Here is a 110,843-nt window from a genome sequence, read left to right as displayed (position 1 = left end):
GCTCCGACCCCTGCTGGTCGCGCTCGCCTGCGTGGCGGCCCTGCTGCAGTCGTCGGCGTCCGCCACGGACGCGACGGCACCCTCGCTGCGTACGCAGGCACGCGTCGGCACCGGAGTGCTCGACCTGCGGCCGGCCATCGCCCAGCCCGGCCAGCGTCCGGCGCGGTCGAGCTCGAGGACCCAGGCGCTGGCGACGTTCGCGGACACGCGCACCGGTCAACAGGTGGTCCTCCAGCGTGACAGCGGCTCGGGGTGGCAGACAGTGGCGCGCGGCCGGCAGCACCGCACCGGATCGACGATCTTCACGCTCCCCGACACCACGAGCCTCTACCGCGCGGTCGCGCTGACGCGGTCGGGAGCGGCCCGCGCCGTCACCGCCCCGGTGCGCGGGCGCACCTTCGGCACGCTCTTCCGCGACGAGTTCTCCGGCAGGCGGGTCGACCACACCAAGTGGACCGACCAGCCGACGCTGGCGCCGGCGTACATGCGGATGTGCTCGCGCCTGTCGTGGCGCGCCCGCTCGGTCGCCGACGGAGTCCTCCGCATGGGGGTCGCCCACGACCCTGCCCGCGCCGATCGAACCTGCACCTGGACGCTCAACGGCCGCTCGGGCTCGGGCCCCTACATGCTGAACACCCAGCTCTACACGGGCGAGACGTTCGACTTCACCTACGGCTACGCCGCCGTCCGGATGAAGATGCACCTCGACAAGGGCATGCACGCCTCCTTCTGGATGCAGCCCGCGAACTGGTACACGCCGGGCGACCCGTCCAAGGGCACCGAGATCGACATCGTGGAGTTCTTCGGGCGCACGAAGAAGGACTCCCACATCGCCGCGTTCCTGCACTGGTACGACTCGGCCAACGCGCACCACAAGATCGGCGGCAAGTTCCCCGGCGCCAACCGGCTCAAGAGGCGCACCGAGACGTGGTCGAACGCCTTCCACGTGTTCAGCGCCGAGTGGACGTCCGACGCGATCGTCTTCCGCGTCGACGGACGCGAGTTCCACCGCGAGACCGAGATCGTGTCCCGTGCCCCGGAGTACCTGCTGCTGTCGATGCTGACGTCCGACTACGAGCTCGAGAAGCTCACCCCCGCTGTGATGCGCCAGAGCGCGAAGGTGGACTGGGTGCGGGTCTGGTCGCACTGAGGAGTCTCAGGGGGAGGCTCACGCCTCCAGTGCGGGGCCTTCCTCGCGCAGCCGCGGCGGGGTGAAGTCCTCGGGGTTGAAGCCGGTCTTGTCGGCGTAGAACTCGCGCAGCACGTCCATGTCGGCGGTGACGTCGCCGGTCGGGTGGAAGGTCGGACCCCAGCCGACGGTGCGCGACGGCACGTCGAGGAAGGCGAGGGTGATCGGCAGCCCGGTCTGCTGGGCGATCCGGTAGAAGCCCGACTTCCAGTAGTCCCCGCGCGAGCGCGTCCCCTCGGCGGCGATGCCGATCAGCCACGGGTCGCCGCCCTCGGACTCCGCGAGCATCTTCTTGATCGTCGCGGACGGGTTCTTGCGGTCGAGCTCGACGGCACCGGTGCGACGCAGCAACCAGCCGAGCGGGCCGACGAAGAGCTCCTGCTTGACCAGCAGCTTGATGTCGATGCCGTAGGTCCAGCCGAGCAGCAGCGTGAGGACCCAGTCCCAGTTGGAGGTGTGCGGCGCACCCACCAGCACGCCACGCTCCGGCACCTCGCCGACGGTCTTCCAGCGCACGGCACGCAGCGCGAGGCGCGCGATCCTACGACGAAGCACGGGCTCGTCCCTTCTTGCGCTCACGCTCGAGGTCCCAGAGGTAGTGGTCGAAGTCGACCTCGAGAGTGTGGCGTGGTGATGGATAGAACTGCCGGGTGTCACGCTCGTGCTCGGCCCGCATCTGACGGCGTACGACGGAGTCGGCCGGCGGCACGTAACCGCCGGTCAGGGTCTCGGCGATCCACGCCGACTGCGCCTCGGCGAGCGGCATGACCGCCCCGAGCGGCTGCAGGAGGCCGAGGAAGTAGAGGCCGGGCAGGTCGGGGTGGACGGTGCGCTTCCACAGCGGCAGCTCGTTGCCCTCGACGGAGACGAGCTCGGGGTCGAGGAACGGGAAGGACACGCGGTAGCCGGTGGCCCACACGACGAGGTCGGCCGCCGCGCTGGTGCCGTCGACGAAGACCACGCGGTCGCCGTCGAGGCGCTCGATCGCGGGCTTCGCCGTGACGGCCTTCGCGGCCAGGCGCTCGCGGATCCTCTCCGACTGCACCGGGTGGGACTGGCCGGGCTTGTGCGTGGGGGCGGGCAGGCCGTACTTCGTCATGCTGCCCGCGCTCAGCGCGCCGATCCTCAGGCGCAGCGCGGTCACCGGCCACGGCACCCAGCCGGGCGGGAGGAGGCCCTGGTCGGAGGGCTTGCCGAGGAAGAACTTGCGCAGCACCCACTCGGTGCGGCGCACCGACCACGTCGTCGTCCGCGCGACGTAGGACGACTCGACCGAGATGTCCATCGCCGAGTTGCCGGCACCGACCACCACGACGTCGCGACCGGCGAGCTGGTCGCGCGAGCGGTAGTCGTGGGCGTGCATCTGCTCGCCGTCGAAGGTGCCGGGATAGGCCGGCTCGGGCCAGCGGGCGTCCCAGTGGTGGCCGTTGGCGACCAGCACGGCGTCGTAGGTCCGCGTCTCGGTGCCGTTGGGACCTGCGATTCGCACGTCCCACCGGCCGTCGGCGGTGCGGGAGACGTGCTCGACCGTCGTGCCGAACGTGATCGTGTCGCGGAACCCGAAGTGGTCGACGTACTGCTCGAAGTAGGCGGCGACCTGGTCGTGGCGCGCGTAGGGCGGGTAGTCGGCGGGCATCGGGAAGTCGGAGTAGGCCATCCGCGGGCACGAGGTGTTGATCTCGAGGCTGTCGTAGCACGCCGACTGGCCGTTGGAGTTGTCGAAGACCCAGTTGCCGCCGACCTCGTGGCCCTTCTCGAAGCAGTCGAAGGGGATGCCGGCGAGGTAGAGGTGCTTGGCCGCGGCGATGCCCGACGATCCGGCACCGATCACGCACGCGCGGGGCAGCGACTCGTCGACGGGGACCCGCGTGGTGACAGCGGGCGCGCGGTCCTTCTCCCTGACGAGGTAGCCCATCAGGCCATCCTCACAGGTGCGAGCCCCATCGGCGCAGGCCTCACAGGTAGAGCCCGGTGGAGCCGCCCTCGAGGCGCTCGGCCGCGACCGCGTGGATGTCGCGCTCGCGCATCACGACGTAGACCTCGCCGTGCACCTCGACCTCGGCCTTGTCCTCGGGGTCGAACAGCACGCGGTCGCCCGCCTCGACGGCGCGGGCGTGCGGGCCGACGGCGATGACGCGCGACCACGCGAGGCGCCGGGCACCCATCGCAGCGGTCGCCGGGATGACGATGCCCCCGCTCGAGCGACGCTCGCCGGCCTCCTCGTCGACCTCGACGAGGACCCGGTCGTGGAGCATCTTGATCGGGGCGCTCATGATGCTCGCGACTCCACTCAGCCAGCGACCTTGCGGACGAGCGCGAGCAGGACGACGACTCCGACCACCGCGCCGGCGACCTTCAGGATGTTGTCGGTGCGCGGGGCGCCGGTGTCGAGGTCGACGAAGCGCGACTTCACCGTCGTCACCTGGCGCCCGACGATCGTCTTGGGGTGGGCGCGGTGCGCGAGCTGGTCGATGGTCGAGGCCAGCCGCTCGCGCGTCTCCTCGATCTCGCGCTCGAGCGCGCTCATGTCCTGGGTCACCGGGGCAGGCTATCAATGCGCCGCGGGTCGAAGCCCCACGGCAGCTCGAGCCTGTGGGCGGCCATGAGGGCCTCGTCGGTGAGCACGTCGAAGGTCGACCGGTCGGCCACCACCACCCCCTCGCTCAGCACGATGCTGCGCGGGCACAGCTGGAGCGCGTAGGGCAGGTCGTGGGTCACCATCAGCACCGTCACGTCGAGGCCGAGCAGGATGTCGGCCAGCTCGCGGCGCGAGGCCGGGTCCAGGTTCGAGGACGGCTCGTCGAGCACCAGGACCTCCGGCTCCATCGCCAGCACGGTGGCGATCGCGACGCGGCGCCTCTGGCCGTACGACAGGTGGTGCGGTGGCCGGTCGACGAAGTCGGCCATGCCGACCCGGTCCAGCGCGTCCATGACCCGTCGGTCGAGCTCGGCCCCCCGCAGGCCGAGGTTGGCGGGCCCGAAGGCGACGTCCTGGCGGACGGTGCCGAGGAACAGCTGGTCGTCGGGGTCCTGGAAGACGATCCCGACCCGACCGCGGATCTCCTTGAGGTGCTCCTTGGTGACCGGCAGGCCGCTCACCGCCACCTCGCCCCTGCCCGCGGTGAGGATGCCGTTGAGGTGCATCACCAGCGTCGTCTTGCCGGCGCCGTTGGGTCCGAGAAGCGCGACCCGCTCACCGGCGTGCACGTGGAGGTCGACGCCGAAGAGAGCCTGGTGCCCGTCGGGGTAGGCGAAGGCGAGACCCCGCACGTCGAGGACGGGGGTGCTCACGGCAGCTTCCCGTCGTACCCGCGCGACAGCATCGCCAGGTGCACGCGCTCACCCCGCTCGTAGGACCGGATGAAGAGCGCACCCAGCGAGCGGGCGAGCACCGGCCAGTGGCGCGGCGAGCGCGGGTCGCAGCCGCGTGAGCGCAGGGCCGTCATCATCCGACCCAGCTCGGCCGTGACGACGTCGAGGTAACGGATCATGAAGCCCATGATCTGCACGAGCAGCTCGGGCATCCGCAGTCGCTGCAGGCCGCGCAGCAGGTCCTGCGGCTCGGTGGTCGCGGCGAGCGTCAGTGCACCCAGCACGCCGATGCTGCCCTTGATGAGCAGCGCGACGCCCGCGACGAGACCCGGCTCCGACACCGTGATCCCGAGGACCTCGGTGCGGGGTCCGTGGGAGATGAAGGGCATCAGCACCGCGAACACCACGAACGGCAGCTCGACGACCATCCGCGGCAGCAGGTAGGTCAGGGGCACACGGGACAGCAGGACCACGCCGAGGAGCACGGCGGCCTCGGCGGCGAGGACGGCGTACGCCTCACGCGGGGTCGCGACGACGACGAGCATGAAGCCCAGCAGCGTCAGCACCTTGACGTGCGCGGGTGCACGGTGGACCGGGCTGTGGCCGTGGAAGTGCAGGCGGTGCCCGTGCCCGGCGCCCATCAGGCGTCCGAGTCGGCAGGCTCGCGTCGGCGGACCACCCAGAACAGGCCGGTGCTGAGCACGAGCATCACCACGACGCCGACCACACCTGCCACGCCCCCGCTGATGCGGGCGTCGTCGACACCCGAGGTCTGGTAGTCGGCGAGGGGGCTCTCGGAGGTGGGCGAGTCCTCGGCCGAGTCGATGAAACCGGTCTGCTCGGCGACGTACTCGAGGCCGTCGGGGTGCGCACTGGCGTAGTAGCTGGCGACGCCTGCCACGAGCAGGCTCACCAGGAGTGCGATGGCGAAGAAGCGGCGATTGGTCACGTGACCTGCACCTTCCGGGTGAGGAGCTCGCGCTCGGCGAGCAGGGGGCGAGCGCCGTGGACGAGGTCGGGGCGCGCGGAGACCACGCTGGCGATGACCATGCCGGTGACCACCGCCTCGCCGATCCCGATGACGGTGTGCCAGCCGAGCATCGCGGTGACGACCGCGCCCAGGTCGACCGGGACGTTGCCGCCGACCGCGAAGAGGCCGGTGAAGACGAGTGCGGCCGCCGGCACGCTCACGAACGCGGCGATCGCGGCGGCCGGGGCCACCATGGCGACCGTCTTCGGCAGCACGCGGCGCAGGAGCACGAACACGCCCCAGCCCACGGCGACGGTCACGATGCCGATGAGCGTGATGTTGGTGCCGATGGCCGTGATGCCACCGTCGGCCATGAGCAGCGCCTGCACGGTGAGCACCACCGAGAGGCACAGCACCGCGGTCCACGGCCCGACCAGGACGGCAGCGAGCGCTCCGCCCATCAGGTGTCCGCTCGTGCCGGCGCCCACCGGGAAGTTGATCATCTGGGCCGCGAAGACGAAGGTCGCGACGAGTCCCGCCATCGGAGCCGTCCGGTCGTCGAGCTCGCGACGTGCGCCGCGGAGCGACACCGCCACGGCGGTCGCCGCCACGACGCCGGTCGCCACCGAGGTGGGGGCGTCGAGGAAGCCGTCAGGCACGTGCACGTGGTTGCTCCTCAGCTCTGCTGGTTGGATGTCTGGTGGCCGGCTGGTTCCCAAGTCCTGCCGGCCCACCGACACTATTGCAAGTCGTTCGCAACAGCCAGTCGTTCGGATTGGCCACCCCGCGCAGGAAGATGGATCACGATGACCGACCGCCTCGCCCCCGGCGACACCGCACCCGACTTCACGCTCACCAGCGACACCGAGGAGCAGGTGAGCCTCGCCGACCTCCGCGGCAAGAAGGTGATCGTCTACTTCTACCCGGCCGCGATGACCCCCGGCTGCACCAAGCAGGCGTGCGACTTCTCCGAGTCGCTGGACTCGCTGCGCGGCGCCGGCTACGAGGTGCTCGGCGTCTCCAAGGACAAGCCGGCCAAGCTCGCGAAGTTCCGCGAGCGCGACGCCCTCACCCTCACGCTGCTCTCCGACGAGGACCTCGCGGTGCACAAGGCCTACGGCGCCCACGGCACCAAGAAGCTCTACGGCAAGGAGGTCGAGGGCGTGCTCCGCTCGACCTTCGTGATCGACGAGGACGGGAAGGTCGAGCTCGCGCAGTACAACGTCAAGGCCACCGGCCACGTCGCGAAGCTGCGCCGGGACCTAGGGTTGGACTGAGTCCCAGCGCTCGTAGCCCAACGGCAGAGGCACCGCGTTTAGGTCGCGGCCAGTGAGAGTTCGAATCTCTCCGAGCGCACCACTCCACGACCAAAGAACCGTCGCGCGTGACGACCGTCACCACTAGGGTCCGCGCATGGACTCCGCGCTGACGACTGTCGGACTGCCCCTCGCGCTCGCGATCATCATGTTCGGCCTCGGCCTGGACCTGACGATCGGCGACTTCAAGCGGGTCGGCCGCGCGCCCAAGGCCGTCGGAGTCGCGCTCGCGTGCCAGATCCTGCTGCTGCCGGCGATCTGCTTCGGCCTCGTCGTCCTCTTCGACCTGCCTGCGCTGCTCGGCATCGGCATGCTGCTGCTCGCGGCGTCGCCCGGTGGCACCACGGCCAACCTCTTCAGCCACCTGTTCAAGGGCGACGTGGCGCTCAACATCACGCTGACCGCGATCAACACCGTGATCGCCGTGGTGACGCTGCCGCTGATCACCGGGTTCGCGATCGCCTACTTCGACCGGCAGGACGACGTGACGATGCCGCTGGTCGAGATCGTCAAGGTGTTCGCACTGATCCTCGTGCCGGTGGGCATCGGCATGCTGGTGAACGACCGGGCGCCCGACTTCGCACGCCGGATGGACAAGCCGGTGCGCATCGGGTCGGCGGTCATCCTCGCGATCCTGGTCCTCGGCATCCTGCTCGACCAGCTCGAGAACGTCGGCGACTACCTCGCCGACGTCGGCCTGATCGCTGCGCTGTTCTGCGCGATCAGCCTGCTCGTGGGCTACTTCGTCCCGAAGGCGTTCGGCGTCACCGGCCCCCAGGCGATCGCGTCCTCGATGGAGGTCGGCGTGCACAATGCGACGCTCGCGATCTTCGTCGCCGTCGAGGTCCTCGACGAGGTGGAGATCTCGGTGCCTGCGGCCGTCTACTCGCTGATCATGTTCCTGTTCGCGGCGCTCTGGGGCATGTGGGTCTCGCGCCGGGTCAGCGACCGCGAGGCTGCGTCAGCGGCCTGACAGGTCCGCCGCGACCGTCGGCGCCAGCTCGCGCAGCGCGCGGCCGCGGTGGGAGATGCGGTCCTTCTCCGCCGGCTCGAGCTCGGCCGAGGTGAGGCCCTCGTCGGAGTGCTCGTCGGCCACGAACACGACGTCGTAGCCGAACCCGCCACTCCCCCGCTGCTCGCGGATGATCCGGCCGGACATCCGACCCTCGACCACGTGCTCGCGCCCGTCGGGGAGCACCCACGCGATCGCGCACGTGAAGTGCGCGCCACGCCGCTCGTCGGGTACGTCGTCGAGCTGGGCGAGCAGGAGCTCGTTGTTCCGAACATCACTCTTGGGTGGGCCGGACCACCGGGCCGACAGCACGCCCGGCATCCCGTTGAGCGCGTCGACGCAGAGCCCGCTGTCGTCGGCGATGGACGGCAGCCCCGTCGCCGCGACGCCGGCGCGCGCCTTGAGCAGCGCGTTGCCCTCGAACGTGGGCTGGTCCTCGACCGGCTCGACGTAGCCGTCGATGTCGCCGATGCCGAGGACCTCGATGTCCGCGACGTGCTCGGCGAGGATCCGTTGCATCTCGCCGATCTTCTTCGCGTTGCCCGAGGCCAGGAACACCCTCATCGCGCGAGGGCCTCCTGCTGCATCCGGGTCAGGTCGGCGCAACCCTTCTCGGCGAGGGCCAGCAACGCGTCGAGCTCGGCGCGGTCGAAGGCGGCGCCCTCGGCGGTGCCCTGCACCTCGACGAACTTCCCCTCGCCGGTCATCACGACGTTCATGTCGGTCTCGGCGCGGACGTCCTCGACGTAGGGCAGGTCGAGGCGCGGCACGCCGTCGATGATGCCGACGCTCACTGCGGCGACCGATCCGGTGAGTACTGGACGGGCCTGGGGCTCGCCGGTCAGCGCGCCGCTGGCTCGCAGGTGGGCGACCGCGTCGGCCAGGGCGACGTACGCACCCGTGATCGCCGCCGTGCGGGTGCCGCCGTCGGCCTGGAGCACGTCGCAGTCGAGCACGATGGTGTTCTCGCCGAGCGCCTGGTAGTCGATGACGGCGCGCAGTGAACGGCCGATCAGGCGGGAGATCTCGTGGGTGCGCCCGCCGATCCGGCCCTTCACCGACTCGCGGTCGGAGCGGGTGTTGGTGGCGGCCGGGAGCATGGCGTACTCCGCCGTCACCCAGCCCAGGCCCGAGCCCTTGCGCCAGCGCGGGACGCCCTCGGAGGCCGAGGCGGCGCAGAGCACCTTGGTGCCGCCGAACTCGACCAGCACCGAGCCCGCCGCGTGGTCCAGCCAGTGGCGGGTGATGGTGATCGGGCGGAGCTCGTCGTCGGCGCGGCCGTCAGCGCGCGGTGCAGCAGTCATGGGGACGACCCTAGACGCGCCTGGAGACAGCCCGAAGAGGCGGGGAGAGAGTGGCTGAGCCGGGCCCGGTCACCCCCGTGAGTTACCGGACCCGGCTCGAAGGCCCCTACCCCAGTGGGACCTACAAGCGCAGCCCCACGCCGCGCAGCTCCCTCCACGCGGTGGTGCACCAAGGGTCGCCTTACCAGAGGGCCTCGCGCATCGGTCCAACGGCGCTCCCGTATGCGACCAAAGTAGGGGGTCCGGTCGCTAGGCTCACCGCCGTGGAGACCCGCCCGTCCGCCTCCGAGACCCAGCCCGCGCTGCGCTGGGTGGATCACGCGTGGCGCGACGCCCTGTGCGTGGCGTTCTCGGCGGTCGTCTGGCTCACCGTCGCCGACATCGAGTGGCGTGAGCACCGGACCCTCTTCGTCGTCGAGGTCGTGCTGGGGGTCGCGGCCTTCGTGCTGGTGCACTTCCGCCGGCGCGCGCCGGTCCCGATCGCCCTCGTGATCGCAGCGATGAGCGCCCTGTCGGGGATCGCGGCCGGTCCGGCGACCCTGGCCGCGGTGTCGGTCGCCACCCGGCGCGACCTCCGCCAGATCCTGCTGGTGGGCATCACCAACTTCGCCGCCGCGCAGACCTGGACCACGATCGCGCCCTTCCCCGACAACGACGAGGTGGTCACGACCGTGGTGAACCTCGTCGTCAACGCAGGGATGATGGGCTGGGGCCTCTACATCGGCTCGCGGCGCGAGCTGCTGTGGACGCTGCGGACACGTGCCGAACGGGCCGAGACCGAGCAGGACCTGAGGCTGGGGCAGGCCCGCTCGACGGAGCGCGCGCGGATCGCCCGGGAGATGCACGACGTGCTGGCCCACCGGATCACGCAGGTGTCGATGCAGGCAGGGGCGCTCGCGTTCCGCGACGACCTCGACAGCGAGCGGTTGCGGGAGGGACTCGGCCAGATCCAGGGCCAGGCCAATGACGCCCTCCACGAGCTCCGCGACGTCCTCGGCGTGCTGCGCGAGGACGACCCGGGACCGGTCACCGCCCGACCGCAGCCGACGTACGACGACATCGCGGCGCTGGTCGCCGAGGCGCAGGACCTCGGCCTCGACGTCGCCTGGACCGACCGCGTCGACGTCACGACGCCGGTGCCGCCGGCGACCGGTCGCACGGTCTACCGGATCGTGCAGGAGGGCATCACCAACGTGCGCAAGCACGCGCCCGGCTCGGAGGTCGCGATCAGCTCCACCGGCGACCCGCGCTCGGGGATCACGGTGACCCTGGCCAACCCCTTGGCCGACCCCCCGACTGACGGAGGGACCGGCGCACCCGGCGCCGGACTGGGCCTGGTCGGTCTCCGCGAGCGCACCGAGCTGCGCGGTGGCCGACTCGACCAGCGCACCGAGGGTGCGACGTTCGTCCTCGAGGCATGGTTACCGTGGACGGCATGATCCGGGTGCTGCTCGTCGACGACGACCCACTCGTCAGGTCTGCGCTCGCGCTGATGCTCGGCGGGCAGAGCGACATCGACGTGGTCGGCGAGGCACCCAACGGACAGGTCGGCGTCGCACTGGTCGGCGAGCTCGACCCCGACGTGGTCCTCATGGACATCCGGATGCCGGTGATGGACGGCCTCGAGGCCACCCAGGTGCTGCACCAGCAGCCGTCGCCGCCGGCTGTCGTGGTGCTGACGACGTTCGACGCCGACGACCACGTCGTCCGGGCGGTCGCCGCCGGCGCCGACGGCTTCCTGCTCAAGGACACGCCGCCCAGCGACATCGTCCATGCGATCCGCACCGTGGCCGCCGGCGACGCGATGCTCTCCCCGTCGGCGACCCGCAGCATCGTGTCGCGGCTGCGCAGCTCCACCTCGAGCGACCGCTCGACCGCCGCCGCCGACCGGCTGACGGTGCTCACCGAGCGCGAGCTCGAGGTCGCGGTCTGCGTCGGGCGCGGGCTGAGCAACTCCGAGATCGCCTCGGAGCTCTACCTCTCCGTGCCGACGGTGAAGTCCCACGTCTCGCGGCTGCTCACCAAGCTCGACGGCACCAACCGCGTGCAGGTGGCGATGATCGTGCACGACGCAGGTCTGGTCTGAGCGCCCGCTCAGATCTCGTAGGTCGCGCCGGCGCGTGCCAGCTCGACCGGGCCCGACCACTCGCCGCGCGCCTCGGCCTCGGCGACCGCCGGGTCGTGCCACGGCGGCACGTGGGTGAGGACGAGCCGGCCGACGCCGGCACGCGACGCCGTACGGCCGCAGTCGGCGCCGGTCAGGTGCAGGTCGGGCGGGTTGTCGGCACCGCTCTCGAAGGACGCCTCGGCCAGCAGGAGGTCGGCGCCGGTCGCCGCCTCGTCGAGCGCGTCGCACGGTCCGGTGTCGCCGGAGTAGACGAGGGTGCGGCCACCGGCGGAGACCCGCAGGGAGTACGCCGTGACCGGGTGCACGACCTGCCGGGGCTCGACCGTGAACGGGCCGATGACGACGGGCGCGTCCGAGCTCCTGCTGCTCCAGTCGTGGAAGGCGAACTCCTCGTTCATCCCCGGGTCGAGGGGCAGGTCGTAGGCGCGTGCCATCCGGTCGGCCGTGCCGGCCGGTCCCCAGACCGGGATCCGCGGCTGCGGACCCGTCGGGTGGTACTTGCGCATCACGTAGTAGCCGCAGAGGTCGAGGCAGTGGTCGGCGTGCAGGTGGCTGACCAGGACGGCGTCGATCTCGAGCGGGTCGGCGTAGCGGTGCAGCTGGCCGAGCGCCCCGTTGCCGAGGTCGAGGAGGATTCGCCACGTACGACCCTCGTGCTCCGCCTCGAGGAGGTAGCAGCTGGCGGTCGAGTCCGGCCCCGGGTAGGAGCCGGAGCAGCCGACGATCGTCAGTCGCATCAGCGCACCCCGCCGGCGAACTGGCTCGCACCGAGGAGCTCGGAGCCCAGGAACCGGCGACCGATGGTGGCGAAGTCCTCGGGGCTGCCGGTCGTCGAGAAGGTGTAGTCGGCCTCGCCGCCCTCGCGCATCGGCCCGGTGCGGGCGAGCATCTTGTAGACGTCCTTCGCGCACTCCTCGGCCGAGCTGACGAGGGTCACCTCGTCGCCCATCACGTAGGAGATGACGCCGGTCAGCAGCGGGTAGTGCGTGCAGCCGAGGATGAGGGTGTCGACGCCGGCGGCGGCCAGCGGGTCGAGGTACTCGTGGGCGGCGGCGAGGAGCTCGTCCCCGCCGGTGACCCCCTGCTCCACGTAGTCGACGAAGCTCGGGCACGCCTGGATGTGGAGGTCGAGGTGGGGCGCGGCGGCGAACGCGTCGTCGTACGCCATCGAGCTGGCCGTGGCGCGCGTGCAGATGACGCCGACCTGGCGGTTGCGGGTGGCGGCCGCGGCGCGGCGGGCGGCCGGGAGGATCACCTCGACGACGGGTACGTCGTAGCGCTCCCGGGCGTCGCGCAGCATCGCGGCGCTGGCGGAGTTGCACGCGATGACGAGCGCCTTGACGCCCTGCTCGTAGAGGTGGTCGAGGCACTCGAGGGCGTACTCGCGCACCTCGCCGATCGGCTTCTGGCCGTAGGGCTGGCGGGCGGTGTCGCCGAGGTAGACCACCGACTCGTGCGGAAGCTGGTCGATCACCGAGCGCGCGACCGTGAGACCGCCGAAGCCGGAGTCGAAGATGCCGATCGGGGCATCGGCGCTCGTCGGCGTGGGGGTCGGCACAGGCAGCAGGCTAGGCGCTGGACCGGTCACGGGTCACGCCATCCGACGCGTCGACCCCGTCACACCGGCCCGCGCGGGTTAGGGTCGCTCGGTGGCCCTGCGTTCCGTCCTTGCGTCCGTCGTCGTCTGCAGCAGCATCGTCCTCGTCGGAGCCCAGGCGCCCGCGCAGGTGCCGAGCGGCGACTCCGCCCTTGTCGAACGCGGCGTCGAGCGGAGGTCGCTCGACGACCCCGTCAGCTCGGTCCTCGCGATCTCGATCGACGGGCTCAACCCCGACGCGCTGGAGCAGCTCGGTGCTGCTGGCACGCCGAACCTCCACGACCTCATGGCAACCGGCGCCTCCACGCTCAACGCGCGCACCGAGCACGAGAAGACGATCACGCTGCCCAACCACACCGGCATGGTCACCGGACGACGCATCGAGGCCGCGACCGGCGGACACGGCGTGACCTGGAACGACGACCGCCGGCGCCCGGCGACGGTGCAGGCCGCCGCCGGCCGGCGCATCGAGTCGGTCTTCACCTCGATCCACGACGCCGGCGGCAACACCGCCCTGTTCGCCAGCAAGACGAAGTTCACGCTGTGGAAGCGCAGCTGGCCGCTCAGCATCGACACGACGCGCATCCGCCTGGACAACGCCGTGCTGACCCGGTCCGTGCGCCGCGACCTCGTCGACCACACCCGCGCCTTCCGCTTCGTGCACCTCTCCCTGCCCGACGCCGTGGGACACGACAAGGGCTTCATGTCGAAGGCCTACCTGCGCGCCGTCCAGCGCGTCGACGCCCTCGTCGGTGAGATCGTCGGCGCCGTGCGCTCCGACCCCGTGCGCGCCGGCAGCACCGCGATCATCCTCACCAGCGACCACGGCGGCCGGGGCGCGGACCACTCCGACGCCACCAAGCTGGCCAACTACCGCGTCGCCTTCATGGTGGCCGGCCCGGGCGTGGCGGCGGGCGCGGACCTCTACGACCTCAACGCCGACGACTACCGCGACCCCGGCACCCGGCGTACGACGTACCGCGCGTCGGTCCAGCCGATCCGCAACGGCGACCTGGCCAACCTCGCGCTCGACCTGCTCGACCTCGACGCGGTCCCCGGAAGTGAGCACAACTCCGCGCTCGATCTGGACGTCTCACTCCCGGACTGACGTACAGTGCCCCCGGTTCCGGACAGTCGGACCGGGTAGTCGAGGGGAACATGACCATGACCAGGCACATCTCGAGGCGGATCGCACCCCTGTGCGCCGCAGTGGCGGTCTCCGTCACGGCAGCGCTCCTCGCCCCACTGTCCGGCAGCGCCGCCGAGCCCGACCCGGTCGCTGCGGCCGCGGTCGGCTGGCCGCCGGCGCCGCCGACCCAGCTCGTCATCGACACCCTCGGCGCACCGATCGGCCGCGAGGACTACGTCCCCGGCACGGTCACCCTCGACGGCGTCGCCCACACCACCGAGGTGCGAGGGCGCGGCAACTCCAGCTGGGGCTGGGCCAAGAAGCCCTACAAGCTCAAGCTCGAGGAGGACGCCGCCCTCGTCGGCGACATCGCGCACGACGAGTGGGTGCTGCTGGCCAACTACGGCGACCGCAGCGGCCTCCGCACGGCCGCCGCGTTCGCGATCGCGGCGCAGACGCGGCTGGCGTGGACGCCCAAGTTCCGCTTCGTCGATGTCGTGCTCAACGGGCAGTCGCAGGGTCTCTACATGCTCACCGAGCAGGTCGAGGAGGGTGGCGGCCGCGTCGACCTCCCGGACGACGGCTACCTGCTGGAGTTCAACAAGCGCTACCTGCGCGACGGCGAGCCGGGCTTCCGCACCAAGCGCGGCTCCGCGATCGCGTTCAAGGACCCCGACGAGGTCACCAAGAAGCAGCGCCGTCAGGTGCGCGGGGCCGTCTCGCGCTTCGAGCGGGTCCTCTACGGCCCGGACTTCGCCGATCCCAAGCTGGGCTACCGGAAGTACGTCGACGTGGCGCGGCTCATCGACTGGTACCTCGTCGAGGAGCTCTTCGCCAACCAAGACTCCAACTTCCAGTCGAGCGTGAACTTCAGCTGGATCCCCGGCAAGCGGTTCGTGTTCGGGCCGGTGTGGGACTTCGACCTCAGCGCCGGCACGAAGTGGAAGGGTTCGACTGCCGCCGAGGGGTGGTACACCCGGACCGGGAAGAGCTGGATCTCCCGGATGCTGCAGGACCCGGCCTTCTCCAAGCGCGTCAAGAAGCGCTGGCAGGCCCTGCGACCGACGGTCGACGCGGTCCTCGCCCAGCTGCCGCAGGCCGCGGCCACGCTCGCGCCGTCGGGAGAGAAGGACTGGGACCAGTGGCACGCCGGTGACGCCGACCTCGAGTGGACCCGTCACGCGCGCAGCCGCAACGGTGAGGTGGCGTTCGTCGCCAACTGGCTGGGCAAGCGGGCCGAGTGGCTGAGCCGCAACGAGGTGCGCCTGGGAGACATCCGGATGAAGTCGCCCGAGCGTGTGCGGACGGTGTGGTTCCCCGTCGACCTGCAGGACCCGAAGACCACCCCCGTCGACGTGGGCTGGTCCGTCGTGGGTCTGAGCGCCGAGGCGGGCGTCGACTTCGTCGCCGAGGAGGGCGGGTTCACCTTCGCACCGGGCGAGGTGCGCCACTACATCCCGGTGCGCATCCTCGACGACGACGTGACCGAGGGTCGCGAGCTGATCGCGGTCGTCCTGCGCAACGTCTCGTCCGACGTGGTGATCGGCTCCCCCACCCTCGGGGTCGTCGCGATCGACGCCAACAAGCGCTGACGCCTCACCTCGCCCTGGCCGCCTCCCGCGGGAGCGGCCAGGGGTTGAACCGGCAGCCGCCCGTTCCCTTGGACTGCTGCATCATCACTGGCGCCTTGCTGCCCCGCTGCGGGCACGTCGCGTGCCCGAGCCCGAGCCAGTGGCCGGTCTCGTGGTTGACGACCAGGTGGCGGTAGTCGCGCGTCGTCCTGCCCGAGCGGTTCCAGGCGACGGAGGCGTTGCGCCAGCGGTACTGGTTGATGATGACGTAGCGCCCCACCCGGCACGACCACTGCGCCGAGCAGCTCGACGAGAAGCTCGGCACCGCGCCCGCCGACGCGAGCACCAGCGTGAAGTCGCCACCGCGCCGCACCCGACGGAACTCGATGCCCGCTGCCCGCCATCCGCGCGGGTCGTCGTACGTCTCCTGCGCCTGTCGGCGGAAGACCTCCATCGAGGCAGTGACCTTGCCGCGGGTGATGACGGAGTACGTCACCACGCGACGCTCGGCGCGCTCGGCAACGCCTGCCTCGGCCGGCGTCGTGAGGGCCGGCGCCAACGCAGCCAGCAGGACGAGGACTGTCGCCACGCGGAACATGTGGCCGAGCCTAGGGCCGGGATCTCAGTTGAGGCGGGCGTACTGCACCGACAGCGCCGTCGCGATGCTCAACCACGCGGCGTACGGCACCAGCAGGACACCCGCCCAGGGCAGCGACCGCGCGACCAGCGCCACCAGGACCCAGGTGAGCGCTGCCGCCAGCGCGAGGGCGACGGTGGCGGCGCCGATGCGGTGCGGGACGTAGAACAGCCACGCCCAGGCGAGGGCGGCGACGACCGATGCGCCCAGCACCGTCGTGACCGGCCAGACGGCCTCCGCCGCGGACGAGCGGGTGAACCAGGCGCCGACCGCGAAGAGTGCGAGGAAGTTGAGGGGCCACATGATCCCGAAGACCACGTCCGGCGGCTGGAACGACGGCTTCGCCAGGCCGGAGTACCAGTCCGGGTCGTGGGCGGTCCAGACGCTCGACAGGCCTGCGTAGACCGCGACGAGGACGACCCACACCACGGTGGCCGCCCAGCCGCCACTCACGCCGTGCCTCCGATGCGCTCGCGCAGCAGAGTGCCGAGACGCTCCACCGAGCCGCCCAGGGTGTCGAGCTCGTCGGCGCGCACGACGGGGTGCACTCCCTCGTCGGTGCGCGCCAGGACCACCGGCGCACCGCACTCGGCCACCGCGTCGCGCACGTCGGGAGGCATCTCGTTGAGGTGGACCAGGTCCACGGGTGTCCCGAGCCCCTCGACCATCCGGTCCCACTCCGGCTTGCGCCGGACCGTGCCGTGCGTGATGTCGCACAGCGAGCAGTGGCGGGTGCCGCGCACCTTGCCCCAGACGTACGCCGCCTCGCCGAGCAGGCCGCCGTCGGCGTCGTACACCCCGATCAGTCCGGTGATGGTGCGGTCGTCCATGCGGCTCTCCTGACGGGTGGCGCGGGGGTGGGTACGACGTTAGTCGGGGGCTGGTGCTGGATCAGATCTGGCGAGATGGGTTCGCGTCACCGACGTCATGGGTGGCGGTCGTCCTGACAACCACCGCCTACGACGTTGTCGGGAGCATCCGGACCTGCCGATCAGCGGATGCCTCCGTCAGTGCTTCCGCGACCGAGCTTTGTAGGCATCGACAGCGTCTTGTAGTGCGCCGGGTGGAAGCGCGAACTGCTGATCACTGTCAGGTACCTGGCCAAGTAGCGACAGGACCGAGTCGATCTGAGAGAGCAGGTTCCCGCGGCGACGCTCGACCAGCGCTGCACCTTCGGGAGTGAGATCGAAACGCAGCTCAGCCATCACCAGCACGAGCCCACTGCCCTGCAGTTTCCCGAGCGCCCCGTCGACTTCGGCATCGAGCAGGAGCGCATGGTTGAGTCCGTCACCGGCCGCGACAATGTCCGTCAGCGAGCAGGGACGTGTCGAGACAGCGATGGCCGTCAACACCCACGCATCGGCGAAGACCCAACCGCGCTCACTGCCCGTCATGAAGGAGTCCTCGCATCGGGGCGCCCTCATCCGCCGCGATCAGTGCGTCATGTCGTGGTTCGAGCATGGCTGTGCCCCCGCCATCGTGAGGACTGGCGGGGTGCGGGCGGGGTCATCGTCGACGGGGTCGCGGGATGCCGGGTGGGCCGGGGTCGGGTCCGTTGATCGGGGTGGTTCCGGTGGTGTCGCGGCGGTAGTGGTGGCCGTGGGGGCTGGTCCACTCGTACGCACCGGGTCCGGTGACGCGGTAGCGCCAGGCGGTGTGGGTCTTGAGGCGGTGGTGGAACCGGCAGAGGGCAGCGAGGTTGCTCGACTGCGTCGGCCCGGGTTGTGGTCGGCCTTCTGCGTCGGCGTCGTGGTCATAGGAGATGACGTGGTCGATGTCGCAACCGCGGGCGGGTCGGGTGCACCACGGGAACACGCACGTTTGGTCCCGGAGAGCCACTTGGTCGCGGATCCGGTCGGGGATGTCGTACCCGGGTGCGCTCAGGTGGGCGTTGAGGTCGATGACGGGCTTGATCGTGATCTTGGTCCGGGAGTCGCGGCACCAGGACTTCAGCTGGTCGAGCAGGACGAGCCGCTGGCGTTCTTCCAGCCGGCCGGTCGGCCCGAACACGGACTGCTCGCCGGCAGCCGTCGTGTTGGTGGTGGCGTCGAAGTGGGCGTGGAGGACGACCTCGCGGGCGGCGGGGAGGTCGGGTCTCGATACGCCGGCTCGTTCCTCACCGGCTACTCGACCACCGGGAGGTCTTGCTCGTTCCTCCTCCCCGGCTGCTCGATCACCGGAGGAGTTGAAGAGGTCGAGGGCGGTCTGGGTGCGGGCGAGGTCACCGAGGGCCTTAGCCCGGCGTACGTCGAGGGACTCGGCCGAGCCGAGGGCCTTCTGCTCGGCTGCCTTCTGCGCGAGGGCGTGGTTGAGGTCGAGGGCGTCGGCGATGTCGAGCTCGGCCTCGAACCGCATGGTCCCGGCGAAGTGGACGTCCTCGTCGTGCAACGTCGCATGGCGAGGGTCGACCGAGAGGTAGCCGTCCTCCGGATCCGAGGCCGGATCAGGTGCGGCAAGCTCGAACCGCTTGATCGTCTCCACCACCAGCCGGTCCAGCTGCGCAGGACCGATCCGACCCGCAACGGCAGCGACCTGGGCGTCCACGAACGCCGCCGCCTCACGGGTAAGCGAAGGACTGGAGTGGATCGTGACCTCCGCGACCGACCGGGCGCGCCACGCCGGCACTGCGCCGGACTGCACCTGCGACCACAACCGCGGCAGGCGGTGGCGCAGCTCGAGGGCATGACCGATGAGCTTCTTCGCCGAGGTCGAGGAGATGCCGAGAACCGTGCCGAGCTCGGCGATGCAGAACTCCGCGACCAGCGGACACCCCTCGCCCGCGAGAGGCTCCTCGTGGTCAGTGCCCGGGACGGTGAACGCGGCGGCGGAGTGGATCGACTCGGGTGGATGCAGGTCTGCCCACCGGGCAGCGAGGTCCAGCTGACGGGCCGCTTCAGTGTTCTCGAGGTCGCGGGAGGCGCGGATCGAGGCGAGCAGGTCGGAGGCGGTGAGGGCGTCTGCCTCACCTGTCCCGGTTCCCGCCAGCGTGTCGATCATGTGATCGATTATAAATCAAGCTACCGACAACGGGTCGGTGGCGAACTCAAACAGTTGTTGCATCGAGCCTCTTGTTGAGGGCCTGGCCCGGAGTCTGCCACTCGAGGGTCTTGCGGGGTCTGGTGTTCAGGTTGAGTGCGACGGCGTCACAGTCGGTGTCGGTGAGGTCGCGCAGGTCGGCGCCCTTGGGCCAGTACTGACGCAGCAGCCCGTTGGTGTTCTCGTTCGTACCGCGCTGCCACGGCGACTGCGGGTCGCAGAAGTAGATCGGGACACCGGTCTCGGTCTTGAACCGGGCGTGCTGGGCCATCTCCGTGCCGCGGTCCCAGGTGATCGACTTGCGCAGCTCCAACGGCAACGTCGCGATCATCTCGCTCAGCTTCATCCGCGCGATCTCGGCGGTGTGACGTCCCGGCAGGGGTGCGAGGAGCACGAACCGCGACGAGCGCTCGACCAGCGTGATCACCGCGCCCTTGCCCGTCCCGCCGAGGAGCAGGTCGCCCTCCCAGTGACCGGGCACCGCGCGGTCCTCGACCTCAGCAGGCCGCGCGGAGATCCGGATGTCGTCGGTGATCCCGAGCGTGGAGCGCTTCGCGCCACCGGTCTGGGCCTTGCGGCGCTGCCGCTGGGTGCGTAGGTGCGCGGTCAGCTCGCGCTTGAGCTCGCCCTTGGTCTGGACGAACAGCGACTGGTAGATCGTCTCGTGCGACACCCGCATCCTCAGATCGCGTGGGAACAACACCGGCAGCATCGCCGCGATCTGCTCCGGCGACCAGTCAGCCCGCAACAACTCCCACACCTTCTCCCGCAACGGCGCATGGTCCAGGCGCCGCTGCTTGGGCCGGCGGGCCTTGCGTGCGGCCTCGCGCTGCGACCACTTCGCGGAGTACTTCACCCGATACCCACGACCGCCGGCGCGGGCCGTGCGAGCGCGTGCGGACCGTGTCCCGAACGACCCGGCCCGGCGCAGCTCCCTCGAGATCGTCGACGGATGCTTGCCCACCAACGCCGCAATCGTGGCCTGCGGCAGCCCAGCCATGTACGCCCGCTCAATCACCAACCGCTGATCCGCGGTCGACCTCACTCCCGGCATGCGCCGCAACCTCCCACTCACGATCCGGTTGCAACAGCCGATTGAGTTCGCGGGTCGTCAACAGGGCGGTTGCGAAGGTCTCGATACGTCCGCTCGTTCCTCGCGGACTACTCGACCAGCGGGGGGCGGGGGCGGGGGCGATACGACCAGAAAGGCGGGCTACGCCCAGAGCTGACCGTCGAGGCGGTCCTCGGCCTCGTCGACGGTGCCCTCGTAGGCGCCGGTCGAGAGGTACTTCCAGCCGCCGTCGCAGACCACGAAGGCGATGTCAGCCGACTCCCCCGCCTTGACCGCCTTGGCGGCCTGGCCGAGCGCCGCGTGCAGGATCGCGCCGGTGGAGATGCCGGCGAAGATGCCCTCGAGCTCGAGCAGCTCGCGCACCCGGCGTACGGCATCACGGGGGCCGACGGAGAACCGCGAGTCGATGAGGGAGGCGTCGTAGAGCTCGGGCACGAAGCCCTCGTCGAGGTTGCGCAGGCCGTAGACGAGCTCGCCGTAGCGCGGCTCCGCGGCCACGATCTTCACGTCCGGCTTGGCCTCGCGGAAGAACCGCGAGACGCCCATCAGCGTGCCGGTGGTGCCCAGCCCGGCGACGAAGTGCGTGATCGTCGGCAGGTCGGCGAGCAGCTCGGGCCCGGTGGTCTCCTGGTGCGCGAGGGCGTTCGCCTCGTTGCCGTACTGGTAGAGCATCACCCAGTCGGGGTGCTCGCTCGCGACCTGCTTGGCCACGCGCACGGCCTCGTTGGACCCGCCCGCGGCGGGCGAGGAGATGATCTCGGCGCCCCACATCCGCAGCAGCTGGCGCCGCTCCTCCGACGTGTTCTCCGGCATCACGCAGACGATCCGGTAGCCCTTGAGCTTCGCGGCCATCGCCAGCGAGATGCCAGTGTTGCCGCTGGTCGGCTCGAGGATCGTGCAGCCCGGACGCAGCGTGCCGTCGGCCTCGGCCTGCTCGATCATCCTCAGCGCCGGGCGGTCCTTGATGGAGCCGGTCGGGTTGCGGTCCTCGAGCTTGGCCCAGAGGCGTACGTCGGTCCCGTCCGGCTGTCGGCCCGGCGAGAGGCGCGGGACCCCCACCAGCGGCGTGCCGCCGACGGAGGCGAGGAGGTCGTCGTAGCGGGTCATCGGCCCGCGATCACCCGCCGGCGACGGCGGGGAGCACGACGACCTGGTCGCCGTCGCTGAGCGGGGCCTCGAGGCCGCCGATGAAGCGGACGTCCTCGTCGTTGACGTAGACGTTGACGAAGCGGCGCAGGTCGACCGAGCCGTCCTTGTCCTCCACGAGGCGGCCCTTGATGCCGGGGTGGTTGCCCTCGAGGTCGTCGATCAGCTCGGACAGGCTGCCGCCCGTGCCCTCGACGGACTTCGCTCCGTCGGTGTAGGTGCGCAGGATGGTGGGGATCCGGACCTCGATGGCCATCAGGGGGTGCTCTTCTCTGTAGGCGTGATCGTGACCTCTTCCTCGGTCACGGCTCCGTCGATGATTCTGTAGGACCTGAACTCCACCGGGCCCGGGCTATTCCCGTGATCGCGTGTGCTGACGAGCACGTAGTGGGCGTTCGGCTCGCTCGCCAGCCCGATGTCGGTGCGGCTGGGGTAGGCCTCGGTGGCGGTGTGGGAGTGGTAGACGACGACCGGTTCCTCGTCGCGGGCGTCCATGTCCTTGTAGAGCGCCAGCAGCTCGGTCGAGTCGAACTCGTAGAACGTCGGGCTGCCCGCGGCGTTGACCATCGGGACGAACCGCTCGGCGCGGTCGCTGCCCTCGGGACCCGCCACGACGCCGCACGCCTCGTCGGGGTGGTCGCGCTTGGCGTGCGCCACGATGGCGTCGTAGGTCTCCTGGGCGAGGGTCAGCACCGGACCAGCCTAGGCAGGCCCTCGATGCGGCCGGCACACGTCTCACCGCCTAGCCTGACGCGGAGTACCTTGACGTCGAGAGAAACGGGGAAGTCGATGTCGTCGCCACAGGCCCAGGCGCCGCTCACCCGCCGCGGGATCCCCCTCGAGCGCGACCTCCGGGTCCTGGCGCTGGGCTCCTTCGCGAACCGGTTCGGCGCCGGTGCCGTCATGACGACCAGCGCCCTCTACTTCACCCGGCAGGTCGGCTTCTCGGCCGCCGAGGTGGCGCTGGCGCTGTCGGCGGCCGCGATCGTCGGCATCGTCGTGCAGGTCCCCGCCGGCCACCTCGGCGACACCCGCGGCCCGCGCCGCGTGCTCACCATCTGCATGGTGGGGGCGGCGCTCGCCAGCGCACTCCCCGTCCTGGCGCGTACGCCGTGGCAGCTGGCGCTGCTGCTCGGCCTGCTCTCGCTCTTCGAGCGGTCGGCGGGCTCGGTCCAGCAGGGCGTCATCGCGCAGCTCGCCACCGGCGGACGCGGCGTGCTCTTCAAGGCCTACCTGCGGGCGGTCACGAACACCGCGATCGGCCTCGGCTCGGTGTTCGGTGGCGCCGCGCTCGTGATCGACGAGTCCTGGGCCTACATCTCCGTCTTCCTGCTCAACGCCGTCTTCACCGGCTTCGCCGCGTGGAACAGCACCCGCCTGCCCGACCTGCCGGCGTACGTCCGCATCGAGGGCGAGCCGCGCCTGGCCGTGCTGCGGGACTGGCCCTACGTCGTGATCGTCACCATCACCGGCCTCTTCTCGATCCACTTCTTCGTGATGGAGCTCGGCCTCGCGCTCTACATCTCCCAGCGCACTGCGGCACCGCCGGTGATGGTGGCCGTGCTGCTGATCATCAACACCGCCTGCGTCGCGTTCTTCCAGGTCCGCCTGTCGCGCCGGGCGGACTCGGTCGAGGCCGGCGCCCGCGCCCTCGTGCGCGGTGCGGTCTGGATCGCCGCCGGCTTCGCGATCGTGTCCCTCGCCGACCGCGGCGACGCGACGTTCGCGATCGCGGTCCTCGTGGTCGGGTCGCTCGTCCACGTCGTGGGCGAGATGATCGGCTCGGGCGGTCAGTGGGGCCTCCAGATGGGCCTGGCTCCCCACGAGCGGCAGGGCCAGTACCAGGGCTTCGCCGGGCTCGGGTTCAGCGTCATCGCCGTCGTCGGGCCGCCGATCGTCACGCTGCTGTGCGTCGAGATGGGTGAGACCGGGTGGCTCATCCTCGCCGCGATGATGCTGGTGATCGCGGCCGTCTCGGTGCCGGCGTCCCGCTGGGCGCTCGCGTCGCGCGAGCGCTACGGCGTGGTCACCCACTCGGGCTGACTCAGACCCGGATCGCCGCGGGGATCCCGTCGGAGAAGACCTCCGGAGTGTCGGGGAACGACTCCGAGAGCCGGTGCGAGTGGCGCACCGCCGACCACGCGGCCGCGCAGGCGTCGAGCAGGTCGTCCTCGGCGAAGCCGCCCCCGCGGAACCACGGCGGCGCGACGATCCCGTGGGCAGCCAGCGCCTCACGCCGGGCGCGTACGCCGTCTGCGTCCTTCTTGCTCGCCAGCACCGGCGCGCCCGCCATCCGGGCGAAGCTCAGCTCGGGGTGCACCTCGACGACCTCGAGACCGGGTCGCCCGCGCACCCACTCGTCGACCTGCAGGACCTTCTCGCGCAGGGCGTACGCCTGGGCGCTGACGCTGGTGCCGCCGGTGGCGGCGACGTTGGCCGCGCGACCCTCCGCATACGTGGGGGCCTCAAGCGCAGAGCGCGTCGGGGTGGAGAAGATCGAGGAGGCCTTGCCGACCAGCTCGCGACGCGCCTCCGCATCGGCGCGTCGGCCGCTGCTGTCGGGCAGGCCGATGGGGATGTCGATGGCGACCACCACGACGTCGTACGTCTCGCGCACCAGCGCGACCAGCGACGCGATCGTGGCCGCACTGAAGACCGACGTCCGCCGGTCGGGGTCGATCACCACGCCGACCCACCCGCCACGGCAGGCGTCCACGCCGAGCACGGGCGCGTCGGGCGCGAGCACCGGTGCGGGCTCGTCGTCCTCCTGCCCCACAGGCGAGGCGAACCGCGCCTCCCGCTCGTCGCTCGTGGCGGCGTCGATGCGCCACAGCATGAGCTCGCTCATCTCCGGCAGCGAGGACAACGGCCACCAGCGCACGTCGCTCGACTCGTCGTCGGCGACGTGGGCCTCGCCCTCGAGCCAGGTGCAGGCGAAGGTGAGGTCGAGGTAGGCGGCGCGGTCGCCGTTGTCGTAGACGACCTCGGGGTGCACCGACGTTGCGGCGAGGCGGTCGACGCGGACGCGGGTGCCGGTCTCCTCCATCGCCTCGCGCGCCGCGGTGACGGCCGGCTCCTCCCCCGGGTCGGTGATCCCGGTGACCGGCGTCCAGGCGCCGTTGTCGGCGCGCCTGACCAGCAGGACCTCGTCGCCGCGGCGGATCACGGCCGTGACCCCGGGCAGCCACAGCGGGAGGTCGCCCACGAGCCGGCGCAGCTCGAGGATGAAGTCGGGGACCGGACTCACGACGCGCTCATCCGGTGAGTGCCTCGACGACCGTCTCCTGGAGGTAGCCGACCCACTCGTAGATGTCGTGCGCCTGCGCCCGCGGGTCGTCGTCGGGCAGCGAGTGCCAGTAGTCCTCGTCGCCTGCCTCGACCCCGAGCCGGGTCGCCAGCGCCAGCCGGATGTCGGTGAAGGCGCGCATCCACGTCTGGGCCTCGGCGCGGGTCAGCTCGACGTCGATCACGAGCCCCTCCTCGGTCAGCTCGGGCGGCAGCCCGGCGTCCTCGAGGGTGTCGATCAGCAACCCCGACGCCGCGGCCTTGCCGTCGCGGAGACCGGTCTCGGTGAAGCGGCGGAAGTCCGAGGCCGCCTCCTCGTCGTCGGGGTAGGCCGTCGGGAAGAGCCGCGCCAGGACCGGGTCCTCGGGGATCGTGGTCGCGCCGGAGAACTCCGACATCAGGGCCTCGAAGGGATCCGCGGACGGCCCGGGCGGCTCCGCACGCTCGTTGCGGAGGAGCTCGACCATCTGCGAGGCCAGCGACCTCAGGAGATCGGCCTCGAAGCCGCTGAAGGTGGCGATGACACGGTCGGACTTCCGGTGGTGCTCGAACCCGCTCACCTCAGGTGGCCTTCTCCATCGTCGCCCACAACCCGTACTCGTGCATCGCCTGCACGTCGCGCTCCATCTCCTCGCGGGTGCCCGTGGAAACGGCCGACTTGCCCTCGGTGTGCACCTGCAGCATGAGCTTCTCCGCCTTCGCCTTGTCGTAGCCGAAATAGGTCTGGAAGACGTAGGACACGTAGGACATGAGGTTCACCGGATCGTCCCAGACCAGCGTCACCCACGGCTTGGCCAGGAAGGTGATCTCGTCAGGACTGAGGGTCGGCTCGACCTCTACGGGACTGGCGGCTGACACCCACCCATCGTGGCACAGTGTCGGTCGTGACTGGACCATCCCATCCCTCGACGGGGCTCCTCACCGACCACTACGAGCTGACGATGGTGCAGGCCGCCCGGCAGTCGGGCACGGCCGACCGGCGCTCGGTCTTCGAGCTCTTCCCGCGACGGCTGCCGGAGGGGCGCAGGTACGGCGTCGTGGCCGGCGTCGGTCGTGCGCTCGACGCCATCGAGGCGTTCCGCTTCGACGCCGCGGCGATCGCCGCGCTGGACGGCGTGGTCGACCCCGGCATGCTCGACTGGCTCGCGTCCTACCGCTTCACCGGCGACGTCTGGGGGTACGCCGAGGGCGAGGCCTACTTCCCGCACTCGCCGCTCCTGGTCGTCGAGGGCTCGTTCGCCGAGGCGGTGCTGCTCGAGACCGTGCTGCTGTCGATCTACAACCACGACTCCGCGATCGCCTCGGCCGCCTCCCGGATGACCCTGGCCGCGGGCGGACGACCCTGCATCGAGATGGGGTCTCGACGCACGCACGAGCAGGCCGCCGTGGCCGCCGCGCGGGCGGCGTACGTCGCCGGCTTCGACGCCACTAGCAACCTCGCGGCGCGCGCCGCCTACGGCGTGCCGTCCGCCGGGACCGCCGCACACTCCTTCACGCTGCTGCACGACGACGAGGCCGACGCCTTCCGTGCCCAGGTGCAGACGCTGGGTGTCGGCACCACCCTGCTCGTCGACACCTACGACGTCGCCGAGGCCGTGAACCGTGCGGTGGAGGTCGCGGGCACCGGGCTGGGCGCGGTCCGGCTCGACTCCGGCGACCTCGGCATCGTCGCGCGGGACGTCCGGGCGCAGCTCGACTCGCTCGGCGCCACCAGCACCCGGATCGTGGTGACCAGCGACCTCGATGAGCACGCCATCGCCGCGCTCGCGGCCGCGCCGGTCGATGCGTACGGCGTCGGCACCCAGCTGGTGACCGGATCCGGCCACCCGACCTGCGGCTTCGTCTACAAGCTGGTCGCGCGCGAGGGAGACGATGGCGAGCTCGTGTCGGTGGCGAAGAAGTCCACGGACAAGACCTCGGTCGGCGGGCGGAAGTACGCCCTGCGCCGGCTCTCCTCCGGCGGCACCGCGCAGGCCGAGGTCGTCGGGATCGGTGAGCCGCCCGCCGATGACGGCAACGATCGGCCCCTACTGGTCCCGCTCGTGCGTGACGGCGAGGTCGTCGGCCGCACCACCCTCGAGGAGTCCCGCGCCCGCCACCGCGCCTCGCTCGCGGAGCTGCCCCGCGCGGTCACCCAGATGTCCGCCGGTGAGCCGGTGATCCCGACGGTCTTCGAGGGGTCCTGAACCGGCCGGGTGCCGGGGCGGCCGTCTCCCGCCAACCGACGAGTTGGCGCGCCAACTGGTGAGTTGGCGACTTGGGGGCCGGAATCGTCCTGCCGAACCCACCCAAGTCGCCAACTCGCGAGTACTCGTCGGCACAGTTGTCCACAGATCCGTCGGAGGGGGTGTGCCGCGCGCGCTCCGAACTGACGCTGGTCGTCATGGACGCCATCAGCACCGGCCGAGAGTCGCGAGCACCCGCATCGGCACGCCGGGTGACCCGTGGCGCGTACCGGCTGTCCGACGCACCCGACGTACGCATCTCGTCACTGCATGCCTGGCAGCTGGCGCTCCCGCCCGAGGCCGCCTTCACCCACCTCACCGGCGCAGGGATCCACGAGGTCTGGCTCCCTCCGTGTGACGACCTGCCCGTGTGGATATCACTCCCCTACGGAGTGCCACGCCCCGATCGTCCCGGCCTTCGCGTGGTACGTCGCCACATCGGACCCGCACCCGTGATCGTCAACGGCCTGCGCTGCGAGCCCGCGGCGCAGTGCCTCCTGATCGCGGCGCGCGACCTGCACGAGCTCGACCTCACCTGCCTGATCGAGGGCATGCACCACCGGGGCGTGCTGTCCGAGGCCGACGAGGATCGGCTGCTGATCGAGGCATACCCCGGCTCCCCGCGCCTGCGACGCGCGTTCGCCTGGGCGACCGGCGGCTCCGAGAGCATCTGGGAGGTCCTGCTGCGGGTGCTCCACAAGTCGTGCGACGTGGCAGTCCTGGCCCAGCACGAAGTCCGCGACGCCGACGGCGTCTTCGTCGCGCGTGGCGACCTCTGGCTGCTGGGGACCACCCGGCTCCACGAGTTCGACGGGGCGGTGCACCGCGACCAGGAGCAGCACCGCAAGGACCTCAAGCGCGATCGCAGGCTGGGCTCCGCCGGCTGGGAGAGGCGCGGCTACACGTCGTACGACGTCCTGCACCAAGCAGTCTCGATCCTCCGCGACGCTGACGAGGCCCTCGGCCGCCCACACGATCCCACGCGAATCCGGGCCTGGCACGACATCCTGAAGAAGTCACTCTTCTCGCCGGCTGGGCAGGCGCTGCTGCGCGAGCGGATCCGGGCGTCGTTGTGACTCGTCAGTTGGTGGGTTGGGGGCCTCGACGGGCCTCATCTGGCTACCCAAGTCGCCAACTCACGAGTTGGCGCGCCAACTCGTGAGTTGGCGAGACGCCCCGCACCCCCACCGAGCGCTAGCCTCTGAAGATGTCACGCGCACTGATCGTGGTCGACGTCCAGAACGACTTCTGCGAGGGCGGGTCGCTCCCGGTGACCGGTGGTGCGCGCGTGGCCGCCGACATCGGCGAGCTGCTCCACCGCTGGCACTCGAAGGCGGCGGACGGGCCGGAGTACGACGTCGTCGTGGCCACCAAGGACCACCACGTCGACCCGGGGAGCCACTGGTCCCTCAAGCCCGACTTCGCGGAGTCGTGGCCGGTCCACTGCAAGGTCGGCTCCGAGGGCGCGGGCTTCCACCCCAACCTCGACCCCCAGCCCTTCGACGAGGTGTTCTACAAGGGCGAGCACGAGGCGGCGTACTCCGGCTTCGAGGGACGTACGTCGTCGGGCGAGCCGCTCGCCGACTGGTTGCGGGCGAGGAGCGTCGTCGAGGTCGACGTCTGCGGCATCGCGACCGACCACTGCGTGCGGGCGACCGCGCTGGACAGCGCGAGCGAGGGCTTCGCGACGCGGGTCCTGACGGCACTGTGCGCCGGCGTCGCCCCCGACACCACGGCGTCCGCCATCACGGAGATGACGGTCGCCGGCATCGAGATCGCCTGACCGGTCGGGTCAGCACCACTTCTCGCTCAGCACCATTTCTCGACCAGGGTCCGCAGCACCTTGACGGTGCGGGCGGTGCCCTTCCCGAGGGCGTTGAAGTCCTTGGCGGAGAGCACCTTCGAGGTGTGGATGTCGCCCTCGAGCAGGACGTAGGCCGCGCGACCGTCGACGACGACGGTCTCGCCGTCGTGCTCGAGGGCGTGCACTGCGTCCCGGGCAGCGGCCGTCGGCGCCTCCGAGTAGAGGGTGACGTAGTGGTTGCCGACGGGCTGGTGCTCGGCGTGCAGCTCGTCGGCCCGCGCGGTCAGCGCGGCGAGGTCGGCCGTGGTGAAGACGATCGTCGGCACCTCGAAGCCCGCCTCGGCGGCGTACGCCTCCTCCAGCACCGCCTGGACCTTGGCCACGGAGCGCGCGAGGTGCGTCAACCGGACGTTGCCGGTGTTGATGTAGGTCTCGACGTCCGACCCGCCAGCGGACTCGGTCGCCGCCTTGATCGCGTCCTTGGGGAACTTGCGCGTCGCACCGAGGTTGATCGCGCGGAGGAAGGCTACGTAGCGGGGCACGACCCCAGTATCGGCCGAACCTCAGACGTGGGTCAGCGCTTGCACTGGCTCGGCGGGGTGACCAACGGGTCGAAGACGTGCTTCGGAGGCGCGATGCTGTCGTCGTCGGGCGACTCCTTCATCGTCATCGCCCAGTAGCCCACGCGCTTGTCGAGGCTCGCCTTCTGCTCCTTGGGCAGCTTGCTCCACATCCCGGCGACGTCGATGCCGACCTCGATGAGGCGCCCGTGCGGCTCGATGACCGCTACGGCCTCGGTGTCGTAGGGCAACGTGGGGACGGTGGTGAACAGACCCTTCGGCAGGCCAGCGAGCACGTCCTTGAAGCCGAGCGAGACAGTGACGTCCTCACCGTCGGCAGAGACCGCTCGCCCCTCGGTGAGCGCCCACGCCGGGTCGAGCACCCGCGGCAGCGCCCAGGTGTAGTCCTCGTCGCCGGTGATGTCGGCCCAGCAGTCGTTCGCGCTCGGGCCCCACTGCTCGCTGTTGAAGTAGGTGCGGTCGTTGACCACGAGGTAGTCGATCTGCTGGGCATTGCCGTCGAGGACGGTGTCCATCGAGATCTCGCTGTAACCCAGCGCCGGGCTGAAGCGGGTCTCGAGGCTGAGGATGCGCCTGCCCCCCTTGTCAGGGCTCTTGGTCAGCATCTGACCCTGCCACTCGATGATGCCCATCTTGTCGACGGCGCCCACCATGTCGGTCAGCTTCTGCCCCAAGAGCGCTGCTCCCGTGGCCTTCGGCTCCGCGGCCGTTCCCGACCCCCCACACCCGGAGAGCACCATGAGCGCGCCGGCAGCGAGGGCTGCGGCGTGTGCGGCGTTGATGCGACGGGTCACTGGGGGTCCCCTTGGGTGGGTGGTGCCGAGCACGGTGCTCGATTTCGAAGGGTAGGACTCCTCGCAGGAACCTGTCAGACAAACCGAAGATCTCGTCAGGTCGCCATCCAACGCCGGGCGGCCACGACGACCTCCTCGGTCAGCTCGGCGACCAGCGAGGAGCCCAGCCGCCAGTGCTGCCAGAACAGCGCGACCTCGGGCCGGCGCCCGGGCACCAGCTCGACCAGGTCACCCCGGTCGAGCTCGACCGCCACGTCCGACTCGGGCAGCAGCCCCCACCCCATCCCGACCCGGATGGCGCGGTCGAACTCGCGGACCGACGGGAGGTAGGTCACCGGCGGGGCGAGGTGGCGCCGGGTCACCCGGCGGACGAAGTCGTGCTGGAGCGAGTCGTTGCGGTCGAACGCCACCATCGGGGCCTCCGCGAGCGTGGCGGAGCCGACGCCCTCGGCGAAGTGGCGGGCGTGGAACTCGCGCGTCGCGACAGCGGCGTACCGCAGCCGGCCGAGGCGGACGACGCGGCAACCCGGCACCGGCTTGGGCTCCCCCGTGATCGCCGCCATCACCTCGCCGCGGCGCAGTCGCTCGGCGGTGCGCGTGTGGTCCTCGCGGACGACCTCGAACACCACGCGGTGCCGCGTCTGCACCTCGGCGAGGGCGTCGACGAACCAGCCGTAGAGGGCGTCGGCGTTCACGGCGATGGGGAGCGAGGTGTACGACGTCCCCGCGTCGTCCGCCTCCTCGACGAGCTCGGCGACCGCCTCGCGCTCGAGCAGCTCGGTCTGCGTGGCCAGCCGCACCAGGACGAGGCCGGCCTCGGTGGGCTCGAGCGGCTTGACCCGGTGGAGCAGGACGCGACCGATCCGCGTCTCCAACGCCTTGATCCGCTGGCTCACCGCGGACGGCGTGACGTGCAGGTCGCGAGCCGCTGCCTCGAAGGTCCCGAGCCGCACCGCGACCGCCAGTGTGCGCAGGGCCACAGGGTCCAGCTGAGTGATGTCTTTCATAGTTAGACATCCTAATGATTCGTCAGAATAGTTCGCTGGATTGCGGGCCTTGCGCGTCCTACCGTTGACCACATGTTCCAGGTTGCTCTCACCGGTCTTCTCACCGGACTCGCTCTCATCATCGCCGTCGGCGCGCAGAACGCGTTCCTCCTCCGCCAGGGGATCCGCGGCGAACAGGTCCTGCCCATCGTGCTGACCTGCCTGCTCTCCGACGTCGTCGCGATCACCGCCGGCGTGTTCGGCCTCGGCATCGTCCTCGAGCGCTGGCCGTCCGTCCTGCCGGTCGCCCAGGTGCTCGGCGGCGTCTACCTGATCGCCTTCGGCGTGCACGCGGCGATGCGGGCGTGGCGCCCCGGCACGCTCGACGCCGGCGACGGCACGGCGATGACGACCGGCCGCGCGATCATGCTCACGCTGGCCCTGACCTGGCTCAACCCGCACTTCTACCTCGACGCCGTGCTGATGCTCGGCACCGTGGCCAACAGCTTCGGCGCCGACCGCTGGTGGTTCCTCGCGGGCACCCTGGTCGCGAGCGTGCTGTGGTTCTTCGGCCTCGGCTTCGGCGCCCGGCTGCTGCGCGGCATCTTCGCCCGGCCCACCGCCTGGCGGGTCCTCGACTCCGGGATCGCCGTGGTCATGGGCACCCTCGGCGTGGGGCTGCTCGCCCACTGAGTCGGCGCAGTAGCGTCGCGCGCATGTCGAGCGGCCAGCAGCCTGCACCGGGGTGGTACGCCGATCCGTGGCCGAGCCCGCCCGACGGCCTGCGCTGGTGGGACGGCGGGCAGTGGACGTCCGCGACGTCGGTGCCCGGGCAGGGCCCGGCGGACGCGGGCTGGTGGCGTCGCGCCGGCGCGTACCTGATCGACGGCTTCATCGTCGGATCGATCAGCTTCGTCGTCGGCATCCCCGCCCAGGTCGGCCTCCAGCGCGACCTGCAGACCGAGGCCGAGCGGCTCAACGAGTCGGTCGCCGACGGGACCGCGGGCACGGCGTTCGCGGACTACTGGTCAGCAGTCGCCGAGGCGTACCTCGACCGCTGGGTGTGGCTCGCGCTGCTGCCGCTGGTGGCCGCGCTGGCCTACCACGCGGTCCTGCTCCGGACCCGCTCGGCCACGGTCGGCAAGCGTGCCCTGCGGCTGCGGGTGGTCCCGGTCAGCGGCGACGGGCCGCTGTCGTGGTCGGTGGTCGCGAGGCGGCTGGCGACGCAGTTCGGACCGGGCTGGCTGATCTTCCCGGTCGGCCTCGCCAGCGGGTCCTGGACAGGTCTCGTGCTCGTCGGTCTCTTGGGCATGGCGTTCCAGCTGCTCGACCACCTCTGGGCCGCGCGCTCCGACAGGCGTGCCATCCACGACCTGGTCGCCGGGACGCGCGTGCTCCAGGACCCCTGAGGCGTCAGGTCGAGAAGGCCAGTCCCCGCTCGGCGAGCGCCTCGCCGAGCCGGGCGATCGCGATCGGTCCGACGCCGTGCATCGCGGCGAGCTGCTCGGCGGAGTACGCCGTGACGTGCTCGAGCGTGGTGACGCCGACCTCGCGCAGGGCTCGGGTCGCCGGCGCGCCGATGGAGCGGGGCAGCGGCGTGCCGGTCTCCCGCGGCGCCCGGACGCGGGGCTCCGCGAGCCCGGCATCGACGACCGCCTCACCTCGCGGCGAGAGGAGGTAGCCGATCGCCAGCGACTCGGTCAGGCCGAGCTCCTTGAGCTTGCGCACGTCCTTCTTGAAGTCCGCCGTCTCCCGGCCGACCTGGGCGGCGAGCTCGGGGGCGCGTACTCCTCCGTTGAGGTCGATCAGGTCGAGCGTCTCGCGCGTCCACGCGCCCGAGGCCGACGACGCGTCCAGCCGGTCGAGCCGCGCGACGATCGTCGCGATCTCCTCGGCATCCGGCACCGCGGCCCGCAGCGCCTCGCGCGGGTCCGGACCGGCGTACGCCAGGCCGATCCGCCAGGCCGGGTCGCCCGACCGGGCCGACAGCGCCTTCTTCAGCGCGGCCAGCGAAGGCGCACCGGCCCGCTGTGCGTCCTCCGCGCGCAGGCTCGCCACGCTCACCTGCTCGACCGAGGTCACCTCGAGCAGACCCACGCCCGCCCGCATCCGGGTGCCGACCACGACCCGCGGCCTCGCCCAGCGCCGGAAGGCGAGGTCGATCGTGCCGGCCTTGATCGCGGCCAGCTCGGCCGGGCGGATCATCATGCGGCGAGTCTCTCAAACCCCTCGGGAGGTGATCCACCCACATTCTGATCCCGCCGAATGTGGCCTCACCACCGCTCGCGGGAGTGGTGTACGTCGACACGCGGACGAGCGGTGGCCCACCCACACTCCGGACGTGCCAAAGGTGGCTGGACCACCGCTCATCAGAGAGCCGGCGAATGCCTACAGGTTGCCGCGGGCGTCCTGCTCGCGCTCGATGGCCTCGAAGAGCGCCTTGAAGTTGCCCTTGCCGAAGCCGAGGGAGCCGTGGCGCTCGATCAGCTCGAAGAAGACCGTCGGACGGTCGCCGAGCGGCTTGGTGAAGATCTGGAGGAGGTAGCCGTCCTCGTCACGGTCGACCAGGATGCCGCGCTTCTGCAGCTCCTCGATCGGCACGCGGACCTCGCCGATGCGCGCGCGCAGCTCAGGGTCCTCGTAGTAGGAGTCGGGGGTGTTGAGGAACTCCACGCCGTTGGCGCGGAGCGCGTCCACGCTGGCGAGGATGTCGTTGGTGGCAACGGCGAGGTGCTGGGCGCCGGGGCCGTCGTAGAACTCGAGGTACTCGTCGATCTGCGACTTCTTCTTTGCGATCGCCGGCTCGTTGAGCGGGAACTTCACGCGGTGGTTGCCGTTGGCGACGACCTTCGACATCAGCGCGGAGTAGTCGGTGGCGATGTCGTCACCGATGAACTCCGCCATGTTCACGAAGCCCATCACCTTGTTGTAATAGGTGACCCACTCGTCCATCTTGCCGAGCTCGACGTTGCCGACGATGTGGTCGAGGGCCTGGAACAGGCGCTTGGGCTGGCCCTCGCGCTTCTGCCAACGCGGCGCGGCGGTGGCGTAGCCGGGGAGGTAGGGGCCGCCGTAGGTGACCCCGTCGATCGTGCGCTGCACGAGCGTGTGGCGCGTCTCGCCGTAGGTCGCGATCGCCGCGACGCGGACCGAGCCGTGCTCGTCGGTGACGGTCTCCGGGTCGCGCAGCACGGTCGCGCCGGCCTTGCGGGCCTGGGCGATGCACTGGTCCACGTCGGGGACCTCGAGGGCGATGTCGACGACACCGTCGCCGTGCTTGGCGTGGTGGGCGATGAGCGGGCTGTCGGGCGAGACCGCTCCGCTGACGACGAACTTGATCGAGCCCGACTTGAGCACGAACGACTTGTGGTCACGGGTGCCGTTCTCCGGACCGGCGTAGGCGATGAGCTCCATGCCCCACGCGGACGCGTAGTAGTGCGCGGCCTGGGTCGCGTTGCCGACCACGAAGCAGATCGCGTCCCAGCCGGTGACCGGGAAGGGGTCGGCGTCGGCGTCGTACTCCACGAGGCCGACGAGCTGGCGCAGCTGCTCCAGCGAGAGGTCGGCCTTCATCTCGTCCACGGTCAGGGCGCCACCGGTCGAGGCGATGTCAGTCGTCATGCCTCCAGCCTGCCGAAACGGGCGCAAGGTGTGCAACAGTACGACGAAACATTGGGCACATTGCACAGTCATGAGGCGCAGATGGACGCAATCGACAGCAAGCTGATCGAGATCTTCGCCGACGAGCCGCGCCTCGGCGTGCTCGAGGCCAGCCGCCGTCTCGGCATCGCCCGCGGCACGGTGCAGGCCCGTCTCGACAAGCTCGCCACCTCCGGCGTGATCACCGGCTGGGGGCCCGACCTGTCCCCCGAGGCGATCGGCTTCCCGGTGATGGCGTTCCTCACCCTCGAGATCCGGCAGGGCTCAGGCGGGTCGGTCGGCCACGAGGCGGTCGCGGCCCACCTCGCGGCGATCCCCGAGGTGCTCGAGGCCTACACGATCACGGGCGTCGGCGACATGTGGGCGCGGGTGGTGGCCCGGTCCAACGCCGACCTGCAGCGGGTGATCGACCAGGTGCTCACCGAGCCGGGCATCGACCGCTCCACGACGGTGATTGCGCTCGCCACCCAGATCCCGCACCGCGTCGTGCCGCTGGCCCGCGCGGCGGCAATCAGGAGTTGACGATCAGGACGTGAAGATCATGCAGCTGGACGTCGCGTGGGCGACGAGCCGTCCGGCCGCGTCGCTGAGCTGGGCCTGGGCGAGTGCCGTACGCCGGCCACGCTGGATCACCGAGCCCTCGCACGTGAGCAGCCCCGACTCGACGGTCACCGGGCGCAGGAACTTCACGGTGAGGTCGAGCGAGGTGTAGAACTCGCCCACCGCCATCGTGGAGTGGACCGCGCACCCCGCCGCGGTGTCGAGCATCGTCGAGATGACTCCACCGTGCACGCTGCCGAGGGGGTTGTAGTGGAAGCCCGCAGCAGGCATCTCCACCACCACCCGGCCACGTTCGGCCCGCATGTCGGTCATGCCCAGGGTGTCCATGACGGGTGGGTGCGGCATCTCGCCGGCGATCATCGCCTCGAGCTGGCCCAGGCCGTCGAGCTCGAGCAGCCGCGCCACGTCCCCCTGCCCCGGAGTGATCCAGGTGAAGGTGCGGCTCTCGGTGGCGAACGGCTGGGTCTGCGTCATGGACCCAGAGTCGCAGTCCTTGCTGAGTCTGTCAACGAGACCTAGGCTGCGGGGATGACGGTCAGCGCCAGCCCCTCCCCGTCCGCGCTCGCGTGGTCCACCGACAACTGCACGGTGGGGCGCGCGATGGAGGTGCTCGGCGAGCGCTGGACCTTCGTCGTGCTGCGCGAGGTGTTCAACGGCGTACGCCGCTTCGACGACATGCGCCGTCATGCAGGAATCCCGCGCCAGGTCCTCACCGACCGCCTTGCGCTCCTCGTCGACGCCGGCATCCTGCGCCGCGAGCCCTATCGCGAGCCCGGCCAGCGCGAGCGCCACGAGTACCGGCCGACCGACAAGGGCTTCGACCTCTACCCCGTGCTCGTCGCGGTCCGCCACTGGGGAGACCGCTACCTCGCCGACCCGGAGGGCTCGCCGGTGGAGTTCGAGCACGTCGGCTGCGGCGCAGAGGTCGACGTCGTGCTGAGGTGCCGTGACGGCCACGAGGTGACCGGACGGCGTGACGTGGCCACCCGTCCGGGTCCGGGCATCAAGCCGTTCGCCTGAGCGTCACCTGAGCCGCTCGCCGACCTCCCCGGCCGCCGCGATCACCTGCGGGGCCACGACGTCCTCGTCGATCGTGCCGTCGAGGGTGACGATCCCGACGCTCGCGCGCAGCCCATCGACCCCGCGCACGGGCGCGGCCAGGCCACGGGCACCGCTCTGCAGCTCGCCGCTCGTGACGGCGTACGCCGGTTCCTCGACGTCGAGCAGTGCGATGGCCTTGCCGGCCGCCCCCTGCGTCAGCGCGTGGCGGGCGCCGACCCGGTAGGACACGTGGAAGTCGGTCCACGTCGGCTCGACCACCGCCAGGGCCAGCGCCTCGTCGCCGTCGGCCACCGTGAGGTGCGCGGTCGAGCCGAGCGTCTCCGCCAGCGAGCGGAGCACCGGCATCGCGAGGTCGCGCAGGAGCGGCTGCACGGCGCTCGCGAGGTGCAGCACTCCGAGTCCGACGAACAGCCGCGCCCGCGCGTCGCGACGCACGAGCCCGTGCTGCTCGAGCGTGCTGACCAGCCGGTAGACGACCGTACGGTTGACCTGCAGCCGGCTCGACAGCTCGGTGACCGTCAGCCCCTCCGGGCTCTCGGCCAGCACCCGCAGGACACGCAGGCCGCGGTCGAGCGTCTGGGAGGTCTCCGAAGGCACGGGGGGAGCCTAGCGACGAGCCGTCCCGCTAGGAGGACTGCTTCATCGCCCACTCACGGATCCGGTTGATCCGCTCCGCGAGCTGGTCGCCGCTGGCGACCGCGGCGGGCGGGCCGCCGCACTCCTTGCGCAGGGCGGAGTGGGTGATCCCGTGGGCCTGGCCGGTGCGGTGGTGCCAGGCCGCGACGAGCCCGTTGAGCTCGCGCCGCAGCACGCCGAGCTGCTGGTGCGTGCTGAGCTGCTCGACGGAGTCGACGACCCGGTCACCCGTGCCCTCGCTCGTCCGCTTGCGCGCGCGCTCGCTCTGCCGCGAGTGCAGCAGCTCGCGCACCTGGTCGGGCTCGAGCAGGCCGGGGATGCCGAGGAAGTCCATCTCCTCCTCCGAACCCGCGAGCACCTCGCCGGAGTGGCCGAACTGGGCACCCTCGTAGAGCACGTGGTCGAAGGACGCGGTCGAGCCGAGCGCCTCCCACGACATCTCCAGCTCGCCCGAGGCGCCGTCCTCGGCGTTCGCGGCAGCGAGCAGGCCTTCCTCCGCCGCGAAGATGTCGTCCTCGTCGGTGACGCGGCGGCCCAGCACGTGGTCGCGCTGCGCCTCCATGTCGGAGGCGAACTCGAGCAGGTGCGGCACCGACGGCAGGAAGATCGACGCCGTCTCGCCGCGGGATCGGGCGCGCACGAAGCGCCCGACGGCTTGCGCGAAGAAGAGTGGAGTCGACGTCGTGGTCGCCCACACCCCCACAGCCAGGCGGGGCACGTCGACGCCCTCGGACACCATCCGCACCGCGACGAGCCAGCGCTTGTCGCTGTCGGTGAAGGTGGCGATCTTCTTCGACGCGCCCTTCTCGTCGGACAGCACCACGGTCGGCGCCTCGCCGCTGATCTTCTTGAGCAGCGCGGCATAGGCGCGGGCGGTGTCCTGGTCGCTGGCGATGACCATCCCGCCGGCGTCGGGGACGTGACGGCGTACCTCCGAGAGGCGCTTGTCCGCCGCCTGGAGCACGGCCGGGATCCACGACCCCTGCGGGTCGAGGGCCGTACGCAGTGCGTGGGCGTGCATGTCCTTGGTGAGCGGCTCGCCCAGCCGGGCGGCGACCTCGTCACCGGCGCGGGTGCGCCACGTCATCTCGCCGGAGTAGGCCATGAACAGCACGGGCCGTACGACGTGGTCGGCGAGCGCGCGGGCGTAGCCGTAGGTGAAGTCGGCCGTGGAGGTCGGGATGCCGTCCTCGCCGGGCGCGTAGGTGATGAACGGGATCGGGTTGATGTCGGAGCGGAAGGGCGTCCCGGTCAGCGACAGTCGCCTGGTGGCGGGGTCGAAGGCCTCGCGCACACCCTCGCCCCACGACAGCGCGTCGCCGGCGTGGTGGATCTCGTCGAGGATCACCAGGGTCTTGAAGCGCTCGGTGCGGATCCGCATCGCCAGCGGGTTGACCGCGACACCGGCGTAGGTGACCGCGATCCCGACGTAGTCGTCGGACGTCTTGCCCTTGCCTGCGCTGTAGGCCGGATCGATCGGGATGCCGGCGCGTGCTGCCGCCTCGGCCCACTGCGTCTTGAGGTGCTCGGTGGGGGCGACCACGGTGATCCGGTCGACGATCCGGCGGCTCAGCAGGTCGGCGGCGACGGTCAGCGCGAAGGTCGTCTTGCCGGCGCCGGGGGTCGCGACGGCCAGGAAGTCACGCGGCTGGCGTGAGCGGTAGTCGTCGACCGCGGCCTGCTGCCAGGCACGGAGGGAGGGCGCGGTGCCCCAGGCGGCCCGGTCGGGCCACGCGGGGGGCAGGGGCGCGTCGGGGCGCCCCGTCACGCGTCGGGACCCGAGCCGTCCGAGCCGCCGCCGGGCTTCATGGACTCCCACACTTCCTTGCACTCCGGGCACACCGGGAACTTCTCCGGAGCCCGCGAGGGCACCCAGACCTTCCCGCACAGGGCGATCACGGGGGTGCCCATGACCATCGCCTCGGTGAGCTTGTCCTTGGGCACGTAGTGGGAGAACCGCTCGTGATCACCGTCGTCGGTCGGGACGGTCTGACGCTCTTCGATCGTCTGGCTGCCCGGCGAGAATCCGATGGTGCTCATGATGGACAAGCCTAACGCGGGACTCAGTTGAGGTCGGGATCGACGGGCCGGTTCGCGTGCCAGGCGAGCATCCCGGGCTGGCGTCGCATCACGTCGCGCCGCAGGCCGCTCGTGTCACCGCGGAAGGCGTCGCCCGACTCCGAGGTGACGACGTACCAGCTCCCCTCGTCGACCTCGCCGGCGAGCTGGTCGGCCCCCCACCCGGCATAGCCGGCGAAGACCCGCATCGCGCTCAGGGACCCGTCGACGAGCTCGGTCGGGGTGTCGAGGTCGACCATGCCCAGCAGCCCGGCGACCGGACGCCAGCCGACCGGCGCCGCGTCGGCGTCGCGCAGCCGCGCCACGGCGAGCGCGCCGTCGGTGCCGACCGGTCCGCCGCGGAAGAGGACCTCGGGCTCGGCGACGACCTCGCGCCACGGCTCGAGCACGTCGGCGACCAGGACCTGCGACGGCCGGTTGAGCACGACCCCGAGCGCCCCGTCGTCACTGACGTCGAGCAGCAGCACGACCGTGTCCGCGAAGTTGGGGTCCTGGAGTGCCGGTGTCGCGACCAGCAGCATCCCCGACGCAAGCTGCATGCCCTCCACCTTGGCAGATCGACCCTCAGGCCGCGAGGACCGCCTTCAGCCGCCCCACGAGCGAGGTCGGGCCGGTGCCCGGGTGGGACGTGCTCCGCTGCCTGCGCCCGGGGACGTACGACGTCCGCGCACCGAGCTCGATCGCCCGGCCAACCTGCTGGGCCGCGGGCCCGGGCGCGCTGGCCCGGCCGGCCATCAGGGCGAGCATCTCGTGCTCCTTGCCGGTGGCGACGGTCATCACCCGGGCCATCTCGGCGTCGGTCGGGTGTGCGGCGTAGTGGTCGAGCACCGCCCGGGTGCCGGGCATGTCCTCGGCGGCCGAGAGCCAGGCGAGGGCGACGGCGCCCTCGAGGTCGAGGGGCTGGTCGCTGAGACGGCGCTCGACGTGGCCGGCCAGGCGGGTGTGCCAGCGCAGCTGCAGGGCGCCGAGGAGCGAGAGCTCGTCGCCGAAGGTCTCGGCGACCCCCTCCACGTCCATCGGGAGGTCGGCGGGCGTGTCGGTGCGCTGGCGTTCGTCGACGGTGCGGATCACGTCGCGGAGCACGTCGGCGCGGCGGTGGTGGGACGTCCAGGTCATGGCGGCCTCCTTGGGTGACATACCAACGGTACGTACTTTCAGTATGCCCAGCGGGTGCACCGCGTGCAAACCCTCCCCGCGTGAGCCGGGTCACCTAGGGTGCCCTCCATGGGGAACGCACTGTGAAGACGCGACGGCAGCGCTACTCGGACTCCACCAAGCGCGCGCTGGTCGACGTCGCCGAGCGGCTCTTCACCGAGCACGGCTACTCCGCGACGTCGCTCGACGCGATCGTGGCGGGCGCCGACGTGACCAAGGGCGCGCTCTACCACCACTTCAGCGGCAAGCAGGCGATCTTCGAGGCCGCCTTCGAGCGCATCGAGTCCCGCGCGACCGCGAGCATCGGCCGGGCGACCGAGGGCCATCGCGACCCGTGGGAGAAGGCCCGTGCCGGGCTACGCGCGTTCCTCGAGGCGGTGCAGGAGCCGGGCTACCGCCAGGTCGTCATCTCCGACGGCCCCTCCGTGCTCGGGCACGAGCGGTTCCGGGAGCAGGAGGAGCGCTCGACCTACGCCATCGTCGACGAGATCGTGCGCTCGGTCCTCGCCGGTGACGAGTGGGCCCTCGACGACCAGATGCTCGACACCTTCACCCGCATCTTCTTCGGCGCGATGTCGGCTGCTGGCGGGTCGGTCGCCGTGAGCGACGACCCGGCAGCGGCGGCCGCCCGGGTGGACGCCGCCATCGGCTTCATCATGGACGGGCTGCGTCAGCTCCTCCACGCCGAGGCCGGGAGCGGCGTCACTTCGCGAACGTGACGTTTCCGGTGACCTCCGGCACGAGCTCGACCCAGACGTGGCCGGCGGGCACGGTGAGCTCGCCGTCCCTGGTCGCCAGCTCGATGGCACCGGTGAGGCCGTCCTTGGTCCACGTGCCGCGGATGATGCGACCGCCGTGGAACAGCATCGCGGCGCCCTTGCCCTCGAACTTCGTCTCGGGCACCGGGTAGCCCGCCGGGTCCTTGTAACCGGCGTCGCCGACCTTGACGCGCAGCACGAGCACCGAGTCGGCGGGGAACTGGTCGCCCTGCGCGGCGTAGGAGTCGGTGTTGACGTAGCCGCCCTTCTGGAACGCCCAGGTGGTCGAGTGGGCGCCGAAGTCGGCGGTCAGCGTGCTGGCCTTGCCGCCCTTGGGCAGGTCGGCCTCGGTGCCCCACGGGAGGTAGGCCGGCGGCTCGTCCTTGGCCTTGAGCCGCTTGGCGATGTCGCGCAGCCTGGCGAAGAGGTTGTAGGGGGCCGAGCGCGAGGTCTCGCGGTAGACCCCCGCCGCGCCCTCGGTGATCCACGGGATGCCGGCGCCGTTGACCCGCTTGATGGTGATCGGCGCGGCACCGCTGGTCACCACGGTCGCACCCTCGGGGACGATCCCGATGTCGCTGGCGCGCATCGACCGCACCGGCCCGATGTCAGCCGGCACCTTCGAGTAGTAGAACGCCGCGAGACGGGTGTAGCCGCCCTCGACGAGCTCCTCCACGACCATGTCGGCCGAGCCGAGGCCGACCTGCGGCGCGCTGGAGGACGTGTTGTCCACCTTGGTCACGATCACCGGGTGCGCCGGGGCGTCCTCGGTGCGCTCGAGGCCGGTCAGGGGCCAGTACATCGGCTCCGGCGGCTCGCTCGTCTCCGACGACGTGGGCTCCGACGGCGCGGACTGGCTCGGAGGCTCCTCCTCGTCGCCGCCGCCGCAACCGGCGAGCAGGAGCGACGCGACCAGCGCGGCAACGACTGCGTTGGTCGAGAAGGGGATGAGGCGGTGACGCACGGGGGGAACTCCTTGCCAGCGGGGGCTGCTGAGAGGTGGGGCTGCGTAGAAGTGTGGAGGCGCGCCCTCCCGCTTCGGGGAAGGCGCGCCACAGGGTAGGTCAGCAGGACCTGCCTACCAAGAACAGCCTGTCACCCCCGGCGCAACGTTCCGCCGAACCAGCTCGACGTCCACGGGACGGCCACCCGGACGCGCTGGCCGGAGCCCGGCGAGTGGACCATCACCGCGTGGCCGCGGGACCACTTCAGGAAGATCGCCGCGTGGTAGACGCCACCGCTGCCGTAGAAGAACATCAGGTCGCCTGCGCGCATGTCCTTCTTCGCGATCCGTCGGGTGAAGCCAGCCTGGGCACCGGACGTACGCGGCACGGAGAAGCCGGCGCGACGGTAGCTGTACTGGATGAGCCCCGAGCAGTCGAAGCGGTCGGGGCCGGAGGCGCCGTAGGCGTAGGCGTCGCCGCGCTGGCGCATCGCGATGTCCTTGGCGCTGACCACCCGGGCGCTGACGCGCTGGGCGACCGTGCGGGTCTGCACCTGGGTCTGCACCTCGGCCTGGTCGGCCGCGGTGGCGGGGAGGGCGGTCAGGGTCGAGGCGGCGAGCCCCAGCCCGGCCAGGGCGAGCGCGGAGGCTCGCGCCGTACGAGTAGTCGCAGGCATGGATGATTCCTTTCCCACGCTGTGGGGTGAGCTGTCGGGCTAGGGCTGGAAGGTGCCCTGCCGCGTGCTCCTCCCCGATGAGGAAGCGAGCGGCTTCGCCCCGAGCCGACACGTGCAGTCCTGCGCGCGTCGGCAGTGGAACCTGTGGGTCCCCCACTCCTGCCCTCGAAGATCTCGGGGGTCGTCCCGGCCGGGCAGGACTCGGCGTTGTCCGGGACGGTTGGGTCGTCAACGACCGCCCAGCACGGTAGGCAGATCAGCCCCGGAAGGGCAAAACGGGCTCAGCCGAGCTTGCGGCCGCCGTCGACGTAGAGCGTCTGGCCTGTGACGAAGGACGCATCGTCGCTACACAGGAAGGCGGCCGCCGCGGCGATGTCCTCGGGCTGGCCGACGCGTCGTACGGGGGTGGCCTCGGCGTTGAGCCGCTGCAGCTCCTCGGGCTCCATCTTGAGCCGGCGAGCGGTGGCGTCGGTCATCTCGGTGGCGATGAACCCGGGGGCGATCGCGTTGGCGGTGATGCCGAAGGGGCCCAGCTCTATGCCGAGGGTGCGGGTGAGGCCCTGGATGCCCATCTTGGCGGCGGAGTAGTTGGCCTGGCCGCGGTTGCCGAGCGCCGAGACGCTGGAGAGGTTGAGGATCTTGCCGTACTTCTGCTCCACGAAGTGCGACTGAGCGGCCTTGGTCATGTTGAAGACGCCCTTGAGGTGCACGCCCATCACGATGTCCCAGTCGTCCTCGGTCATCTTGAAGAGCAGGTTGTCGCGCGTGACGCCGGCGTTGTTGACGAGGATGTGGATCCCGCCGAGCTCCTCGACCACGCGTCGTACGGCGTTCTCCGCGGCGGCCGAGTCGACGACGTCGCAGCCGACGCCGATCGCGCGCGCCCCGTCGGTCAGCTCGAGCCGGCCGGCGGCCTCCTGGGCGGCCGACTCGTCGAGGTCGAGGACGGCGATCGAGGCGCCCTCGCTGGCGAAGCGCTTGGCGATGCCGAAGCCGATGCCTCGTGCAGCTCCGGTGATGACGGCGACGCGGCGGTCGAATCGACCCATCTCGATGACTCCTCAGCTCGGGCGGTTTGCTCGCGGCCGACCCTAGTCCTCAGGGATTCCAGTGCCGCACCTCGGTCGCGCCGATCACCGAGCGCCACGCCTGGCCCGGCGCCAGGCGCACGAGGACGTCCTTCGTGCGGCTCGTCGGGTCGAGCACCTCGAGGACCGCCCGGAAGGACGGCGCCTCCAAGGTGCTGTCGCTCCGTGCGAGCAGCAGCCGGCCTTCGGGCGTGCGCGACAGGTGCATGAGGAATGACGTGCGCGGGACCCTCGTCACGCGGTTCGGTCGTGTGCCCCGGGCGAGCTCCCCGCGTCGGCTCCACGCGAGGTACCACCGGGAGCCGGCGGCGCGGACGGCGTCGCCGTAGCTGTGCACTCTGGCGTGGCCGGGCCGGTGGGTCGGCCCGAGGACGGTCGAGCCACCCCCGAGGTGCACGGACCTCAACGTGTTCACGGCGTCCGCGTAGCAGCTGGTCAGCACGCTGTCGTGGTCGAGCCAGCGGATCGGACTGCAGAAGCCCGGTACGAGTAGGTCCTTCGCCATCCGGCGACGGAGGTCGACAATTGACCACGCGTGCCGCTCGGCTGTCGGGGTCACGAGGATGCGGCCGTCCACCGACGTCATGGGGTGGCCGCCCGTGCCGGGCAGTCGGGTCCGCCGGCCGCCCCACGTCTGGGACACGGTCCGGCTCGTCGGGTCTCGGCCGGAGAGCGTCATCAGGATCCCGGTGCCGTCAGGATCGAGTGCCGCGGAGATCGCTCGCCGCGGCAGGCGCAGGTCCCGGGTGCGACCGGTGGTCACGTGGTACGCCACCACGCGGTCGCGGCCGTCGTCCCCGGCCGAGCGGAGCAGCGCCGTGTGGAGCTCGGGGCGCCAGTCGGCCAGGTCGAAGTCGCGCGCGAACTCCCCGTCGTCCGCGAGGTCGACTGACCAGACGGGGTGCCGGACGCCATCAGGGGTGATCACCTCGAGCGAGGTCGCCAGGCCTGACGCGGGAGCGCCTCGCTCCCGCACGTTGGTCACGACCACGATCGTCGAGCCGGGCCGAGCTGCGCGCCGGTGACCGTGGAGGTGACGACACCGGGCCTCGCCGCCTCGGTCGGACGGGACAGCTCGGGGATCGACGCCGTGGTGGGCGTGCAGGCAGTGAGCAGGGCCATCGCCGCGAGGACGGTGCCCGAGACGCGCAGGTGTCGCATGTGGCCCCCTTGTCGCTCAGGAGACGCGCCAGCGCCCCGATCGGTTGCGCCGCCGAGGTGCAGGCATCGTGGTGGTTCGGTGCAGGGAGTGCCCTTCACGGCGGGGCGTCGCTACGGTGGGCCCATGGGTCGGGGGGAGTTCCGGGCCGCCGCCGTCGTCGCGCTTGCGATGGCCATGGCCGCGGGGTTGGTGGCATGGACGTTCCACCTGCCCCTGCGCGACCCCGACGGCGCCTCCCTGCCGACCTGGTTCAGGCTGCCGGTCATCGTGGCGTCGGCCGTCATCCTCGACGTGCTCGCGCGCTGGGTGCTGCTGGCCCGCCGCAGCGGGAGCACGGCGCGCCCCACCCTCCGGACGGTGGCGGTCGAGCGCTGGAACCGTGACCAGATCAGGTTCACGCTGAGCGGCCTGGTGACGTGGTACGTCGCCTACGTCGCCTTCCGCAACCTCAAGAGCTACGTCCCGTTCGTCACCGACCGGCTCGCCGATCCCGAGCTCGCGCGCCTCGACAGGCTGCTGTGGATGGGCCACGACCCGGCGGTGCTCCTCCACGACGTCCTCGGCACCTCGTGGGCCAACTGGGTGATGGCTGCGGTGTACCTGATCTGGATCGGCCTCGTGCCGGCCAGCCTGGCGATCGCGCTCGTGTGGACCCGCCGGTCGACCTACGGCGCGTGGTACGTCACCGCGGTGTCGGTCGACTGGATGCTCGGCGCCGCGCTCTACTACGCGGTGCCGTCGCTCGGGCCGATCTACTCCTCGCCCGAGTGGTTCGCCGACCTGCCCCGCACGCCCAACACCTCGGTCCACGAGATGCTGCTCTCCGACCGCATCGAGGTGCTCGGCGGACCGTGGGACACGCAGACAGTGCAGACCATCGCGGCCTTCGCGTCCCTGCACGTGGCCGTGATGCTGACCATCTGCCTCGTCGCCGAGGCGATGCGCCTGCCGGCCCTGGTCCGGGTCGCTGCCTGGACGTTCCTCGCGCTCACGATGGTGGCCACCATCTACCTCGGCTGGCACTTCTTCGTCGACGTCGTGGCCGGGATCGGGGTCGGCGTCGCGGCCTTCGTGCTCGCGGCCAGGGCGACCGGCAACCCACTGCGCCGGCGAGACGAGCCGTGGACGTTCCGCGCCGCCCTCCGGGCTGCCGACCGCCCGGAGCGCGACGCGATCGGCACCCGCGGGGCCTGACCCCTCGCGTCAGGCCAGCGCGTCGCGCAGCTGCTGGGCGTACGACGCCGCCTCGCCGTCGGCGTACTTCGTCCGGGGCCAGAAGAACCCGCGCAGCCCATCGCCCTTCGTGCGCGGCACGACGTGCAGGTGCAGGTGCGGCACCGACTGGCTGACCGTGTTGTTGATCGCGACGAACGATCCCTGCGCGCCGAGCGCATCCTTGACCGCGACGGCGATCCGCTGGGCCGCCTCGATGAACGGGTCGCGCAGCGCGGCGGGCAGGTCGGGCAAGGTGTCGACGTGCTCTCTCGGCACCAGCAGCACGTGGCCCTTGAACACCGGACGCGTGTCGAGGAACGCCACCAGGTCGTCCGTCTCGAGCACGATCTCCGCGGGCAGGACGCCGGCGATGATCTGGCAGAAGATGCAGGCGCTCATGGCCTCGAGCCTCTCACCTCGGACCCGGGCTCAGACCGTGATCTCCAGCTTCTGGATCACGTCGTCGACGAGGGTGAAGATCATCCGCAGGTCGACCTCGCCGCCGGGGAAATTGCCCGACAGGTGGGTCTCCACCTCCCACACGTCGTCCGCAGGTCGCGAGACCGAGCCCAGGGTCGTGTCCACGTCGTAGTCCTTGGCCGACTGGTCGAAGACCTTGAACGTCGCCCCGCGGCCCTGGAGCACCTCCCCGTTGTCGATCACGGTGACGTCCTCGGGGAGGTACGTCATCGCGGTCGCGAAGTCCTGGACGACGTGCGCCCGGAGGTAGTCCGCCACGACCTGGGGGAGCTCGTCCCAGGCGAATGCAGTCGTGTCGTTCATCGTGCTGTTCCTCTCGTGAGTGGCTTCTGGTGCCTCCACGGTGCTGCGTCCCGCGCGGGCAGGGTCAAGGACGGGACTCTCCCCCGGGGAGAGGGTGCAGACTGGCGCCGTGCTGGCCATCGGTGAGTTCTCGCAGCTCACGCACCTGAGCGTGCGGACGCTGCGTCGCTACCACGAGGCCGGGTTGCTCGTCCCTGCGTCGGTCGACCGCTTCACGGGCTACCGGTCCTACGACCCGCACCAGATCCCGACGGCCCAGGTGATCCACCGCCTCCGCGAGCTCGACGTACCCCTCCTGGACGTCCGGCGCATCATCGAGTCGGCCGACCCCGGCAGCCGCGCTGCGCTCGTGTCCGACCACCTCGCCCGGCTCGAGGCCGAGCTGGACCGGACCCGGACCGCCGTCGTGTCCCTGAGACGCCTCCTCGACCCGGACCCGGTGCCGCTGGCCGTCGAGCTGAGGGCAGTGCCCGAGACGACGGTCGCCGCGATCGAGGACGACGTGGACGTCGACGCCGTGGCCGCGTGGTACGCCGGAGCGAAGGCCGAGCTCGACGCGGCGGTGGATGCCCCGACCGGGCCGCTGGGCGGTGTCTTCGACAACGCGCTCTTCGAGGATGGCCGCGGCCGAGTGCTGGTCCACCTGCCGGCGGCAGACCCGCCGAGCCGTGGCCGGGTGCGGCCGGTGACCCTGCCGGCGGTCGAGCTGGCCGTCGCGACCCACGTCGGCCCGCACGACTCCTCCGACGTGACCTACGGCGAGCTCGGGTCGTGGGTCGTGGCCAACGCGCTCGCGGTGGCGGGGCCCGTCCGCGAGACCTACCTGGTCGGACCTGCCGACGACCCGGACCCGTCCGCCTGGCGCACCGAGATCGGGTGGCCCATCTTCCGGGTGTCCTAGGCTCGCGCACGTGCGCATCGTGTCCCTCATCCCGTCGGCCACCGAGATCCTCTTCGCCGTCGGTGCGGGTGACGACGTGGTCGGAGTGACGTTCGAGTGCGACTTCCCCGCCGAGGCGCGGGAGCGCCGGGTCGTGTCGACATCGGCGATGCCCGAAGGTCTCACGCCGCAGGAGATCGACGACTTCGTCGGTGCTGCGGTGGCTGCTGGTGAGGACCTCTACCGGCTCGACGCCGGCGCGCTCGCCGAGCTGGACGCCGACCTGGTGGTGACGCAGGACCTCTGTGCCGTCTGCGCGATCGACGTCTCGACCGTCGACGACGCGCTCGCCCACCTCGGTTGCCGCGCCGACGTCGCGACCATCGATCCCCACACCTTGGCCGACGTCCTGGCGTCGATCACCGACATCGGTCGTCGTACGGACAGGGTCGAGGAGGCCGCGACGCTCATCGCGTCGCTCGAGGACCGGCTCGCCGCGGTCGAGGCGCGGGTCGCCGGCCGGCCGCGGCCGCGGGTGCTCGTGCTGGAGTGGACCGACCCGCCCTTCGCGCCCGGCCACTGGATCCCCGAGATGGTGACGCGCGCGGGCGGCGAACCCGCCCTCGGCGTCGCAGGCACCCGGTCGAGCCGCATCACGTGGGACGAGGCCGTCGAATCCTCCCCCGACGTCGTCGTCTGCGCGCCCTGCGGCTTCGACCTCGAGGGCAGCACGCCGCTCGCGGAGGACGTGCGCCACCGCTTCCCCGGGGTGCCCGTGTGGGCCGTCGACGCGGACGGCCACTTCGCGCGCCCAGGCCCGCGGCTCGTGGACGGCGTCGAGGTGCTGGCGGAGATCCTGCACCCGCAGGGTCGACCTGCAGCGGCCCGTCGCGTCGACGCGTGATCCTGCCGAAGGTCCGCGACCCACGGCTCGTCACCGTCCGCCGGGGCGGTTCGCTCACCGACGAGCACCACCGCCTCCTCGCCTTGTGGGCGGCGGACTGCGCCGAGCACGTGCTGCCCCTCTTCGAGACCGAGATGCCGGACGACGCGCGACCTCGAGCGGCGATCGAGGCTGCCCGCGCCTGGGTCGTCGGCGATCTCGCCATGATGGCGACCCGGACGCTGGGTGGGCACGCAATGGGCGCCGCCCGGGACCTGCGCGGCGCGCCCAGGTTCGCTGCGTACGCCGCCGGCCAGGCAGCTGTCGTCGCCCACGTCGCCGAGCACGACCTCGGCGCCGCGGCGTACGCCATCAAGGCTGCCGTCGCCGCCGCTTCCGCCTCGCATGCCGAGGAGGCGCGGCGCGCCGAGTGCCAGTGGCAGCGCGACCGCCTGCCCGACGCCGTGCGCTCGTTGGTGCTCGACGACCAGCAGCGGCGCAACGACATCTGCTGGAACGTCTTCGACTAGGACTCGCGCCTGACCAGCACGTCAAACGGACGGCCGTCGCGAGTGGCCGCGAACGACCCGACGTGCTCGAAGCCGAGCGACTCGACCGTGAGACGGGCGCGGGCGTTGAACGAGGCGACGGTCACCCGGAACGCGGCGGGCTGGAACTGCGCGCGCCCGTAGTCGAGTCCTGCTGAGATGACGGACCGGCCGAGGCCCTGACCCGTCAGCGACGGTCGGAGTCCACCGCCGGTGTCGAGCGCCGAGTCGTCGTAGTCCCACCCGGGCACCTGGCCGTCCGGCCCGAACGAGCGGAAGCCGATGAGCTCCTCCCCCGCGAGGACGGCGTGGAAGCCCGCGGCGGGGTCGAGCAGCTCGTCGGGCTCGGCACCCTCCATGCCGTAGACCTCGTAGGGCGGTTCGTATCGCCACGTCGTGATGTCCTCGGCGTGCGCGCGCGTCATCGGCGCGATGCGGATCGACGTCCGGTCGATCGACGCACTCACCGCGGGAGCTCCAGCTTGAATCCCTCGTGCGAGGGGACGTAGCCAAGTCGCGTGTAGAACCGGTGCGCGTCCGCACGCTGCTTGTCGCTCGTGAGCTGGATCATCGCGCACCCCCGACGCTCGGCCTCGTCCCTCGCCCATAGCAGCAGGGCTCGCCCCAGTCCGCCGTTGCGCACCTCTGGGTGGACCCGCACGCCCTCGACCTGGGCACGCAGGGCGCCTCGTCGTGCGAGCCCGGGGATGAAGCTGAGCTGGAGGGTCGCCACCACCCGGCCGCCGTCCTCGGCGACCACGAGGAGGTGCGCCGGATCCGCGTCCACGGCTTCGAAGGCACGGACGTAGGGCCGCATCGCGTCGGGACCGTCTCCTCCCTCGCGGGCGAGGCCCAACGGGTCGTCGACCAGGAGCTCGACGATGCTCCGCAGGTCACCGACGACCGCGCGTCGCAGGGTCACCATCGAGCCCGAGGTGCGCAGGGTCGCGAGGACGGTCACGGGTGCAGGCTGCCACACAGGGCGCACCTCGACCCCCTGATTAGATCTCTCGATCAGGGGGTGCGGGGCGGGGTCATCGTCGGCGGGGTCGCGGGATGTCGGGCGGTCCGTGGTCGTCGATCGTGACGGTCCCGGTGGGATCGCGTCGGTAGTGGCGGCCGTGGGGCTGGTCCACTCGAAGCAGCCAGGTCCGGTGACGCGGTAGCGCCAGGCGGTGTGGGTCTTGAGTCGGTGGTGAAAACGACAAAGACACGCGAGGTTGGCGGACGTCGTGGGGCCGGGTTGTCGTCGGCCTTCTGCTCCGGCGGCGTGGTCGTAGGCGATGACGTGGTCGACGTCGCAGCCGCGGGCTGGCCTGCTGCAATGCGGGAACACGCACGTCCGGTCTCGGAGGACGATCTGCTCGCGGATCCGGTCGGGGATGTCGTAGCCGGGTGCTGTCAGGTGAGCGTTGAGGTCGATGACCGGCTTGACGGTGATCTTGGTGCGCGAGTCGCCGCACCAGGACTTCAACTGGTCGAGCAGGATCAGCCGCTGGCGTTCTTCCATCCGGCCGGTCGGCCCGAACACGGTCTGCTCGTCCACGACCGTGGCATCGAAGTGGGCGTGGAGGACGACCTCGCGGGCCGTGGGGAGGTCGGGTCTCGATACGCCGGCTCGTTCCTCACCGGCTACTCGACCGTCGAGGGGTGGGTCACCGGCTGCTCGACCACCGGTGGCGTGGAGGTCGAGGGCGGTCTGGGTGCGGGCGAGGTCGCCGAGGGCCTTCGCCCGGCGTACGTCCAGCGGTTCGGTCGAGCCGAGGGCCTTCTGCTCCGCTGCCTTCTGAGCCACTGCGTGGTTGAGATCGAGGGCGTCGGCAATGTCGAGCTCCGCCTCGAACCTCATCGTCCCGGCGAAGTGGACGTCCTCGTCATGAAGGGTCGCGTGGCGCGGGTCGACCGACAGGTATCCGTCCTCCGGATCGGAGGCCGGGTCCGCAGTGGCGAGGTCGAAGCGCTTGATGGTCTCTGCCACCAGCCGGTCCAGCTGCGCGGGGCCGATGCGTCCGGCGACCGCGGCGACCTGGGCATCCACGAACCCCGCCGCTTCGCGGGTCAGCGCAGGAGTCGAGTGGATGGTCGTCTCGGCAACGGTGCGTGCCCGCCACGGCGGGACGTGCCCGGACTGCACCTGGGTCCACAGCCTTGGGAGTCGGTGGCGCAGCTCGAGGGCGTGACCGATGAGCTTCTTCGCCGAGGTCGATGAGATGCCGAGGACGGTGCCGAGCTCGGCGACGCAAAACTCCGCGACCAGCGGACACCCCTCGCCCGCGAGAGGCTCCTCGTGGTCCGTGCCGGGCACGGTGAACGCGGCCGCGGAGTGGATCGACTCCGGTGGGTGGAGATCGGCCCACCGAGCGGCGAGGTCGAGCTGACGAGCGGCTTCGGCGTTCTCGAGGTCGCGGGAGGCGCGGATCGAGGCGAGCAGGTCGGAGGCGGTGAGGGCGTCTGCCTCAACGGTTCCGGGTCCTGCCAGCGCGTCGATCATGTGTTCGATTATAAGACAACCCACCGACAACGGGTCCGTCGTCAACAGGGTGGTTTCGAGGCTCGCTGCGCTCGCATCTCAACCGCCGAGTCGGGACCACGTGGGGGGCCGCTCGTTGCCCGAAATCGCGAAAACGCCGCGGGCCCTGACTGGGCTCCCCCACGATGTGCGGACCATGCGCCTCGCTCCGCTCGTCCGCGTCCTCGCCGCCACCGTCCTGGTGGCGGCGCCGCTCGCCGTGCCCGCCGCAGGCAGTGGAGCGCCGGAGACGCCGACTTCCCGAAGCGGAGCCGAACGGGCGCGCGCCGAGGCGCTGCCGGTCTGGCTGGCACCAGTGGCCCCTCACGCCGAGAACCCGACGAACCCCCTCGCCGGTCGCCTGTGGGGCGTCTACCGCGGACCGCAGGACCAGGTCTGGCGGCCGTTCACCCGCTCGACCGGGGCCACTCGCGAGGCGCTAGCGACCATCGCCGACCGTCCACGCACCAAGTGGTACGGCTCGTTCGTCCCCGACCGCAAGATCCGCTCCACCGTCACCAGCTATCTCGCGTCCGCGCAGGCGGGCAACCCCGAGACCCTCGCCCAGACCGCGGTCTTCCGGATGAAGCCGTGGGAGGGAGAGGCGTGCCGGCGCGCGACCACGCCGGCCGAGGCCGCGAGCTACCGCACGTGGATCTCCGAGCTCGCCGCCGGCATCGGCAGCGCGCACATGCTCGTGGTGATGCAGCCCGACGGCCCCTTCCTGCTCTGCGCCCCGGACCGCGCAGCGAAGTCCGCGCTGCTCACGTGGGCCACCCAGACGCTGAGCGCCCTGCCGAACACCAGCGTCTACATCGACGCAGGCGCAGCCGACTGGTGCGAGAACGGCACGGCACAGGAGTCGTACCGCTGCGCGGAGATCCTGAAGCTCTCCGGCATCCAGTACGCCCGCGGCTTCGCCCTCGACTCCACGCACTACAACGGTCCCGTCGAGAACATCGACCGTGGCGCCGAGATCCTCGAGCTGCTCCAGGCCGCGGGATACGGCGAGAAGCACTTCATCGTCGACACCGCGAAGTCCGGGCGCCCCACCCGCTGGCCCGACATGGTCCCCGCGTCGAAGAAGGACGTGCGCAACAACGCCCGCACCTGCACCACCCGGACCATGAAGCGGTGCGTGACCCTTGGCATCCCGCCGACGCCGCGCCCGGCCGACCCCCAGTGGGGCCTGCCCGAGCCCCAACGCACGATCGCCGCGCAGTACGTCGACGGCTTCGTGTGGTTCGGCCGGCCCTGGCTCTACAACCAGGCCGACCCCTTCGTCGCCAGCCGGGCGCTCGACATGGCCCGCAGCACGCCCTGGACCGCCACCGGTCCTCGCTGAGCGCTCAGGTCCGTGTCCGAGCACGGGTGAGAACCGTGCCTGCCGCGGCCATCCGGTGCGGTGAGGGCTCCGAACAACACGCATGCCCCTGTCGCTTCTGCGCGCCCTCGACGAGGTCCAGCAGGCACCGTTCGTGGTGGACGTGCTGCGCAGCTCGGACCACCTTGCCGCCGCTGCCGCCAGCGCAGGACCGGAGTCGGTGGCGCTGCTCGCCTCGACGATCCACGAGCCCGATGAGCTGACCGCGGTGGCGGCCGTGCACGCCCTCGCCAAGGTGTTCGACGACGGGGCCGACGCCGTGCTGTCGGAGCTCTTGTCGCACCCGCGACCGTTCCTGCGGGAGCACGCGAGCTGGGCGCTCGGCAGCCGGCTGCCGCGCCTGGACGCGATCGGCAGGCTGGTCGGGGTCGTCGCGGGCGGTGGCTTCTCCGGGGTCCTCGCCCAGCGGACCCTCGCGGGGTGGGCCGTCTCGGCACCGGACCAGATCGCACCGGTCGTCGAGGGTGCGCTCGCCGCGACGACCAGCGCCGCCGTGCGCGCCAGGCTGGTCGAGACCCTCGGCCTGGTGCCGGGTCCGATCGCCAGCCGCGCACTGCTCGAGGTGGCTGCCGCGACCGGTGAGCACCCGACGGCGCGGGCCGCTGCCGTCGCCGCGCTCGGCGACCGCCCGACCGACCCCGCCGCAGTGGCGCTGGTGCGCGACCTGCGCGCGACGGACGACGACCTCGGGACCGTCGCCAGGCTGGCCGCCGTCGACCTGGGGATCGACTCCGTGGAGCCTGCCGGTGCCGCACCCGGCCTGACGGTGGCCCAGCTCTTCCTCCACGCCGACATCGACCGGGACCTCAGTCGCGCGGGCGCCGGCGACAACGGCGGCGTCGCCACGCTCCTCGTCCGGCTCGGCGACGCGCTGGCTGCAGAGCCTGGAGTCGGTCGGGTGCTGACCCTCTCTCGAGGCACCCCCCGCGCCGCCGTGGCAGCGCTCTCCCCCGACGAGGGTCACCTGCTGACCCCGGTGCCCCTGCTGACCGAGGCGACGTCTGCTGCGCAGGCGTGGCCGTCGCGCGTCGCCGCGGGACGCGGGATCCGCCGCGTGCTGCGCACGCACCGGGTCGACGTGCTCCACCTGCGGATGGCGGAGGTGGGCAGCCTCGCCGCGGCCGAGGTGGCCCGCGAGCTGGGCATCCCCGTGGTCTTCACGCTCGCACCCGACCCGCACGCCGTGATCCACGCCCTCGACATGACCGGCGGCCTCCACCGGGGCAACTTCGGCTCCGAGGACGAGCGCGAGCACTACTGGTTCCGTGCCCGTCTGGTGCAGCGACTGGCCGCGGACGCCGCCCACATCGTCCTCTTCCCCCGTCCGCGGCTCCAGGACGACATGCGTGACCTGCTCGGTCTCGACGTCACCGCGCAGCCCGACCGCTTCACCGTCGTGCCCGAGGGCGTCGACCTCCGGGTGAGCGCCGCGGCCGCGGCCGAGCTCGAACGGCCAGGGCTCCCCGGCCCCGCGCTGGCCGAGCTCGACGAGCTCGTCGCCACGCTGCCCGAGCACCGGAGAGGGCTGCCGCTCGTGATCAGCGTGGGCCGCCTGCACCGCGTCAAGGGGATGGCGACCCTGGTCGAGGCATGGGCCGGCGACGCCGAGCTGCGCGAGGGGAGCAACCTGCTCATCGTCGGCGGCGACATGGCCGATCCCTCAGCGGACGAGCGCGAGCAGCTCGACCTGATCGGCGAGGTCCTCGCACAGTGCCCCGGGGCCGCGGAGGGCGTGCTGATGCCCGGCCATCGTCCCAACGACGTGGTGTCGGTCTGGCTGGCGGCCGCGCGGACGGGCCGACCGGGCGGCAACGGCCCTGCCGGGATCTACGTGTGCAGCAGCCTCAAGGAGGAGTTCGGCCTCGCGCTGCTGGAGGCTCTCGCCTCGGGGCTGGTCGTGGTGGGCCCCTCGGCGGGCGGACCGGCCACCTACATCGAGCACGGGGTGACCGGGGTTCTCGTCGACACCCGTTGTCCGGCCGAGCTGGCCGAGGCGATGAGGGCCGCGTCCGACCTCGCCAACGCTCCGGACCAGGACGAGCGGATCGACCGGGCCGTGGCCCGGGTCCGTGCCGACTTCACCGTGCAGACCATGGCCGAGCGGTTGGGCGCGATCTACGCCGGCGCGGCACGCACGGCGGGTCGCTCGTGACACGGTTGCCCGCATGACCCTGCTGGTGATCAGCCCCGACTACGCCTCACACCTGCTGCCGTTGGCGACGCTGGCAGCGGCCTGGCAGGACGCCGGCGAGTCCGTGGTGGTGGCGACCGGCCCGGCGACGGCCGACATCGTGGCCGACTTCGGCTTCCGCCGCGCCGAGCTGGTGCTCGGCAGGGGCTCGAACCCCGGCGTCATCCGGGCCGAGCAGCAGCCTCCCGGCGAGGACGAGGCGCTGCGTGGCTTCTTCGCCGCCACCCGCCACGGCATGGTGGCGACCTTGCGCTACCAGGCCGAGGCCCGGCGCAACGACCTGCTCTGGGAGCCGGTCGACCGGGCGCGGGCCGTCCTGGACGTCGTCGACCGGGTGCAGCCCGACCAGGTGATCGTCGACCACCTGGCGTTCAGCGCCCGCCTCGGCCTGGCGGCCGCTGGTGTCCCCCACGCCGACGTCGTGCTGGGTCACCCCACCGCGCTCCCGGTCGGCGACGAGGTCTACGGCTACCCGCCGGCCTGGCCCGCCGCACTCACCCCGTCGACGCCCGAGCTCGCGGCACTCCACCGACTGTGCCGCGACGTCCGGGACGACTTCACCGCGGAGTGGAACGCCGCGCTGCACGTCCTGGCCCCCGGCGCCACGCCATCGACGGACGCGTTCGCCGAGCACGGCGACCTGCTCCTGCTCAACTACCCGGCTGCCCTCCACGACCCCGCTCGTACGACGCTGCTGCCGCCTCACGCGTTCCTCGGGTCGGCCGTGCGGGACGAGCCCGCTGGGGACGACGTCCAGGACTGGCTCGCCGCCGACGACGCCCCCGTGGTCTACGTCAGCTTCGGCAGCTTCCTCTCCGCGCGCGGGGACGTGCTGGCCACGGTGCTCGACGCGCTCCGACCGCTCGGCCTGCGCGTCGCGGTGGCGACCGGTTCCGCCACCGGCCTGCCGGACGTCCCCTCGAGCTGGCTGCTCCGTCCCTTCCTGCCGCAGGTGGCGCTGCTGGAACGGTCCGCCCTGCTGGTCACCCACGGGGGCAACAACAGCGTCACCGAGTCGCTGACCGCCGGCGTGCCGATGGTCCTGCTGCCGTTCTCCACCGACCAGTTCGCGGGGGCCGCCGCGGTCGAGGCCGCCGGGCTGGGAACGGCGCTCGACCCCAACACCGCCACCTCCGCCGATCTCACGTCCGCGGCGCGCGCCGTGCTCGAGGGCCCCGCCCCGCACCTGGCCCGGTCGATCGGCGACGGACTGCGGCGGGCACCGGGCCGCGACGTCGCCCGGGCAGCCCTGCGCGGCTGATCGGCGTACGGCCCGGGACGTACGACAGCCGCCCCGACGGGTGTCGGGACGGCTGTCGTCAAGAGGGCTGCGCGCGAGTGGAGCTGCGGGGAATCGAACCCCGGTCCTCGAGCGTCGATCCAGGTCTTCTCCGGGTGCAGTCAGTGATGTCGCTTTTCTCGGCCCCGGCGCTCGCACAGACACGTCGCCGACAGGCCCAGTCAGGATTGAGTCCCGGTCACCCCTCCTGACAGAGAGTGACCAGCAAGTCTCCTAGATGAGGCCTGGGTCCGGGACGGAGACGGATGCCCGGTCAGACCCTTCGGTCACTGCTCAGGCAGCGAGAGCGAAGTCGTTGCGCTCAGAATTGGCAACTATAGGTTTCCAGCGATCGTTTACGAGATGACGCTGGCTTCTCGACCCGCTTCCCCTGGAACTAACGTCCCAAGTCGAAACCGATCAGCCCCTCTTGTGTTTTCAATGGTGGTGCGTGACCACTCTACGCGGCACAACCGACGTCCGCCGCACGCTATTCCAACGTATGCAGCGGCTCGGCCTGCCACTCGCCGTCGTCGAGCCGCCACAGCTCGCGGTCGTTGCCCTCGGCGAGCCCGGCGGGGACCTGGTGGTCGTACGCCAGGCCGCCCCCGTCCACGGCGTCGCGGTGGCGCGTCCACGACGCGCGGTAGTCGCGCTCGACCTCGGCCCGCTGCTCGGCGGTCGCGTCCTTCGGGAAGACCATGGCCTCCCACGGCACCTCGATGTCGGCCGTGGTCTCCTCCCCCTCCGGCGTGAGGACGAAGATGCGCTCGTTGGTCATCCGATGTCCCGCTCGGACCAGGAGCCCGCCGTCGTCCTGCCAGCGGAAGCGCACCGACCAGCCGCTGCCCTTCACGTGCCCGTCGGTCCGGGAGGCGACGGCGGCGTCGGGCAGGAACAACCCCCAGTGCGCGAAGTACGCGGCGAAGGCGTCCTGCTGCGCGGTCGTCTGCGACCCGGCTCCGTCGCCGTCGTGGTCGTCGCCGGGAGGCGGCACCGCCTCGTGCAGCCGTACGCGGGTGATGCGGTGGCCGTCGACCTCCACGACCTCGAGCGGCCGGTCCTCGACCATGACCAGGTCGCCGACATCCGCCATCCGCGCCAGGCGGTGGAGGACGTAGCCCGCGACCGTCTCGTAGGGCCCGTCCTCGAGCTCGACGCCCGTCCGCTCGCCGAACTCCTCGATGGTCAGGCCGGCATCGACCGTCTTGGGATCGGCGTTGGCCGCGACCTCGGCGTCGCGGTCGTACTCGTCGTGGATCTCACCGACGAGCTCCTCCATCAGGTCCTCGAGGGTGACGATCCCGTCGGTGCCGCCGTACTCGTCGACGACCAGGGCGATGTGTGCGCCGAGGCTGCGGAGCTGGTCGATCGACGGCAGCACGCGGTTGGTGCGCGGCAGCACGGGCAGGTCGCGGGCGAGGTCGGCGACCGTGTGGCCCTCGTCGTCGGCGCGGCCGAGGACGTCGCGCAGGTGGAGGTAGCCGAGGACCTCGTCGAAGGACTCCCCCGTGACCGGGTAGCGGGTGTAGGGCTGCTCGACGATCACGGCCACGGCCGCCGCGAGCGTCAGGTCGCCGCTGAGGAAGACGACGTCGCCGCGTGGCTTCATCACCTCGCTGAGCGAGCGGTCGCCCGCCTCGAAGACGTCGTCGACGATCTTGCGCTCGCCCGCGGGGATGTCCTCGTGGCCGGAGATCATCATCCGCAGCTCCTCCTCGTCGACCTCGTCGCCGGCGGCGTCGGGGTTGCCGCCGAGCAGGCGGACGAGCAGGTTGGTGGAGAGCGAGAGCAGCCAGATGACCGGCGTCATCACCCGTGCGAATCCGCCCAGCGGGGGTGCGAACAGCTTGGCGACGCCGACCGAGCGCTGCAGCGCGAGCCGCTTGGGCACGAGCTCGCCGAGCACGAGGGAGAGGTACGACACCACCAGGGTCGTGACGATGAGCGACACCGTGTCGGGGGACGGGGCGCCCAGCGACTCGAAGGCGGGTGCGAAGGACGGGGCGAGCGTCGAGGCACCGAAGGCGGCCGAGAAGAAGCCGGCGACCGTGACGCCGATCTGCACTGCGGACAGGAACCGGTTGGGGTCCCGCGCGAGCGAGGCGACCGCGTGACCGCGACCGCCCTGGCTCTCGAGGCGGTCCACCTGGCCGGAGCGCAGCGAGACCAGCGCGATCTCGGTCGCCGCGAACACACCGCCTACGATGATGAAGCCGAGGACGAGAAGGACGTCGATCCAGGTTCCGGACACCGCCACAACCTAGCGACCGGCCGGTGGCGCTGGCAGACGGGAAAGCTCAGCCCGCAGCGACGAGCGCGGCGCCCACGGCGGCGACCGGGTAGTGCAGCGGCACCATGCTGAGCCGGTCGGCCAGGCCGAGCGAGGCGAGGAAGGCCGAGCCCTCCCCCAGCGCCCGGAGCTGGAGAACGACCTGCTCGTGCAACGGTTCGCCGACCTCGCTGACCCCGCCGCCGAGCACGATCCGCTCGGGGTCGATGGTCAGGCAGAGCGCCCGGACGGCGTTGGCCACGCCCCAGCAGAACCGGTCACGCACCGCGACGGCCTTGACGTCGCCTGCGGCGGCCGCGGCGAAGAGGTCGGCAGCCGGCGGACCGTCCGGCGTCGGCCACGCCTCGGCGAGCGCACGACCGGACGCGATCGTCTCGAGGCACCCCACCTGTCCGCAGCCGCACACGGCACCGCTCGGGTCGACCGGCAGGTGCCCGATCTCCCCGGCCGCTCCGTGCTCGCCGCGGCGCAGCCGCCCGTCCAGCACGAGGCCGGCGGCCAGTCCGGTGCCGACGCTCAGGTAGACCACGTCGTCCGCGTCGACGAGCGCCCGAGCGGCGAGCGTCGCGGCGTTGACGTCGTTCTCCAGCAGCACCGGCACGCCGAGCCGCTCGGCCAGGAGGTCGCGCAGGGGCAGGTCGTCGCCGTTGACGTCGAGGTTCACCGCATGCCGCAGCGTCCCGCGCGCGACGTCGACGAGGCCGGGCACGCCGACCCCGACCGGACCGGTCAGGTGTCCTTGCCCACCGACCTCGCGCCCCAACGCCGCGAAGACCCGCGCCGCCGTGTCGACCACGCCGTCGGCGCCGGGCCGGGTCGACTTCCGCACCTGCGCGAGGATCGAGCCGTCGTCGGCCAGGACGACGCCGTGGGTCTTGGTGCCGCCGATGTCGAGGCCGACCGCCCGCGTGCCTGCGGTCACCGCGCCCACCCTGCCTCTCGCAACAGCTCCGTCACCGCGACCACGCCCGGACCGGACGAGCCGCGTGTGCTGATCCTTGCAAGCCCCACGTCACACGTCCCCGGCCAGCCCCACTCGACGACCACGGCCGCGCGGCCGTCGGCCGCGATCGAGCGGAGGAGGTCGAGCAGGTCGGGCCGCCGGTGCGCGTCGCGCACCTGCACGACGAGGGGTACGCCGTCCGCGACCGCAGCGCGCAGCCCGGTGGCCGACGGGTCGACCCGGTGGTCGGGCTCGAGCCCCCACGCCACCGCACCGACCGCGATGTTGGCCACCGTCTCGACGCTGACGACCAGCGCTCCGGTGAGGTCGGGAAGGTCACCGTCGACCGCCAGGGCCGCAGACGAGGCCCCGACCTGGCGGCGCTGGTCGGGCTCGCTCCGCTCGGCACCGGTCACGGTCATCGACCGCACCCGGCCTGCGGCCTCGGCAAGCCGGGCGGCGACCAGCCGGCCGTCGTGGACCGCCGCCACGATCGCGTCCCGGATCTCCGCCACCAGCGACGCGGGCTTGTCCGGCCCGATGCAGAGGAGGTCGCAGCCGGCGGCCAGGGCGCGTACGGCGGCCTCGGGCAGGCCGGTCGCCGCGGAGGCGCCGGCCATGTCGAGGGCGTCGCTGACGATCACGCCGTCGAACCGCAGGTGCTCTCGGAGCAGGCCGAGCACGGTCGGGCTCAGGGTCGCCGGGCGGTCGGGGTCGAGCGACGGCACCACGATGTGCGAGGTCATCACCGCAGCCACCCCCGCTTCGATGGCAGCCGTGAACGGGACCAGCTCGCGCGCGGCCAGCGTCTCGGCGTCCACGTCGATCCTCGGGAGGGCGAGGTGGCTGTCGGTGGCGGTGTCGCCGTGCCCCGGAAAGTGCTTCGCGCAGGCCGCGACACCGGTCGACTGCAGCCCGCGGGTCCACGCGGCGGTGTGGGCGGCCACGTGTGAGGCGTCGGCACCGAAGCTGCGGGTGCCGATGACCGGGTTGTCGGGATTGCTGTTGACGTCGGCGTCCGGGGCGAGGTCGAGGGTGACGCCGACGGCGGCGAGCTCGGTGCCGACCCAGCGTCCGACGTCCTCGGTGAGCGCGACGTCGTCGACGGCGCCGAGGGCCGCAGCGCCGAGCACCGGGCTCGGCTCGCGGGTGTGCAGGCGGCTGACGTCGCCTCCCTCCTCGTCGACCGCGATCACCGCGTGCGGGTTGGCTCTCGTGATGGCCGCGCTCAGCTCGGCCAGGGCCTGAGTGCCGTCGGCCGTGTTGCTGCCGAAGTAGCAGACCCCGCCGAGGCCCTGCTCGAGCAGCGTGCGGTAGTCGTCGGGCAGCGTCGTGCCGGAGAAGCCCGGCAGGAGCACCTGCAGCGCGAACGTGCGGACGTCGGTGCCCTCGATCATCGGCTCATCCCTTCACGGCGCCGGTGGTCAGTCCGCTGACCATCCGCCCCTGGACGACGAGGAAGAAGATGATCACGGGCACGGCGATGAGCGTGGAGCCGGCCATGATCCCGCCCCAGTCGGTGCCGCGGTTGACGTCGGTGAAGGTCGAGAGCCAGAGCGGCAGGGTGCGCTGGTCCTCGCGCGTCATCACGACCAGTGCGAGGGTGAACTCGTTCCACGCCTGGATGAAGCCGAACACCCCGGTCGCCACCAGGCCGGGCGCGAGCAGCGGGAGGGTCACCCGGAAGAACGCCTGGACGCGGGTGCAGCCGTCCATCATCGCCGCCTCCTCCAGCTCGTAGGGGACGCCGGCGACGAAGCCCCGCAGGGTCCAGATCGTGAAGGGCAGCACGCTGGCGACGTACACGAGCGTCAGGCCGACCACCGTGTTGAGCAGCTCCGCCGCCTCGAGCATCTTGTACTGGGAGATGAAGAGTCCCTCGACCGGGATCATCTGGATCAGCAGCAGGGTGACGATGAACGACATCCGGCCGCGGAAGCGGAAGCGCGACACCGCGACCGCGGCGACGAACGCGAAGGCCAGCGCGACCACGACCGTCAGGCCGGTCACCATCAGGCTGACGCGGAGCGCGTTGACGAACTGGTCCGTCGCGAAGACGGTGCGGAAGTTGTCGAGGTCGCCACCGAACGGCACCCACGTCGGCACCGGGTTGCGGATCTCGTTGCGGTCGAGGAAGGAGCTGTTGACCATCCAGTAGACCGGGAACGCGGCGACCAGGAAGGCGAGGATGCCGATCGTGTTGGCGGCGGCGCGCAGCGGCGCAGGGGTCGGTCGGCTCATGACTCCGCCTCCTGCCGGAGCATCGTCCGGACGTAGGGCGCAGTGAGGACGACGGTCAGCACGAGCATGAACATCGCCACCGCGGCGGACATCCCGAACTCGCCACCGCCGATGCCGAGCCGGTAGATGTAGGTGCCGAGCAGGTTGGTGTCGCGGGCGCTGCCGCCGGCCTCCTGCAGCAGGAAGATCTGGGTGAAGACGCGCAGGTCCCAGATGACCTGCAGCAGCCCGACGACCAGCAGCACCGGACGGATCGTCGGCACCACGACGTGGCGGAACCGCGACCGCGCGCCGGCGCCGTCGATCTCGGCCGCCTCGAGCATCTCCTCGGGCAGCTGCGTCAGCGCGGCGTACACCGTGAACGCCACGAACGGCACGCTCATCCAGACCACGATGACCGTGGCGACGAAGAAGAACGACAGCGGTCGCAGCAGCCAGGGGTGACCGGCGTAGTCGAGTCCGAGCCCGGTGAGCAGGTAGTTCACGACGCCGTACTGCGTGTCGAAGAGCCACTGCCAGACCGTCAGCGACGCGACCACCGGCATCGCCCAGGCCAGCAGCAGCCCGGTCTGCACGAGGAGTCGTACGCCGCGCGCCATGTGGCGCATCAGCAGCGCGAGCCCGACACCGACCAGCATCGTCACCGCCGCGTTCACCAGGCAGAAGAGGATCGTGCGGAGGGTGACCCGCCAGAGGTAGCCGTCGCCGACGAGGTCGCGGTAGTTCTGCAGTCCGACCCACTCCGGCGGACGGCCGAACTGCTGCGCGAGCCCGAAGTCCTGGAACGACAGCACGACCTGTCGCACCAGCGGGTAGCCCAGCGCCAGCGCCAGGGCGAGCAGCGCGGGGAGCACGAGGGCGTACGGCAGCGGGGTGCTGCGGCGGGTGTCGGTCGTGCCGCTCATGCTTGGTCCTCTCGTGCTCGGTCGGGCTGCGCTTGATTGTGGCGTGCGGGCAGGCAGCGGCGGGGGCAGCGACTCGCGCCGCCCCCGCCTCTGCAGGTCGTGCTGGTGCCGGTCAGCCGTTGAGCTGGCTGGCCATCTGCTCGTCGGCCTTGGTCGCGAGCTCCTGGACGTCACCGCCCTGGGCGATGGCGCTGAAGAGGTCCTCCAGGACGCGCGAGCCCTCGACGTTGGCCCAGCCCGGCGCCGCCGGCGTGAGCTTGGCGTTGGACGCAGCCTCCTGCGTCGCGGCGGCGTACTCGTCGTCACCGAGCAGGGACGCCAGGGACGTGCGGGCGGGCGTGAGCCCGGCGCCGGCCATGATCGTCTGGTAGTCCTCGCTGAGCATCAGCGCGACGGCCTCCTCGGCGAGGTCCTGGTTGGCCGACTTCGCGGCGACCGCGATGTCGGAGCCACCGAGCAGCACCGGTGCGGGCGAGCCGTCGGCGCCGGGCATCGCGAAGACGCCGACCTCCTTGGCGAAGCCGTCGGGGCAACCGGCCTCCGGGTCCTCGAGCAGACCCTTGACCCAGCCGGGCGTCGACATCATGCCGACCTCGCCGGCGCAGAACGGCGTCCACGGGTCGGCCTCGTTGCCGTCCTTGGGAGCACCCGAAGCCTGCATGAAGAGCTCCTGCGCGGTCTCGAGGCCTGCTACGGACTCGGGCGAGGAGAGCGCACCGGTCCACTCGCCGCCGTCGTCGGTGGCGAGGTCACCGCCCGCTGCCCAGACGAAGGCCGCACCGTTGCGCCAGTCCTGGCCGGGGAACCAGAAGCCCGAGAAGTTCGCCGGCTTGGGGTTCTCCTCCTTCAGCGTGATCGCGGCCTGCACGAACTCGTCGAGCGTCGTAGGCACCTCGAGGCCCGCCTTCTCGAAGAGGTCCTTGCGGTAGAAGATGTACTTCGAGCCGGCGTAGTAGGGGACGGCGTACGTCTCCCCGTCGACCGTGGCGCCCTCGACGAACCCGGGCAGCAGGTCGTCGCCCCCGAGGTCGTCGAGCTCGTCGGTGAGCGGCGAGAACGCGCCGGCCGAGGTGAAGGTCGGCGCCTGGGTGTTGCCGATCTCGACCACGTCGGGGGTCTCGGACTCGCTCGACAGGGCGGTCGTGAGCTTCTCGACCAGGCCGTCCCACTCCTGCTGCTCGATCGTCAGCGTGGAGCCGGGGTTCTGGTCCTCGAAGGTCTCCTTCAGCCAGTCGCGGGCCTCCTGCGGGGTGTCCGTGCCGTTGAGCCAGACGCGGATGTCGGCCGACTCGGGACCGCCGTCCCCGCCGTCGGACCCTCCGTCGTCGTCGCTCCCGCAGGCGGCCAACGTGGTCAGCGCGAGCGCTGCGACGGCCACACCGGTCAGTGACTTCTTGATCTTCACCACAGTGTTCCTCTCATCGGTGGGTGTCAGGGCGCTCACGAGACGCCCAGCTCTCCGGCGAGCACGAGCACGGCCGCTCCCACGACCACGACGTCCTCGCCGAGCTTGGAGGTGCGGACGGCCAGCCCCGTGGAGCTGATCGGCATCGTCCGCTCGCGGATGGTCCGGTTGGCTGCGTCGAGCAGCGGTCCGTCGAGCAGCTCCGCGGGGCCGCTCAGCACGATCTCGTGCAGGTTGAGGGCGGCGACGATGGGTGCGAGCACCTCACCGAGCTGCCGGCCGACGTCGGCCAGGGCGGCCGGACCGTCGACACCGGGGGCGGCGACCGTACGCCGCAGCCGCGGGGCCGCCAGGACCGTCTCCAGGCAACCGGTGCGCGAGCACGCGCAGCGCTCGCCGTCGGGGTCGACCACGACGTGCCCGATCTCGCCCGCGGCACCGAGGTGGCCGTGGAGGAGCGAGCCGCCGAGCACGAAGCCGGCTCCGACACCGGTGCCGACCCGCAGCACCATCAGCCCGCCGTCGCCGGACTCGCCGAAGGTGTGCTCGCCGAGCACCGCGGTGTTGGCGTCGTTGGCGACGAAGACCGGGAGGTCGAGGGCCGCGGCCAGCCGGGCCGCGAGGGGGGTGTCGGTCCACGCGAGGTTGGGGGCGTCGATGACCGTGCCGGCCGTGTCGACGACACCCGGGCTGCCGACGCCGATGCCGAGCACCGGCCGATCGGTCATCGCGATCAGCTCGGTGGCGAGCCGGAGCACGAGCTCGACTGCCTGCTCCCCCTCGGCGCCGTCCACGTGGACCTCGTGGCGGGCCAGGACGGTGCCGGCGAGGTTGACCACCGCGCCCGACATCGAGTCGGTCTCGGACAGGTCGAGTCCGATGATGTGGTGCGAGTCGGCGGCGAGGCCGACGAGCATCGGCGGCTTGCCGACCCGCGAACCCTCCGGCGCGCCGAGCTCGGTGACCAGGCCCTCGGCGACCATCTCGCCGACCAGGTCGGACACGGTGACGCGGGTCAGGGCGCTCGCCCGGGCGAGGTCCGCGCGGCTCGCCGGTCCGTCGCGGAACAGCTGCTGGAGCAGCAGCGAGCGGTGGTGGCGGCGGGCGTCCTCCTGGAGGAGCTTGCCCTGCGGTCGCAATGGGCGGCCGACCGGTGTGTGCGGGGTCACATTAGTTAGTTCACCGCACTTACTTATCCGGTGTCAAGCACCTGGTGGGCTCGATGTGCCATTGACCTGGCCCGCCGAGCGGTGGTCCAGCCACCTTCCCGCCACCCCGAACGTGGGTGGGCCACCGCTGCCGGGCGCGTCGACGTACGACACGCGCACAGGCGGTGGTGGAGCCACACTCCAAGCACCCCGAATGTGGGTGGACCACCGCTCCGCAGAGGGTCAGCCGAGGAGCGCGAGCGTGTTGTCCCAGCACACCGCGCGCAGCCACTCCTCCCCCAGGCCCAGCCGGGCGAGCGCGTCGAGCTGGTCGCCGTAGGGGTAGGGGATGTTCGGGAAGTCGCTGCCGAGGTGGACCCTCCCGGCCAGCCCGAGGTCGCGCAATCGCGGCAGCAGCTCGGGCGGGTAGGCGCCGCCCATCTCGTCGAAGAACGGCGTGAAGGCCATCGTCGTGTCCAGCGCCACCCGCTCGTGGGTCTCGGCCAGCCCGAGGAACTCGGCGTACTCCGGTGCACCCGCGTGGGCGATCATCAACCGCAGCCGCGGATGCCGGCGCAGCAGGGCGGCGACCGGCTCGGGGCCGGTGTGCTCGGTCGGGACGGGACCGCTCCCGGCGTGCAGCACCACGGGCGTCCCGGCCTCCGCGACGACGCCCCACGCCTCGTCGAGCAGCGGGTCGGTGACGGTGAACGCGCCGACCTGCACGTGCACCTTCCAGACCTCGACCGACTCCGTGCGGGAGGTGACGTACGCCGTCACGCCGGGCTCGGGGAAGAACGTGCCGCACACCGCCGCCTCGGGCACCCGCTCTGCGAAGCCGGCCGCCCAGTCGTTGAGGAACTCGGCCATGTCGGGCTTGTGCGCGTAGGGCAGCGCGGTGAAGCGGCGGACGCCGAACGAGCGCAGCGTCTCGACCAGGACGTCGTCCTCGCCGCGGTAGCGCAGCGGCCACGCGCGGCCGATCAGCGGGCCGGCGGCGTCGAACTGCGCGCGCACCTTGGCCATCACCCGCGGCGGCAGGAAGTGGGTGTGCAGGTCCTGCAGGCCGGGAAGGCCGAGGGCGTCGGTGAAGGCGCGGACGTGACCTTCAGTCACGGTGGCCCTTCAACCGGCGCTGCACCGCCTCGACCTTCTCGCGGTTGGCGTCACGCTCGGCCAGGGTGTGGCGCTTGTCGTAGGACTTCTTGCCCTTGGCGAGGGCGATCTCGACCTTCGCGCGGCCGTCCTTGAAGTAGAGCGCGAGCGGGATGATCGTGTAGCCCTTGTCGGTGATCTTGCGCTCGATCTTGTCGATCTCGGCACGGTTGAGCAGCATCTTGCGACGCCGGCGGGCGGCGTGGTTGGTCCACGTGCCCTGGCTGTACTCGGGGATGTGCACGCCGAGCAGCCACGCCTCGCCGCTGTCGATCTCGGCGAAGCCGTCGACGAGGGACGCGCGACCCATCCGCAGGGACTTCACCTCGGTCCCCATCAGGACGAGCCCGGCCTCCCACGTGTCCTCGATGTGGTAGTCGTGGCGCGCCTTCTTGTTCTGCGCGACCATCTTCTGGCCCTGCTCCTTCGCCATGGGGACAGTCTCTCAGGCGATGTCCAACGGGTTGGCGGGTGCCGGCAGTGCCGCCAGTGCCGTCTCCGCGATCCCGAGGAGGTCGTCGGTGCCGCCGCCGTCGCGGGCGCAGCCGGACATCCCGCGCAGGACGGCCAGGAGGAAGGTGGCGAGCCGATCGGTGTCCGTCCCGGCTGCGAGCTCGCCGTCGCGGACCCCGTCGGCAAGCCGGTCCCCGAGTCGTCGACGGACGACCTCGCGCTGGGCCGCGAGCCGGGGCTCGGTCAGCATCAGGCACCCGGCAGGAGTGGCCGGGTCGGTGTGGGCCCGTGCGGTGTCCTCCAGCACCCGGGCGACGGCCTCGCGCACGGTCGGCAGGGCCGTCGCGACCTCGATCCCCTCGCAGGTGCGTTGGAAGTACGCCTCCGACGCTTCCTCGAACAGGCGCTGCTTGTCGCCGAACGCCGCATAGAGGCTGGGCGGCGTCACCCCCATGGCAGCGGTCAGCGTCGCGACGGAGGTCTCCTCGTAGCCAGCCCGCCAGAACTCCTCGACAGCAACCGCCAGCGCTGCGTCGCGATCGAAGCTCCGCGGTCGTCCGGCCATGGCCACGAGCATACCGTATCGATCACTACAGAATGTGCTACCGTTCCGGCCGTCAATCAATAGTGATCGCTACAGAATGGAACACCATGGACCTCAGGGATGCAGTCGTGCTCGTCACCGGAGCGAACCGCGGCATCGGCGCCGAGTTCGTCGAGCAGCTCAGGAAGCGGGGAGCGGCCAAGATCTACGCCGCCTCACGCAGCGCGGGCTCGATCGACGCAACGGGGGTGCACCCGCTCGAGCTCGACATCACCGACGCCCGCCAGGTCGCGGCAGCGGCCGCCGCCGCGGGCGACGTGCAGGTGCTCATCAACAACGCCGGCATCTCCACGGGCACCCCGCTCGTCGCGGGGGACGAGGCGTCGATCCGCCGGGAGATGGACACGAACTTCTACGGCCCCCTGCTCATGACCCGCGCGTTCGCCCCGATCCTGAGGTCCAACGGCGGCGGCGCCGTCCTCAACGTCATCTCGGCACTGTCGTGGTTCAGCACCCCGAGCGCGGGGGCGTACGCCGCGTCGAAGGCGGCTGCCTGGTCGCTGACCGACAGCACGAGGCTCGAGCTCGCCGCACAGGGGACGCACGTGGTCGGCGTGCACATGGGCCTGGTCGACACCGATATGGCGCGGGGCGTCGACGCGCCGAAGATCACACCGGCCGACCTGGCGAGCGCCGGCCTCGACGCCCTCGACTCAGGTGCGCAGGAGGTGCTCGCCGACGACTGGGCGACATTCGTGAAGTCCGGGCTCGGCCTCGACCCGCAGGAGCGCTACGGGAGGATCTTCGCCGCCCTGGGCGGTTGAGCGATCAGAACCAGTTCATCGGGTCGACGGCCTGGCCGTTGGCCATGACCGTGAAGTGCAGGTGGCAGCCCGTGGACCAGCCGGTGTCGCCCATGTATCCGATCACCTGGCCCTCCGTGACCTGGTCGCCGACGCCGACGGTGTAGCCGCTGGCGTGGTTGTAGATCGTGGCGATGCCCTTGCCCCCGAGCAGGCCGTGGTCGACGACCAGCCGGTTGCCGTAGACCGAGCTCGAGTACGACGCGACCACCCGTCCCGGCGCGGACGCGCGGAGCGGGGTGCCGCAGCCGCCTCCCCCGAAGTCGATGCCGTCGTGGAGGCCCCAGTACTTGTAGATCGGGTGCGTGCGGTAGCCGAAGGGCGAGGTGACGTAGCCGTCGACGGGCATGGCCAACAGGCCGGTCGACGGACCGCCGGGGGCCGACCTGGCCTGGGCCCGGGCGAGCGCGCGGGCGCGGGCACGAGCGGCGCGCTTGCGCAGCATCTCCTCGATCCGGTCCTGCTGCTTCATGTGCTTGCGGAGCTTGACGAGGTCCTTGGCCCGCGCCTTGCGCGCGTCGACCCGCGCGTCACGACGCTCGACCACGAGGGCGACCACGGAGTCCTTGGCCGCCTGCTGCTCGGTCGCGAGCTCCTGCATCACCTGGAGGTGCTCGGCCGCCGCCTCGCGCTGCTCGGCGACGTCGTCGCGCGCCTCGGTGACCTGGTCCTCCGTCACCTCGAGCAGCACCTCGGCGGCCTTGAGCTGGTCGTACGCCCTCGCCTCCTGGCCGACGATCACGTCACGCACGCCATCGCGGCGGGTGAGGTCCTCGGCCGACACCGCGTCGAGCATCGAGGAGAACGCGATCAGGTCGGGGTCGCCCTCGGCGTACATGTCGGCGATCGTGTTCGCGACCCGGTGTCGCTGCGTCTCACGGTCGGCCTGGCCCTGGGTGAGCGCGACCTCCGCCTCGGCGAGGTCGGCCTCGGCCTGCGCCAGCTCCACCTGCATCTCGGCGTCGCGCTCCTGCGCCACCTCCACCTTGCCGCGCGCCGTGGCGAGGCGGGTCTTGGCGACCGACAGCTGCTCGTGCGCGGCCTCGAGCCGGGCGGCCGCCTTGCGCAGCTGGGAGCTGGAGGCGTCGAGGTCCGCGCGGGCACCCTTGACCTGGCGATCGATCTGGCGCTGCTTGTCCTTGAGGTCGTCGGCGTGCGCCGCGGAGACGCCCAACGCCATGACCACGACGAGCCCTGCGGCCATGCGGGATTGAGCGGTACGGGGGAAGGAACGCACCGGGAAGCCTTTGTTCGTTCGGGGAAGAGAACAAGGCAGACGCTAACCCCCGCGGATCAGACTTTGAGGTATTTGCGCGTCAGCACGAGTGTCGGGAGGAGGGTGAGCAACGGACCCAGGACTCCGACGGCGAGCAGAGCGAGTCCGAACTCGTCCCAGCCGATCCACGGGATGAACTTCAACGTGTCGTCCCCGCGGCCCTCGATGCCGAACTGCTGCACCGCCGCGAGCGCTCCCCCGGCGAGCACGACGCCGATGATCGCGGTCACCAGCGCCTCGAGGAGGAAGGGCAGCGCGATGTAGAGGGTGGAGGCGCCGACCAGCCGCATGATGCCGATCTCCTTGCGCCGCGCGAACGCCGCGAGGCGGATCGTGTTGGCGACCAGCAGCAGGGCTGCGAAGACCAGGACGGCGGCGGTCACGAGGGCCACCCACTGCAACATGCTCAGCGCGCCGAGGATCGGGGCGATGACCTTGCGCATGTCCTGCACCCGCGAGACGCCGTCGAGCCCCTGGACCGCGCTGGTGATGCCTTCGAACTGCTCGGGGTCCTCGAGGGTGATCCAGATGGTCTGCGGCATGTCCTCGGCGGTGATGGCCGGGTTGTCGCCGGAGAACAGCTCCTCGCCGTAGAGCTCCTTGGCCTTGTCGAGCGCGGTCTCGCTGGACTCGAAGTGGTAGTCGGCGACCTCGGGGTTGTCCCTCACGACCGCCTCGATGTCGGTCTTCTGCGCGTCGGTCACCGAGCTCGGGCAGACCGGGTTGCTGTCGCCGTTGCGGCACAGGAAGACCGTGATCTGGAGCTGGTTGCCCCACTGCTCGGCCGCCTTGGTCGCCTGCTGCTGGAAGAGCACGCCCATGCCGACGAGGGTGAGCGACACGAACAGCGTCAGGATCACCGCGAGGTGCATGGACAGGTTGCGCCGCAGGCCCTGGCCGAGCTCGGAGTAGACGTAACGAAGCTGCATGGAGGAGGGGCTCTCGATCTGTGGGGGTGGTCGATCTGGGTGGGCTCAGACCCGGTCAGACTTGATGGCCGTAGACGCCCTGCGCCTGGTCGCGTACGACGTGGCCGTTCTCGAGCTCGATGACGCGCTTGCGCATCTGGTCGACGATGCTCGAGTCGTGGGTGGCCATCACCACGGTCGTGCCCGTGCGGTTGATCCGGTCGAGGAGCTTCATGATGCCGACCGACGTGGTCGGGTCGAGGTTTCCGGTCGGCTCGTCGGCGATGAGGATCATCGGGCGGTTCACGAACGCGCGGGCCACGGCGACGCGCTGCTGCTCGCCACCGGAGAGCTCGTCGGGCATCCGGTCGCCCTTGCCGGTGAGACCCACCAGCTCGAGGGTCTCAGGGACGACGTCCTTGATCTCCTTGCGCGACTTGCCGATGACCTGGAGCGTGAAGGCGACGTTCTCGGTGACCGTCTTGTTGGGCAGCAGGCGGAAGTCTTGGAAGACGGTGCCGATGTCGCGGCGCAGCCGCGGGACCTTCCAGCTGGCCAGCCGGTTGATCTCCTTGCCGGCGACGTAGACCCGCCCCGTGGTGGGGCGGTACTCCCGCAGCACCAGCCGCAGGAAGGTCGACTTGCCGGACCCCGACGAGCCGACGAGGAAGACGAACTCGCCCTTCTCGACGTCGACCGAGATGTTGTCGAGCGCCGGGTGGGGGTGGCCGGGATAGGTCTTGGTGACCTTCTCGAAGCGAATCACGCATCGAGGCTACGTGAGGGGTGCACGAGTTCCCGAAACGCAAAGCGGGGCGTGCAACCGGGTCGGGGGCCACGGCGTGTTGGGTGGTGACAGCGAACGACGAGGGGATCTGCATGCGTGACGGGGCCGAGGGCGACTTCGCGGACTTCTACTCCGCGACGTGGCCGAGGACGCTGGCCGTGGTGTACGCCCTCACGGGCGACCGCGGCACCGCCGAGGAGGTCGCCCAGGAGGCCTACGTCAAGGCGTGGTCGCACTGGAACAAGGTCTCGCGCTACGACCAGCCCTCAGCCTGGGTGCGCCAGGTCGCGACCCGCCTCGCCGTGAGCCGGTGGCGGCGCAGCCGGGTCGCGGCCACGTGGCTCTCGCGGCAACGCGACCACGAGACCGCTCCCCCGCCCGACGAGACGACGACCGCGCTCGTCCGGGCGCTGCAGGAGATCCCTGAGGCGCAGCGCCGGGCGATCGTCCTGCACCACCTCGCCGACCTCACGGTCGCCGAGGTCGCCCGTATCGAGCGCTGCCCGGTCGGGACCGTCAAGGCCCGCCTCTCCCGCGGCCGCACCGCCCTCGCAGCACTCCTCTCGGACCAACCGGCAGACGAGCCGAACGGAGCTCCCACCCATGTCTGACCTCGACCAGCTCGACCGCGCGTTCGAGTCGCTCACCCGCGACCTCGCCCACACCCACGGCCCCGGGGCTGCCGCAGCGATGGCGACCGCCCGCGCCAGGCGGCGTACGAAGGTGGGTGCCGTCGCGCTCGCCACGGCCCTCGTCGTCGGTGGCGGGCTCACCGTGCCGCGGCTGCTGTTCCCCGCGGATGGGTTGGCGGCCCGCGGCGGTGAGGCCAGGTTCGACGCCGTCCACCTCGAGGACGCAACTTCAGGCTGGACGTCCGGGTGGGAGGACTGGCAGCAGTACTCCCCCAAGGGAGGCGGGAGCTTCTCCCCGCCCGAGTGCTCCAGCATGGCCGACCCGTTCGCCGACACCGGACCAGCTCCCACCTTCGGCGGCAGCTCCCTCTTCGTCGGTGACGAGCTCTCCAACGGCCGGTTCGCCCTGGCACGCTACGCCGACGCCGCCAGCGCCGCGACGGCCCAGACGAAGGCCTACCCCGCGCCCGACACGTGCGGCACCACCACGACGTACGACGTGGACGGCGTCGAGGTCCGGCACGACTCCATGCCCAACCAGGACCCGGCCGACACCGGGAGCTGGCTCGGCGACATCTGGAGCGCCCGGATCGGGGCCGAGCGTGCCGAGTTCCAGGTGTACGGCCGGGCCGGGGTGGCCGACCCGGCGTCGGCGGAGCGGGTGGCGCAGCTCCTGGTCGCGGGCCTGCGCGACGGGTGGACGCAGTCTGGGATGGACGAGGTCCCTCGAGTGCCACCGGGCAACGGCAAGGGACCGCTCCCGGAGTGGACCGGCATCGACCTCGAGGGGGCGCTTGCCGGCTGGAGGTCACCGACCAAGCGCGCGGCGACCACCTCACCGAACCTGCTGTGCCTCGATGACCACCTCAACGGCCCGACCAGCGCAACCAGCGCCGCAGGTGGATCGCCCCATGGACTCTCCTACCGGATCGCGGGGTACGACGAGCCGGACGGCGGCACCGCCAACGTCGAGGTCGTGCTCGACGAGCTGCGCGCCTGCACCTCCACCGAGGTGACCATCGAGACCCTGCCCAACGGCGTGCACGTGGCGACGTACGACACGGGCGGCCCCGAGCCCGAGAACGCGATCTGGCTCGCCGCCAACGGTGACCGCGCGGGCATGGTCGCGGTCGAGCGGGCCGATCGACCGCTTCCGGAGAGCGCCCGCCAGGACGTCGCCGACGCGCTCCACGAGATCCTGCACCTGCGCTGGGAGTAGAGCAGCGCTGACGTCATGAGAATCTCCGGTTCGGACCGGGGATTCCCATGACGTCCGGTCAGGCGTCGACCTTGTCGGCGCCCCGGCGCCAGCGGATGCCGGCCTCCATGAAGTCGTCGAGGTCTCCGTCGAAGACCGCGCTGGGGTTGCCGGACTCGTGGCCGGTCCGCAGGTCCTTGACGACCTGATAGGGGTTGAGGACGTAGTTGCGCATCTGGTCGCCCCAGCTGGCCTGCACGTCGCCCTTGAGGTCCTTCTTCAGCGCGGCCTCCTCGGCCTTCTTGCGGGCGAGGAGCTTGGCCTTGAGCACGACCATCGCGGACGCCTTGTTCTGCAGCTGCGACTTCTCGTTCTGGCAGGACACGACGATGCCGGTGGGGATGTGGGTGAGCCGGACCGCCGAATCGGTCGTGTTCACCGACTGGCCGCCGGGACCGCCGGAGCGGAAGACGTCGGTGCGGATCTCGTTCTCGTCGACCTCGATCTCGTCGGTCTGCTCGAGCATCGGCACCACCTCGACGGCGGCGAACGACGTCTGGCGCCGGCCCTGGTTGTCGAACGGACTGATCCGCACCAGGCGGTGGGTGCCGGCCTCGACGGAGAGCGTGCCGTAGGCGTAGGGCGCGTGGATCGCGAACTCGGCGGACTTGATGCCCGCCTCCTCGGCGTAGGACACCTCGTAGACCTCGACGCCGTACTTGTGCTGCTCGGCCCAGCGCGTGTACATCCGCATGAGCATCTCGGCGAAGTCGGCGGCGTCGACGCCACCAGCGCCCGAGCGGATCGTCACGATCGCCTCGCGCTCGTCGTACTCACCGGCGAGGAGCGTGCGGATCTCGAGGGACTCCACCGACTTCTTGATCCGGTTGAGCTCACGCTCGGAGTCGGCGAGCGAGTCGGCGTCGCCCTCTTCCTGGGCCATCTCGACCATCAGGCCGAGGTCCTCGATGCGGCTCTCGAGACCGGTGTACCGGTCGAGCTCGCCCTGCAGCGCGGAGAGACGCCCGGTGATGCGCGTGGCGCTGTCGACGTCGTCCCAGAGGTCCGGCGCGGCGACCTGCTCGCTCAGGTCGGCGATCTCACCGCGCATCCGGTCGATGTTGAGCACCGAGCCGATGGTCCCCATCGTCGCCTGGAGTGTCTTGATCTCTGCGTCGTAGTCGATGCCTGCCACAAGAGCCCACACTACGACCCACGCGGTCGCGGAGCGAAAGCAACGGCGAGCACGCCCGGGCCTGTGATTCCCGGTCGTGCCCGCCGTCGCGGAGCGAGTGCTCGAGGTCAGCGGGTGCAGAGCACCTCGGGCGTGGCCACGGCAGCGGTCGCAGCCGGGGTCGCGGTGGTGCTGGCATCGAGCTTGAGCCGGAAGACGCCGGTCAGGTCGAGCTCCTCGTCGGCGACGATCGTGCCGACCGCGAGCGAGTGGACGGCGAGCTGCTTGCCGTCGGCGGTGACGGTGACGGCACCGCTCGAGCCGCTCAGCGAGGAGTCGGTGAGGGCGTACGACGCGCGCATCGCGGTGCACTTGCGACCGAGGGTGAACTCGGCGGAGGCCGCGGTGCCCGGGGTGGTGGTCGCGAGGCTGGCCTTGTAGTACTCGGTGCCGATGGTCACGCCCTGGCCCGTGAACCCGGTGCCACCGAAGGTGCGGTAGCCGAGCTTCTCCCAGCGGTAGACCTCGACGGCCACGGGCTGGCTGAAGCCCTTCTTGATCCCCTTCGACCCGGGCTTGAGGACGCGATACTCACGCGAGCCCGGGGTGGTCGGCTTGTCCTTGAGCTTGTAGGTGCCGTTGGCCTTGATCGTGGCCTTGCCGGTCTGGACCCAGCGCTTCTTGTTGCCCACGCGCTGCTGCAGGATCACCTTCTCGCCGCGGGCCTTGGGGCTGACGCGGCCGCGCAGCTTGACGGTGTCCTCCTTCGCTACGGCGACGTCGATGTTGGCCGTCGCGGTCACGGAGTAGGCGCGAGCCTTGGCGGGTGCGGCCTGTGCAGCCGGCGCGGTCAGCGCCAGCGAGGAGGCGGCGACGGCCGCGGTGGCGGCCAGTGCGGTGATGCGGTTCATGAGTTTCCCCGTCGTGTGTAGCGGTGGCCCGGAAGGGCCTGTCGCGAGGGAGACTACGGCGGCGCTCAGAAAGTTGCGGCACCCAGCAAGGTCCCGGCGTGGCGAGGAACTGTCAGCCTCCCGCGGTCGAGGCTGACACCCGACGGGGTGGCAAAGAGGACCTCGCGCTCGCCCACCTCGAGGGTGACCGCGTCCGCGCCGGTGTTGACGACGACGAGCAGGTCGCCGCGGCGCATCGTGAACAGGCGCCCCTCCACCGTGCAGGACACCGACCCGAAGGACGGGTCCGTCAGCTGCGGCAGCTCGCGGCGCAGCCGGGCGAGCCGGCGGTAGCAGTCGAGCACGACGGCATGGCGGCCCTGGTCGAGCTCGTCCCAGTCGAGCTTGGACCGGGTGAACGTCTCGGGGTCCTGCGGGTCGGGCACCTCGGCCGGGTCCCAGCCCATCTTCTCGAACTCCGCGATCCGGCCGTCGGCGGTGGCCTTTCCGAGCTCGGGCTCGGGGTGCGAGGTGAAGAACTGGAAGGGCGACGAGGCGCCCCACTCCTCCCCCATGAACAGCATCGGCGTGAACGGGCCGGCGAGCGTGAGCAGGGCGGCGCAGGCGAGCTGGTCGTCGTCGAGGTGCTCGGCGAGCCGGTCGCCGCGGGCGCGGTTGCCGATCTGGTCGTGGTTCTGGTTCGCCACCACGAGTCGCCAGGTGGGCATCGCCGCGGTGTCGACGGGCGCGCCGTGGTCGCGCTCGCGGAACGACGAGAACGTGCCGTCGTGGAAGAAGCCGCGCTCGCAGACCTTGGCCAGCGCCTCGAGCGGCTCGAAGTCGGCGTAGTAGCCGGCGGTCTCGCCGCTCAGCGCGACGTGCACCGCGTGGTGGAAGTCGTCGCTCCACTGGGCGTCGAGCCCGTAGCCGCCGGACTCGCGCGGCCGGACGAGCCGCGTGTCGTTGAGGTCGGACTCGGCGATCAGGGTCAGCGGTCGGCGCAGGTGCGCCGAGAGCGCGGCGGTCTCGATCGCCATCTCCTCGAGCAGGTGCACCTCGGAGGTGTCGCTCAGCGCGTGCACGGCGTCGAGCCGCAGCGCGTCGACGTGGAAGTCCTCGAACCACATCCGCACGTTGTCGAGGATGTAGCGCCGCACCTCCGACGAGCCCTCGCCGTCGAGGTTGATGAGGTCGCCCCACGTGTTGCGGCCCGGCTTGAGGTAAGGCCCGAACAGCGGGAGGTAGTTGCCCGACGGGCCGAGGTGGTTGTGCACCACGTCCTGCACGACGCCGAGCCCCCTGGCGTGGCAGGCGTCGACGAAGCGGCGGTAGGCGTCCGGGCCGCCGTACTGCTCGTGCACCGCGAACCAGCCCACGCCGTCGTAGCCCCAGTTGTGGGTGCCGTTGAAGGTGTTAACCGGCATCACCTCGACGTGGTCGACGCCGATGTCGAGGAGGTGGTCGAGGCGCTCGATCGCGGAGTCGAGGGTGCCCTCGGGAGTGAACGTGCCGATGTGCAGCTCATAGATCACCGACCCGGCGAGCTGGCGCCCGGTCCAGGTGTCGTCGTCCCAGTCGTACGTCGTCGCCTCCCGCCGCGACAGCCCGTGCGCGCCGTCGGGCTGCCGGCGCGAGCGCGGGTCGGGGCGCGGGTCGGGGTCGTCGTCGATCAGGTAGCCGTAGTCGACGTCGTACGTCCCATCGGTCATCGCCGGAAGCGACTCACCCGGCGTCCACCAGTCGTCGTCGCCTCGCGTCATCTCGACGACGCCACCGCCGCCGCCATCAATGACCAGGCGGACCCGCTCCGGCCGCGGTGCCCAGACGTCGTACGGTCCCCGAGAGATCGTGGTCATGCCTCAGTCCTTCCTCAGCAGCAGCGCGACGGGGTGGGTCGCGAGCAGGTCGGCCAGCCGGCCGTCGGTGTCGAGCCCGGTGAGCACGTCGTGCCACCGGCCGTCGGGCAGGTCGAGCGCGGTGTCGCCCCACCCGGCCGCGTCGAGACCGACGGGGAGACGGGTGACGACGGTGATCGCGCCGCCGCGGTCGTACGCCACCGCGTGGCCGGCGGCCGCGCCGGACGCGGCGACCGGGGCATAGGTGGTGAAGAGCTCGGGGCGCTCACGACGGAGCGTGAGTGCCGAGCAGGTGACGTGGAGCTTGGCGGCGGCGTCGTCCTCGGCGGTGCCGGCGAGCACGGCGGCGCGGTGGTCGAAGTCGACCGGACGACGGTTGTCGGGGTCGACGAGCGAGGTCTCCCAGAGCTCGCTGCCCTGGTAGACGTCGGGCACGCCGGGGATGGTGATCGCGAGCAGCTTGGCCGCGAGCGAGTTGGCCTGTGCCGGCTGGTCGATCCGGGCGGCGAGGTCCAGCAGCACCTGCCGCACCTCGTCGTTGTCGAAGACCGCGTCGACCGCGGCGTGCACCTGCGACTCGTACGCCTCGTCGGGCTCGGTCCACGTCGTGCGGTCACCGGCCTCGCGCATCGCCTTCTCGGCATAGCCGTGCAGCCTCATCCGGAGGTCGGGGAGGTGGTCGGGCGTCCACGCGCCGAGCACCGCCTGCCACAGCAGCGAGCCGAAGCCTGGGTCGGGCACCGGCGCGAGCCGCAGCAGCTCGTCGAGCGCCCGCTCCCAGTGGCCGGGCTCCTCGGCGAGCACGGTGATCCGGGCGCGGACGTCCTCCCCACGCTTGGTGTCGTGGGTCGACAGCGTGACCATCGCGTCGGGCCAGTCGCGCTGGCGGGCGGCCATCGCGTCGTGGAAGTCATCGACGCCGATCGCGAAGACCGACGGGTCGCCGCCGACCTCGTTGAGGGAGGTGAGCCGCGACCACTGGTAGAACGAGCAGTCCTCGACGCCCTTGGCCATCACCATGCCGGAGGTCTGCTGGAAGCGCCGGGCGGGCTGGCCCCACTCGTCGTGGAGCACGGGCTCGAGCAGGTCGTACGTCGTCGCGAGCTCCGGTCGGCTCGCGCGGGCCGCGGCAAAGGCCTGGTCGAGGTGGTCGCGACCCTCGGGGAGGTAGGAGCGGTAGACCGGGAAGCAGGCAAGGAGCTCGCCGATCGCGTCGGCGACGGCGTCGTCGTCGGCCTCCTCGGCGACCCGGGCGATCTCGCGGGTGATGCGCAGGACCTCGGAGTGGAGGATGCCGTCGGCGACCGCGCGCTTGTTCGTCCGCACCATCCGGTGCCAGTCCACGCTCTCGCCACGGAGCCGGTCCTCGAGCGCCGTCAGCGGCGCCTCCCCGGCAGGGTCGGTGAGGACGCGGTCGATCAGTGCGAGGGCGTCGTAGCCCGTGGTGCCGGCAGTGGCCCAGCTGTCGAGCAGCTCCTCGCCGGGCTCGAGGATCTTCTCGACGAGCACGTAGGCACCGCCGGTGAGGGCGGCGAGGTCGTCGAGGTAGCGCTTCGGGTCGCGCAGGCCGTCGGGGTGGTCGACGCGCAGCCCGTCGACGAGCCCCTCGTCGAACCACCGCTTGATCTCGACGTGCGTCTCGGCGAAGACCTCGGGGTCCTCGACCCGGACCGCGGCGAGCGTGTTGACGGCGAAGAACCGGCGGTAGTTGAGCCCGTCGTCGGCCGTGCGCCAGTTGACCAGCTCGTAGTGCTGCTCCTCCAGAGTGGTCGTGCCGGGCGCGAGCGGGAAGCGCTGGTCGTGGTAGCGGACCTCGTCCTTGGCGATCTCGATGGCGTCCTCGTCGTCGTCGCCGATGACCGGGATGACGATCCTGCCGTCGCCCGCGGCCCAGTCGACGTCGAAGGCGTTCGCGTGCTCGGACTCGCGGCCCAGCTTGAGCACGTCCCACCACCACGGGTCCTCGGACGGGGTTGCGACACCGACGTGGTTGGGCACGATGTCGACCAGCACGCCCATCCCGAGCCGCCTTGCCTCCGCCGACACCGCGGCCAGCCCCTCGGCCCCGCCGCGCTCCTCGTCGATGTGGTCGAAGGCGACCACGTCGTAGCCGTGCGTGCTCCCGGGCTCGGAGGCCAGCAGCGGCGAGAGGTAGACCCAGTCGACGCCGAGGTCGTGGAGGTAGGGCAGCACCCGCGCGGCGTCGTGCAGCGTGAAGTCCTGGCTGACCTGAAGCCGGTAGGTGCTGTGCGGCGTGCGCGGGGTGCTGGCGGGGTCGGTCACGCGGTCTCCGTACCCGTCCTGGCTGCCAGCGATGCCGCGACCGAGTGGTCGGGGTTCGTCGTCGGCGCGGAGTGCTGGCGGAGCACCACGACCGTGTGGGTGGTCAGGTCGAAGGTCGACCCGGCCTCGTAGGTCGGGTCAGCGTCGGCGTTGCCACCGGTGTCGATGACGACGTCCCACGCGGCGGCGTACTCCTCCGTCGGCAGGGTCACCTGCGCCGGTCCGTCGGCGTTGAAGTAGAGGAGGAAGTGGTCGTCGGTGATGGTCGCGCCACGGGCGTCCTTGCCGGCGATGCCGTTGCCGTTGAGGTACATCCCGATGGCCTTGCCGCCCTCCCAGTCGCCGTCCTCCATCGGCTCGCCGTCGAGGTCGAGCCAGACGATGTCGTTGAGCCGCTCGCCGTCGCCGGTGCGCACGGTGCTGCCGGTGAAGAAGCGCTTGCGGTGGAAGGTCGGGTGCTCGGCACGCAGCTTGGCGACCGCGGACGTGAACTCGATGAGCGGCTTGTCGGCGTCGTCCCAGTGGACCCAGCTGATCTCGCTGTCCTGGGCGTACGTGTTGTTGTTGCCGTCCTGCGTGCGGCTGAGCTCGTCGCCGTGCAGCAGCATCGGCACGCCCTGGCTGAGCAGGAGCGTCGCGATGAAGTTGCGCTGCTCGCGGGCGCGGGCCTCGAGGATCTCGGGGTCGTCCGTCGGACCCTCGACGCCGTGGTTCCACGACCGGTTGTGGCTCTCGCCGTCGTTGTTGTCCTCGCCGTTGGCCTCGTTGTGCTTCTCGTTGTAGGACACCAGGTCGCGCAGCGTGAAGCCGTCGTGGGCGGTGACGAAGTTGATGCTGGCGAACGGGCGCCGGCCGGAGTGCTCGTAGAGGTCGGAGGAGCCGGAGAGCCGCGAGGCGAAGTCGCCGAGCGACGGCTCGCCGCGCCAGAAGTCGCGCACGGTGTCGCGGTAGTCGCCGTTCCACTCGGTCCACTGGGGCGGGAAGCCGCCGACCTGGTAGCCGCCGGGGCCGATGTCCCACGGCTCGGCGATGAGCTTCACCTGGCTGACGACCGGGTCCTGCTGCACCATCTCGAAGAAGGTGGAGAGCTTGTCGACGTCGTAGAACTCGCGGGCGAGCGTCGCGGCGAGGTCGAAGCGGAAGCCGTCGACGTGCATTTCGGTCACCCAGTAGCGCAGCGAGTCCATGATCAGCTGGACCGAGTGCGGGTGGCGCACGTTGAGGGTGTTCCCGGTGCCGGTGTAGTCCATGTAGTAGCGCTGGTCGTCCTCGACGAGGCGGTAGTAGGCCGCGTTGTCGATGCCCTTGAAGCTCAGCGTCGGTCCGAGGTGGTTGCCCTCGGCGGTGTGGTTGTAGACGACGTCGAGGATGACCTCGATGCCGGCGACGTGCATCGCCTTCACCATCGCCTTGAACTCCTGCACCTGCTGGCCGAGCCCGCTGGCGGAGTAGTCGGCGTGCGGCGCGAAGAAGCCGAGGGTGTTGTAGCCCCAGTAGTTGCGCAGGCCCTGGTCGAGGAGCGTGGAGTCCTGGATGAACTGGTGCACAGGCATCAGCTCGATCGCGGTGACGCCGAGCTTCTGCAGGTGGGCGGTGACCGACGGGTGGGCGAGACCGGCGTACGTCCCACGCTGCTCCTCCGGCACGTCGGGGTGCAGCTGCGTGAGGCCCTTGACGTGCGCCTCGTAGATGAAGGACTCGTTGTAGGGGATGGAGAGGCGGCGGTCGCCCTCCCAGTCGAAGAACGGGTTGATCACCACGCCGTGCGTCATGTGCGCCGCGGAGTCGTCGTCGTTCTTGCTGTCCTCCTCACCGAATGTGTAGGAGAACAGGGACTGGTCCCACTCGATGTCGCCGCTGGTCGCCTTGGCGTAGGGGTCGAGGAGCAGCTTGTTGGGGTTGCACCGCAGGCCCTTCTCGGGGTCCCACGGACCGTGGACGCGGTAGCCGTAGCGCTGGCCCGGCTGCACGGTCGGGATGTAGCAGTGCCACACGTAGGCGTCGACCTCGGTGACCTCGAGCTTCGTCTCGACGAACTGGCCGGCGTTGTCGGGGTCGGGGTCGAACAGGCACAGCTCCACGCGCTCCGCGACCTCGCTGAAGATGGCGAAGTTGGTGCCGCTGCCGTCGAACGTCGCGCCGAGGGGGTACGCCGTGCCCGGCCAGGTTTCCGTCATGGGTCGACGCTACCGGCGCACCCCGGGTGGACGACGATTCGTCCACCCCGGTAGGTGATCGCCGGTGACCACCGTCACCGTTCACCCCGTGCCGTCGCACTCAGGCGGCGACGCGCTCCCGGCGGGCGACCCGGCCGGTGACCTGGGTCTGCTCGGTGCCGCACCAGCAGGTGAACCGCACCTCGATGCCGGCGGCGGTGTTGGCCACCGACGAGACCTGGCTCTCGAAGATCAGCACTCGGGTGGCGCAGACCTGGCAGTTGTTGTCGAACATCGTGACCTCCTCGGTTGGATTGCGTAGGTCCATCATCGCCGTTACCCATCTCTAGGGGTAGCCTCGCTTTTCAGCGGCTTCACAAGGAGAAACCTATGCTTTCACTGCACCAGCTGCGCTGCTTCCTCGCGACGTACGAGCACGGGTCGCTGACGGCGGCAGCCGAGGAGCTCGGCTACGCCCAGCCGTCTGTGTCGGAGCAGGTCCGGGCGCTGGAGAAGACGCTCGGCGTGCCGCTCTTCCGCCGGGTCGGTCGCGGCGTCGTGCCCACGACGCTGGCCGACACCCTGCGGCCGTACGCCGAGCAGGCGATCGCCGCGTCGGAGGAGGCCCGGCGGGCGGTGCAGAGCGCGGTGTCGCTGGAGAGCGGGACGATCCGCTTCGGGATGTTCGGCGCTGCCCGGCTCTACGCCGGCGCGCAGATCGTCGCCGACGTCCTCGAGCGCTATCCCGGCGTGCGGGTCGAGCTGATCGGCCAGCACTCCAACGAGGTGCAGGAACAGCTGCGGCGCGGGCACCTGGAGGCCGCAATGATCGCCGCGACCAGCGTCGAGAGCGAGGGGATGACCGTCATCCCGGTCGCGCGCGACGAGATCGTCTACATCTCCGCCGACCCCGACCGGCTGACCTCGCCGATCACGCCGGCGAAGCTCTCCAAGGCGTCGCTCATCATGCCGGAGACGACGTGGCGCTCAAGCGACTCCGTCCGCATGGCCCTGCGCCGCTTCCTGCACGAGGCCGGCCACAACCCGCAGACCCGGATCGAGGTCGAGGAGGCGGAGACGGCCGTCGACCTCGTCGGCCGCGGGCTCGGCGACTCCGTCATCCCGCGCGCCGCCGCCGAGCAGCTCATCCCCCGCCTCGCCCCCAACGTCGGCTGGGTGTCGCTTCGCCCCAAGCAGTACGACGTGATGGCGATCGTGCACCGCCGCGGCGCCGTGCTCTCCCCTGCGGCCCAGGTGCTGATCGAGATCGCGACCCGGCACATCCAGCGGATCGCGGAGCCGGTCTGACCCTTGTGCGGTGATCGTGGTGCGAATGCTGCACCGCAGTCACCGCACAACCAGAGTCACGGCGGCGGTGCTGCTGGCGCCCACCGTCGGGTTGCTCGGTGAGCCGGGGATGGTCAGCGGGAGGTCGAGCGGAGCCTCGAGCCGCACCGTGACCGACCGGCCGATCGGATCGACCCGCACGCCGACGTCGATGCCGGGGAACCTCGAGCCGGCATCGGCCCGGGCGAGGTAGTCGCGGACGGCCGCCTCGACCGCCGCCTCCTGCTGGATCAGTCGTCCGTCGCCGAGCCCCTGCTCGTAGACCCCGGCCGAGCCGAGGTCGGCGCCGTAGAGCGCCGCGCCATCAGCGAGGTTGTCGAGCCCCTGCCGCTGGAGGTACGCCGCCGACGCGTCGATGACGACCACGATGGCCATCAGCAGGATGCCTGCGAAGCCGATGATCAACAGCGTCACCTGGCCCTGCTCGTCGCGCGTGCCGGACTGGCCCCTCACTCGTCCTCCGGCGCGCTCTCGACGTACTGCCCGATGGGGACCGTGTGCGTCGCGTCGAGCGCGAACGACGCGGCGCCCTTGCCGAAGATGGCCGGGAAGAACGGCAGGTCCACGCCGGACTCGACGGTGACCGTGATGACTGACGTCCCGACGCGGCAGTTGTCGCCGGGGGCCTCGCAGGTGACCGAGACCTTCGCCTGCTGGCCGGGTGTGCCCTGGTCGGCCAGCACCTGCTCTGCCGCCGCGATCGCCCGTGCGTTGCCGGTTGCGTCGTCGGGGGCGAGTGCGTACGCCCGACCGGCGGCGCGCGCCGCGGCGCTGGTGGCGAAGGCGCCCTGCTGCACCTCGAAGACCGAGATGACGACCCAGACCAGCGGGACGATCAGGATGATCGCGAGCCAGCTGAACTCGATCAGCGCCGAGCCACGCTCATCGCGCTCCTTCACTGCGCCACCGCCTGCTCGGCGACGGCGTGGCCGGTCACCCGGATGAGCATCCCGGTCCCGCCGATCCCGAGGACGCTGACCTCGGCCTCCACAACCGCTACATAGCCCGGTGCGCCACCGACCGATGCGGGCTGCACGCTGACCGACCGCACGAACTCCTCGGAGAGGGCACCGTCGACCAGGTCCTGCACCTTCTGCTGCCCGGCCGGACCGGACGACCCCGCGACCGCGGCGTAGCGGGCACCCTCGGACGCCGCCGAGGCGAGGGTGTTGCGCACGTGGAGCAGGAGGGCGAGCTGAAGGATGCCCAGCACCAGCGGCAGCAGGACCAGCAGCACCAGGACGAAGTCGACCACTGCGGCCCCGCGCTCGTCGGTCCGAGCGCGACGGGTCATCGTCCGACGCCTCAGCCGCTCACCATCGAGAAGGCCCGCACCAGCAGGGCGCGCAGCTCGTCACCGACGAAGGGCGTCAGCGCGGCCACGACGATGGCGGTCATCAGCGTGACCATCACCCACCCGGGCACGTCGCCACGGTCGTCGCGCGGTCGGTCGGTGGCGAGGAGGAGGATGGCGAGGCGGTCGAGCTGTCCCGAGATCGACGGGTGCATGGAGCGGTCCTTTCGTTTGGCGGCTTGGAGCTGGAGGCAGGGTCAGGGCGTGGTGAGGCGCAGTCCGAGCACCCCGGGGTAGAAGGCGAAGAGAATCGTCACCGGCAGCACGAAGAAGACGACGGGCGCCATCATCGCGATCTCCTTGCGGGCCGCAGTCTCGATGAGCAGGCGGCGGCCGGCTTCTCGTACGTCGGCTGCCTGCGCGTGCAGCACGTCGGCCAGCGGGGTGCCGCGCTCCATCGCCACGGTGATGCCGGTTGCGAAGCGGGCGACGATCGGCAGGCCGGTGGAGCGGGCGAGCGACTCGAAGGCGATGCCGACCGGTTCTCCGGTGCGTACGCGGGCAAGCACGCGCGACAGGTCCTCGGACAGCGCCCCGTTGCTGCGCCGGACCACGCGGTCGAGCGCCGACACGGGGCTCTCCCCCGCGGCGACCGAGAGGGCGAGGAGCTCGGCGATGGTGGGGAACTCGGTCAGCACCTGGCGCTCGCGGTTCTTCACCTGCGTGCTGAGCCGGTTGTCGCGGGCGAACACGCCGAACGCGAGGCCGAGGGCGCAGAACACCACCGCGGAGCCGACGCCACCCACCCCTCCGAGCGCCCGCACGAGGCTGATCGCTGCGGCCGCGGCGAAGCCGACGAGCCCCCAGACGACCTGCTCGATGCGGAACTCCTGCACCGTCCGGTCGAGCCCAGCGCGCTCCAGCCGACGACGTACGGACGAGCTGCCGCCCAGCACCCGCTCGACGAGATGGGCCGCCGAGCGCAGCGACGGGCCGAAGATGCCGGCCGCCGCGGACGTCGGCGCCGACGAGACGGGACGCAGCCCGGGACCGTGGTCGCGCAGCGGCACGTCGCGCACGTAGGGCAGGACGCGCGTCGCGAGCTGCGGTCGCCGGAGCACCGCGATCCGCGTCACGACCAGGATCAGGCCGATGCCTGCCATCGCGCCGAGGAGGCCGCCCCACATCGTGGCGGTCACGACAGGATCCGCTTCTCGACGGGCAGCCGGCCGATGCGCATCATCGCTGCGTAGGCGAGGACGCAGACGGAGAAGCCGATGCCCAGGACGAGCACGCCGCCGGGCGAGGCATAGCTGCGGATGGCGGTGGTCTGGAACGACATCAGCAGCAGCACGATCCAGGGCGCGGCCACCGCGAGCCGGGCGCCGTTGACCGTCCAGGCCTGCCGGGACTCGAGCTCGGAGCGGGTGCGTGCATCGTCGCGCAGGTAGCCGGACAGGTTGCGCAGCAGCCGGCCGAGGTCGCCGCCGCCGACCTCGCGGGCGAGCCGCAGGCCCTCGATCACCCGGTCGCCGACGGGGTCGGCGAGCCGGTCCTTGAGCCGGTCGAGGCACTCGCCGAAGCGCCCGGTCACCTGGTAGTCGAGGGCGAACTGCGCGAAGTCGTGGCGCAGCGCCTCGGGGCCGGAGGTGCCGAGCGCGGCGACCGCGTCGGGGAGCGAGAGCCCCGCGCGTACGGCGCTGGCGAGGTTGTCGACCGCCTCGGGCCACACCTCGGCGAAGTCGCGCAGCCGACGAGCAGCGCGCTGACGCAGCACGGCGATCGGAACGTAGGCCGCCATCGCGGCGAAGACGAACGCGACCGGCACGGTCCGCGAGACGGCCTGCACGACGGCGAACGCGACGGCGAAGAGGACTGCGCAGAGCGACAGGACGCTCGCGGGCGTGACGTCGGAGAGGCCGGCACGCCCGAGCAGGCGACGCAGCGCGGACGACGTGGGCGTGGCCGGCCTGGGCGTGCGTGGCAGCGCGAAGGCCGACCAGATCAGCAGCAACCCGACGCCGACGCCGAGCCCGACCAGGGCACCCATCAGCGGTCACCGACCAGGTCCGTGGCGAGGAGCGCGTGGATGTCGATGCCCACCCGCTCGAAGCGCTCGACGCGTGCGGGCACTCCACCCGTACGCCGCAGCTCGCCGCCGCTGCGCACGAAGATCGGCTCGACCTCGATCACGTCGGCCTCCACCCGGCCGGGCACCGACACGATCTCGTTGACCCGGCGTACGCCGTCGTGCCCGAGACCGAGGTGCACCACGAGGTCGACCGACGTCGCGACCGTCGGCACCACGAAGCGCGCGGAGATGTTGTCGCCCGCCAACACTCGATTGGGGATGTGCGGGCGTCGGTGCCGGGGTGGCCCTAGACGGATGACGGGCGCACGCTGGTGCACCTATGTCGAAGAACGTCCTTCTCTGGCAACTGTCGACGGCACGCTGCCGGGGTGGGCGCGTCGCGCATTCAGGTGCTGAGCGCCCCGATTCGGTCGTGGACGACCTGTCCACCGACGATGGTGGCTAGAACGTATATGTCGGCGGCATCGGACGCAGAGGTCACGGGGTCATCGTCGAGCACCACGATGTCGGCGAGCTTTCGTGCGGTGAGGGTGCCGACTCGGTCATCGACGCCGGCGGCGTATGCCGCGTGACACGTGTACGCGAGCAGGGCCTCCTGGACGTCGACTCGCTCGCCAGGTCCGAACGCGGCGCCAGAGGACGTGACCCTGTCGACCATCGCCTGCACACCGAGCAGCGGCGCGCCGGGAGCGACCGGGCGGTCCGAGCTGGCGGCGACCACGATTCCGGCGTCGAGCAACGAGCGCTGCCGGATGGACCAGCTCGTGCGGTTGCCGAACTGCGTGGCGAGCGCATCGCCGAACTCGGTGATGAAGACCGGCTGGATGGCCACGACGATCCCGAGGTCCCGCAGTCGCGTCACCTGGTCGTCGCGGATCAGTCCGCCGTGCTCAATGCGGTGCCGTCGGCTGCGCACCTCATCGAGGGGTCCGGCCTCCTCCAGTGCGTCGAGGAGGAGGTCAACGGCGCGGTCACCCATCGCGTGTGCAGCCACCTGCCAGCCCGCCCGGTGCGCCCCGACCACCGCCGCGTGCAGTCGGAGCGGGTCGTCGACGAGGTGCGCATCAGGATCTTCGTCCTCGCCGCTGGCGGCCCTGCCCGCCGAGCCGGCCCCGTCTAGCCAGATCTTCATCGCCGAGACCCGGACTCGGTCGTCCCCGAGACCGGTGTGTAGGCCGAGGTCCAACCCGATCCTGGCCGCATCGACCGGATTGTGGGCGACGTCGTGGAACAGCTCGCTGTAGACCATGAGATGGGCTCGGGTGTGCGCCAGGCCCCGGGCCGACGCGAGCTGCCAGGCACCGAGCTCGAGCGGGCTGTGGTCGACGCCCGGGCAGCCGATCCCGGCCTCGGTGATGCTGGTGATGCCCTCGGTCACGTAGTGCCGAGTTGCAACGTCGATGGCCGCGACCATCGATTCGACCGAGCCGGGGCCGACCACTTCCTTCACCAGCTCCATGGCGGCTTCCTCGAGCAGACCGGTCGGGCGACCTGCTCCGTCGCGAACGACGTACTGCACGGCGGCAGCAGGCAACGGGTCTGGCAAGAGGTCGAGCACGCTCGACGACACCGCGCACATGTGGCCGGAGCGGTGCGTGAGCCAGACCGGGCGCCCATCGGCCGCTCGGTCCAGCTCGGCACTGGTCGGGTGGCGACTGGGGTCCTCGCGATCCAGATAGCCGACGCCGATGACCCAGCTGTCCTGTGACAGCGCTGAAGCGTGATCTGAGACCCGGTCGAGGACGGCGTCGATCGTGGTCGCGTCGCTGAGCTCGAGCTGGTTTGCCGAGACACCGAAGGACGTGGTGTGGCAGTGGGCGTCGTGGAAACCCGGCAGCAGTGTCGCCCCGTCGAGATCGATCTCGCGCTCGGCTCGGCACCCGGCGACCTGCTCGTCGAGCCCGACGATCCACCCGTTCCAGATACCGATGCTGTGGGCGATCGGCCGGTGCGGGTCCATCGTGCGGATCTTGACTCCGCGGAGGATGAGGTCGAGGTCGCGGCTCATGACGGCCTTTCAGGGTCGGTCTCGGTGATCTTGCGCAGCCCGCGCGGAGCGTCCGGGTCGAGTCCGAGGGTGCGGCTGACACCTTCGACGACGAGCTGTCCCAGCACAGCGAGCCCGATCGGGGCCAGCCACTCGGGAAGGTCGGGGCCGGGTAGGGCGACGTCGGCGGACCTCGACACACGGGCGTCCCCGCCGATGGTGACCACCGCGGCGCCCCTCGCCCGCAGCTCAGGCACGATCCCGGCGATGCCATCGAGCACAGCGCCGTCGCGTGGGGCGAGGACCAAAGCGGTCGTCCGGTCGTCCACCATCGCGATCGGGCCGTGCCGCAGATCGGCGTACGACAGCCCGGGCACCGGGCGCAGGCAGGTCTCCTCGAGCTTGAGGGCCACCTCGGCAGCGACCGCGCCTGCGAGGCCACGGCTGGTGACCAGCGTGCGCGGCCGCCCGGCCAGCATTCGCACCGCAGGTTCGACGTCGACCCGGTGCGCGATCACCGTCGCGACGGCGTGTGCGACGTGGGCGAGGTCCTCGGCGGACCTGAGGTCCATCGCGTTGCGGGTGAGTGCCCGCGCCAGTACGGCCATCCCGACGAGCTGCGCTGTGAAGGTCTTGGTCGCCGGAACGGCGAGCTCGGGGCCTGCTTCGGTCACCAGGGCCAGGTCCGCCCCCGACGTCAAGGAGCTGCGGGCCACGTTGGTGATTGCCACGGTCGCCGCCCCGCAACGCCTGGCCCAGGCTTGGGTCTCGATCAGCTCGGCAGTCTCGCCGGACTGTGACAGGCAGACGACCAGGGCGTGTCGCAGGTCGACGTCGCGCCGGTAGGCCGTGGCCACGCTGGGGGCGAGGTGGGCGGCGGCGCGACCGGCCACGATCTCGCTCAGGTATCGACCGTAGGTGGCAGCGTTGTCGGAGGAGCCGCGTGCCGCGAACAGCACCTGCGTGCGACCGCGCGCGAGATGCCGCACGTCGTCGGAGGCGGGCAGGAGGGCAGCCAGCGTGCGGGTGATGGCTGCGGGCTGTTCGAGAATCTCCGTGAGCATGACGGTCGTCGTCACGGCGCTCACGAGGCGCCCGCGGGGTACAGGTCGCCGCCGACCATGGTCCACAACAACCGGTGCTCGTCGTCGAAGCCGGCCAGGTCGGCTCGTCCACCGCCTGCGATGGTGCCGTGATGGTCCCCGAGTCCGACGAGTCGCGCGGGCACCTCGGTCGCAGACCGTGCAGCGTCGACCAGTGCGAGCCCGGTCCATCGCGCGAGGTTCGCAACTGCCCGGTCGAGGGTGAGGGTGCTGCCAGCCAGAGTCCCATCTGCCAACCGCGCCTCCTCGCCGGTCACCGTGACGTGCTGCTCCTCCAGCTCATAGGACCCTTCCGGCAGGCCGGTCGCCGCGATCGAGTCGCTTACGAGCGCGAGCCCCTGCCATCCCTTCGAGGAGGCCGCCAGCGCGATTGCGGTGGGATGGACGTGCACCCCGTCGGCGATCAGCTCGCAGACCAGCCGGGGATCGGCCAGGGCGGCGCCGATCAGCCCAGGCTCGCGGTGGTGGAACGGCGCCATGCCGTTGAACAGGTGCGTGACGCCGCGCACGCCGGCGTCGACCGCCGTTGCCACCTGCGCGGCGCTGGCCACTGAGTGCCCCGCAGAGCAGGTGACGCCGTGCCGCAGGGCGACCGCTATCAGGTCCATCGCGCCGGGGGTCTCGGGAGCGATCGTCATCATCCTGACGTGACCGCGAGCTGCGTCGAGGAGCTCGGCGAACAGGCCCAAGTCCGGGGCCACGATCGACTCCGCCCGGAACGCGCCCGGTGCGTGAGGGCTGAGGAAGGGCCCCTCGAGGTGGACGCCGAGGCATCGCGCCCCCCGGTGCGGGGCACGATCGATGTGGTCGGCGACCGCCGCCACGCCGGCGAGCAGGTGCTCGCGGCTGCCGCCGACGGTGGCCAGGAAGCCCGTCACACCGTGCTCGGCATAGAAGACCGCGAGCCCCTCGATGTCGGCGTCGGACCCGTCGATCACCTGGACGCCGGCCGCGCCGTGCGTGTGGACGTCGATCAGGCCCGGCACGACGGTGGCCGCCGACACGTCGTACGGCGCATCACCGGTGGGTGGGTCGAGTGAGGTGATCAGCCCCTCGCTGACTCGCAGGACGACCGGACCCGTGACCTTCCCGTCGACGAGGGCAGTTCCAGCCCGGATGGCGTGGTCACCCACGTCGGTCCGCAGGGTGGACGAACTGGTCCCCGGCGAGCGAGGCGTAGGCCGCGCACGCGACCTCGACCGCACGGAGACCGTCCGCCCCCGTGGCGCAAGGATCGACCACCCGCCCCTCGGCCACCGATCGCAGGAACCCCTCCACCATGGCTTGGTCGATGTCGGGTTCGAACGGCGTCAGCGCATGCGTGCGGGTGCCGTGCGCCCCCGAGACCTGCAACGCCTCGCGTCCCGTGGTGATGCTCAGTGACCCGCTGGTGCCGAGCAGCCGGAGGTAGAAGTCGTAGTCCCACACGTTGGTCCGTGTCACCGACCAGCTCGAGTCGACGCTGGCTGGCACGTCGTCGTCGAAGACGACCGAGACGAGCGCGCTGTCCTCGACCTCGAGGTCGGTGAAGAGCGTGGCGGTCTCCGCCAGCACCTCGCGCGCTTCGAGGCCCGAGACGAACCGCATCGCATCGACAACGTGCACCACGTGGTCGATGAGCGCACCGCCCCCGGCGGACTCGGCGTCGGTGATCCAGGACGGGTAGCGCGGAGGCAGGGGAGGACGGCCGCGGTTGCCCCCGACCATGCCCCGCAGCCTGCCCAGCTCGCCCGACGCGACGAGATCCCGCGCCTCCTGCAGCGCCGGGTAGAAACGCGAGACGAACGCAGTGTGCAGCTGGACGCCGGCTGCCTGGCAGGTCATGACCATTGCCTCGGCGTCGGCCACCCCTGTGGCCAGCGGCTTCTCGCTCAGCACGTGCACGCCATGGGCAGCCGCGAGCTCGACGAGCTCGCGGTGCCGATCGGTGGCGCTGCAGACGACGGCGGCTGCGGGGTGGGTGCGCTCGAGCAGGGCCGCGGCATCAGCCTCGAACGGCACCCCCAGGTCGGCCGCGAACGGCGCGCCCAGCGCGGACGATCGGTCGTGCACTCCGACCAGCCGGCCCGCCCGGCTGCGGCCCAGCGCTGTGGCGTACGACAGGGCGTGCGGACCGTGCTCGACGCCGAGCAGCACCACGTCGATCATCGCTCGCCCTCGCTTCGCTTGCGGATGGTCACGGCGCGACGGGTGTGCAACGACTCCACCGCCGCCAGCGCCGTCTCCAGCGCGGCCAGCCCGTCCTCGGCCGGCACTGGGCTCGGACCGCCGGACTCCACCGCGTCCAGGAAGGCACGGATCTCGGCAACGAAGCCGCGGTTGCCGAGCTGGCTGATGGCCCTGGGTGCGGCTCCGGCGAGCTGCAGGCTGCCGACCGCCGTGCCGGTGTAGTCCCAGGTGATCCGACCGTCGCTACCGGTCAGCTCGGTGCTCAGCTCGAGGCCGTGCCCGGCAGGGTGCGCCCAGCTGGTCTCGACGACCGCGAGGGCGCCGGAGTCGTATCGCACCGTGACCACCGCGTAGTCGATGACGCCGTCCTCACGAGCAGAGCCGACAGCGTGCACCCGCACCGGCCGGGCGTCGGCGACCCATGCCAGGTAGTCGAAGGAGTGGATGGCAAGGTCCACGATCGGTCCCCCCGACTGGTCGGGGCTGTCCAGCCACGCGTCCTCGCTCCAGGTGGGACGCTCGCCGACCAGCGACTGCGACATCATCCGAACCTCGCCGATCCGACCTGCCCGCACGGCCGCAGCGGCTGCCTGGTGATCGGGCTCGAAGCGCGAGACATGACCGATCATCAACAACCCCCGGCCGCGTCGTCCAGCCTCGACGATGCGCTCGCCGTCCGCCAAGGTGCGCGCCACCGGCTTCTCGCACAGCACGTGCTTTCCGGCCGAGAGCGCTGCGACAGCGAGATCGGCGTGCGTGGGCGAGGGCGTGCAGATGCTGACCACCTCCACGTCCGAGGCGAGCAACGTGCCGGGGTCCGGCAGCACCCGCGCGCCGTACGCGGAGGCCATGGCCTCTGCCTTGTCTTTCACCGGCTCGACGACGTATGCGAGCTCGGCGCGCGGGTCGGCGGCATAGGCGCGGGCGTGCGACTGTGCGATGTAGCCGGCACCGACCAGTCCGACCTTCACGGGATCACCACCGCGTCGTGCGCCGGTCGTCGCGCAGCAGCCGGGAGCGGTGCGCAGCCCCCAGCACTCCAGACTCCGCACCGAGCGCGGCGGGCACGACGCGCACGCTCGCCGCCACGTCGGCGAGCTGTGCGTCGATCGCGGCCTGGACACCGTCGAGCAGCAGCGGGCCCACCTCGGCGACCCCGCCGCCGACCATCAGCAGCTGCAAATCGAGCACCGTGAGGTAGTCGGCCAGCACACGCCCCAGGTGGCCGGCCGCGCCCCGGATGGCCTCGACCGCGCGGTCGTCCCCTGCCGCAGCGGCTGTCGCGACCGCCTCGACACCGCCGACCGTGATGCCCGCTGCCCGGGCGATCGCCGGTCCTGAGGCCACGGTCTCGAGGCAGCCGTACCGGCCGCAGTTGCACCGCACGCCGTCCGGGGTGGCCTGCACGTGGCCGATCTCGCCCGCCAGGCCGTTGACGCCGCGGTGCACCTGCCAGTCGAACACGAACGACATCGAGACCCCGGTGCCGATGTTGAGGTAGGCGACGTCCGCCTGGCCGATGCCGGCACCGGCCGTCAGCTCGCCGAACGCCGCCGCCTTCACGTCGTGGACGACCGTGGTCGGGTGGCCGACCGCGCTCTGCACCTCAGCCACGACCTCGCAGTCAACCATCTTGAGCACCGGGGAGTCGCGAACGACGCCACGCACCGAGTCGACCGTGCCGGGCATGCCGATGACCAGCGGACCGACTGTGATGCCACCGGCGGCGGCAAGCTCGAGCAGCTCCGAGGCGACCGCGATGCAGGCCTCGACGACGGCGTCACCGCCCTCTCGTGGCGTGGGGACCCGCTTCCGGGCGACCACGGAGCCGGACGGCTCGATCACCACGCCGGCGATCTTCGAGCCGCCCACGTCGATGCCGATCCCGCCTGACGGCTTTGTCTCTTCCACCATCATCACACCCTCGTTTGCTCCTCGTGCCCTCGCCGCCATCGCTCGCGCCGACCCGGTCCTCACTTCATCCCCGTCGTGGCCATGCCCTCGATGAAGCGCTTCTGCATGAGCAGGAAGACGATCAGCAACGGCACGACGGTCATGGTGGCTGCCGCCATCTGCAGGTCGGTCCGGTTGAGGAAGCGACCCGCGAACTGGGCCAGACCCAGCGGCAGCGTGTACATGTCGGGGGTCGAGGCCACGAGCAGGGGCCAGAGGAACGACTCCCAGCTCATCACCAGCGTGAAGATCGTGAGCGCGGAGAGCGCCGGCTTGGCCAGAGGGAGCACGATGCTGACGAAGATCCGCAGCTCACCGGCGCCGTCCACCCGAGCGCTCTCGATCAGCTCGCTCGGGATCGACATCATGTACTGCCGCATCAAGAAGATGCCGAATGCGTCGACAAGGGTCGGCAGCACCATCCCGGCGTAGGTGTTGAGCAGGCTCAGGTCGCTGGCCAGCACGTAGAGCGGGATGACGCGGACCTGGAACGGGATCATTAACGTCGCCAGCACCACCACGAACAGTGCGTCGCGTCCCGGGAAGCTGAACTTCGCGAACGCATAGCCCGCCATCGAGCTGGTTAGCAGCACGCTGACCACGCTGATGGCGGCGATCACCACGCTGTTGAAGAAGTAGCGGACGAAGTCCGCGGTCTCGAAGACCGCGTGGTAGTTGTCCAGGTTCACCTGCTCGGGCAGGAGCGTGGGTGGGAAGGCGAGGATCTCGGGCAGTGTCTTGAACGAGGCGAGCACCATCCAGATCAGCGGTGTCAGCATGGTGAGGGCGCCGACGGTGAGCAAGAGGTATTTCGAGACATCGACGGTGCGAGTCGTGGCGTGCATCAGTACTCGAACCTCCGTTGCACCAGCCGGAACTGGATGAGGGTGACGATCATGATCAGGACGAAGAGCAGGAACGCGGCGGCCGATCCGTAACCCATCTCCAGCGGGCGAAAGGTCTGCTCGACGATGTAGATCACGACCGAGCGGGTGCTGCTCAGCGGTCCACCGGGGAGCTGCTGTGCCGAGCCGGTCATCACGTACACCTGGGTGAACAGCTGCAGGCCGTTGATGACACCGATGACTCCGGCGAGCATGATGCTCGGGTTGAGCAGCGGGAGCGTGACGTGGCGGAAGCGACGCCACGGCCCGGCCCCGTCGATGCGGGCTGCGTCGAGGATCTCTCGTGGGATGGCCTGCAACCCGGCCAGGAAGATCACCATGTAGAAGCCGAGGTCGCGCCACACGGTCATCAGCACGATGCCCTCGAGCGCCCAGTCCGGAGAGGCGAGCCAACCCGGGCCACTGATCCCGACCCAGCCAAGAGCGGTGTTGACCAGGCCGAACGACGGCTCGAGCAGGGCCCGCCACACGTACCCGACGGCAACGAGCGAGGTCACCACGGGCACGAAGTAGATCGTGCGGAACAGCCCACGAAGTCGCAGCCGAGCGTCGTTGAGGAGGACGGCGATGAACAGCGCCACCAAGATGGTGGGCAGCACGCTGAGGACGGTGAAGTAGAGCGTGACCACCACCGACTGGCGGAAGTCACCGTCGTCGACGAGCAGACGGCGGTAGTTGTCGAGCCCGACGAACTTCTTGGCACTGCCGAGCGGCCAGTGGTAGAGGCTGTACTGCAGGGCGCGCGCCATCGGGTAGAAGACGGTGAGTCCGAACAGGACGAGCGACGGAGCCAGGAAGACGAAGGCCCAGCGTGTCCGATGGCTGCGCAGGCTTCGGCTCGGCCTGGCCCTGCGCTCGCCTCGTTCGACGAGGGTCGTCACTCCAGGAGGCCCTTGGTGCGGTAAAGCTCCCGCTCGGCCTCGGCCCCCTTGTCGACCGCGTCCTCGACGGCGGTGCCGTTGAGAGTGATCTCGTCCCAGATCTCCTGCTGGATCGCGTAGGCGTCGTCCCATCCGCGGGAGTCGTAGGGGACGGCCTCGGCCAGCGCAGTGAAGCCGGCTGCGATGTTCGAGTCCCCCTGGAGCGACTCGTCATCGAGCAACGCAGTGCGCGACGGCAGCTCGCCGCCGCCCTCGATCCATACCCTCTGCGACTCCTCGCTGGTCAGGTGAGCAACCCACTCCCAGGCCGCGTCCTGGTCCTCGCAGTCCGCCGAGACGGCATAGGACCAGGACGTGCTCGCCACCGGGGCAGCAGCGTCGTCGGTCACCGGCGGGGCGACGTGGACGCTGAAGTTTAGGTCGGGGGCAGTGAGCTGGTAGACGCCGGTGAAGGTGAACTCCTTGAAGGTCATCCCAGCCTTGCCGAGACCGAACTTGCTCTGCTCGGCCAAGAACTCCGGATCGTCGACGGCGTTGTCGGTCACCAGGCTGGTGAGACGGTCCCACGCCTGGTATCCGGGCTCGGAGTCGTACTCGACGTCGCCGGTCTCGTCGGCGACCAGGCCCTCGGGGTAGGCGAGGGTCGGCGCGCTGTAGAACCACTGGTAGGGCGAGGCGGAGATGTCGATGCCGGCTTGGATCATCTTGTCGCCGGAGGTCTTCGTCAGCTTCTCGGCTGCGGCGACCAGGTCGTCCCAGGTCTCGAAGTCCTGGGACGGATCCAGGCCGGCCTCCTCGAAGAGGTCGTCGTTGTAGAAGAGCATCAGGGTCTGCACGTCGGTGGGCAGCGCGTAGTATTCGTCGTCGATGTTGAGCAGCTCGATTGAGGCGGGCGTGAACGACGACTCGATCTCCTCGGCACTCATGACCGATTCGGGCACCGGCGCCAGCTCGTCCCGATCGTGGAACTCGGCCAGGATGTTCGCGGGGAGCTGGAAGACACACGGCCCGGTGTCGGCCTCGAGGGCAGCACCCAGCTTTTGGAAGTACGACTCGTACGGGATGTTCTGCACGTCGATCGACGCGTCGTCGTAGCCGTCGGCGAAGTCCTGCACGATCTTGGCGCGTGCGTCGCTCTGGTGCTGCCAGTGACTGATGGTCACCCCGGAGCCGTCACCATCACCGCCGCCACCCTGCTGCTCAGTGGCGCTCTGCCCCGAACACCCGGTTGCGGCTATTCCGATCGCTAGGAACCCTGCTGCGACTGCACTCTTCTTCACCCTGCGGCTCACGGACACTCCTCCACCCATTGGTGATAGCGTCTGTGTCACAGATGACTGTGTCTGTGTTACAGACGATTACGGGGTGAACGTATGCATCTGCTGCCGGCCTGTCAAGGGTCGGGTCTAGCTCCCGAGCAACGAGGCGATCTCGTCGGCGGCCGCAATGAGGCGGGGCACGAACTCCTCGATCCGATCACGAGTCAGTCGCGAAGCCGGCCCGGCGATCGTCAGCGCAGCGACCACCTTGTCGCCAGGGCCGCTCACCGGGGCGGAGGCGCTGGTGAGGTCTGGGTCCAGGTCCTGCACCGACACGGCGTGCCCGGACCTGCGGATCGTCGAGGTGACCTCGCCCAGCCGGTCGGCGCGCTGCGCGCCGTCGGCGTCGAGGCCGAGGAGGTAGCGGTCGCGGAACGGTGCCGAAGCGTAGGCCAGCAGCACCAGGCCGGTCGCTGTCTCGTGCAGGGGAAGACGGCGTCCCGGGGCCTCGACCATGCGCACCGATCGACGACTCTCGGCCTTCTCGATGTAGATGACCGAGTCCTGGTCGAGGACCCCGAGCAGGACAGTCTCGCCAGTGACCTCGGCGAGGTCCTCCACCACCGGACGCGCAGCATCGCCGAGCTCGGAGCGCGCGCGGACCTGCTCGCCGAGCTCGAGCAGACCCCAACCCAAGCCGTACCGGTTCTGGGTGTCGCGTCGCACCAGACCGCGCAGCTCGTAGGTCGCAGCGATGTTGTAGGCCGCCGTCCGCGACAGCCCGGTATGAGTCACCAGCTCATTGAGCGTCAGGGGCCCGTCAGCGGCGCCCAGCGCATCGAGGACGTCGAGCGCGCGCAGCAGGGACTTGACCGGTCGGAGCCGGCGCCCGTCGTCGCTGACGACCACGTCGTCTGCGTCCACTGCCCCTCCCTCGCGCGCACTGGTCCTCCACACCACTGTGGTGACGCGACGATAGTGCCCCACCGCGACCTGCGCGACGATCCCGCGACCGTCCGTCCCCCCGCCACTACCGAGGAGTACTGATCCCGTGCCAGATCGCGACACCGCGCTGACCTCTGACGACAACCTCTATCTGCTGCACCCCCACTCCGTCGTCGGTCGACCGACTCCGCCGGTCGTGATCGACCGCGGGCAGGGTGCGCGGGTGTGGGACGTCGAAGGCACCGCCTACATCGACGGCACCTGCGGGCTCTGGCAGTGCGCCGTCGGCCATGGCCGCGCCGAGCTCGCCGCGGTGGCGGCGGAGCAGATGCAACGGCTGGAGTTCTACACCTCGTTCTGGGACTTCTCCAACGAACCGTCCATCCGCCTTGCGGCTCGGCTCGTCGAGCTCGCCCCAGCCGGGCTGGGCAAGGTCTTCTTCACCAACGGTGGCTCGGAAGGCACCGAGACGGCCATCAAGCTGGCCCGCCTGGCCCGGCACGCCACAGGCGAACCGGACCGGACTGTCGTCCTCAGCCGCACCGGTGCCTACCACGGGGTGAGCGGCACCGCCATGGCCGCCACCGGGATCGAACGGCTCAAGGACGGCTTCGGGCCCCAGGCCGTGGACTTCGTCCACCTGAGCACGCCCCACGGCCCCACGCACGGACCGGCAGCCACCGACAAGCTCCTTGTCGAGCTCGAGGAGGCCATCGAGACCATCGGCGCGCACCGGATCACCGCCATGATCGGAGAACCGGTCCTGGGAGTGGGCGGCTCGGTGCCTCCGCCCGAGGGCTACTGGCCGGGGGTCCAGGCCATCCTCCGGCGACACGGCATCCTGCTGATCCTCGATGAGACCATCACCGCCTTCGGTCGGACCGGACACTGGTTCGCCGCCGAGCGGTTCGGTGTCCAGCCCGACCTGATCATCACAGCCAAGGCGCTCTCGAGCGGCTACGTGCCGATGGGCGCGGTCCTGATCGGCGACCAGGTCATCGACATGCTCGACGGCACGACGTTCTTCCACGGGTTCACCTACAACGGGCACCCGGTCGGAGCAGCCGTCGCGCTCGCCAACCTCGACATCATCGAACGCGAAGGGCTCCTCCAGCGGGCCACTGTGCTCGGCGACCGTCTGCTCGACGGCCTCGTCCCGCTCGCCGACCTGCCGCACGTGCGTGAGGTCCGAGGTTGCGGGCTGATGATCGGCATCACCCTCGAGTCCAACGACGCACCGGACGTGGTGGCCAGGTGCCGCGCAGACGGGGTCATCGCCCGGGGGGCAGCCAACACGATCGTGCTCTCCCCTCCCTTGGTCATCACCGAGCCCGAGGTCGACACCGTGTGCGAGGTCATCAGCCGCCACGTCAGGAGGCTGGGATCGTGAAGGTCGTGATCGTGGGCGCCGGGCTCGCCGGCCTCAGCGCGGCCCGCGAGCTCCAGCGTGCCGGGGACGAGGTCGTCGTCCTCGAGGCCCGCGACCGGGTCGGCGGTCGCGTCGAAGGTGGCGTGCTCGCGGGCCACCCGATCGAGCTGGGTGGCACGTGGATCGGGGAGGGGCACAGCGAGATGTACGCCCTCGTCGACGAGCTGGGTCTGACCACCTTCCCCACCCACAACGAACCCGGCCGGCTCCTGGTCCAGCTCGGCCGCACCCGCGCCCTCGTCGAGGGCACCAAAGGAGCGGTGCCGCGACTCAACCCTGTCGCGTTGGCCGACCTCGCGCAGGGCATGGCCCGGTTCGACCGACTCGCCCGCAGCGTCGATCCGGCCCAGCCCTGGGCGCACCCCAAGGCGAAGCTCCTCGACGGGCAGACGTTCGAGACCTGGATTCGCCGCACCCTGCACACCCCTGGTGGACGCGCGTACTTCCGGGTGGCGACCGAAGCTCTCTTCTCGGCTGACGCCGCCGACCTGTCTCTCTTGCACGCACTCTTCTACGCAGTGAGCAACGTCGACCTCGAAACGCTGCTCGCCGTCGACCGCGGCGCGCAGAAGGACCGAGTCCGCGGCGGCTCGGTACAGGTCGCCGAGCGGATGGCTGCAGGGTTGGACGTGCGGTTGCACGCGGCTGTCGGGCTTGTGGAGCACGACCACCGAGGTGTGGCCGTGACGACCCGAGGCGGCGACGTGACCGCTGCCGATCGCGCCGTGATCGCTCTCCCGCCCACCCTGGCTGGGCGGCTGCGCTACGACCCCGTGCTCCCGGCCTGGCGTGACCAGCTCACCCAGAAGCTGCCGGCAGGCACCGTCGCCAAGACCTTCGCGGCCTACCCCACGCCGTTCTGGCGCGAGGACGGGCTCAACGGGCAGGTCGCTGGAGACGTGGGGCCGGTCAAGGTCACCTTCGACATCTCGCCCCCGGGCGGCGAGGTCGGGATCCTCCTCGGTTTCGTCGAAGGAGGCGACGCGCGACGCTGGCAGCGCCTCGACGAGGCCGAGCGGCGCCGGTCCGTCCTTGAGTGTCTCGTCGGCTACTTTGGCGACCGGGCAGCCACGCCCCTGGCGTACGTCGAGAAGGACTGGAGCGCGGAGGAGTTCACCCGCGGCTGCTACGGCGCCCACTTCGCCCCGGGAGTCTGGACGGGCTTCGGGGAGGCGCTGCGCCCACCGGTCGGCCATATCCACTGGGCCGGCGCCGAGTACGCCGTCGAGTGGAACGGGTACATGGAGGGCGCCGTGCGATCGGGCCGCGCGACGGCACTGGCACTCCGAGAGGGTGGGTCCGCCCACCCGCCAATGTGAGACGAGCAGCTGCGGCAGAGGTGCCGTTGCGCAAAGGGCTTGAGGCCGAGCCGAGCTCAACTCGACTCGCGTCGGACCGGGCCGTGGCTGAGTCCCGGTGACGTGATCCCGATTCCGGGAAGGTCGACTGGTGCGACGATCGGTTGAACCTGTCCCTTCGGGCGCAATGGAAGCGAGGCGACAGTAACGCGAGCCCGTCCGACTGCCCGACCATCCAGCATGGGGAGTGTGCAAAGTTACGCTGAAACTTCATGCCATGACGTCACCCGCGAACACGCCGTAAGGGATGTGCATACCCGACAAACTCCTCGGCGTGCGCAAGGAGCGCTGACAGCTACGGAGCCTACTGAGGGCAGGCGTGATCTAGCTCAAGCATTCGCACATGTCGAGATGCGGGTCAGAGGATGCGGCCCTCTTGGTCGTCAACTGTTGAAACTGCGCGCGATGCCCGTTGTCGTTGGCTGCCAGTAGGGTGCTGGAACCACGTGGGGTGGGCCGGCCGTGAGCACGGCGGCATGAGGGACGGTGGGGACAGGGATGATCGACAACTCGTCGTTGGAGCGCTTTGCTGAGCGCGCTACCGAGCTGCTCGTGCGTCTGGGGCAGGAACCGGACCCAGCCTTGGCCAGGGCGTACGACGAGCTGCTCTTCAAGGATCTCTACGACGTCATCCGCAGGCGTGGCGTCTCGTTGGCCATGCGAGCATCCGAATCGACGGTGGGTGGTGTTTGGCTGCCTCGGGTCCAGCCGGGCGACTTGGACGCGGTGGCCCTCGACGCGACCGTCGGTGCGCTCGAGCGGGCCCGCCGGACTGCGGACCGGTTCGACCCCTCGCGAGGAGACGGCGCCAGCTGGGCCCTCGGCGCGGCCGGCTTCGCCTACATCGACGCCGTGCGGGACTTCTATCTCACCCGTCGCAAGGGCGAGGCGGTGACGACCGAGCCGGCCGAGCTCGGCGAGATCGCGGACGCGGCTGTCTCGACAGCCTCTCCCGAGCGGATCGCGGAAACGCGCGCTGCTCTGGTCGATGCTCTCGGGCGACTCACCAGCGACGAGCGCTACGTCATTTTGGCGCAGGCGCAGTACGGCATGTCCTACTCGGAGATCGCGACCTACCGCTTCGGAAGCCCTCTCGAAACGAAGAAGGTCGACCGCCTCCTGCAGAGTGCGAGGCGCAAGCTCGCCGATGCCGAGCGTGCGTGGAACGCCGAGCCATGAGTCCTGCCGCATCGCCGGCGGATTCCACACCTAGGTGGTCCACCCGCGAAGAGCTCGAGGACACCGTCGTCGCCTACCAGCCACACTGGTGGCGCACCGACGCCGACGCCCTCGCGGTGATCAACGACCGGGTACGACACCCGGGCCTGCGCGATCGGATAGTCGCGACGTCGGACTTGGGCCAGATCGTCACCACCGCGGCGGTGTACCGGCCCGCCTCTCCCGGCGCCCCGGCGGGTCGACCGTTCCTCGACGAGCGACTCGCTGTGCATGAGCAGATCATCGACGACTGCGTCCCCACTTTTTCAGCGACCCCGGCATCGGCGCCGGCTCGGACGCCTGCCGCCTACTTCACGATTGGATGTCCCGGGTCGGGCAAGACTTCAGTGCTGCGTCGCATCGTCGACGTGCACCGCTTCCAGGAAGCCCAGAAGGTTGAGGAGACTCAGGAGGCGGCATCGGTTGGGCCGACGCAACCTGCCCCGTGCTCGATCATCGACGCAGACCGGGTGCGGCAGAAGCTGCCGGAGTACGCCGACGGACTCGGCGCCTTCGTGGTGGAGGAGGAGTGCTTCGCATTGACCTACGGGCGGGTGTTCGAGGCCGCCCTCGCCCGGCGCGCAGACGTCATCTACGACACCATCGGTCGCCTCGCCTCCATCCGAGACAACATCGAGCTGCTCCATGCGGACGGGTTCGAGATCCACGTCCTCCAGGCACGAGCCGGCCTCGATGACTGCCGCGACCGTACGGAACGACGTGCGCTCGAAGTCGACGGCAGACTCGTGCCGCCCGCGATGCTCGAACGTGCCGCGAGCGATGCAGCTGAAGCCCTCGCAGCGCTCCGTCGCGAAAGATTCCCTCTCGCTAGCTGGGCCATCGTCGACACCTCCGACATGACCTCGCCAGCTCTCATCGAAGGAACCGAACCATGGTCGATGGTCCTGTGATGTCCACTGTCCGCTGGAGCCAGCTGGGCGGGTCGAGTTGCGCGCCGATGCAACCAAGACGAGTCCCACCGCGCAGCCGTGCGCATGGCCGTCCGTCTTGTTGTCGGCGAGCTGGTTTTCGTCGTTCCATTCACGGGAACGGTCTAGGCGTGCCAGCATTGAGCCTTCGCTCACATGGTGTAACACCATTGCTTGACGCATACTCGAAGACGTGGGAGATCGCGTGAACAGCAAGAAGCAGCCCCAAACCGTAGGTGCGGTCGAGGCTCAGCCCGCCCTGCGCGACGCTGTCGCGAACGCCTCGTACGACTACAACGACGCGCTGATGGCCTATGAGGACGCACTCGCCAGCCGCGACACAGCGAAGCGCTCCCATGCCGAGACCGCGCTTCACGAGGCTGCCCGCCGGCTGTCGTCGGCGCAGAGCGCTCTAGTTGCTGCGCGCAACATCCCGCCAGTGGCAGTGAGCTTCGCGGACCTTCTTAACGACCCCACGCAGCAGCTGGATGCGACCGGCGATGTGATGCGCAGCGTCCTTGCCTACCGCACGGCCGCTCCGGCGACCGCGTCGGCGAGCCCCACTTGGATGGACCACGCGCCGCACGAGACGCGCGCAGCGACCTACGTGCACGAGCGGATCACAGCTTCAACGATCGTTGCCACGGCTTCCTGAGGAAGCGCGGCACAAAGGACGTCCGTATCTGCGGGTAATGAACGTCGGCGGCCACGCACGCCCCCACGTGCCAGTGGTCGCTGGTCGGCTCCTGAGGTGCTCCTCGGCCCTCCGCGCGGTTTCTGGAAACTTTTCCTGCTCAGCACGGGAGATTCCCGCATCGGGTGCCTACATGAGGTGAAGGCACTCGAGCGAAGGAGACCGTCATGGCTAAGCCTGACAACCACGTAGACCTGGTGATCGTTGTCTCGGGCGCCCCCGAGGCGGTGCGGATCAACCGGCACCAGACCCTCGAGCACGCAGTGCGGGAAGCTCTGCGCGAGTCCGGCAACAAAGGCCAGCGCCCTGAAGACTGGGAGCTGCGCAACGAAGCCGGGCAACTCCTTGGCCTCGGCATGCGCCCGGACGAGGCCGGTCTGTTCGATGGACACACGCTGTTCCTGAGCCCCAAGGCGGGCGCTGGTGGCTGACGTACTCATAGCGGATCCGCAGGCGGGGACCGCGCCACAGAACCGTGGTCCCCGCCTGGTCCCCACCGCGGTCAACCGGGCGAAGTTCGACGAGCAGATCGCTCGGTGGAGGGCCAACGCCGACGTGTACGCCCGTCGTGGGTGGCTGCTGCTCTCGGTGGGCGACCTCTGCGTCGAGGTTGGCTTCCTTCGAGACGTTGCCATGGGTCCACGCACGATTCCGGTCATGACGGCATGCGTACGCATCGACTACTGGAACTTCGACCTGTGGGCCCCGTCCCTCACGTTCATCGACCCCATTACCCGAGAGCCCCTCGGCGGCCCGCCGCCCGTGCGAGCTCCGAGTCGGATGGACTCCGGCGAGGTCCGTGACGCTCTCATCGATCAGCACCCCGAGACACTGCAGCCCTTCTTGTGCCTGCCCGGCATCCGCGAGTACCACAGCCACCCTCAGCACAGCGGCGACGACTGGCTGCTGCACCGGCACTTGGACGCCGGAGACCTCGTCGTCATCTGTGAGCGCATCTGGCAGCGCATGTCGCGCAACGTCCTCGGCATGTCGGTAGCCATCCAGTCCCTCGCCCCGGGCAGCAGCGCGGGCATCGCCAACCAGCTCGACATGAACCTCTTGCAGGGCGATGCCGACTTGGCGCAGCGACAGCTGGCGGCCCAAGAGGCGCAGGAGGCTGCCGTCGCAGCTGCGATGGCGGCCGGCGCTGCACGCGCGGAGGCGCAGGGACCGGACGCAGACCACGACCGACCCGCTCCCTCCGCGCAGGCCGAAGAAGTTCGCAGCAGCGCAGACGTCATCGGCGAACCCGTCATCCAGCCCGTGATGGAAGAGGAGGCAGAGGTCCAGGGCAGTCCGCCTGACGTCGCCCGCGACGGCGCGGAACCTTCCTTGGTACCTGCGGCACGAAGAAAGAGCAACGGTGGACCTGACCTCACATCGTGAGCTCGTGGTCCCCGACTCGGTCCTTGCTCCCACCCTTGAGTTCCTTCAGGAACGGGGCCAGTTGGGGCACGAAGGGTTCGTCGTGTGGGGCGGCAAGGTAGTTGACGAGGACACGCTTCACTTCACCAGCTGCTACGTCCCTCAACAGACCGCCCATAAGACAGCGAATGGTCTGCTGGTCGTCGTGGACGGCGTGGCACTGTTCCGGATGAACCGTGCGTTCTACGAACGCGGAGAAATCGCTGCGGGCCAGGTGCACACCCACCCGACCGACGCTTACCACTCAAGCACCGATGACCACTTTCCCTTGGTGACGCTGTGTGGCGCATTGAGCCTCGTCGTCCCGGACTTCGCCCGGCACGGACGCGCAAGCATGGATCGGTGGGCGTGGTACCGGTTGCGTGAGCACGGTACGTGGGACCTGGCGGCAGATATCGGGTCCCGGATCCACATCGAACCAGAAGGAAGCTGACCGTGGCGCTACCCGCGTTCTTCTCCAGAGTCGCCGACTCTCTACGCCCGGTCGCCAACGTCGACCCCGACACGCTTGCAGACAAGCTCCACGACGTCCGACTTCACCTTGACGTCGTCTCGCAGGACGACGGCGCGAAAGGTGCGTTCCTCCTGGCATGCAACCTTGCCGCGCGGCTGTATCCGGTCATCGACCTGCGCCCTTCCCACGGGTCGTCGAGGGACGAGACCCTCACGCACCAGGCACGCGACCTGATCCGCGCCATCAACCCGGACGCAGACATCCTGCTGGCTACCCGCAACGGGGCCGCTTCACTCGGAGAGGCTGAAGATGAACCCGGGCACGACCACGAACCAGGACGGGACGGCAGTGACGACACCGGTCTGGCGGTGAGTCTGCGCCTCGGCGTCTCGTTCTCGAGGAACGCCGGTCACATTGGCACCACTCAACCGTCGGCGCAGGACCGGCTGGTCGAGGTCAGCGCACGAGGCTGGACGGTCGCGGTCGATCCGGCCGAAGGATGGGACCGGCTCGACGACGGCACCAGCGCGGAGCCCGGACATCCGCTCGCCTGGCTCGCGGCGGCCGCCTTCGGCATGTCTGAGGTGTTCCGCATTGTGTTCGCCGCCGAGCTCGGGGACCGAGGGCGAACAGGCCGACAAGCCGGGGGCATCGACCTGCTGACAGCGGCACCGGTCGACGTTGACGCCCCCGCATCCAGTCCTTTCGGCGAGGCAGCCGACACCACAGCCGTCGCGACATCCGAGGCCCCTAGTTCTGCCGATGAGGGTCCAGTTCCGATCGCTGAGGCCGAACCGGTCGACCTCGGCGAGTTCTTCCTCGTTGGCGGGGGTGCGATCGGTCAAGCTGCTGCGTTGGCGTTGAGCGAGGTTGACGCTGTGGGCGTGATGCACGTGGTGGACCCCGAGACGGTCACGTTGTCGAATCTACAGCGCTACGTTCTGACCCGCGCCAAGGACGTCGGGGCGGTCAAGGTCGATCTGATGCAGGAGGCCGTCAAGAACAACGCGTTCGGTCTGGCGGGAGCAGCCTCGCGACTCGAGATCAAGCCTCTCCGAGGAAAGTGGGGGGACTCCGAGGAGCACCTCGATGCCCACCAGGTCCTCGTCGCCCTCGACACTGCGCGCGACCGGATCACCGTAGCGGCCACGGCCCCGCGCCACGCGTACAACGCGTGGACCCAAGTAGCTGATCTGGGCTGGTCTCGCCACGAGGAGTTCAGTGTGAAGCCTTGTCTGGCGTGCCTGTATTACCCCTCCCGCCCCCGCTCGCACGACCACGAGCTGATCGCCGAGGCCGTGAGACAGACACCCCTGCGTGTGCTTGCCTACCTGACCTACAACCTGCCCATCGGGTACCCGTTGCCGAGCGTTCCGGCGATCGCCGAATTACCTGCCCCTCCGGACGCCGTTCGTTGGACGCAGGTCGCGCTGATCGAGGACCTGCTCGACGACGGTGTGGTCGAACAGACGCAGCGCAACGAGTGGGCGGACAAGACGGTTGGCCTGTTGTATCGCGATGGCATCTGCGCGGGCGGGCTGCTCCCGGTCGGTGACCTGCCTGGAGAGGCACTCGTGCCGCTCGCCCATCAGTCCGCGCTGGCCGGCATCCTGCTGGCTGCCGAGCTCTACTGGTCTCGGTCGCCGTCACTCGCCGCTCGACGCGCCAGCCAGGTCGAGCATCGTTACGACGTCCTGCGGGGCTTCCCACAGGTATTCGGTCGTCCCCGGGAACGCACGCCGCACTGTCTGTGCGAGGACACGTTCTTCGCCGCGCATGCGGGCGCTGTCGAGGCGGATCACCCTTGAGTCAGCGCGCATACGGGTCTGCTGCTGCACGGTACTGACATCCTGATGCTGGCCAGGTGCCGGCGGTCAACCACGTCGCCGCCGATGCCAATATCCCGAGGGTGCACTGCCCCGCTCAAAGCGTCCCCATAGAGGTCGCCCGCCAACACGACTAGAGTTTGGCAACGAGCGAGCCGGCCCCGACGCTCAGCGGTCCTTAGCGCAGCGCGGACGCACCTCTTCCACGGACCTGCTGCTTTTCGCCGCCTGTCGGGGATAGCCGGGTCTCCCGCTGACGGTGTCCTCGGACATGTCGTCGCATGGACTTGCCACACGTAGCATTCGGTTAAGCCGGCAGCCTTCGTTCGGCCGATCTGGCGGACAATCGATAACTCGACTCGGGAACTCCTTGACCTCGGCGGACAGTAGAGAGTTGTGAGCACACAACACCGCGACCTCCGTCGGAGACTGCGAGAAGGTGACCGAGCCGCGTTCGACGCCGTGTACGCCGATCACGTCGACGGCGTGTTCACACTGGCGCACCGTCTGACGGGCAACTGGGCGACCGCAGAGGACGTCACCTCCGAGACGTTCCTCGCCGCATGGCGCACTCGCGCGCTGATCGCTGACGACGAGCGGCCCCTCCGCCCGTGGCTGTGGGGCATTGCGACGAACCAGGCGATGAACGCTCGACGCAGCCGCCGGCGACTGCTCACCCACCTGGCCCGACGCCCACGTGAGGAGTCTGTACCGGACCTCGCCGATGAAGTAGTGCAACGGCTCGACGACGCCGACGTGCTGGCACAGGCCGCGCGGGTGATCGGAACCTTGCGCCGCGCGGAGGCGGAGGTCATCGCGCTGTGCGTGTGGTCGGGCCTGACCTACGCCGAAGCCGCAGAGTCGCTCGGCGTGCCGATCGGCACCGTCCGATCCCGGTTGTCGCGCGCCCGCGCTCGCCTGCGCGAACTCGTGGCCGAGCCCGCCTCGCCAGCCAGCACACACGTCACCGCCGACCCCGAACAGACCGCCCGAGGAGCACGATCATGACCCAGGACCTCGACGAGCTCCGTCGTAGCCACCCCGCCCCCCACGCCATCACCCTGTCTCCTCTGCACCGCGCCCGCCTAGGGTCGCGGGTGGAGCAAGGGATCAGGCGATACGAGGCGCGGAGCCGGCTGGTGCGCGGGATTGCCGCACCGGCCACCGTGATTGCTTGCGCGACGGCCGTAGCCGCAGTCGCCGTGCTGGCCCTGACTGGTGATCCGTCCGCACCTCGACCCCAGGCGAACCGGGAGGTGGTCACGTCGGTCGCAGCGACCCAAGTGCTTGACGGGGCGGCGCGCCGGGCAATGACGGCACCGACGCTGGCCGTGCGCGAGGACCAGTTCGTCTACACGCGCAGCGCCACGATCACCAACGAGGGCAGGCTTGGGGAAGGCATCGCCCTCGGGCCGGTGCACGAGCGGGAGATCTGGCTCGGACAAGACCCAGGAGCCTTTGGCTGGCAGGACGACGTGATTCGGGAGTTCGGACAGGACTGGCCGCTGGAGCCGAGCGGTCCGTCACCTGCCGGCGCGCGACGTCCTACCTATGCTTGGCTCGCGCAGCTGCCGACGGACCCGGACGCGCTCCTCAATGTGCTGGACCGTGAAGCGGTGCCCGTCGAAGGCCAAGAACAAGAGCAGGCGACGTTCGACCTGATCGGGTCGTTGGTGTCGGAGCAGCTGATGCCCCCCGAAACGGCAGCGGCCCTATTCCGTGCCGTGACTCGCATCAATGGGATTCAGGTCGAGCGAGGCGTGACCGATGCGCTGGGGCGCCCAGGCATCGGCATCAGTCGCAGCGACGCACGATTTCGCACGCGCACCACGTGGATCTTTGACTCAAGCACCTACGAGCTGCGCGGCACACGGTGGTTCTTCACGCACGCCGACGGAACGCCGGACACCCTATTCGGCGCCACGGCAGTGCTGGACACCGCCGTGGTCGACACTGCCGGACAAGCCCCTGGCTCGCAGGCTTGACTTAAGGACGTCCGCACCTGACGACTGCGGCTCGGTATGGATCGGGCGCGCGTCGAGGCACACTCGCGGGAAACATGGTGACCGAGTGATCGACATCGTCGGCCGTGGTCCACGGGACCGTCCCCGGCAGGGATACGCCCTCACGGGCCGCCAGCCACTGCGATACCGAAGCGCGGGCTATCGGGCAAAGGCAACGTTTGTAGAAGGTTGTTGCTCCCACCCAAACCCTTGTTTATGATGTAAACGATCGCTGAAGACGACGGCGAGAAGGTGTTGACCAAGGAGCCTCCTCCGTGATCGGCATGTCCCAGTCCGTTCCGCTTCCCCCGAGCACCGCGATGTCAGACCAGCTGGTCGAAGACAACATCGACGTCGCCAGATCTGTGGCCGCGCGCTACCGCAATCGTGGCGTCGACCTCGACGACCTCCAGCAAGTGGCTTTGCTCGGTCTCGTCAAAGCCGCGCGACGCTTCGACGCTGATGCGGGATACGATTTTCTCTCGTACGCCGTCCCCACCATCAGAGGCGAGGTACGTCGCTACTTCCGCGACTCCGGTTGGATGGTGCGCCCCCCGCGGCGAGTGCAAGAACTGCAGGGGCGCATCGCCGTCGCAGACAACGAGCTGTGCCAGTTGCTCGGCCGTTCACCACGGCCAAGCGAGGTCGCCGAGCATCTCGATGCGCCGCTGGACGACGTGGTGGAAGCCCTGGCGGCCGACGGGTGCTACAGCCCGACCTCGCTCGACGCGCCAGTCGGTGACGGAACACTCCGGTTCGGCGACGTCCTCGACACGGACGACCGCGGCATTGAGCGTGCCGACGCACACGTCCTGCTCGAGCCCCTCGTGTCTAGGCTTTCGGATCGCGACCGGCGCGTTTTGTATCTCCGATACTACGAGGAACGCACCCAGCAGGAGATCGCCAACGCACTCGGCATCACCCAGGCACAAGTATCCCGCATTCTCTCCCGACTCATGATGAGCCTGCGAAACAGCATCCTCGATCCTCTCTCAGCCGCGTGAGCTGGTTCGGGCTCAGGCACGTGTGGACTGCGGTCAGGTCTGTGCGGGTAGTACCTGAAGTCCGGAAATTGAGGACCGGGTCGGAATTCCCGAGGCCGGGCACGCCGGCTTCACCGCTCGTGCCGTCGAAGGCAACAGCGCCTTCGGGCCGTCCTTGAGCGGGATCTTCTTCGGCGGGAACCACAGGTCGCACGGCCGCATCACCCGGCAGCCAGGTCAGCCGGTCCGAGGGGTCGACCGGTCGATGCTCAGGACGCAGCCGCCTGACGTGGTCGCGGAACCAGCTGATCGACCCGGTCCACCCGACCCGCTCTGCGATCACCGTCGCCGGCATGTCCGGCGTCGTCTTCAGCAACGCTCGCACCAGCGGCTCGAACGGTTCGAACGACGTCGGCACCGGCAGCCGCACGTACTTAGCCGGCCCGTCCGAGGCCACCGCCCGCTCCACCCGTCGACCGCCCGATGCCCAGATTCCGCGCGACCTGCCGCTGCGGAACATCATCCGCCACCGGCCGCCGGATCAAAGCCCAATCCTCCACAGAGATCACCCATCCAATCTGTCTGGGTGGCCTCGTTTTCGACCGTCGCTATGGCCTTGTTTTCAAGCGAGTCGACACCCAGGAAGCGATCAAATTTGGACGGACCTTGTCCGGCTCCCTGGCGTCGCACCTTGGCAGCCGTGGTCGGCTGAGGCGTAGGGAGCGGCCGAACGAGCCGGTCTCTGGTGAACGGTCGCGATAGTGGCCGTGTCGTCATTGGACGGCCCCGCCCGAGAAGTGGGTTCCCGGGGAGGCCTAGGCCAATCACCACCCCCGCGGTGAAAGACCATGGCCGTGTCGACGACGGGTGAAAACTGACCCTTGATCGACGGGTGAAAACGGACCCCCCTGCTCGATCCTGTAGAGGGTGAT

Annotated in this window: 120 protein-coding genes, 1 tRNA gene, 1 other RNA gene and 1 riboswitch (1 of these 123 running past the window's edge); of the genes, 40 read left to right on the top strand and 82 right to left on the bottom strand. The window is 70.6% G+C overall.

Annotation, left to right across the window (positions count from 1 at the left end; translation table 11 throughout):
- A protein-coding gene (locus EUA06_RS19940; RefSeq protein WP_129479063.1) for a glycoside hydrolase family 16 protein crosses the window boundary here: on the top strand, positions 1 to 1,150 show its 3' portion. 11 nt of this gene lie to the left of the window's left edge; the window shows 1,150 of its 1,161 coding nt (coding positions 12-1,161); the start codon falls outside the window, past its left edge; the stop codon is at positions 1,148 to 1,150.
- An 18-nt stretch (positions 1,151 to 1,168) separates the two neighbouring features.
- Here the strand turns inward: EUA06_RS19940 and EUA06_RS19935 are convergent, their stop codons facing one another.
- From EUA06_RS19935 to EUA06_RS19905, 8 genes are read right to left on the bottom strand one after another with little or no spacing between them, the layout of a single operon-like run.
- Positions 1,169 to 1,744, bottom strand: a complete 576-nt coding sequence (locus EUA06_RS19935) for a 1-acyl-sn-glycerol-3-phosphate acyltransferase (RefSeq protein ID WP_129479061.1) — start codon at positions 1,742 to 1,744, stop codon at positions 1,169 to 1,171.
- Positions 1,731 to 3,104 (bottom strand): flavin-containing monooxygenase, encoded by a 1,374-nt coding sequence (locus EUA06_RS19930; RefSeq protein ID WP_129479059.1) that lies wholly within the window; start codon positions 3,102 to 3,104, stop codon positions 1,731 to 1,733. The genes EUA06_RS19935 and EUA06_RS19930 overlap by 14 nt, the downstream gene beginning before the upstream one ends.
- Positions 3,105 to 3,144: 40 nt before the next feature.
- Positions 3,145 to 3,462, bottom strand: coding sequence for a GroES family chaperonin (locus tag EUA06_RS19925; RefSeq protein WP_129479057.1), 318 nt, complete (start codon positions 3,460 to 3,462; stop codon positions 3,145 to 3,147).
- Positions 3,463 to 3,479: 17 nt separating this feature from the next.
- Complete coding sequence (locus EUA06_RS19920) at positions 3,480 to 3,728, bottom strand: DUF3618 domain-containing protein (RefSeq protein WP_207208454.1); 249 nt, start codon at positions 3,726 to 3,728, stop codon at positions 3,480 to 3,482.
- Positions 3,725 to 4,480: an energy-coupling factor ABC transporter ATP-binding protein gene (locus tag EUA06_RS19915; RefSeq protein ID WP_129479055.1), complete on the bottom strand. Its 756-nt coding sequence runs from the start codon at positions 4,478 to 4,480 to the stop codon at positions 3,725 to 3,727. The genes EUA06_RS19920 and EUA06_RS19915 overlap by 4 nt, the downstream gene beginning before the upstream one ends.
- Positions 4,477 to 5,142, bottom strand: coding sequence for a cobalt ECF transporter T component CbiQ (gene cbiQ, locus EUA06_RS19910; protein ID WP_129479054.1), 666 nt, complete (start codon positions 5,140 to 5,142; stop codon positions 4,477 to 4,479). The genes EUA06_RS19915 and cbiQ overlap by 4 nt, the downstream gene beginning before the upstream one ends.
- Positions 5,142 to 5,450: a PDGLE domain-containing protein gene (locus EUA06_RS22570; protein WP_165354469.1), complete on the bottom strand. Its 309-nt coding sequence runs from the start codon at positions 5,448 to 5,450 to the stop codon at positions 5,142 to 5,144. The genes cbiQ and EUA06_RS22570 overlap by 1 nt, the downstream gene beginning before the upstream one ends.
- A complete protein-coding gene (locus tag EUA06_RS19905) occupies positions 5,447 to 6,136 on the bottom strand; it encodes an energy-coupling factor ABC transporter permease (RefSeq protein WP_165354468.1) in 690 nt (229 codons plus the stop codon). Before EUA06_RS19905 ends, EUA06_RS22570 begins: the two co-directional genes overlap by 4 nt.
- A gap of 141 nt (positions 6,137 to 6,277) precedes the next feature.
- Here EUA06_RS19905 and bcp point away from each other — a divergent pair, with 141 nt between their 5' ends.
- The 3 genes from bcp to EUA06_RS19890 all read left to right on the top strand — a co-directional run bounded on the left by bcp (position 6,278) and on the right by EUA06_RS19890 (position 7,760).
- Complete coding sequence (gene bcp / locus EUA06_RS19900) at positions 6,278 to 6,748, top strand: thioredoxin-dependent thiol peroxidase (RefSeq protein ID WP_129479053.1); 471 nt, start codon at positions 6,278 to 6,280, stop codon at positions 6,746 to 6,748.
- A 6-nt stretch (positions 6,749 to 6,754) separates the two neighbouring features.
- A tRNA-Leu gene (locus EUA06_RS19895) sits at positions 6,755 to 6,830 on the top strand.
- 54 nt (positions 6,831 to 6,884) lie between these two features.
- A complete protein-coding gene (locus tag EUA06_RS19890; protein ID WP_129479052.1) occupies positions 6,885 to 7,760 on the top strand; it encodes a bile acid:sodium symporter family protein in 876 nt (291 codons plus the stop codon).
- Here EUA06_RS19890 and rdgB read toward each other — a convergent pair.
- Together rdgB and rph are read right to left on the bottom strand one after the other, a co-directional pair.
- Entirely contained in the window at positions 7,749 to 8,363 is a 615-nt protein-coding gene (rdgB, locus tag EUA06_RS19885) for an RdgB/HAM1 family non-canonical purine NTP pyrophosphatase (protein ID WP_129479050.1), read from the bottom strand. The genes EUA06_RS19890 and rdgB overlap by 12 nt on opposite strands.
- Positions 8,360 to 9,133 (bottom strand): ribonuclease PH, encoded by a 774-nt coding sequence (gene rph / locus EUA06_RS19880; RefSeq protein ID WP_422879780.1) that lies wholly within the window; start codon positions 9,131 to 9,133, stop codon positions 8,360 to 8,362. Before rph ends, rdgB begins: the two co-directional genes overlap by 4 nt.
- A 233-nt stretch (positions 9,134 to 9,366) precedes the next feature.
- Here rph and EUA06_RS19875 point away from each other — a divergent pair, with 233 nt between their 5' ends.
- On the top strand, positions 9,367 to 10,542 hold the full coding sequence (locus EUA06_RS19875) for a sensor histidine kinase (RefSeq protein ID WP_129479046.1): 1,176 nt from the start codon (positions 9,367 to 9,369) through the stop codon (positions 10,540 to 10,542).
- Positions 10,539 to 11,189, top strand: coding sequence for a response regulator (locus EUA06_RS19870; protein WP_207208453.1), 651 nt, complete (start codon positions 10,539 to 10,541; stop codon positions 11,187 to 11,189). Before EUA06_RS19875 ends, EUA06_RS19870 begins: the two co-directional genes overlap by 4 nt.
- Positions 11,190 to 11,197: 8 nt before the next feature.
- On the opposite strand, the gene EUA06_RS19865 is transcribed toward EUA06_RS19870, so the two are convergent.
- Positions 11,198 to 11,968: an MBL fold metallo-hydrolase gene (locus tag EUA06_RS19865; protein WP_129479042.1), complete on the bottom strand. Its 771-nt coding sequence runs from the start codon at positions 11,966 to 11,968 to the stop codon at positions 11,198 to 11,200.
- Positions 11,968 to 12,789, bottom strand: coding sequence for a glutamate racemase (gene murI / locus EUA06_RS19860; protein WP_129479040.1), 822 nt, complete (start codon positions 12,787 to 12,789; stop codon positions 11,968 to 11,970). Before murI ends, EUA06_RS19865 begins: the two co-directional genes overlap by 1 nt.
- Before the next feature lie 91 nt (positions 12,790 to 12,880).
- Between murI and EUA06_RS19855 the strand changes: the two genes are divergently transcribed.
- On the top strand, positions 12,881 to 13,936 hold the full coding sequence (locus EUA06_RS19855; protein WP_129479038.1) for an alkaline phosphatase family protein: 1,056 nt from the start codon (positions 12,881 to 12,883) through the stop codon (positions 13,934 to 13,936).
- A 56-nt stretch (positions 13,937 to 13,992) separates the two neighbouring features.
- Positions 13,993 to 15,549 carry a CotH kinase family protein gene (locus tag EUA06_RS19850; RefSeq protein WP_129479036.1) on the top strand — a complete coding sequence of 519 codons (1,557 nt, stop codon included), beginning with the start codon at positions 13,993 to 13,995 and terminating at the stop codon, positions 15,547 to 15,549.
- Between the two features lie 4 nt (positions 15,550 to 15,553).
- Here EUA06_RS19850 and EUA06_RS19845 read toward each other — a convergent pair whose 3' ends face one another.
- The 9 genes from EUA06_RS19845 to EUA06_RS19810 all read right to left on the bottom strand — a co-directional run bounded on the left by EUA06_RS19845 (position 15,554) and on the right by EUA06_RS19810 (position 22,112).
- On the bottom strand, positions 15,554 to 16,126 hold the full coding sequence (locus tag EUA06_RS19845) for a DUF3152 domain-containing protein (protein WP_129479034.1): 573 nt from the start codon (positions 16,124 to 16,126) through the stop codon (positions 15,554 to 15,556).
- A 24-nt stretch (positions 16,127 to 16,150) separates the two neighbouring features.
- Positions 16,151 to 16,618, bottom strand: a complete 468-nt coding sequence (locus tag EUA06_RS22565; protein ID WP_165354467.1) for a TspO/MBR family protein — start codon at positions 16,616 to 16,618, stop codon at positions 16,151 to 16,153.
- Positions 16,615 to 16,995 carry a hypothetical protein gene (locus EUA06_RS22560; RefSeq protein ID WP_165354466.1) on the bottom strand — a complete coding sequence of 127 codons (381 nt, stop codon included), beginning with the start codon at positions 16,993 to 16,995 and terminating at the stop codon, positions 16,615 to 16,617. Before EUA06_RS22560 ends, EUA06_RS22565 begins: the two co-directional genes overlap by 4 nt.
- Positions 16,996 to 17,172: 177 nt before the next feature.
- Entirely contained in the window at positions 17,173 to 17,559 is a 387-nt protein-coding gene (locus tag EUA06_RS19835) for a hypothetical protein (RefSeq protein WP_129479030.1), read from the bottom strand.
- A gap of 112 nt (positions 17,560 to 17,671) precedes the next feature.
- Positions 17,672 to 19,162: an HNH endonuclease signature motif containing protein gene (locus tag EUA06_RS19830; protein WP_129479028.1), complete on the bottom strand. Its 1,491-nt coding sequence runs from the start codon at positions 19,160 to 19,162 to the stop codon at positions 17,672 to 17,674.
- Between the two features lie 46 nt (positions 19,163 to 19,208).
- A complete protein-coding gene (locus EUA06_RS19825; RefSeq protein WP_129479026.1) occupies positions 19,209 to 20,255 on the bottom strand; it encodes an IS30 family transposase in 1,047 nt (348 codons plus the stop codon).
- Positions 20,256 to 20,414: 159 nt separating this feature from the next.
- Positions 20,415 to 21,380 (bottom strand): PLP-dependent cysteine synthase family protein, encoded by a 966-nt coding sequence (locus EUA06_RS19820; RefSeq protein ID WP_129479024.1) that lies wholly within the window; start codon positions 21,378 to 21,380, stop codon positions 20,415 to 20,417.
- Positions 21,381 to 21,390: 10 nt separating this feature from the next.
- The gene (locus tag EUA06_RS19815) at positions 21,391 to 21,675 is read right to left on the bottom strand and encodes a MoaD/ThiS family protein (protein ID WP_129479022.1); all 285 of its coding nucleotides are present in this window, start codon (positions 21,673 to 21,675) and stop codon (positions 21,391 to 21,393) included.
- A complete protein-coding gene (locus EUA06_RS19810) occupies positions 21,675 to 22,112 on the bottom strand; it encodes a M67 family metallopeptidase (RefSeq protein ID WP_129479020.1) in 438 nt (145 codons plus the stop codon). The genes EUA06_RS19815 and EUA06_RS19810 overlap by 1 nt, the downstream gene beginning before the upstream one ends.
- A 96-nt stretch (positions 22,113 to 22,208) precedes the next feature.
- Between EUA06_RS19810 and EUA06_RS19805 the strand changes: the two genes are divergently transcribed.
- Entirely contained in the window at positions 22,209 to 23,462 is a 1,254-nt protein-coding gene (locus tag EUA06_RS19805; RefSeq protein WP_165354464.1) for an MFS transporter, read from the top strand.
- 1 nt (position 23,463) lies between these two features.
- Here the strand turns inward: EUA06_RS19805 and EUA06_RS22555 are convergent, their stop codons facing one another.
- The 3 genes from EUA06_RS22555 to clpS are packed head-to-tail and all read right to left on the bottom strand — an operon-like array spanning position 23,464 to position 25,562.
- Positions 23,464 to 24,666 carry a DUF429 domain-containing protein gene (locus EUA06_RS22555; protein ID WP_165354463.1) on the bottom strand — a complete coding sequence of 401 codons (1,203 nt, stop codon included), beginning with the start codon at positions 24,664 to 24,666 and terminating at the stop codon, positions 23,464 to 23,466.
- A gap of 7 nt (positions 24,667 to 24,673) precedes the next feature.
- Positions 24,674 to 25,264, bottom strand: coding sequence for a DUF2017 domain-containing protein (locus EUA06_RS19795; RefSeq protein ID WP_129479016.1), 591 nt, complete (start codon positions 25,262 to 25,264; stop codon positions 24,674 to 24,676).
- Position 25,265: 1 nt separating this feature from the next.
- Positions 25,266 to 25,562: an ATP-dependent Clp protease adapter ClpS gene (gene clpS / locus EUA06_RS19790; RefSeq protein ID WP_422879779.1), complete on the bottom strand. Its 297-nt coding sequence runs from the start codon at positions 25,560 to 25,562 to the stop codon at positions 25,266 to 25,268.
- Between the two features lie 26 nt (positions 25,563 to 25,588).
- Between clpS and EUA06_RS19785 the strand changes: the two genes are divergently transcribed.
- The 3 genes from EUA06_RS19785 to EUA06_RS19775 all read left to right on the top strand — a co-directional run bounded on the left by EUA06_RS19785 (position 25,589) and on the right by EUA06_RS19775 (position 28,712).
- Positions 25,589 to 26,890, top strand: a complete 1,302-nt coding sequence (locus tag EUA06_RS19785; RefSeq protein WP_277985686.1) for a nicotinate phosphoribosyltransferase — start codon at positions 25,589 to 25,591, stop codon at positions 26,888 to 26,890.
- Positions 26,891 to 27,087: 197 nt separating this feature from the next.
- Positions 27,088 to 28,005 carry a hypothetical protein gene (locus EUA06_RS19780; RefSeq protein ID WP_129479010.1) on the top strand — a complete coding sequence of 306 codons (918 nt, stop codon included), beginning with the start codon at positions 27,088 to 27,090 and terminating at the stop codon, positions 28,003 to 28,005.
- 131 nt (positions 28,006 to 28,136) lie between these two features.
- Positions 28,137 to 28,712, top strand: coding sequence for an isochorismatase family protein (locus EUA06_RS19775; RefSeq protein WP_129479008.1), 576 nt, complete (start codon positions 28,137 to 28,139; stop codon positions 28,710 to 28,712).
- A gap of 26 nt (positions 28,713 to 28,738) precedes the next feature.
- On the opposite strand, the gene EUA06_RS19770 is transcribed toward EUA06_RS19775, so the two are convergent.
- From EUA06_RS19770 to EUA06_RS19760, 3 genes are all read right to left on the bottom strand, one after another.
- Entirely contained in the window at positions 28,739 to 29,275 is a 537-nt protein-coding gene (locus EUA06_RS19770) for a DUF1697 domain-containing protein (protein WP_129479006.1), read from the bottom strand.
- A gap of 32 nt (positions 29,276 to 29,307) precedes the next feature.
- Positions 29,308 to 30,108 (bottom strand): hypothetical protein, encoded by an 801-nt coding sequence (locus tag EUA06_RS19765; protein ID WP_129479004.1) that lies wholly within the window; start codon positions 30,106 to 30,108, stop codon positions 29,308 to 29,310.
- 95 nt (positions 30,109 to 30,203) lie between these two features.
- Positions 30,204 to 31,115 (bottom strand): LysR family transcriptional regulator ArgP, encoded by a 912-nt coding sequence (locus EUA06_RS19760; RefSeq protein WP_129479002.1) that lies wholly within the window; start codon positions 31,113 to 31,115, stop codon positions 30,204 to 30,206.
- Between the two features lie 72 nt (positions 31,116 to 31,187).
- On the opposite strand from EUA06_RS19760, the gene EUA06_RS19755 reads away from it, so the two are divergent.
- Both EUA06_RS19755 and EUA06_RS19750 read left to right on the top strand, forming a co-directional pair.
- Positions 31,188 to 31,787: a LysE/ArgO family amino acid transporter gene (locus EUA06_RS19755; RefSeq protein ID WP_129479000.1), complete on the top strand. Its 600-nt coding sequence runs from the start codon at positions 31,188 to 31,190 to the stop codon at positions 31,785 to 31,787.
- Positions 31,788 to 31,810: 23 nt separating this feature from the next.
- Positions 31,811 to 32,503 (top strand): RDD family protein, encoded by a 693-nt coding sequence (locus tag EUA06_RS19750; protein WP_129478998.1) that lies wholly within the window; start codon positions 31,811 to 31,813, stop codon positions 32,501 to 32,503.
- 4 nt (positions 32,504 to 32,507) lie between these two features.
- Here EUA06_RS19750 and EUA06_RS19745 read toward each other — a convergent pair whose 3' ends face one another.
- Positions 32,508 to 33,302: a hypothetical protein gene (locus EUA06_RS19745; protein WP_129478996.1), complete on the bottom strand. Its 795-nt coding sequence runs from the start codon at positions 33,300 to 33,302 to the stop codon at positions 32,508 to 32,510.
- 180 nt (positions 33,303 to 33,482) lie between these two features.
- Positions 33,483 to 34,715 carry a 4-hydroxyphenylpyruvate dioxygenase gene (gene hppD, locus EUA06_RS19740; RefSeq protein WP_129478994.1) on the bottom strand — a complete coding sequence of 411 codons (1,233 nt, stop codon included), beginning with the start codon at positions 34,713 to 34,715 and terminating at the stop codon, positions 33,483 to 33,485.
- 81 nt (positions 34,716 to 34,796) lie between these two features.
- Between hppD and EUA06_RS19735 the strand changes: the two genes are divergently transcribed.
- Complete coding sequence (locus EUA06_RS19735) at positions 34,797 to 35,276, top strand: Lrp/AsnC family transcriptional regulator (protein ID WP_129478992.1); 480 nt, start codon at positions 34,797 to 34,799, stop codon at positions 35,274 to 35,276.
- A 3-nt stretch (positions 35,277 to 35,279) separates the two neighbouring features.
- On the opposite strand, the gene EUA06_RS19730 is transcribed toward EUA06_RS19735, so the two are convergent.
- On the bottom strand, positions 35,280 to 35,789 hold the full coding sequence (locus tag EUA06_RS19730; protein ID WP_129478990.1) for a PaaI family thioesterase: 510 nt from the start codon (positions 35,787 to 35,789) through the stop codon (positions 35,280 to 35,282).
- 54 nt (positions 35,790 to 35,843) lie between these two features.
- Between EUA06_RS19730 and EUA06_RS19725 the strand changes: the two genes are divergently transcribed.
- The gene (locus EUA06_RS19725) at positions 35,844 to 36,335 is read left to right on the top strand and encodes a winged helix-turn-helix transcriptional regulator (RefSeq protein WP_129478988.1); all 492 of its coding nucleotides are present in this window, start codon (positions 35,844 to 35,846) and stop codon (positions 36,333 to 36,335) included.
- A 3-nt stretch (positions 36,336 to 36,338) separates the two neighbouring features.
- Here the strand turns inward: EUA06_RS19725 and EUA06_RS19720 are convergent, their stop codons facing one another.
- Genes EUA06_RS19720 through EUA06_RS19700 form a run of 5 tightly spaced genes read right to left on the bottom strand, consistent with a single transcriptional unit; the run spans position 36,339 to position 40,208 of the window.
- Complete coding sequence (locus EUA06_RS19720; RefSeq protein WP_129478986.1) at positions 36,339 to 36,974, bottom strand: IclR family transcriptional regulator; 636 nt, start codon at positions 36,972 to 36,974, stop codon at positions 36,339 to 36,341.
- A 28-nt stretch (positions 36,975 to 37,002) separates the two neighbouring features.
- Entirely contained in the window at positions 37,003 to 38,781 is a 1,779-nt protein-coding gene (locus tag EUA06_RS19715; protein ID WP_129478984.1) for a DEAD/DEAH box helicase, read from the bottom strand.
- On the bottom strand, positions 38,778 to 39,053 hold the full coding sequence (locus tag EUA06_RS19710; RefSeq protein ID WP_129478983.1) for a DUF3039 domain-containing protein: 276 nt from the start codon (positions 39,051 to 39,053) through the stop codon (positions 38,778 to 38,780). Before EUA06_RS19710 ends, EUA06_RS19715 begins: the two co-directional genes overlap by 4 nt.
- Before the next feature lie 23 nt (positions 39,054 to 39,076).
- The gene (locus EUA06_RS19705) at positions 39,077 to 39,631 is read right to left on the bottom strand and encodes a YqgE/AlgH family protein (protein ID WP_129478981.1); all 555 of its coding nucleotides are present in this window, start codon (positions 39,629 to 39,631) and stop codon (positions 39,077 to 39,079) included.
- 25 nt (positions 39,632 to 39,656) lie between these two features.
- Positions 39,657 to 40,208: a hypothetical protein gene (locus EUA06_RS19700; RefSeq protein WP_129478979.1), complete on the bottom strand. Its 552-nt coding sequence runs from the start codon at positions 40,206 to 40,208 to the stop codon at positions 39,657 to 39,659.
- Between the two features lie 122 nt (positions 40,209 to 40,330).
- On the opposite strand from EUA06_RS19700, the gene EUA06_RS19695 reads away from it, so the two are divergent.
- Positions 40,331 to 40,966 carry a TetR/AcrR family transcriptional regulator gene (locus EUA06_RS19695; protein WP_129478978.1) on the top strand — a complete coding sequence of 212 codons (636 nt, stop codon included), beginning with the start codon at positions 40,331 to 40,333 and terminating at the stop codon, positions 40,964 to 40,966.
- Here EUA06_RS19695 and EUA06_RS19690 read toward each other — a convergent pair.
- From EUA06_RS19690 to EUA06_RS19670, 5 genes are all read right to left on the bottom strand, one after another.
- Complete coding sequence (locus EUA06_RS19690; protein ID WP_129478976.1) at positions 40,950 to 41,969, bottom strand: DUF3048 domain-containing protein; 1,020 nt, start codon at positions 41,967 to 41,969, stop codon at positions 40,950 to 40,952. The genes EUA06_RS19695 and EUA06_RS19690 overlap by 17 nt on opposite strands.
- 131 nt (positions 41,970 to 42,100) lie before the next feature.
- Positions 42,101 to 42,625: a C40 family peptidase gene (locus EUA06_RS19685; RefSeq protein ID WP_129478974.1), complete on the bottom strand. Its 525-nt coding sequence runs from the start codon at positions 42,623 to 42,625 to the stop codon at positions 42,101 to 42,103.
- A gap of 2 nt (positions 42,626 to 42,627) precedes the next feature.
- A riboswitch (cyclic di-AMP (ydaO/yuaA leader) is annotated at positions 42,628 to 42,842 on the bottom strand.
- Positions 42,843 to 42,906: 64 nt separating this feature from the next.
- Positions 42,907 to 43,674 (bottom strand): SDR family NAD(P)-dependent oxidoreductase, encoded by a 768-nt coding sequence (locus EUA06_RS19680; protein ID WP_129478972.1) that lies wholly within the window; start codon positions 43,672 to 43,674, stop codon positions 42,907 to 42,909.
- Between the two features lie 49 nt (positions 43,675 to 43,723).
- Positions 43,724 to 44,698 (bottom strand): hypothetical protein, encoded by a 975-nt coding sequence (locus EUA06_RS19675; RefSeq protein ID WP_129478970.1) that lies wholly within the window; start codon positions 44,696 to 44,698, stop codon positions 43,724 to 43,726.
- The gene (locus EUA06_RS19670) at positions 44,695 to 44,874 is read right to left on the bottom strand and encodes a hypothetical protein (protein ID WP_129478968.1); all 180 of its coding nucleotides are present in this window, start codon (positions 44,872 to 44,874) and stop codon (positions 44,695 to 44,697) included. The genes EUA06_RS19675 and EUA06_RS19670 overlap by 4 nt, the downstream gene beginning before the upstream one ends.
- A gap of 124 nt (positions 44,875 to 44,998) precedes the next feature.
- On the opposite strand from EUA06_RS19670, the gene EUA06_RS19665 reads away from it, so the two are divergent.
- On the top strand, positions 44,999 to 46,069 hold the full coding sequence (locus EUA06_RS19665) for a phosphatase PAP2 family protein (protein WP_165354462.1): 1,071 nt from the start codon (positions 44,999 to 45,001) through the stop codon (positions 46,067 to 46,069).
- Positions 46,070 to 46,078: 9 nt separating this feature from the next.
- On the opposite strand, the gene EUA06_RS19660 is transcribed toward EUA06_RS19665, so the two are convergent.
- Together EUA06_RS19660 and EUA06_RS19655 are read right to left on the bottom strand one after the other, a co-directional pair.
- Positions 46,079 to 46,489: an HIT family protein gene (locus tag EUA06_RS19660; RefSeq protein WP_129478964.1), complete on the bottom strand. Its 411-nt coding sequence runs from the start codon at positions 46,487 to 46,489 to the stop codon at positions 46,079 to 46,081.
- Positions 46,490 to 46,519: 30 nt separating this feature from the next.
- Entirely contained in the window at positions 46,520 to 46,873 is a 354-nt protein-coding gene (locus tag EUA06_RS19655) for a nuclear transport factor 2 family protein (RefSeq protein WP_129478962.1), read from the bottom strand.
- A gap of 109 nt (positions 46,874 to 46,982) precedes the next feature.
- Here EUA06_RS19655 and EUA06_RS19650 point away from each other — a divergent pair, with 109 nt between their 5' ends.
- From EUA06_RS19650 to EUA06_RS19640, 3 genes are read left to right on the top strand one after another with little or no spacing between them, the layout of a single operon-like run.
- Positions 46,983 to 47,774, top strand: a complete 792-nt coding sequence (locus tag EUA06_RS19650) for a MerR family transcriptional regulator (protein WP_129478960.1) — start codon at positions 46,983 to 46,985, stop codon at positions 47,772 to 47,774.
- Between the two features lie 10 nt (positions 47,775 to 47,784).
- Positions 47,785 to 48,657 (top strand): cobalamin-binding protein, encoded by an 873-nt coding sequence (locus EUA06_RS19645; RefSeq protein ID WP_129478958.1) that lies wholly within the window; start codon positions 47,785 to 47,787, stop codon positions 48,655 to 48,657.
- The gene (locus EUA06_RS19640; protein ID WP_129478956.1) at positions 48,654 to 49,166 is read left to right on the top strand and encodes a putative immunity protein; all 513 of its coding nucleotides are present in this window, start codon (positions 48,654 to 48,656) and stop codon (positions 49,164 to 49,166) included. The genes EUA06_RS19645 and EUA06_RS19640 overlap by 4 nt, the downstream gene beginning before the upstream one ends.
- Here EUA06_RS19640 and EUA06_RS19635 read toward each other — a convergent pair.
- Both EUA06_RS19635 and EUA06_RS19630 read right to left on the bottom strand, forming a co-directional pair.
- A complete protein-coding gene (locus EUA06_RS19635; protein ID WP_129478954.1) occupies positions 49,163 to 49,651 on the bottom strand; it encodes a GNAT family N-acetyltransferase in 489 nt (162 codons plus the stop codon). The genes EUA06_RS19640 and EUA06_RS19635 overlap by 4 nt on opposite strands.
- On the bottom strand, positions 49,648 to 51,675 hold the full coding sequence (locus EUA06_RS19630; RefSeq protein ID WP_129478952.1) for a GNAT family N-acetyltransferase: 2,028 nt from the start codon (positions 51,673 to 51,675) through the stop codon (positions 49,648 to 49,650). Before EUA06_RS19630 ends, EUA06_RS19635 begins: the two co-directional genes overlap by 4 nt.
- A 175-nt stretch (positions 51,676 to 51,850) precedes the next feature.
- Between EUA06_RS19630 and EUA06_RS19625 the strand changes: the two genes are divergently transcribed.
- The 3 genes from EUA06_RS19625 (at position 51,851) to EUA06_RS19615 (ending at position 56,529) form a co-directional block, all read left to right on the top strand.
- Positions 51,851 to 53,038: a glycoside hydrolase family 6 protein gene (locus tag EUA06_RS19625; RefSeq protein WP_165354461.1), complete on the top strand. Its 1,188-nt coding sequence runs from the start codon at positions 51,851 to 51,853 to the stop codon at positions 53,036 to 53,038.
- 82 nt (positions 53,039 to 53,120) lie between these two features.
- On the top strand, positions 53,121 to 55,229 hold the full coding sequence (locus EUA06_RS19620) for a glycosyltransferase (RefSeq protein ID WP_129478948.1): 2,109 nt from the start codon (positions 53,121 to 53,123) through the stop codon (positions 55,227 to 55,229).
- Between the two features lie 13 nt (positions 55,230 to 55,242).
- Positions 55,243 to 56,529 carry a nucleotide disphospho-sugar-binding domain-containing protein gene (locus EUA06_RS19615; RefSeq protein WP_129478946.1) on the top strand — a complete coding sequence of 429 codons (1,287 nt, stop codon included), beginning with the start codon at positions 55,243 to 55,245 and terminating at the stop codon, positions 56,527 to 56,529.
- 75 nt (positions 56,530 to 56,604) lie between these two features.
- Here EUA06_RS19615 and ssrA read toward each other — a convergent pair.
- The 11 genes from ssrA to EUA06_RS19560 form a co-directional block, all read right to left on the bottom strand.
- Positions 56,605 to 56,975, bottom strand: a transfer-messenger RNA (tmRNA) gene (ssrA, locus tag EUA06_RS19610).
- Positions 56,976 to 57,037: 62 nt separating this feature from the next.
- On the bottom strand, positions 57,038 to 58,801 hold the full coding sequence (locus tag EUA06_RS19605) for a hemolysin family protein (RefSeq protein WP_207208452.1): 1,764 nt from the start codon (positions 58,799 to 58,801) through the stop codon (positions 57,038 to 57,040).
- A 46-nt stretch (positions 58,802 to 58,847) separates the two neighbouring features.
- Entirely contained in the window at positions 58,848 to 59,762 is a 915-nt protein-coding gene (locus EUA06_RS19600) for an ROK family protein (protein WP_242498265.1), read from the bottom strand.
- Entirely contained in the window at positions 59,759 to 61,180 is a 1,422-nt protein-coding gene (locus tag EUA06_RS19595; protein ID WP_129478942.1) for a glycoside hydrolase family 3 protein, read from the bottom strand. The genes EUA06_RS19600 and EUA06_RS19595 overlap by 4 nt, the downstream gene beginning before the upstream one ends.
- A 4-nt stretch (positions 61,181 to 61,184) precedes the next feature.
- Entirely contained in the window at positions 61,185 to 62,024 is an 840-nt protein-coding gene (locus EUA06_RS19590; protein WP_129478941.1) for a carbohydrate ABC transporter permease, read from the bottom strand.
- Positions 62,021 to 62,929 carry a carbohydrate ABC transporter permease gene (locus EUA06_RS19585; RefSeq protein ID WP_129478939.1) on the bottom strand — a complete coding sequence of 303 codons (909 nt, stop codon included), beginning with the start codon at positions 62,927 to 62,929 and terminating at the stop codon, positions 62,021 to 62,023. Before EUA06_RS19585 ends, EUA06_RS19590 begins: the two co-directional genes overlap by 4 nt.
- A gap of 112 nt (positions 62,930 to 63,041) precedes the next feature.
- Complete coding sequence (locus EUA06_RS19580) at positions 63,042 to 64,334, bottom strand: extracellular solute-binding protein (protein ID WP_207208451.1); 1,293 nt, start codon at positions 64,332 to 64,334, stop codon at positions 63,042 to 63,044.
- Positions 64,335 to 64,369: 35 nt separating this feature from the next.
- On the bottom strand, positions 64,370 to 65,503 hold the full coding sequence (locus tag EUA06_RS19575; protein ID WP_129478937.1) for an ROK family transcriptional regulator: 1,134 nt from the start codon (positions 65,501 to 65,503) through the stop codon (positions 64,370 to 64,372).
- Positions 65,504 to 65,725: 222 nt separating this feature from the next.
- On the bottom strand, positions 65,726 to 66,598 hold the full coding sequence (locus tag EUA06_RS19570) for an amidohydrolase family protein (protein ID WP_129478935.1): 873 nt from the start codon (positions 66,596 to 66,598) through the stop codon (positions 65,726 to 65,728).
- Positions 66,591 to 67,070, bottom strand: coding sequence for an SsrA-binding protein SmpB (gene smpB, locus EUA06_RS19565; protein WP_129478933.1), 480 nt, complete (start codon positions 67,068 to 67,070; stop codon positions 66,591 to 66,593). The genes EUA06_RS19570 and smpB overlap by 8 nt, the downstream gene beginning before the upstream one ends.
- 12 nt (positions 67,071 to 67,082) lie before the next feature.
- Positions 67,083 to 67,655, bottom strand: coding sequence for a TetR/AcrR family transcriptional regulator (locus EUA06_RS19560; RefSeq protein WP_207208450.1), 573 nt, complete (start codon positions 67,653 to 67,655; stop codon positions 67,083 to 67,085).
- A gap of 86 nt (positions 67,656 to 67,741) precedes the next feature.
- Here EUA06_RS19560 and EUA06_RS19555 point away from each other — a divergent pair, with 86 nt between their 5' ends.
- Positions 67,742 to 68,458, top strand: coding sequence for an SDR family oxidoreductase (locus EUA06_RS19555; RefSeq protein ID WP_129478930.1), 717 nt, complete (start codon positions 67,742 to 67,744; stop codon positions 68,456 to 68,458).
- A gap of 4 nt (positions 68,459 to 68,462) precedes the next feature.
- Here EUA06_RS19555 and EUA06_RS19550 read toward each other — a convergent pair whose 3' ends face one another.
- The 3 genes from EUA06_RS19550 to ftsE form a co-directional block, all read right to left on the bottom strand.
- A complete protein-coding gene (locus tag EUA06_RS19550) occupies positions 68,463 to 69,701 on the bottom strand; it encodes a murein hydrolase activator EnvC family protein (protein WP_129478929.1) in 1,239 nt (412 codons plus the stop codon).
- 89 nt (positions 69,702 to 69,790) lie between these two features.
- A complete protein-coding gene (gene ftsX / locus EUA06_RS19545; protein WP_129478927.1) occupies positions 69,791 to 70,702 on the bottom strand; it encodes a permease-like cell division protein FtsX in 912 nt (303 codons plus the stop codon).
- Positions 70,703 to 70,757: 55 nt separating this feature from the next.
- Positions 70,758 to 71,447 (bottom strand): cell division ATP-binding protein FtsE, encoded by a 690-nt coding sequence (gene ftsE, locus EUA06_RS19540; RefSeq protein WP_129478925.1) that lies wholly within the window; start codon positions 71,445 to 71,447, stop codon positions 70,758 to 70,760.
- 113 nt (positions 71,448 to 71,560) lie between these two features.
- Between ftsE and EUA06_RS19535 the strand changes: the two genes are divergently transcribed.
- On the top strand, positions 71,561 to 72,079 hold the full coding sequence (locus EUA06_RS19535) for a SigE family RNA polymerase sigma factor (protein WP_129478923.1): 519 nt from the start codon (positions 71,561 to 71,563) through the stop codon (positions 72,077 to 72,079).
- Positions 72,072 to 73,319: a hypothetical protein gene (locus EUA06_RS19530; RefSeq protein ID WP_129478921.1), complete on the top strand. Its 1,248-nt coding sequence runs from the start codon at positions 72,072 to 72,074 to the stop codon at positions 73,317 to 73,319. The genes EUA06_RS19535 and EUA06_RS19530 overlap by 8 nt, the downstream gene beginning before the upstream one ends.
- Before the next feature lie 58 nt (positions 73,320 to 73,377).
- On the opposite strand, the gene prfB is transcribed toward EUA06_RS19530, so the two are convergent.
- The 6 genes from prfB to EUA06_RS22550 form a co-directional block, all read right to left on the bottom strand.
- Positions 73,378 to 74,493: a peptide chain release factor 2 gene (gene prfB / locus EUA06_RS19525; RefSeq protein WP_129478919.1), complete on the bottom strand. Its 1,116-nt coding sequence runs from the start codon at positions 74,491 to 74,493 to the stop codon at positions 73,378 to 73,380.
- Between the two features lie 107 nt (positions 74,494 to 74,600).
- The gene (locus tag EUA06_RS19520; RefSeq protein ID WP_129478917.1) at positions 74,601 to 75,383 is read right to left on the bottom strand and encodes a hypothetical protein; all 783 of its coding nucleotides are present in this window, start codon (positions 75,381 to 75,383) and stop codon (positions 74,601 to 74,603) included.
- A gap of 65 nt (positions 75,384 to 75,448) precedes the next feature.
- Complete coding sequence (gene treZ / locus EUA06_RS19515; protein ID WP_129478915.1) at positions 75,449 to 77,218, bottom strand: malto-oligosyltrehalose trehalohydrolase; 1,770 nt, start codon at positions 77,216 to 77,218, stop codon at positions 75,449 to 75,451.
- 3 nt (positions 77,219 to 77,221) lie between these two features.
- Positions 77,222 to 79,501, bottom strand: coding sequence for a malto-oligosyltrehalose synthase (treY, locus tag EUA06_RS19510; protein WP_129478913.1), 2,280 nt, complete (start codon positions 79,499 to 79,501; stop codon positions 77,222 to 77,224).
- Complete coding sequence (gene glgX / locus EUA06_RS19505) at positions 79,498 to 81,678, bottom strand: glycogen debranching protein GlgX (RefSeq protein ID WP_129478911.1); 2,181 nt, start codon at positions 81,676 to 81,678, stop codon at positions 79,498 to 79,500. Before glgX ends, treY begins: the two co-directional genes overlap by 4 nt.
- Positions 81,679 to 81,778: 100 nt before the next feature.
- Positions 81,779 to 81,952 (bottom strand): hypothetical protein, encoded by a 174-nt coding sequence (locus EUA06_RS22550; RefSeq protein ID WP_165354460.1) that lies wholly within the window; start codon positions 81,950 to 81,952, stop codon positions 81,779 to 81,781.
- 95 nt (positions 81,953 to 82,047) lie between these two features.
- Between EUA06_RS22550 and EUA06_RS19500 the strand changes: the two genes are divergently transcribed.
- Positions 82,048 to 82,965, top strand: coding sequence for a LysR family transcriptional regulator (locus EUA06_RS19500; protein ID WP_129478909.1), 918 nt, complete (start codon positions 82,048 to 82,050; stop codon positions 82,963 to 82,965).
- 39 nt (positions 82,966 to 83,004) lie between these two features.
- Here EUA06_RS19500 and EUA06_RS19495 read toward each other — a convergent pair whose 3' ends face one another.
- The 17 genes from EUA06_RS19495 to EUA06_RS19415 all read right to left on the bottom strand — a co-directional run bounded on the left by EUA06_RS19495 (position 83,005) and on the right by EUA06_RS19415 (position 97,571).
- A complete protein-coding gene (locus EUA06_RS19495; protein ID WP_242498264.1) occupies positions 83,005 to 83,457 on the bottom strand; it encodes a Tad domain-containing protein in 453 nt (150 codons plus the stop codon).
- On the bottom strand, positions 83,454 to 83,903 hold the full coding sequence (locus tag EUA06_RS19490) for a hypothetical protein (RefSeq protein WP_129478907.1): 450 nt from the start codon (positions 83,901 to 83,903) through the stop codon (positions 83,454 to 83,456). The genes EUA06_RS19495 and EUA06_RS19490 overlap by 4 nt, the downstream gene beginning before the upstream one ends.
- Entirely contained in the window at positions 83,900 to 84,298 is a 399-nt protein-coding gene (locus tag EUA06_RS19485; RefSeq protein WP_129478905.1) for a TadE/TadG family type IV pilus assembly protein, read from the bottom strand. Before EUA06_RS19485 ends, EUA06_RS19490 begins: the two co-directional genes overlap by 4 nt.
- An 11-nt stretch (positions 84,299 to 84,309) precedes the next feature.
- Positions 84,310 to 84,513, bottom strand: coding sequence for a hypothetical protein (locus tag EUA06_RS19480; protein WP_129478904.1), 204 nt, complete (start codon positions 84,511 to 84,513; stop codon positions 84,310 to 84,312).
- Between the two features lie 42 nt (positions 84,514 to 84,555).
- Entirely contained in the window at positions 84,556 to 85,497 is a 942-nt protein-coding gene (locus EUA06_RS19475; protein ID WP_129478902.1) for a type II secretion system F family protein, read from the bottom strand.
- Positions 85,494 to 86,348 carry a type II secretion system F family protein gene (locus tag EUA06_RS19470; protein WP_129478900.1) on the bottom strand — a complete coding sequence of 285 codons (855 nt, stop codon included), beginning with the start codon at positions 86,346 to 86,348 and terminating at the stop codon, positions 85,494 to 85,496. The genes EUA06_RS19475 and EUA06_RS19470 overlap by 4 nt, the downstream gene beginning before the upstream one ends.
- Entirely contained in the window at positions 86,348 to 86,635 is a 288-nt protein-coding gene (locus EUA06_RS19465; RefSeq protein WP_207208449.1) for a P-loop NTPase family protein, read from the bottom strand. The genes EUA06_RS19470 and EUA06_RS19465 overlap by 1 nt, the downstream gene beginning before the upstream one ends.
- A gap of 140 nt (positions 86,636 to 86,775) precedes the next feature.
- Complete coding sequence (locus EUA06_RS19460; protein ID WP_129478898.1) at positions 86,776 to 88,398, bottom strand: amidohydrolase; 1,623 nt, start codon at positions 88,396 to 88,398, stop codon at positions 86,776 to 86,778.
- Positions 88,395 to 89,456, bottom strand: coding sequence for an SIS domain-containing protein (locus EUA06_RS19455; RefSeq protein WP_242498263.1), 1,062 nt, complete (start codon positions 89,454 to 89,456; stop codon positions 88,395 to 88,397). Before EUA06_RS19455 ends, EUA06_RS19460 begins: the two co-directional genes overlap by 4 nt.
- A 5-nt stretch (positions 89,457 to 89,461) precedes the next feature.
- Entirely contained in the window at positions 89,462 to 90,613 is a 1,152-nt protein-coding gene (gene nagA / locus EUA06_RS19450; RefSeq protein ID WP_165354459.1) for an N-acetylglucosamine-6-phosphate deacetylase, read from the bottom strand.
- The gene (locus EUA06_RS19445; protein ID WP_129478894.1) at positions 90,606 to 91,628 is read right to left on the bottom strand and encodes a Gfo/Idh/MocA family protein; all 1,023 of its coding nucleotides are present in this window, start codon (positions 91,626 to 91,628) and stop codon (positions 90,606 to 90,608) included. The genes nagA and EUA06_RS19445 overlap by 8 nt, the downstream gene beginning before the upstream one ends.
- Complete coding sequence (locus EUA06_RS19440) at positions 91,625 to 92,620, bottom strand: Gfo/Idh/MocA family protein (protein WP_165354458.1); 996 nt, start codon at positions 92,618 to 92,620, stop codon at positions 91,625 to 91,627. Before EUA06_RS19440 ends, EUA06_RS19445 begins: the two co-directional genes overlap by 4 nt.
- Before the next feature lie 4 nt (positions 92,621 to 92,624).
- Positions 92,625 to 93,563 (bottom strand): ROK family protein, encoded by a 939-nt coding sequence (locus EUA06_RS19435; RefSeq protein WP_165354457.1) that lies wholly within the window; start codon positions 93,561 to 93,563, stop codon positions 92,625 to 92,627.
- 59 nt (positions 93,564 to 93,622) lie between these two features.
- The gene (locus EUA06_RS19430; protein ID WP_129478888.1) at positions 93,623 to 94,447 is read right to left on the bottom strand and encodes a carbohydrate ABC transporter permease; all 825 of its coding nucleotides are present in this window, start codon (positions 94,445 to 94,447) and stop codon (positions 93,623 to 93,625) included.
- Complete coding sequence (locus tag EUA06_RS19425; protein ID WP_165354456.1) at positions 94,447 to 95,388, bottom strand: carbohydrate ABC transporter permease; 942 nt, start codon at positions 95,386 to 95,388, stop codon at positions 94,447 to 94,449. The genes EUA06_RS19430 and EUA06_RS19425 overlap by 1 nt, the downstream gene beginning before the upstream one ends.
- Positions 95,385 to 96,551: an extracellular solute-binding protein gene (locus EUA06_RS19420; RefSeq protein ID WP_165354455.1), complete on the bottom strand. Its 1,167-nt coding sequence runs from the start codon at positions 96,549 to 96,551 to the stop codon at positions 95,385 to 95,387. Before EUA06_RS19420 ends, EUA06_RS19425 begins: the two co-directional genes overlap by 4 nt.
- Positions 96,552 to 96,794: 243 nt before the next feature.
- Positions 96,795 to 97,571 (bottom strand): IclR family transcriptional regulator, encoded by a 777-nt coding sequence (locus EUA06_RS19415; protein WP_165354454.1) that lies wholly within the window; start codon positions 97,569 to 97,571, stop codon positions 96,795 to 96,797.
- A gap of 127 nt (positions 97,572 to 97,698) precedes the next feature.
- Between EUA06_RS19415 and EUA06_RS19410 the strand changes: the two genes are divergently transcribed.
- The 12 genes from EUA06_RS19410 (at position 97,699) to EUA06_RS19360 (ending at position 109,932) form a co-directional block, all read left to right on the top strand.
- The gene (locus tag EUA06_RS19410) at positions 97,699 to 98,982 is read left to right on the top strand and encodes an aminotransferase family protein (RefSeq protein ID WP_165354453.1); all 1,284 of its coding nucleotides are present in this window, start codon (positions 97,699 to 97,701) and stop codon (positions 98,980 to 98,982) included.
- Positions 98,979 to 100,340, top strand: a complete 1,362-nt coding sequence (locus EUA06_RS19405) for a flavin monoamine oxidase family protein (protein ID WP_277985685.1) — start codon at positions 98,979 to 98,981, stop codon at positions 100,338 to 100,340. The genes EUA06_RS19410 and EUA06_RS19405 overlap by 4 nt, the downstream gene beginning before the upstream one ends.
- Positions 100,341 to 100,877: 537 nt before the next feature.
- Positions 100,878 to 101,558 carry a sigma-70 family RNA polymerase sigma factor gene (locus EUA06_RS19400; RefSeq protein WP_129478880.1) on the top strand — a complete coding sequence of 227 codons (681 nt, stop codon included), beginning with the start codon at positions 100,878 to 100,880 and terminating at the stop codon, positions 101,556 to 101,558.
- Entirely contained in the window at positions 101,540 to 102,508 is a 969-nt protein-coding gene (locus tag EUA06_RS19395) for a zeta toxin family protein (protein ID WP_129478878.1), read from the top strand. Before EUA06_RS19400 ends, EUA06_RS19395 begins: the two co-directional genes overlap by 19 nt.
- A 223-nt stretch (positions 102,509 to 102,731) precedes the next feature.
- Entirely contained in the window at positions 102,732 to 103,181 is a 450-nt protein-coding gene (locus tag EUA06_RS19390) for a hypothetical protein (protein WP_129478876.1), read from the top strand.
- A 206-nt stretch (positions 103,182 to 103,387) separates the two neighbouring features.
- Complete coding sequence (locus EUA06_RS19385) at positions 103,388 to 103,651, top strand: DUF2604 domain-containing protein (RefSeq protein WP_129478874.1); 264 nt, start codon at positions 103,388 to 103,390, stop codon at positions 103,649 to 103,651.
- Positions 103,644 to 104,606, top strand: coding sequence for a putative metal-binding protein (locus EUA06_RS19380; protein WP_165354452.1), 963 nt, complete (start codon positions 103,644 to 103,646; stop codon positions 104,604 to 104,606). The genes EUA06_RS19385 and EUA06_RS19380 overlap by 8 nt, the downstream gene beginning before the upstream one ends.
- Positions 104,584 to 105,078, top strand: coding sequence for an MPN domain-containing protein (locus tag EUA06_RS19375; RefSeq protein ID WP_165354451.1), 495 nt, complete (start codon positions 104,584 to 104,586; stop codon positions 105,076 to 105,078). Before EUA06_RS19380 ends, EUA06_RS19375 begins: the two co-directional genes overlap by 23 nt.
- 2 nt (positions 105,079 to 105,080) lie before the next feature.
- Entirely contained in the window at positions 105,081 to 106,907 is a 1,827-nt protein-coding gene (locus EUA06_RS19370; protein ID WP_129478868.1) for a ThiF family adenylyltransferase, read from the top strand.
- Positions 106,908 to 107,387: 480 nt separating this feature from the next.
- Positions 107,388 to 107,933, top strand: a complete 546-nt coding sequence (locus EUA06_RS22800; protein ID WP_207208448.1) for an RNA polymerase sigma factor — start codon at positions 107,388 to 107,390, stop codon at positions 107,931 to 107,933.
- A complete protein-coding gene (locus EUA06_RS22795) occupies positions 107,930 to 108,910 on the top strand; it encodes a CU044_5270 family protein (protein ID WP_207208447.1) in 981 nt (326 codons plus the stop codon). Before EUA06_RS22800 ends, EUA06_RS22795 begins: the two co-directional genes overlap by 4 nt.
- Positions 108,911 to 109,212: 302 nt before the next feature.
- Complete coding sequence (locus EUA06_RS19360; protein WP_242498266.1) at positions 109,213 to 109,932, top strand: SigB/SigF/SigG family RNA polymerase sigma factor; 720 nt, start codon at positions 109,213 to 109,215, stop codon at positions 109,930 to 109,932.
- Here the strand turns inward: EUA06_RS19360 and EUA06_RS22790 are convergent.
- Positions 109,883 to 110,368, bottom strand: coding sequence for a hypothetical protein (locus EUA06_RS22790; protein ID WP_207208446.1), 486 nt, complete (start codon positions 110,366 to 110,368; stop codon positions 109,883 to 109,885). The two genes, EUA06_RS19360 and EUA06_RS22790, sit on opposite strands and share 50 nt — an antisense overlap.
- Between the last annotated feature and the right edge of the window lie 475 nt (positions 110,369 to 110,843).

This window comes from Nocardioides glacieisoli, assembly GCF_004137245.1.
In the GTDB taxonomy this organism is placed as follows: Bacteria; Actinomycetota; Actinomycetes; order Propionibacteriales; family Nocardioidaceae; genus Nocardioides; species Nocardioides glacieisoli.
This window is presented reverse-complemented; position numbering and strand designations above follow the sequence as displayed.

What these genes read in the sequence shown, in the direction of transcription:
- EUA06_RS19360 (WP_242498266.1), top strand. Translation starts at nt 109,213, where the DNA reads ATGTCCCAGTCCGTTCCGCTTCCCCCGAGCACCGCGATGTCAGACCAG.
- treZ (WP_129478915.1), bottom strand. Translation starts at nt 77,218, where the DNA reads ATGACCACGATCTCTCGGGGACCGTACGACGTCTGGGCACCGCGGCCG.
- EUA06_RS19670 (WP_129478968.1), bottom strand. Translation starts at nt 44,874, where the DNA reads ATGCGACACCTGCGCGTCTCGGGCACCGTCCTCGCGGCGATGGCCCTG.
- EUA06_RS19665 (WP_165354462.1), top strand. Translation starts at nt 44,999, where the DNA reads ATGGGTCGGGGGGAGTTCCGGGCCGCCGCCGTCGTCGCGCTTGCGATG.
- EUA06_RS19535 (WP_129478923.1), top strand. Translation starts at nt 71,561, where the DNA reads ATGCGTGACGGGGCCGAGGGCGACTTCGCGGACTTCTACTCCGCGACG.
- EUA06_RS19835 (WP_129479030.1), bottom strand. Translation starts at nt 17,559, where the DNA reads ATGACGGGCAGTGAGCGCGGTTGGGTCTTCGCCGATGCGTGGGTGTTG.
- EUA06_RS19480 (WP_129478904.1), bottom strand. Translation starts at nt 84,513, where the DNA reads ATGCACCCGTCGATCTCGGGACAGCTCGACCGCCTCGCCATCCTCCTC.
- ftsX (WP_129478927.1), bottom strand. Translation starts at nt 70,702, where the DNA reads ATGCAGCTTCGTTACGTCTACTCCGAGCTCGGCCAGGGCCTGCGGCGC.
- EUA06_RS19620 (WP_129478948.1), top strand. Translation starts at nt 53,121, where the DNA reads ATGCCCCTGTCGCTTCTGCGCGCCCTCGACGAGGTCCAGCAGGCACCG.
- EUA06_RS19710 (WP_129478983.1), bottom strand. Translation starts at nt 39,053, where the DNA reads ATGAGCACCATCGGATTCTCGCCGGGCAGCCAGACGATCGAAGAGCGT.
- EUA06_RS19460 (WP_129478898.1), bottom strand. Translation starts at nt 88,398, where the DNA reads ATGAGCCGCGACCTCGACCTCATCCTCCGCGGAGTCAAGATCCGCACG.
- EUA06_RS19735 (WP_129478992.1), top strand. Translation starts at nt 34,797, where the DNA reads ATGGACGCAATCGACAGCAAGCTGATCGAGATCTTCGCCGACGAGCCG.
- glgX (WP_129478911.1), bottom strand. Translation starts at nt 81,678, where the DNA reads ATGACGGAAACCTGGCCGGGCACGGCGTACCCCCTCGGCGCGACGTTC.
- EUA06_RS19595 (WP_129478942.1), bottom strand. Translation starts at nt 61,180, where the DNA reads ATGATCGAGGGCACCGACGTCCGCACGTTCGCGCTGCAGGTGCTCCTG.
- EUA06_RS19775 (WP_129479008.1), top strand. Translation starts at nt 28,137, where the DNA reads ATGTCACGCGCACTGATCGTGGTCGACGTCCAGAACGACTTCTGCGAG.
- EUA06_RS19825 (WP_129479026.1), bottom strand. Translation starts at nt 20,255, where the DNA reads ATGCCGGGAGTGAGGTCGACCGCGGATCAGCGGTTGGTGATTGAGCGG.
- EUA06_RS19485 (WP_129478905.1), bottom strand. Translation starts at nt 84,298, where the DNA reads ATGACCCGTCGCGCTCGGACCGACGAGCGCGGGGCCGCAGTGGTCGAC.
- EUA06_RS22560 (WP_165354466.1), bottom strand. Translation starts at nt 16,995, where the DNA reads ATGGACGACCGCACCATCACCGGACTGATCGGGGTGTACGACGCCGAC.
- EUA06_RS19750 (WP_129478998.1), top strand. Translation starts at nt 31,811, where the DNA reads ATGTCGAGCGGCCAGCAGCCTGCACCGGGGTGGTACGCCGATCCGTGG.
- EUA06_RS19630 (WP_129478952.1), bottom strand. Translation starts at nt 51,675, where the DNA reads ATGATCGACGCGCTGGCAGGACCCGGAACCGTTGAGGCAGACGCCCTC.
- EUA06_RS19705 (WP_129478981.1), bottom strand. Translation starts at nt 39,631, where the DNA reads ATGCAGCTTGCGTCGGGGATGCTGCTGGTCGCGACACCGGCACTCCAG.
- EUA06_RS19745 (WP_129478996.1), bottom strand. Translation starts at nt 33,302, where the DNA reads ATGATGATCCGCCCGGCCGAGCTGGCCGCGATCAAGGCCGGCACGATC.
- EUA06_RS19845 (WP_129479034.1), bottom strand. Translation starts at nt 16,126, where the DNA reads ATGTTCCGCGTGGCGACAGTCCTCGTCCTGCTGGCTGCGTTGGCGCCG.
- EUA06_RS19400 (WP_129478880.1), top strand. Translation starts at nt 100,878, where the DNA reads ATGATCGACAACTCGTCGTTGGAGCGCTTTGCTGAGCGCGCTACCGAG.
- EUA06_RS19550 (WP_129478929.1), bottom strand. Translation starts at nt 69,701, where the DNA reads ATGGCCGCAGGGCTCGTCGTGGTCATGGCGTTGGGCGTCTCCGCGGCG.
- EUA06_RS19890 (WP_129479052.1), top strand. Translation starts at nt 6,885, where the DNA reads ATGGACTCCGCGCTGACGACTGTCGGACTGCCCCTCGCGCTCGCGATC.
- EUA06_RS19780 (WP_129479010.1), top strand. Translation starts at nt 27,088, where the DNA reads ATGGACGCCATCAGCACCGGCCGAGAGTCGCGAGCACCCGCATCGGCA.
- EUA06_RS19625 (WP_165354461.1), top strand. Translation starts at nt 51,851, where the DNA reads ATGCGCCTCGCTCCGCTCGTCCGCGTCCTCGCCGCCACCGTCCTGGTG.
- EUA06_RS19660 (WP_129478964.1), bottom strand. Translation starts at nt 46,489, where the DNA reads ATGAGCGCCTGCATCTTCTGCCAGATCATCGCCGGCGTCCTGCCCGCG.
- hppD (WP_129478994.1), bottom strand. Translation starts at nt 34,715, where the DNA reads ATGACGACTGACATCGCCTCGACCGGTGGCGCCCTGACCGTGGACGAG.
- EUA06_RS19555 (WP_129478930.1), top strand. Translation starts at nt 67,742, where the DNA reads ATGGACCTCAGGGATGCAGTCGTGCTCGTCACCGGAGCGAACCGCGGC.
- EUA06_RS19500 (WP_129478909.1), top strand. Translation starts at nt 82,048, where the DNA reads ATGCTTTCACTGCACCAGCTGCGCTGCTTCCTCGCGACGTACGAGCAC.
- EUA06_RS19615 (WP_129478946.1), top strand. Translation starts at nt 55,243, where the DNA reads ATGACCCTGCTGGTGATCAGCCCCGACTACGCCTCACACCTGCTGCCG.
- EUA06_RS19435 (WP_165354457.1), bottom strand. Translation starts at nt 93,563, where the DNA reads ATGGTGGAAGAGACAAAGCCGTCAGGCGGGATCGGCATCGACGTGGGC.
- EUA06_RS19470 (WP_129478900.1), bottom strand. Translation starts at nt 86,348, where the DNA reads ATGGGTGCCCTGGTCGGGCTCGGCGTCGGCGTCGGGTTGCTGCTGATC.
- EUA06_RS19815 (WP_129479022.1), bottom strand. Translation starts at nt 21,675, where the DNA reads ATGGCCATCGAGGTCCGGATCCCCACCATCCTGCGCACCTACACCGAC.
- EUA06_RS19530 (WP_129478921.1), top strand. Translation starts at nt 72,072, where the DNA reads ATGTCTGACCTCGACCAGCTCGACCGCGCGTTCGAGTCGCTCACCCGC.
- bcp (WP_129479053.1), top strand. Translation starts at nt 6,278, where the DNA reads ATGACCGACCGCCTCGCCCCCGGCGACACCGCACCCGACTTCACGCTC.
- EUA06_RS19590 (WP_129478941.1), bottom strand. Translation starts at nt 62,024, where the DNA reads ATGAGCCGACCGACCCCTGCGCCGCTGCGCGCCGCCGCCAACACGATC.
- EUA06_RS22795 (WP_207208447.1), top strand. Translation starts at nt 107,930, where the DNA reads ATGACCCAGGACCTCGACGAGCTCCGTCGTAGCCACCCCGCCCCCCAC.
- EUA06_RS19430 (WP_129478888.1), bottom strand. Translation starts at nt 94,447, where the DNA reads ATGCACGCCACGACTCGCACCGTCGATGTCTCGAAATACCTCTTGCTC.
- EUA06_RS19865 (WP_129479042.1), bottom strand. Translation starts at nt 11,968, where the DNA reads ATGCGACTGACGATCGTCGGCTGCTCCGGCTCCTACCCGGGGCCGGAC.
- EUA06_RS19760 (WP_129479002.1), bottom strand. Translation starts at nt 31,115, where the DNA reads ATGAAAGACATCACTCAGCTGGACCCTGTGGCCCTGCGCACACTGGCG.
- EUA06_RS19685 (WP_129478974.1), bottom strand. Translation starts at nt 42,625, where the DNA reads ATGCCTGCGACTACTCGTACGGCGCGAGCCTCCGCGCTCGCCCTGGCC.
- EUA06_RS19585 (WP_129478939.1), bottom strand. Translation starts at nt 62,929, where the DNA reads ATGAGCGGCACGACCGACACCCGCCGCAGCACCCCGCTGCCGTACGCC.
- EUA06_RS19755 (WP_129479000.1), top strand. Translation starts at nt 31,188, where the DNA reads ATGTTCCAGGTTGCTCTCACCGGTCTTCTCACCGGACTCGCTCTCATC.
- EUA06_RS19850 (WP_129479036.1), top strand. Translation starts at nt 13,993, where the DNA reads ATGACCAGGCACATCTCGAGGCGGATCGCACCCCTGTGCGCCGCAGTG.
- EUA06_RS19830 (WP_129479028.1), bottom strand. Translation starts at nt 19,162, where the DNA reads ATGATCGACACGCTGGCGGGAACCGGGACAGGTGAGGCAGACGCCCTC.
- smpB (WP_129478933.1), bottom strand. Translation starts at nt 67,070, where the DNA reads ATGGCGAAGGAGCAGGGCCAGAAGATGGTCGCGCAGAACAAGAAGGCG.
- EUA06_RS22550 (WP_165354460.1), bottom strand. Translation starts at nt 81,952, where the DNA reads ATGTTCGACAACAACTGCCAGGTCTGCGCCACCCGAGTGCTGATCTTC.
- EUA06_RS19925 (WP_129479057.1), bottom strand. Translation starts at nt 3,462, where the DNA reads ATGAGCGCCCCGATCAAGATGCTCCACGACCGGGTCCTCGTCGAGGTC.
- EUA06_RS19560 (WP_207208450.1), bottom strand. Translation starts at nt 67,655, where the DNA reads ATGGCCGGACGACCGCGGAGCTTCGATCGCGACGCAGCGCTGGCGGTT.
- EUA06_RS19820 (WP_129479024.1), bottom strand. Translation starts at nt 21,380, where the DNA reads ATGACCCGCTACGACGACCTCCTCGCCTCCGTCGGCGGCACGCCGCTG.
- EUA06_RS19385 (WP_129478874.1), top strand. Translation starts at nt 103,388, where the DNA reads ATGGCTAAGCCTGACAACCACGTAGACCTGGTGATCGTTGTCTCGGGC.
- EUA06_RS19700 (WP_129478979.1), bottom strand. Translation starts at nt 40,208, where the DNA reads ATGACCTGGACGTCCCACCACCGCCGCGCCGACGTGCTCCGCGACGTG.
- EUA06_RS19680 (WP_129478972.1), bottom strand. Translation starts at nt 43,674, where the DNA reads ATGGGTCGATTCGACCGCCGCGTCGCCGTCATCACCGGAGCTGCACGA.
- EUA06_RS19805 (WP_165354464.1), top strand. Translation starts at nt 22,209, where the DNA reads ATGTCGTCGCCACAGGCCCAGGCGCCGCTCACCCGCCGCGGGATCCCC.
- EUA06_RS19725 (WP_129478988.1), top strand. Translation starts at nt 35,844, where the DNA reads ATGACGGTCAGCGCCAGCCCCTCCCCGTCCGCGCTCGCGTGGTCCACC.
- rdgB (WP_129479050.1), bottom strand. Translation starts at nt 8,363, where the DNA reads ATGAGGGTGTTCCTGGCCTCGGGCAACGCGAAGAAGATCGGCGAGATG.
- cbiQ (WP_129479054.1), bottom strand. Translation starts at nt 5,142, where the DNA reads ATGGGCGCCGGGCACGGGCACCGCCTGCACTTCCACGGCCACAGCCCG.
- EUA06_RS19730 (WP_129478990.1), bottom strand. Translation starts at nt 35,789, where the DNA reads ATGACGCAGACCCAGCCGTTCGCCACCGAGAGCCGCACCTTCACCTGG.
- EUA06_RS19520 (WP_129478917.1), bottom strand. Translation starts at nt 75,383, where the DNA reads ATGAACCGCATCACCGCACTGGCCGCCACCGCGGCCGTCGCCGCCTCC.
- EUA06_RS19870 (WP_207208453.1), top strand. Translation starts at nt 10,539, where the DNA reads ATGATCCGGGTGCTGCTCGTCGACGACGACCCACTCGTCAGGTCTGCG.
- EUA06_RS19930 (WP_129479059.1), bottom strand. Translation starts at nt 3,104, where the DNA reads ATGGGCTACCTCGTCAGGGAGAAGGACCGCGCGCCCGCTGTCACCACG.
- EUA06_RS19445 (WP_129478894.1), bottom strand. Translation starts at nt 91,628, where the DNA reads ATGATCGACGTGGTGCTGCTCGGCGTCGAGCACGGTCCGCACGCCCTG.
- EUA06_RS19655 (WP_129478962.1), bottom strand. Translation starts at nt 46,873, where the DNA reads ATGAACGACACGACTGCATTCGCCTGGGACGAGCTCCCCCAGGTCGTG.